General features: G+C 68.4%; 111 protein-coding genes, 2 tRNA genes and 1 other RNA gene (2 of these 114 running past the window's edge). 66 read left to right on the top strand and 48 right to left on the bottom strand.

Annotation, left to right across the window (positions count from 1 at the left end):
* Both DMC64_RS27045 and DMC64_RS27040 read left to right on the top strand, forming a co-directional pair.
* A protein-coding gene (locus tag DMC64_RS27045) for a bifunctional [glutamine synthetase] adenylyltransferase/[glutamine synthetase]-adenylyl-L-tyrosine phosphorylase (RefSeq protein ID WP_125735778.1) crosses the window boundary here: on the top strand, positions 1-1810 show its 3' portion. 1163 nt of this gene lie to the left of the window's left edge; the window shows 1810 of its 2973 coding nt (coding positions 1164-2973); the start codon falls outside the window, past its left edge; its stop codon occupies positions 1808-1810.
* 130 nt (positions 1811-1940) lie between these two features.
* Complete coding sequence (locus DMC64_RS27040; protein WP_020633826.1) at positions 1941-2375, top strand: thioesterase family protein; 435 nt, start codon at positions 1941-1943, stop codon at positions 2373-2375.
* Positions 2376-2468: 93 nt separating this feature from the next.
* On the opposite strand, the gene glnA is transcribed toward DMC64_RS27040, so the two are convergent.
* Complete coding sequence (glnA, locus tag DMC64_RS27035; RefSeq protein WP_005167524.1) at positions 2469-3893, bottom strand: type I glutamate--ammonia ligase; 1425 nt, start codon at positions 3891-3893, stop codon at positions 2469-2471.
* A 172-nt stretch (positions 3894-4065) separates the two neighbouring features.
* Here glnA and DMC64_RS27030 point away from each other — a divergent pair, with 172 nt between their 5' ends.
* Positions 4066-4551 carry an RDD family protein gene (locus tag DMC64_RS27030; RefSeq protein ID WP_199755097.1) on the top strand — a complete coding sequence of 162 codons (486 nt, stop codon included), beginning with the start codon at positions 4066-4068 and terminating at the stop codon, positions 4549-4551.
* A gap of 62 nt (positions 4552-4613) precedes the next feature.
* On the opposite strand, the gene DMC64_RS27025 is transcribed toward DMC64_RS27030, so the two are convergent.
* Both DMC64_RS27025 and DMC64_RS27020 read right to left on the bottom strand, forming a co-directional pair.
* Positions 4614-5261 (bottom strand): hypothetical protein, encoded by a 648-nt coding sequence (locus tag DMC64_RS27025; RefSeq protein WP_233629823.1) that lies wholly within the window; start codon positions 5259-5261, stop codon positions 4614-4616.
* Positions 5262-5671: 410 nt separating this feature from the next.
* The gene (locus DMC64_RS27020) at positions 5672-6400 is read right to left on the bottom strand and encodes a DUF4191 domain-containing protein (protein ID WP_016331624.1); all 729 of its coding nucleotides are present in this window, start codon (positions 6398-6400) and stop codon (positions 5672-5674) included.
* Between the two features lie 63 nt (positions 6401-6463).
* Between DMC64_RS27020 and DMC64_RS27015 the strand changes: the two genes are divergently transcribed.
* The 6 genes from DMC64_RS27015 (at position 6464) to DMC64_RS26990 (ending at position 10985) form a co-directional block, all read left to right on the top strand.
* Positions 6464-8551 carry an ATP-dependent DNA helicase UvrD2 gene (locus tag DMC64_RS27015; RefSeq protein ID WP_037345923.1) on the top strand — a complete coding sequence of 696 codons (2088 nt, stop codon included), beginning with the start codon at positions 6464-6466 and terminating at the stop codon, positions 8549-8551.
* A gap of 216 nt (positions 8552-8767) precedes the next feature.
* On the top strand, positions 8768-9034 hold the full coding sequence (locus DMC64_RS27010) for a hypothetical protein (protein WP_037345925.1): 267 nt from the start codon (positions 8768-8770) through the stop codon (positions 9032-9034).
* Between the two features lie 167 nt (positions 9035-9201).
* The gene (locus tag DMC64_RS27005; protein ID WP_007033873.1) at positions 9202-9585 is read left to right on the top strand and encodes a WhiB family transcriptional regulator; all 384 of its coding nucleotides are present in this window, start codon (positions 9202-9204) and stop codon (positions 9583-9585) included.
* Entirely contained in the window at positions 9582-9833 is a 252-nt protein-coding gene (locus DMC64_RS27000; RefSeq protein ID WP_125735776.1) for a hypothetical protein, read from the top strand. Before DMC64_RS27005 ends, DMC64_RS27000 begins: the two co-directional genes overlap by 4 nt.
* Positions 9834-9939: 106 nt before the next feature.
* Positions 9940-10809, top strand: a complete 870-nt coding sequence (locus tag DMC64_RS26995) for a bifunctional 2-polyprenyl-6-hydroxyphenol methylase/3-demethylubiquinol 3-O-methyltransferase UbiG (RefSeq protein ID WP_125735775.1) — start codon at positions 9940-9942, stop codon at positions 10807-10809.
* Positions 10806-10985, top strand: coding sequence for a hypothetical protein (locus tag DMC64_RS26990; protein ID WP_037345931.1), 180 nt, complete (start codon positions 10806-10808; stop codon positions 10983-10985). Before DMC64_RS26995 ends, DMC64_RS26990 begins: the two co-directional genes overlap by 4 nt.
* Before the next feature lie 5 nt (positions 10986-10990).
* Here the strand turns inward: DMC64_RS26990 and DMC64_RS26985 are convergent, their stop codons facing one another.
* The 3 genes from DMC64_RS26985 to DMC64_RS26975 form a co-directional block, all read right to left on the bottom strand.
* The gene (locus DMC64_RS26985) at positions 10991-11902 is read right to left on the bottom strand and encodes a hypothetical protein (RefSeq protein WP_125735817.1); all 912 of its coding nucleotides are present in this window, start codon (positions 11900-11902) and stop codon (positions 10991-10993) included.
* Between the two features lie 142 nt (positions 11903-12044).
* Entirely contained in the window at positions 12045-13385 is a 1341-nt protein-coding gene (locus tag DMC64_RS26980; RefSeq protein ID WP_125735774.1) for an AarF/ABC1/UbiB kinase family protein, read from the bottom strand.
* 77 nt (positions 13386-13462) lie between these two features.
* Positions 13463-14497 (bottom strand): hypothetical protein, encoded by a 1035-nt coding sequence (locus tag DMC64_RS26975; protein ID WP_125735773.1) that lies wholly within the window; start codon positions 14495-14497, stop codon positions 13463-13465.
* A 163-nt stretch (positions 14498-14660) separates the two neighbouring features.
* On the opposite strand from DMC64_RS26975, the gene DMC64_RS26970 reads away from it, so the two are divergent.
* Positions 14661-15224, top strand: a complete 564-nt coding sequence (locus tag DMC64_RS26970) for a M48 family metallopeptidase (protein WP_016331633.1) — start codon at positions 14661-14663, stop codon at positions 15222-15224.
* A gap of 6 nt (positions 15225-15230) precedes the next feature.
* Here DMC64_RS26970 and DMC64_RS26965 read toward each other — a convergent pair whose 3' ends face one another.
* Positions 15231-16580 carry a zinc-dependent metalloprotease gene (locus DMC64_RS26965; RefSeq protein ID WP_125735772.1) on the bottom strand — a complete coding sequence of 450 codons (1350 nt, stop codon included), beginning with the start codon at positions 16578-16580 and terminating at the stop codon, positions 15231-15233.
* A 203-nt stretch (positions 16581-16783) separates the two neighbouring features.
* On the opposite strand from DMC64_RS26965, the gene DMC64_RS26960 reads away from it, so the two are divergent.
* A complete protein-coding gene (locus DMC64_RS26960) occupies positions 16784-17788 on the top strand; it encodes a PDZ domain-containing protein (RefSeq protein WP_199755109.1) in 1005 nt (334 codons plus the stop codon).
* A gap of 88 nt (positions 17789-17876) precedes the next feature.
* On the opposite strand, the gene DMC64_RS26955 is transcribed toward DMC64_RS26960, so the two are convergent.
* Complete coding sequence (locus DMC64_RS26955) at positions 17877-18425, bottom strand: PPA1309 family protein (protein ID WP_125735771.1); 549 nt, start codon at positions 18423-18425, stop codon at positions 17877-17879.
* Between the two features lie 156 nt (positions 18426-18581).
* Here DMC64_RS26955 and DMC64_RS26950 point away from each other — a divergent pair, with 156 nt between their 5' ends.
* A complete protein-coding gene (locus DMC64_RS26950) occupies positions 18582-21575 on the top strand; it encodes a UPF0182 family protein (protein WP_037345941.1) in 2994 nt (997 codons plus the stop codon).
* Between the two features lie 67 nt (positions 21576-21642).
* Positions 21643-21716: transfer RNA gene (locus DMC64_RS26945), tRNA-Met, on the top strand.
* Between the two features lie 199 nt (positions 21717-21915).
* On the opposite strand, the gene DMC64_RS26940 is transcribed toward DMC64_RS26945, so the two are convergent.
* Positions 21916-23367, bottom strand: a complete 1452-nt coding sequence (locus tag DMC64_RS26940; RefSeq protein WP_125735816.1) for an FAD-dependent monooxygenase — start codon at positions 23365-23367, stop codon at positions 21916-21918.
* A gap of 92 nt (positions 23368-23459) precedes the next feature.
* Between DMC64_RS26940 and DMC64_RS26935 the strand changes: the two genes are divergently transcribed.
* The 8 genes from DMC64_RS26935 (at position 23460) to DMC64_RS26900 (ending at position 29358) form a co-directional block, all read left to right on the top strand.
* Positions 23460-24053: a TetR/AcrR family transcriptional regulator C-terminal domain-containing protein gene (locus DMC64_RS26935; protein ID WP_125735770.1), complete on the top strand. Its 594-nt coding sequence runs from the start codon at positions 23460-23462 to the stop codon at positions 24051-24053.
* 83 nt (positions 24054-24136) lie between these two features.
* Positions 24137-24210 (top strand) — tRNA-Met (locus DMC64_RS26930).
* 279 nt (positions 24211-24489) lie between these two features.
* Positions 24490-24990, top strand: coding sequence for a PadR family transcriptional regulator (locus DMC64_RS26925; protein WP_016331641.1), 501 nt, complete (start codon positions 24490-24492; stop codon positions 24988-24990).
* Positions 24991-25056: 66 nt separating this feature from the next.
* Positions 25057-26160, top strand: a complete 1104-nt coding sequence (gene prfB, locus DMC64_RS26920) for a peptide chain release factor 2 (RefSeq protein ID WP_037345950.1) — start codon at positions 25057-25059, stop codon at positions 26158-26160.
* A 135-nt stretch (positions 26161-26295) separates the two neighbouring features.
* Positions 26296-26985, top strand: coding sequence for a cell division ATP-binding protein FtsE (ftsE, locus tag DMC64_RS26915; RefSeq protein ID WP_005168409.1), 690 nt, complete (start codon positions 26296-26298; stop codon positions 26983-26985).
* Positions 26986-27036: 51 nt separating this feature from the next.
* Positions 27037-27930 carry a permease-like cell division protein FtsX gene (gene ftsX / locus DMC64_RS26910; RefSeq protein WP_038518756.1) on the top strand — a complete coding sequence of 298 codons (894 nt, stop codon included), beginning with the start codon at positions 27037-27039 and terminating at the stop codon, positions 27928-27930.
* 52 nt (positions 27931-27982) lie between these two features.
* Positions 27983-28465: an SsrA-binding protein SmpB gene (smpB, locus tag DMC64_RS26905; protein WP_037345953.1), complete on the top strand. Its 483-nt coding sequence runs from the start codon at positions 27983-27985 to the stop codon at positions 28463-28465.
* Positions 28462-29358 (top strand): amidohydrolase family protein, encoded by an 897-nt coding sequence (locus tag DMC64_RS26900; RefSeq protein ID WP_125735769.1) that lies wholly within the window; start codon positions 28462-28464, stop codon positions 29356-29358. Before smpB ends, DMC64_RS26900 begins: the two co-directional genes overlap by 4 nt.
* On the opposite strand, the gene DMC64_RS26895 is transcribed toward DMC64_RS26900, so the two are convergent.
* The 5 genes from DMC64_RS26895 to DMC64_RS26875 form a co-directional block, all read right to left on the bottom strand.
* Complete coding sequence (locus DMC64_RS26895) at positions 29348-30673, bottom strand: acyltransferase (protein ID WP_037345957.1); 1326 nt, start codon at positions 30671-30673, stop codon at positions 29348-29350. The two genes, DMC64_RS26900 and DMC64_RS26895, sit on opposite strands and share 11 nt — an antisense overlap.
* Before the next feature lie 93 nt (positions 30674-30766).
* Positions 30767-31000: a hypothetical protein gene (locus DMC64_RS26890; RefSeq protein ID WP_037345959.1), complete on the bottom strand. Its 234-nt coding sequence runs from the start codon at positions 30998-31000 to the stop codon at positions 30767-30769.
* An 82-nt stretch (positions 31001-31082) separates the two neighbouring features.
* Entirely contained in the window at positions 31083-31724 is a 642-nt protein-coding gene (locus DMC64_RS26885; protein WP_038518748.1) for a response regulator transcription factor, read from the bottom strand.
* Positions 31725-31776: 52 nt separating this feature from the next.
* Positions 31777-32916 carry a sensor histidine kinase gene (locus DMC64_RS26880; protein ID WP_037345963.1) on the bottom strand — a complete coding sequence of 380 codons (1140 nt, stop codon included), beginning with the start codon at positions 32914-32916 and terminating at the stop codon, positions 31777-31779.
* Positions 32913-33590: a sensor domain-containing protein gene (locus DMC64_RS26875; RefSeq protein WP_037345966.1), complete on the bottom strand. Its 678-nt coding sequence runs from the start codon at positions 33588-33590 to the stop codon at positions 32913-32915. The genes DMC64_RS26880 and DMC64_RS26875 overlap by 4 nt, the downstream gene beginning before the upstream one ends.
* Positions 33591-33745: 155 nt before the next feature.
* Between DMC64_RS26875 and ssrA the strand changes: the two genes are divergently transcribed.
* The 4 genes from ssrA to DMC64_RS26855 all read left to right on the top strand — a co-directional run bounded on the left by ssrA (position 33746) and on the right by DMC64_RS26855 (position 35833).
* Positions 33746-34118: a transfer-messenger RNA gene (gene ssrA / locus DMC64_RS26870) on the top strand.
* 145 nt (positions 34119-34263) lie between these two features.
* The gene (locus DMC64_RS26865; protein ID WP_125735768.1) at positions 34264-34905 is read left to right on the top strand and encodes a TetR/AcrR family transcriptional regulator; all 642 of its coding nucleotides are present in this window, start codon (positions 34264-34266) and stop codon (positions 34903-34905) included.
* A complete protein-coding gene (locus tag DMC64_RS26860; RefSeq protein WP_125735767.1) occupies positions 34902-35468 on the top strand; it encodes an SRPBCC domain-containing protein in 567 nt (188 codons plus the stop codon). Before DMC64_RS26865 ends, DMC64_RS26860 begins: the two co-directional genes overlap by 4 nt.
* Positions 35469-35617: 149 nt before the next feature.
* On the top strand, positions 35618-35833 hold the full coding sequence (locus DMC64_RS26855) for a hypothetical protein (RefSeq protein ID WP_037345970.1): 216 nt from the start codon (positions 35618-35620) through the stop codon (positions 35831-35833).
* Here the strand turns inward: DMC64_RS26855 and DMC64_RS26850 are convergent.
* A complete protein-coding gene (locus DMC64_RS26850) occupies positions 35821-36606 on the bottom strand; it encodes an IclR family transcriptional regulator (protein WP_125735766.1) in 786 nt (261 codons plus the stop codon). The two genes, DMC64_RS26855 and DMC64_RS26850, sit on opposite strands and share 13 nt — an antisense overlap.
* A gap of 371 nt (positions 36607-36977) precedes the next feature.
* Here DMC64_RS26850 and hutH point away from each other — a divergent pair, with 371 nt between their 5' ends.
* From hutH to hutI, 5 genes are read left to right on the top strand one after another with little or no spacing between them, the layout of a single operon-like run.
* Positions 36978-38504, top strand: a complete 1527-nt coding sequence (gene hutH / locus DMC64_RS26845; RefSeq protein ID WP_125735765.1) for a histidine ammonia-lyase — start codon at positions 36978-36980, stop codon at positions 38502-38504.
* A 4-nt stretch (positions 38505-38508) separates the two neighbouring features.
* A complete protein-coding gene (hutU, locus tag DMC64_RS26840) occupies positions 38509-40161 on the top strand; it encodes a urocanate hydratase (protein WP_125735764.1) in 1653 nt (550 codons plus the stop codon).
* Positions 40158-41354: an allantoate amidohydrolase gene (locus DMC64_RS26835; protein ID WP_125735763.1), complete on the top strand. Its 1197-nt coding sequence runs from the start codon at positions 40158-40160 to the stop codon at positions 41352-41354. The genes hutU and DMC64_RS26835 overlap by 4 nt, the downstream gene beginning before the upstream one ends.
* Positions 41351-42655 (top strand): formimidoylglutamate deiminase, encoded by a 1305-nt coding sequence (locus tag DMC64_RS26830; protein ID WP_125735762.1) that lies wholly within the window; start codon positions 41351-41353, stop codon positions 42653-42655. Before DMC64_RS26835 ends, DMC64_RS26830 begins: the two co-directional genes overlap by 4 nt.
* Positions 42643-43809: an imidazolonepropionase gene (gene hutI / locus DMC64_RS26825; RefSeq protein ID WP_125735761.1), complete on the top strand. Its 1167-nt coding sequence runs from the start codon at positions 42643-42645 to the stop codon at positions 43807-43809. Before DMC64_RS26830 ends, hutI begins: the two co-directional genes overlap by 13 nt.
* Before the next feature lie 27 nt (positions 43810-43836).
* Here the strand turns inward: hutI and DMC64_RS26820 are convergent, their stop codons facing one another.
* Together DMC64_RS26820 and DMC64_RS26815 are read right to left on the bottom strand one after the other, a co-directional pair.
* The gene (locus tag DMC64_RS26820) at positions 43837-44595 is read right to left on the bottom strand and encodes a hypothetical protein (protein WP_125735760.1); all 759 of its coding nucleotides are present in this window, start codon (positions 44593-44595) and stop codon (positions 43837-43839) included.
* A complete protein-coding gene (locus tag DMC64_RS26815; RefSeq protein WP_016331662.1) occupies positions 44592-44801 on the bottom strand; it encodes a hypothetical protein in 210 nt (69 codons plus the stop codon). The genes DMC64_RS26820 and DMC64_RS26815 overlap by 4 nt, the downstream gene beginning before the upstream one ends.
* A gap of 139 nt (positions 44802-44940) precedes the next feature.
* Here DMC64_RS26815 and DMC64_RS26810 point away from each other — a divergent pair, with 139 nt between their 5' ends.
* Positions 44941-46521, top strand: coding sequence for a histidine kinase (locus DMC64_RS26810; protein ID WP_233629828.1), 1581 nt, complete (start codon positions 44941-44943; stop codon positions 46519-46521).
* A complete protein-coding gene (locus tag DMC64_RS26805; RefSeq protein WP_037345991.1) occupies positions 46496-47170 on the top strand; it encodes a response regulator transcription factor in 675 nt (224 codons plus the stop codon). Before DMC64_RS26810 ends, DMC64_RS26805 begins: the two co-directional genes overlap by 26 nt.
* Here DMC64_RS26805 and DMC64_RS26800 read toward each other — a convergent pair.
* The gene (locus tag DMC64_RS26800) at positions 47115-48236 is read right to left on the bottom strand and encodes an FAD-dependent monooxygenase (protein ID WP_125735758.1); all 1122 of its coding nucleotides are present in this window, start codon (positions 48234-48236) and stop codon (positions 47115-47117) included. The genes DMC64_RS26805 and DMC64_RS26800 overlap by 56 nt on opposite strands.
* 43 nt (positions 48237-48279) lie before the next feature.
* On the opposite strand from DMC64_RS26800, the gene DMC64_RS26795 reads away from it, so the two are divergent.
* Positions 48280-48825, top strand: a complete 546-nt coding sequence (locus DMC64_RS26795; protein ID WP_037345997.1) for a TetR/AcrR family transcriptional regulator — start codon at positions 48280-48282, stop codon at positions 48823-48825.
* 141 nt (positions 48826-48966) lie between these two features.
* On the opposite strand, the gene DMC64_RS26790 is transcribed toward DMC64_RS26795, so the two are convergent.
* The 3 genes from DMC64_RS26790 to DMC64_RS26780 are packed head-to-tail and all read right to left on the bottom strand — an operon-like array spanning position 48967 to position 51664.
* Complete coding sequence (locus DMC64_RS26790) at positions 48967-49713, bottom strand: ABC transporter permease (RefSeq protein ID WP_125735757.1); 747 nt, start codon at positions 49711-49713, stop codon at positions 48967-48969.
* Positions 49710-50750, bottom strand: coding sequence for an acetylhydrolase (locus DMC64_RS26785; RefSeq protein ID WP_125735756.1), 1041 nt, complete (start codon positions 50748-50750; stop codon positions 49710-49712). The genes DMC64_RS26790 and DMC64_RS26785 overlap by 4 nt, the downstream gene beginning before the upstream one ends.
* Positions 50747-51664: an ABC transporter ATP-binding protein gene (locus DMC64_RS26780; protein ID WP_125735755.1), complete on the bottom strand. Its 918-nt coding sequence runs from the start codon at positions 51662-51664 to the stop codon at positions 50747-50749. Before DMC64_RS26780 ends, DMC64_RS26785 begins: the two co-directional genes overlap by 4 nt.
* Positions 51665-51799: 135 nt before the next feature.
* Here DMC64_RS26780 and DMC64_RS26775 point away from each other — a divergent pair, with 135 nt between their 5' ends.
* Positions 51800-52588 carry an ion transporter gene (locus tag DMC64_RS26775; protein ID WP_125735754.1) on the top strand — a complete coding sequence of 263 codons (789 nt, stop codon included), beginning with the start codon at positions 51800-51802 and terminating at the stop codon, positions 52586-52588.
* Here the strand turns inward: DMC64_RS26775 and hrpB are convergent.
* The gene (gene hrpB / locus DMC64_RS26770; protein WP_125735753.1) at positions 52573-54966 is read right to left on the bottom strand and encodes an ATP-dependent helicase HrpB; all 2394 of its coding nucleotides are present in this window, start codon (positions 54964-54966) and stop codon (positions 52573-52575) included. The two genes, DMC64_RS26775 and hrpB, sit on opposite strands and share 16 nt — an antisense overlap.
* Positions 54963-55790: a glutamate ABC transporter substrate-binding protein gene (locus DMC64_RS26765; RefSeq protein ID WP_125735752.1), complete on the bottom strand. Its 828-nt coding sequence runs from the start codon at positions 55788-55790 to the stop codon at positions 54963-54965. Before DMC64_RS26765 ends, hrpB begins: the two co-directional genes overlap by 4 nt.
* Positions 55791-55881: 91 nt before the next feature.
* Here DMC64_RS26765 and DMC64_RS26760 point away from each other — a divergent pair, with 91 nt between their 5' ends.
* Together DMC64_RS26760 and DMC64_RS26755 are read left to right on the top strand one after the other, a co-directional pair.
* Positions 55882-56370, top strand: coding sequence for a MauE/DoxX family redox-associated membrane protein (locus tag DMC64_RS26760; protein WP_037346014.1), 489 nt, complete (start codon positions 55882-55884; stop codon positions 56368-56370).
* A 2-nt stretch (positions 56371-56372) separates the two neighbouring features.
* The gene (locus DMC64_RS26755; RefSeq protein ID WP_037346017.1) at positions 56373-57167 is read left to right on the top strand and encodes a thioredoxin domain-containing protein; all 795 of its coding nucleotides are present in this window, start codon (positions 56373-56375) and stop codon (positions 57165-57167) included.
* Between the two features lie 73 nt (positions 57168-57240).
* Here DMC64_RS26755 and DMC64_RS26750 read toward each other — a convergent pair whose 3' ends face one another.
* A complete protein-coding gene (locus tag DMC64_RS26750; protein WP_125735751.1) occupies positions 57241-58125 on the bottom strand; it encodes a LysR family transcriptional regulator in 885 nt (294 codons plus the stop codon).
* Positions 58126-58258: 133 nt separating this feature from the next.
* Between DMC64_RS26750 and DMC64_RS26745 the strand changes: the two genes are divergently transcribed.
* A complete protein-coding gene (locus tag DMC64_RS26745) occupies positions 58259-59080 on the top strand; it encodes a ThuA domain-containing protein (protein WP_125735750.1) in 822 nt (273 codons plus the stop codon).
* A 167-nt stretch (positions 59081-59247) separates the two neighbouring features.
* Here DMC64_RS26745 and DMC64_RS26740 read toward each other — a convergent pair whose 3' ends face one another.
* Together DMC64_RS26740 and DMC64_RS26735 are read right to left on the bottom strand one after the other, a co-directional pair.
* Positions 59248-59955, bottom strand: a complete 708-nt coding sequence (locus DMC64_RS26740) for an RraA family protein (RefSeq protein ID WP_125735749.1) — start codon at positions 59953-59955, stop codon at positions 59248-59250.
* Positions 59956-59964: 9 nt separating this feature from the next.
* Complete coding sequence (locus DMC64_RS26735) at positions 59965-60912, bottom strand: hypothetical protein (RefSeq protein WP_233629822.1); 948 nt, start codon at positions 60910-60912, stop codon at positions 59965-59967.
* Between the two features lie 182 nt (positions 60913-61094).
* Here DMC64_RS26735 and DMC64_RS26730 point away from each other — a divergent pair, with 182 nt between their 5' ends.
* The 5 genes from DMC64_RS26730 to DMC64_RS26710 are packed head-to-tail and all read left to right on the top strand — an operon-like array spanning position 61095 to position 65658.
* Entirely contained in the window at positions 61095-62288 is a 1194-nt protein-coding gene (locus DMC64_RS26730) for a lipid-transfer protein (RefSeq protein ID WP_199755096.1), read from the top strand.
* Positions 62289-62305: 17 nt separating this feature from the next.
* Entirely contained in the window at positions 62306-62737 is a 432-nt protein-coding gene (locus DMC64_RS26725) for an SRPBCC family protein (protein WP_016331679.1), read from the top strand.
* Positions 62734-63576, top strand: coding sequence for a MaoC/PaaZ C-terminal domain-containing protein (locus tag DMC64_RS26720; RefSeq protein ID WP_125735748.1), 843 nt, complete (start codon positions 62734-62736; stop codon positions 63574-63576). The genes DMC64_RS26725 and DMC64_RS26720 overlap by 4 nt, the downstream gene beginning before the upstream one ends.
* Before the next feature lie 10 nt (positions 63577-63586).
* Positions 63587-64456 (top strand): SDR family oxidoreductase, encoded by an 870-nt coding sequence (locus DMC64_RS26715; protein ID WP_125735747.1) that lies wholly within the window; start codon positions 63587-63589, stop codon positions 64454-64456.
* On the top strand, positions 64453-65658 hold the full coding sequence (locus tag DMC64_RS26710; RefSeq protein WP_125735746.1) for an acyl-CoA dehydrogenase family protein: 1206 nt from the start codon (positions 64453-64455) through the stop codon (positions 65656-65658). The genes DMC64_RS26715 and DMC64_RS26710 overlap by 4 nt, the downstream gene beginning before the upstream one ends.
* A 203-nt stretch (positions 65659-65861) precedes the next feature.
* Here DMC64_RS26710 and DMC64_RS26705 read toward each other — a convergent pair whose 3' ends face one another.
* Both DMC64_RS26705 and DMC64_RS26700 read right to left on the bottom strand, forming a co-directional pair.
* Positions 65862-68348 carry a DNA topoisomerase (ATP-hydrolyzing) subunit A gene (locus DMC64_RS26705; protein ID WP_125735745.1) on the bottom strand — a complete coding sequence of 829 codons (2487 nt, stop codon included), beginning with the start codon at positions 68346-68348 and terminating at the stop codon, positions 65862-65864.
* A 29-nt stretch (positions 68349-68377) separates the two neighbouring features.
* Positions 68378-70429 carry a type IIA DNA topoisomerase subunit B gene (locus tag DMC64_RS26700; protein ID WP_037346037.1) on the bottom strand — a complete coding sequence of 684 codons (2052 nt, stop codon included), beginning with the start codon at positions 70427-70429 and terminating at the stop codon, positions 68378-68380.
* A gap of 230 nt (positions 70430-70659) precedes the next feature.
* Here DMC64_RS26700 and DMC64_RS26695 point away from each other — a divergent pair, with 230 nt between their 5' ends.
* Complete coding sequence (locus tag DMC64_RS26695) at positions 70660-71601, top strand: hypothetical protein (RefSeq protein WP_233629821.1); 942 nt, start codon at positions 70660-70662, stop codon at positions 71599-71601.
* Here the strand turns inward: DMC64_RS26695 and DMC64_RS26690 are convergent.
* A complete protein-coding gene (locus DMC64_RS26690) occupies positions 71585-73006 on the bottom strand; it encodes a glycoside hydrolase family 76 protein (RefSeq protein ID WP_199755095.1) in 1422 nt (473 codons plus the stop codon). The two genes, DMC64_RS26695 and DMC64_RS26690, sit on opposite strands and share 17 nt — an antisense overlap.
* A gap of 135 nt (positions 73007-73141) precedes the next feature.
* On the opposite strand from DMC64_RS26690, the gene DMC64_RS26685 reads away from it, so the two are divergent.
* Positions 73142-74215: an LLM class flavin-dependent oxidoreductase gene (locus DMC64_RS26685; RefSeq protein WP_037346041.1), complete on the top strand. Its 1074-nt coding sequence runs from the start codon at positions 73142-73144 to the stop codon at positions 74213-74215.
* Positions 74212-74793: an FMN reductase gene (locus tag DMC64_RS26680; protein ID WP_125735742.1), complete on the top strand. Its 582-nt coding sequence runs from the start codon at positions 74212-74214 to the stop codon at positions 74791-74793. Before DMC64_RS26685 ends, DMC64_RS26680 begins: the two co-directional genes overlap by 4 nt.
* A gap of 207 nt (positions 74794-75000) precedes the next feature.
* Here the strand turns inward: DMC64_RS26680 and DMC64_RS26675 are convergent, their stop codons facing one another.
* A complete protein-coding gene (locus DMC64_RS26675; protein WP_037346043.1) occupies positions 75001-75342 on the bottom strand; it encodes a YciI family protein in 342 nt (113 codons plus the stop codon).
* A 129-nt stretch (positions 75343-75471) separates the two neighbouring features.
* Between DMC64_RS26675 and DMC64_RS26670 the strand changes: the two genes are divergently transcribed.
* The 3 genes from DMC64_RS26670 to DMC64_RS26660 all read left to right on the top strand — a co-directional run bounded on the left by DMC64_RS26670 (position 75472) and on the right by DMC64_RS26660 (position 77527).
* Positions 75472-75885, top strand: a complete 414-nt coding sequence (locus DMC64_RS26670; protein WP_037346915.1) for a PGPGW domain-containing protein — start codon at positions 75472-75474, stop codon at positions 75883-75885.
* A gap of 29 nt (positions 75886-75914) precedes the next feature.
* Entirely contained in the window at positions 75915-76583 is a 669-nt protein-coding gene (locus DMC64_RS26665; RefSeq protein ID WP_370324822.1) for a TetR family transcriptional regulator, read from the top strand.
* Positions 76584-76669: 86 nt separating this feature from the next.
* A complete protein-coding gene (locus DMC64_RS26660) occupies positions 76670-77527 on the top strand; it encodes an aldo/keto reductase family oxidoreductase (RefSeq protein ID WP_125735740.1) in 858 nt (285 codons plus the stop codon).
* A 59-nt stretch (positions 77528-77586) separates the two neighbouring features.
* On the opposite strand, the gene DMC64_RS26655 is transcribed toward DMC64_RS26660, so the two are convergent.
* Together DMC64_RS26655 and DMC64_RS26650 are read right to left on the bottom strand one after the other, a co-directional pair.
* Positions 77587-78411: an ABC transporter permease gene (locus DMC64_RS26655; RefSeq protein WP_125735739.1), complete on the bottom strand. Its 825-nt coding sequence runs from the start codon at positions 78409-78411 to the stop codon at positions 77587-77589.
* A complete protein-coding gene (locus tag DMC64_RS26650; RefSeq protein ID WP_125735738.1) occupies positions 78401-79297 on the bottom strand; it encodes an ABC transporter ATP-binding protein in 897 nt (298 codons plus the stop codon). Before DMC64_RS26650 ends, DMC64_RS26655 begins: the two co-directional genes overlap by 11 nt.
* Before the next feature lie 156 nt (positions 79298-79453).
* Here DMC64_RS26650 and DMC64_RS26645 point away from each other — a divergent pair, with 156 nt between their 5' ends.
* Positions 79454-79912 carry a membrane protein gene (locus DMC64_RS26645; RefSeq protein WP_037346056.1) on the top strand — a complete coding sequence of 153 codons (459 nt, stop codon included), beginning with the start codon at positions 79454-79456 and terminating at the stop codon, positions 79910-79912.
* Positions 79913-79951: 39 nt separating this feature from the next.
* On the opposite strand, the gene DMC64_RS26640 is transcribed toward DMC64_RS26645, so the two are convergent.
* Together DMC64_RS26640 and DMC64_RS26635 are read right to left on the bottom strand one after the other, a co-directional pair.
* On the bottom strand, positions 79952-80254 hold the full coding sequence (locus DMC64_RS26640) for a hypothetical protein (RefSeq protein ID WP_233629820.1): 303 nt from the start codon (positions 80252-80254) through the stop codon (positions 79952-79954).
* 37 nt (positions 80255-80291) lie between these two features.
* Positions 80292-80924, bottom strand: a complete 633-nt coding sequence (locus DMC64_RS26635; RefSeq protein WP_125735736.1) for a hypothetical protein — start codon at positions 80922-80924, stop codon at positions 80292-80294.
* Between the two features lie 367 nt (positions 80925-81291).
* Between DMC64_RS26635 and DMC64_RS42730 the strand changes: the two genes are divergently transcribed.
* The 5 genes from DMC64_RS42730 (at position 81292) to DMC64_RS26615 (ending at position 87144) form a co-directional block, all read left to right on the top strand.
* On the top strand, positions 81292-81465 hold the full coding sequence (locus tag DMC64_RS42730; protein WP_158634257.1) for a hypothetical protein: 174 nt from the start codon (positions 81292-81294) through the stop codon (positions 81463-81465).
* Between the two features lie 104 nt (positions 81466-81569).
* Positions 81570-84170, top strand: a complete 2601-nt coding sequence (locus DMC64_RS26630) for a CHAT domain-containing protein (protein ID WP_125735735.1) — start codon at positions 81570-81572, stop codon at positions 84168-84170.
* A gap of 212 nt (positions 84171-84382) precedes the next feature.
* Positions 84383-84898: a lytic polysaccharide monooxygenase auxiliary activity family 9 protein gene (locus DMC64_RS26625; RefSeq protein WP_016331699.1), complete on the top strand. Its 516-nt coding sequence runs from the start codon at positions 84383-84385 to the stop codon at positions 84896-84898.
* 77 nt (positions 84899-84975) lie between these two features.
* The gene (locus tag DMC64_RS26620; protein ID WP_125735734.1) at positions 84976-85917 is read left to right on the top strand and encodes a DNA polymerase domain-containing protein; all 942 of its coding nucleotides are present in this window, start codon (positions 84976-84978) and stop codon (positions 85915-85917) included.
* 72 nt (positions 85918-85989) lie between these two features.
* Positions 85990-87144 (top strand): 4-hydroxybenzoate 3-monooxygenase, encoded by a 1155-nt coding sequence (locus DMC64_RS26615; RefSeq protein WP_125735733.1) that lies wholly within the window; start codon positions 85990-85992, stop codon positions 87142-87144.
* 156 nt (positions 87145-87300) lie between these two features.
* On the opposite strand, the gene DMC64_RS26610 is transcribed toward DMC64_RS26615, so the two are convergent.
* The 3 genes from DMC64_RS26610 to DMC64_RS26600 all read right to left on the bottom strand — a co-directional run bounded on the left by DMC64_RS26610 (position 87301) and on the right by DMC64_RS26600 (position 89881).
* Positions 87301-87927, bottom strand: a complete 627-nt coding sequence (locus DMC64_RS26610; RefSeq protein ID WP_125735732.1) for an AAA family ATPase — start codon at positions 87925-87927, stop codon at positions 87301-87303.
* A gap of 55 nt (positions 87928-87982) precedes the next feature.
* Positions 87983-88648 carry a DUF998 domain-containing protein gene (locus tag DMC64_RS26605; RefSeq protein WP_037346072.1) on the bottom strand — a complete coding sequence of 222 codons (666 nt, stop codon included), beginning with the start codon at positions 88646-88648 and terminating at the stop codon, positions 87983-87985.
* 81 nt (positions 88649-88729) lie between these two features.
* Positions 88730-89881, bottom strand: coding sequence for a beta-ketoacyl synthase N-terminal-like domain-containing protein (locus DMC64_RS26600; protein WP_037346073.1), 1152 nt, complete (start codon positions 89879-89881; stop codon positions 88730-88732).
* A 134-nt stretch (positions 89882-90015) separates the two neighbouring features.
* On the opposite strand from DMC64_RS26600, the gene DMC64_RS26595 reads away from it, so the two are divergent.
* Genes DMC64_RS26595 through DMC64_RS26585 form a run of 3 tightly spaced genes read left to right on the top strand, consistent with a single transcriptional unit; the run spans position 90016 to position 93591 of the window.
* Complete coding sequence (locus DMC64_RS26595) at positions 90016-92616, top strand: EAL domain-containing protein (RefSeq protein ID WP_037346076.1); 2601 nt, start codon at positions 90016-90018, stop codon at positions 92614-92616.
* Positions 92617-92663: 47 nt separating this feature from the next.
* Positions 92664-93227: a TetR/AcrR family transcriptional regulator gene (locus tag DMC64_RS26590; RefSeq protein WP_199755094.1), complete on the top strand. Its 564-nt coding sequence runs from the start codon at positions 92664-92666 to the stop codon at positions 93225-93227.
* Between the two features lies 1 nt (position 93228).
* Positions 93229-93591: a tautomerase family protein gene (locus DMC64_RS26585; protein ID WP_125735730.1), complete on the top strand. Its 363-nt coding sequence runs from the start codon at positions 93229-93231 to the stop codon at positions 93589-93591.
* Here the strand turns inward: DMC64_RS26585 and DMC64_RS26580 are convergent, their stop codons facing one another.
* Positions 93592-94287, bottom strand: a complete 696-nt coding sequence (locus DMC64_RS26580; RefSeq protein WP_125735729.1) for a CDP-alcohol phosphatidyltransferase family protein — start codon at positions 94285-94287, stop codon at positions 93592-93594. It lies immediately after the preceding gene.
* A 60-nt stretch (positions 94288-94347) separates the two neighbouring features.
* Between DMC64_RS26580 and DMC64_RS26575 the strand changes: the two genes are divergently transcribed.
* Genes DMC64_RS26575 through ribA form a run of 5 tightly spaced genes read left to right on the top strand, consistent with a single transcriptional unit; the run spans position 94348 to position 99216 of the window.
* The gene (locus tag DMC64_RS26575) at positions 94348-95328 is read left to right on the top strand and encodes a zinc-binding alcohol dehydrogenase (protein ID WP_125735728.1); all 981 of its coding nucleotides are present in this window, start codon (positions 94348-94350) and stop codon (positions 95326-95328) included.
* Positions 95329-95349: 21 nt separating this feature from the next.
* Positions 95350-95748: a 6-carboxytetrahydropterin synthase gene (locus tag DMC64_RS26570; protein WP_125735727.1), complete on the top strand. Its 399-nt coding sequence runs from the start codon at positions 95350-95352 to the stop codon at positions 95746-95748.
* A complete protein-coding gene (locus DMC64_RS26565; protein WP_125735726.1) occupies positions 95745-96812 on the top strand; it encodes a glycosyltransferase family 4 protein in 1068 nt (355 codons plus the stop codon). Before DMC64_RS26570 ends, DMC64_RS26565 begins: the two co-directional genes overlap by 4 nt.
* Positions 96809-97627 carry a class I SAM-dependent methyltransferase gene (locus tag DMC64_RS26560; protein ID WP_125735725.1) on the top strand — a complete coding sequence of 273 codons (819 nt, stop codon included), beginning with the start codon at positions 96809-96811 and terminating at the stop codon, positions 97625-97627. The genes DMC64_RS26565 and DMC64_RS26560 overlap by 4 nt, the downstream gene beginning before the upstream one ends.
* Positions 97624-99216, top strand: a complete 1593-nt coding sequence (gene ribA / locus DMC64_RS26555; protein ID WP_125735724.1) for a GTP cyclohydrolase II — start codon at positions 97624-97626, stop codon at positions 99214-99216. The genes DMC64_RS26560 and ribA overlap by 4 nt, the downstream gene beginning before the upstream one ends.
* Here ribA and DMC64_RS26550 read toward each other — a convergent pair.
* Positions 99172-99867, bottom strand: coding sequence for a creatininase family protein (locus DMC64_RS26550; RefSeq protein ID WP_370324814.1), 696 nt, complete (start codon positions 99865-99867; stop codon positions 99172-99174). The genes ribA and DMC64_RS26550 overlap by 45 nt on opposite strands.
* Positions 99868-99885: 18 nt before the next feature.
* On the opposite strand from DMC64_RS26550, the gene DMC64_RS26545 reads away from it, so the two are divergent.
* From DMC64_RS26545 to DMC64_RS26535, 3 genes are all read left to right on the top strand, one after another.
* A complete protein-coding gene (locus DMC64_RS26545; protein WP_125735722.1) occupies positions 99886-100674 on the top strand; it encodes an inositol monophosphatase family protein in 789 nt (262 codons plus the stop codon).
* A gap of 78 nt (positions 100675-100752) precedes the next feature.
* Entirely contained in the window at positions 100753-101847 is a 1095-nt protein-coding gene (locus DMC64_RS26540; protein WP_125735721.1) for a glycosyltransferase family 4 protein, read from the top strand.
* Positions 101848-101902: 55 nt separating this feature from the next.
* Complete coding sequence (locus DMC64_RS26535) at positions 101903-102640, top strand: GNAT family N-acetyltransferase (protein WP_125735720.1); 738 nt, start codon at positions 101903-101905, stop codon at positions 102638-102640.
* Between the two features lie 5 nt (positions 102641-102645).
* Here the strand turns inward: DMC64_RS26535 and DMC64_RS26530 are convergent, their stop codons facing one another.
* The gene (locus DMC64_RS26530) at positions 102646-102939 is read right to left on the bottom strand and encodes a hypothetical protein (RefSeq protein ID WP_125735719.1); all 294 of its coding nucleotides are present in this window, start codon (positions 102937-102939) and stop codon (positions 102646-102648) included.
* A 104-nt stretch (positions 102940-103043) separates the two neighbouring features.
* Between DMC64_RS26530 and DMC64_RS26525 the strand changes: the two genes are divergently transcribed.
* Positions 103044-103907 (top strand): NAD(P)-dependent oxidoreductase, encoded by an 864-nt coding sequence (locus DMC64_RS26525; RefSeq protein ID WP_125735718.1) that lies wholly within the window; start codon positions 103044-103046, stop codon positions 103905-103907.
* Between the two features lie 411 nt (positions 103908-104318).
* Here DMC64_RS26525 and DMC64_RS26520 read toward each other — a convergent pair whose 3' ends face one another.
* The 8 genes from DMC64_RS26520 to DMC64_RS26485 form a co-directional block, all read right to left on the bottom strand.
* Positions 104319-105281, bottom strand: a complete 963-nt coding sequence (locus DMC64_RS26520; RefSeq protein WP_125735717.1) for an LLM class flavin-dependent oxidoreductase — start codon at positions 105279-105281, stop codon at positions 104319-104321.
* Between the two features lie 15 nt (positions 105282-105296).
* On the bottom strand, positions 105297-107198 hold the full coding sequence (locus tag DMC64_RS26515; RefSeq protein ID WP_125735716.1) for a translation factor GTPase family protein: 1902 nt from the start codon (positions 107196-107198) through the stop codon (positions 105297-105299).
* 209 nt (positions 107199-107407) lie between these two features.
* Entirely contained in the window at positions 107408-108850 is a 1443-nt protein-coding gene (locus DMC64_RS26510; protein ID WP_125735715.1) for a glycoside hydrolase family 3 protein, read from the bottom strand.
* A gap of 3 nt (positions 108851-108853) precedes the next feature.
* Positions 108854-109684 carry a carbohydrate ABC transporter permease gene (locus DMC64_RS26505; protein ID WP_037346122.1) on the bottom strand — a complete coding sequence of 277 codons (831 nt, stop codon included), beginning with the start codon at positions 109682-109684 and terminating at the stop codon, positions 108854-108856.
* On the bottom strand, positions 109681-110667 hold the full coding sequence (locus tag DMC64_RS26500) for a carbohydrate ABC transporter permease (RefSeq protein WP_037346123.1): 987 nt from the start codon (positions 110665-110667) through the stop codon (positions 109681-109683). Before DMC64_RS26500 ends, DMC64_RS26505 begins: the two co-directional genes overlap by 4 nt.
* Positions 110664-111956, bottom strand: a complete 1293-nt coding sequence (locus DMC64_RS26495; RefSeq protein ID WP_038518596.1) for an extracellular solute-binding protein — start codon at positions 111954-111956, stop codon at positions 110664-110666. The genes DMC64_RS26500 and DMC64_RS26495 overlap by 4 nt, the downstream gene beginning before the upstream one ends.
* A 298-nt stretch (positions 111957-112254) precedes the next feature.
* Complete coding sequence (locus DMC64_RS26490) at positions 112255-112662, bottom strand: DoxX family protein (RefSeq protein WP_125735714.1); 408 nt, start codon at positions 112660-112662, stop codon at positions 112255-112257.
* Between the two features lie 57 nt (positions 112663-112719).
* Positions 112720-113282 carry the end of a hypothetical protein gene (locus DMC64_RS26485; protein ID WP_125735713.1) on the bottom strand. Its footprint extends 1486 nt past the window's final position, so 563 of the gene's 2049 nt are visible here — the last part of the coding sequence; the start codon falls outside the window, past its right edge; it ends in the stop codon at positions 112720-112722.

The raw sequence follows: 113282 nt of genomic DNA, 5'->3' as shown, positions 1-113282 counted from the left end.
CGCACTCGCCGCCCTGGGCGACGGCGGCTACGTCGGCCGGAAGGATGCCGCGGAGCTGGCATCGTCATACGAGTTTCTCCGGACCATCGAACACCGGCTTCAGCTTCGCAGGCTCCGGCGCACGCACCTGTTCCCTGCTGCTTCGGATGTCAGCGAGCTGCGAACGATCGCGCGAGCGAGTGGTGTGCGGCCGGCTCGGGGCAAGAGTGAAGGGGACGTCCTGGTGGCGGAATTCCGCCGCCACCTGCAGAGCATCCGACGGCTTCACGAAAAGCTCTTCTACCGGCCTCTGCTGCAGTCTGTCGCGAACGTGCCGACCGAAGCGCTCCGGCTGACCACGAAACAGGCCGAGAGTCGTCTCGCCGCGCTCGGCTATACCGCTCCGGACGGTGCCCTGCAGCACATCAAGGCGTTGACCGCGGGAATGTCGCGCCGGGCAGCCATCCAGCAGGCTCTGCTGCCGGTTTTGCTGGACCTCCTCGCCGACACTCCGGACCCTGACCGCGGGTTGCTGTCTTATCGGAAGGTCTCCGAAGCGCTTGAGGCGACGCCTTGGTACCTCAGGGTTCTCCGGGACGAGGGCGCAGTCGTCGAGCGGCTCGCTTTTCTTCTGGGTACTTCGCGACTGGTGCCTGACCTACTGGCGAGAGCGCCTGAAGTCCTGCAACTGCTCGGTGATCCCGCACGGCTGGCCGGGCGAACTCCGGCAGAGGTGGCTACCTCGCTGCGAGCCGCAGTTCGGCGGCAACCGGGTTTGAACGCCGCGGTCGCGGCCGCGAGATCGCTCCGACGGCACGAGATGCTGCGAATCGCGTCGGCAGATCTGCTGGGGTTGCTGGATGTCCCAGCGGTCTGCGCCGCGCTGTCGAGCGTGTGGGTCGCCGTGCTTCAAGGTGCTTTGGCCGCTGCTTTCCGCCAGCGTCAGGCCGAGCTCGGCCAGATTCCCACGAAGATCGCTGTCATCGGTATGGGGCGCCTGGGTGGGGCCGAACTCGGCTACGGATCAGACGCGGACGTTCTCTTCGTGTGCGAGCCGGCCGAAGGGGTGTCGGACTCCGAAGCAGCGAAGTTCGCTTCTTCAGTGGCCGAGACGGTGCGCAAGATCCTCGGTGCCCCGAGCCCCGACCCTGCTTTGGTCGTCGACGCCGATCTCCGTCCGGAGGGGCGGAGCGGCCCGTTGGTGCGGACTCTCGAGTCGTACCGCAGCTACTACGGTCGTTGGGCGGAGGTCTGGGAATCGCAAGCGCTGCTCCGAGCCCGGTTCATCGCCGGTGACGAGGATCTTGGCGATCGGTTCATCGAGATGATCGACCCCATTCGGTACCCGCGAGAAGGCCTTGACGCGGTTCGGGTGCGGGAGATCAGGCGGATCAAGGCCCGGGTGGAGACGGAGCGGATGCCCAAGGGCGCCGATCCGACACGGCACACGAAGCTCGGCCGCGGAGGGCTCGCCGATGTGGAGTGGACTGTGCAGCTCATGCAGCTGCGTCACGGGCATGAAGTCGACGGGCTTCGCACCACCTCGACGATCGAGGCTCTGAAAGCGGCGGCTGAGGCGGGGCTCGCCGAGCCTGCCGAGATCGAGTCCTTGACCGAAGCCTGGCTTTTGGCGACGCGTGTCCGCAATGCCGGAATGCTGGTCCGAGGTAAGGCCGTCGACGAGATCCCCAGCTCCGGTCGAGACCTGGCCGCGGTCGCGCGCGTGCTCGGTTACTCGGCCGATGACGATCCAGGCGAGTTCCTCGACGCCTATCGGCGGACGACGCGCCGTGCTCATGCGGTCGTGGAGACACTCTTCTACCAGGGCTGACCCGCTCTGACCTGCGGTAAGTGAGGAAGGGACCCCTGCTACCGCCCCGCGCTGAACGGACGAGGTGACAGCAAAGGTCCCTTGCTCACACTCGGGGTCGCGGACGGTGCGTGGCGCTTACAGTGGACCGGTGACTGTGCGCGAGCCATTTCGCACCCGGATCAAGGTGCGTCATTACGAGCTGGACACCCTTGGCCATCTCAACCACGCCGTCTACCACTCCTACGGCGAGGTCTCCAGACTCGAGCTGATGGAGCTCGCCGGCGGCCTCAACTCCGGCATGCGCGACGCGAACCTTGCCTTCGTGCTGCTCGAGTCCCATATCGTGTTCCGGCGCGAGCTCCGTGCGGGCGATGTCGTCGACGTGACCTGCGACGCCAAGTTCGGCACCGGCAAGACCTTCCACATGGACTCGAACATCTACAAGGTCGACGGCACCCTCTCCGCGGAGATCACGTGCACGCTGGGGCTGATGGATCTCGAGCGCCGCAAACTGGTGGACGACCCGCGCGGCCGCATCGAGCGGGCAGGCGTCGATTTGAAGGTTCTTTCCACTTCGGAGTAGCCGGACCGCGAAAGACCGGAATAAGAAACGCCGGTGGTGAGGGCGTTTCCGCACCTCACCACCGGCGTGCTCTTGGTGTTGCCTACCGCACGATCACACGTCGTAGTACAGCGAGAACTCGTACGGGTGCGGGCGCAGCCGCAGCGGGTCGATCTCGTTCTCACGCTTGTAGGAGATCCACGTGTCGATCACGTCGGGAGTGAACACGCCACCCTCGAGCAGGTAGTCGTGGTCCGCTTCCAGCGTGTCGAGAACCGCGCCGAGGTCGCCAGGAACGAGCTTGACGTTCTGGGCCTCCTCGGGCGGAAGCTCGTAGAGGTCCTTGTCGATGGGCTCCGGCGGCTCGATCTTGTTCTTGATGCCGTCGAGACCGGCCATCATCATCGCCGAGAACGCGAGGTACGGGTTACCGGACGAGTCCGGGCACCGGAACTCGGCGCGCTTGGCCTTCGGGTTGTTGCCCGTGATCGGGATACGGACACAAGCCGACCGGTTCCGCTGCGAGTACACCAGGCTGACCGGCGCCTCGAAGCCCGGCACGAGCCGGTGGTACGAGTTGACGGTCGGGTTGGTGAAGGCCAGCAGGCTCGGCGCGTGCTTGAGCAGGCCGCCGATGTAGTGGCGGGCGGTGTCGGACAGGCCCGCGTACCCCGACTCGTCGTGGAACAGCGGCGTGCCGTCCTTCCACAGCGACTGGTGGCAGTGCATGCCCGAGCCGTTGTCACCGGCGAGCGGCTTCGGCATGAAGGTCGCGGTCTTGCCGGCGGCGAACACGGTGTTCTTCACGATGTACTTGAACAGCTGCAGGTCATCCGCAGCGTGCAGCAGCGTGTTGAACTTGTAGTTGATCTCGGTCTGGCCGGCGGTGCCCACCTCGTGGTGAGCGCGCTCGATCTCGAAACCGGAGCCCTGCAGGTTGCGGACGATCTCGTCGCGCAGGTCGGCGAAGTGGTCGACCGGCGGGACCGGGAAGTAGCCGCCCTTGAACTTCGTCTTGTAGCCCTGGTTACCGCCCGGCACGTCGGCGCCGGTGTTCCACCAGCCCTCGACGGAGTCGATCTCGTGGAACGAGGCGTGCTCGGCCGAGTCGAACCGGATCGAGTCGAAGATGTAGAACTCGGCCTCCGGGCCGAAGAACACGTTGTCGGCGACGCCGTACTCGGAGATGTACTGCTCGGCCTTGCGCGCGATGTTGCGCGGGTCGCGGCTGTACGCCTCACGGGTGAACGGGTCGTGCACGAAGAAGTTCAGCGAGAGCGTCTTCGCCTTGCGGAACGGGTCGATACGCGCGGTCTCGGGGTCCGGGAGGAGCAGCATGTCGGATTCGTGGATCGACTGGAAACCACGCACCGAGGAGCCGTCGAAGGCCAGGCCTTCTTCGTAGGCTTCTTCGTTGAACGCCTTCGCCGGAACGGTGAAGTGCTGCATAACGCCGGGCAGGTCGCAGAACCTGACGTCGACGACCTCTACGTTCTCGTCGGCGATAAGGCGCTGAATGTCGTCTGGAGTAGTGGGCACCCTCGGTGACTCCTTCTCGTTCGTTGCCGGCGGCAGTACTCTCTTCGGCTCACGCTAAGAGCGCGGTGTTGCCCGACCGTCACCCGTATGTTTCGCCGGTGTTAACGGGGCGGCGATATTGGGTAGTCGACCAGGGCGAATGTGGCCGGCGCCACCGGCATACCCTGGATGGGTGGCGAGATGGACCGGAGAATGGCTGCCCGGAGCCGGTGACGAGACGACTGCCGGTGGCGAGGGTACGCAGCGGTGGCGTGGCGAGCGACTCGGCTTGCCCCAATCGGGTGTCGGCTCGGTAGCGGGCGGCGGCGCACGTCTTCTCGGGCTGATCATCGACTTGGTGCTCGCTTCACTCGTCACGACCCTTTTCGTGACTCCCAGTCTTCAGGATCCGGCCGTCATGCAGACCTTCAATCTCTGGTCGGTCGGCGTCTGGGCGGCGATCACGGTCATTCCTGCGGCCTTCTTCGGCTTCACGCCCGGTATGGCAGTGGTCGGTATCCGCGTCGCCAGGCTCGACGGCGCGCAAATGGTCGGCGTGTGGCGCGCGGTCGTGCGCGCGGCACTCACCTTTCTGATCATTCCTGCCGCGATCCGCAACATCGACGGCCGAAGCTGGCTCGACCGGCTGACCGGGACCGTCGTCATCCGCATGCGCTGACCTCGGAGGGGAGCAAGGGACCTTTGCTCTCGCCGGGAGATGCCGCTGCCGGATCGCCGTGCTCAGGCGGCCGGTGCTGCGGGAACGCTCCCGAGGTTTGGAGGCGGTCGTTGCCGAGCGCGGCGGTGTGCCGCACGCAGGTCCTGGATCACCACCAGCGGCTCGTCTCGCAGCTGTGCCGGGCTTGCCTGGACGACGATGAGACCTGGGGCGACCAGTGCCGGCATCGTGGGCGACTTGTCCGGTTCGAGGGCGACCTCGTCGTGGTGGATCTGCAATGCCACGCCGACCTGCGACCACCAGGCGTCGGCGACTCCAACCACCGCCCCGTCCGATGTCCGCAGTTCCGCCCTCCGCGTGGGCCGGGGCAAGCCGCTGCGCTCGAGGACGGACTCCAACCACTGCTCGACGGCGGAGTCGACCCCATCTTGGAGGGCGTTGACGACGATTCGGGGGAGCGCGGAGCCGATCGTGCTGGCCTGGGCAAGCTCGTCTCGAAGTTCCTCAGGCGTGCAGAGCCCGCGATGGACCGCGTCGTGGATCATGGCCCGGACCGAGTTGAGTTCGTCCATACGTCGCGCCGCGTCGATCAGGGCCCGGGCGAGCGGGGCGACGGGCAGGCCGTCGATCTCCACTGGTTCCGGCAGGTGGATCGTTCGTTCTACGACGGCGAATCCCCAGGTGGCGACCTTGCTCCGGTGAGGGATCAAGGTGTGCGCACGTCTTTCCGGCGGGAGTCTTCGCACTCCGTACAACCTGGCGGCTTGCACGCCGGTGAGCATCGCCTCAGGGCCTGCGTGAGTCAGTGCGACCTTCAAGAGCTGGTGCTTGGTCGGTGTGGCGTTGGTCAGGAGGATGACGCCGGGTATCGGACGCCTCCACGGCCCGCCTTCTCGGCAATACCGAGAGATCGAGGAGTGTGAGTACCCCAGGGCGACAAGTTTCGCCCGGGCGGCCACGCCGTCCGGGAACATCGCTGCCAGCACTTTCCGGCGGGCGTTCGAAATTCTGTCCACACAGTGATCATGCGACCACCCACCGACAGTTTTTCGCCCCAAGACGGATCAGGGGTCCTTTGCTACCACCTAGCGGTAGCAAAGGACCCCTGATACTCGTTTGGTCAGCGGCGGCGGATGGTGCGCTGGACGTTGCGCATCTTCGCGCCGGCGGGCATCGGGCCCTTGGGCATGGCGGCACCACGGCTGCCGAGAGCGGCCAGCTTCGCTTCCAGCGCGTCGACCTGGGCGGGCTTGAGGTTGCGCGGAAGCTTCATCAGGTAGCCCTGGAGCTTCTTCAGCGGCACCTGCTGCTCTTCGTTGCCGATGATCACGTTGTAGATCGGGGTCTCACCGATCAGGCGGGACACACGCTTCTTCTCCTGCGCGAGCAGGGACTTCACGCGGTGCGGCGCCCCCTCGGCGACGAGCACGACACCCGGCCCGCCGAGCACCCGGTGCACGGCGTCGAGCTGGGTCGTGGCCGCCACGGTCGGCGTCACCTTCCAGCGGCCCCGCATGTTCTCGAGTGCCCAGGCCGCGGCGCCGGGCTGCCCGTCGGCCTTCGAGTACACGGTCTTCTGAACCCGCCTGCCGAAGATGATCACAGCGGCGAGCGCGCCGAGCAGAATGCCCAGCGGCAGCACGACCCAGTGGACGTCGAAGATGAACCCGATGCCGAACACGACACCGGTGATGACCAGGAGCGATCCGACCATCCAGGGGATGAGCGCCTTGTCTTCCTTGCGCTGCATCTTGAAGGCCTCGAAGATCTGCCCGCGGCGAGCCTTGCTCGCGGCGCGCTTCTCCTTCTTGGCCAGCTTCGCTGCTTCCTTGTCCTGCTTTCCCGCCATGTGACCAGGATACGGCCGCGTGCCCTGCGTCGATCCCGTCGGGCCCTCTGCGAGGATCGGGGCGTGGTTAGCGCATCGTCCCCGAAGAGTCGTCCAGGCCTGCTCGATGGGCTCGATCCCGAGCAGCGCGCCGCCGCCTGCGCCCCGAGGGGGCCGGTCTGTGTCCTCGCGGGCGCGGGGACCGGCAAGACGCGGACGATCACGCACCGCATCGCCCACCTGGTCCGTTCCGGACACGTCGCCGCTGGTCAGGTTCTCGCGGTCACCTTCACGACTCGTGCGGCGGGTGAGATGCGCACGCGTCTTCGGGGGCTGGGTGTCGACGCCGCCCAGGCGCTCACCTTCCACGCCGCCGCCCGCCGCCAGCTTCGCTATTTCTGGCCGCAGGTGGTCGGTGACCGGCCGTGGGAGCTCCTCGAGAACAAGTTCCGCTACATCAGCCAAGCCGCCAACAAGGCCGGGCTCGGCACCGAGACTGAGCTCCTGCGCGACCTCGCCAGTGAGATCGAGTGGAGCAAGGCCTCTTTGGTATCACCGGACGACTATCCGGCGGTCGCAGCGCGTACGCAGCGGGACACACCGGCGCCGGCGTCGCAGGTCGCGGAGGTCTACCGCAACTACGAGAAGGTCAAGAACGCCGCCCAGGTGCTCGACTTCGACGACCTGCTCCTGCACACCACCGCGGTTCTCGAGGAGCACACGGTGGTCGCCCAGGAGTTCCGTGAGCGCTACCGCTGCTTCGTCGTCGACGAGTATCAGGACGTCACTCCGCTCCAACAGCGGTTGCTCGACGCATGGCTCGGCGGCCGCGACGACCTGACCGTCGTCGGCGACGCCAACCAGACCATCTATTCGTTCGGTGGTGCTTCCCCCCGGCCGCTGCTGGAGTTCACCCGGAGGTTTCCCGAGGCGACGGTCGTGCGGCTCGAGCGGGACTACCGCTCGACTCCAGAGGTCGTGGCTCTCGCCAACCAAGTGATCGGTGCCGCGCGCGGCCGTCCTGCGGGCTCGAGGCTGAAACTGATCGGCCAGCGTCCTTCCGGGCCGGCCCCGCGGTTCGCCGAGTATGACGACGAGACCGCCGAGGCCGCGGCCGTCGCCCGCAGGATCCGCGATCTGCTCGACAGCGGAGTGACGGCGAGCGAGATCGCGGTGCTCTACCGCGTCAACGCCCAGTCGGAGGCTTACGAGCAGGCGCTGGCCGAGTTGGGCATCCCGTACCTGGTCCGTGGCGGCGAGCGGTTCTTCGCGAGGGCGGAGGTCCGGCAGGCGATGTCCGCGTTGCGGATGGCGTCGACCGACGCCGACACCGGCGAGCTGGTGACCCGGGTCCGCTCCGTGCTCGCGAAGGTAGGCCTCACGGACCAGCCTCCCGCCGGAGGCGCGGCGAAAGAGCGGTGGGACGCGCTTCTCTCGATCGTCGAGCTGGCCGAGGAGCTGGCTTCCACTGTCGACGACGCGGATCTGCCGCGTTTCGTTGCGGAGCTCGAACAGCGGGCGACAGCGCAGCATCCGCCGACGGTGGAGGGCATCACCCTGGCCTCGCTTCACGCGGCGAAGGGTCTCGAATGGGACGCTGTGTTCCTCGTGGGGCTCGCCGAAGGGACCATGCCGATCCTTCATGCCGATGGCGACGACGCGGCCATCGAGGAAGAGCGCCGTCTCTTCTATGTCGGCGTCACTCGGGCGCGAGAGCACCTCTCGCTCTCGTGGGCTTTGGCCAGGACGTCGGGAAACCGCCGCAATCGGCGACGCAGCCGCTTCCTCTACGGCCTCATCCCCGAAGATCATCCGGCAGCGCGGGTGGCCCGCTCGCAACAGCCGAAGCAGTCCGGAAACAAGGCCCGGTGCCGGGTGTGCGGCGGGCCGTTGCCGGAGACGCTCGACATCAAACTGGGCCGTTGCTCGCGTTGCCCGTCCAACGTGGACGAGCAACTGCTCGAGAAGCTGAAGTCCTGGCGTGGGGAACGCTCGCGTGAGCTCAAGGTGCCGGCCTTCGTCGTTTTCACGGACGCGACGCTGGTCGCCATCGCCGAGCAGCGGCCGACCGACGACACGGCGTTGTGCGCCATCTCCGGAATCGGCGCGACGAAGCTCGAACGCTTCGGGGCGGAGGTTCTCGACGTCGTGCGGGCCTCGGTGGGGTCTTGACCGCGTTCCAGGCATGATCCACGCGGCGAACCCGCTGCTCAGAGCCGATCTTCGCAACTTCGACGGATTTTCTGGAAAATAAGTTGCCCCGGTGCGGCCGGGGGCAATAACCTGCAGGTACCGGGCGGGAAGAGCCCGGACTGGGGAAGAACATCTACAACACAGCGTAGACCGCAGGGCGGTTCGCGCGCGACAGAGAAAGGTGGTGCCGGTGAAATGACGATCAACATGATGCTCACGAACCCTGGCACCCGTCTGTCCTGCGTCGCGGAAGTCCCGCAGGCTCAGCGCCAGGGCACCGTTGTGCCTGTGAGCATCCTCGCCGCCCGCGGCACCCAGCGTTTCGACCTCGGCCGGATCGCCGCTGAAAAGACCTTCTCGCACGCTGCCGCCTTCGGTGGGGCGTACGAGAACGGTGGCGTCGATCTGCCGGTCATCAAGCAGTTCCGTGTTCCGTTGTCCATACGGGAGCGAAGTTCCTGACCTAGTCAGGACCAGAGGCTCACGAAGGCCGCGGAACCGGGTTACCGGATCCGCGGCCTTCGTGTTTTTGCTGCACAAACAAGTTGGCTGCACAACCTAATTGGGGTTCAGCGTTGTCCAGTTCCACCGTGAGTACGAAATCCGTTACGGGACAGAGGAGTGCACTTATGTCATCGGCCATAGCTTTCGCGCCGGGGGAGGCTCTGCCTTTCGCCGACGCCGGCGTCGTAGACCTGCTCGACGCCATCGACTCGCCTGAGTCGATGCTTCCCTGCCGTTCGGGCGACGCGGACCTTTGGTTCGCCGAGTCGCCGGCAGAGCTCGAGCGGGCGAAGGCGTTCTGCGCGGACTGCCCGGTCCGTTCCGCTTGCCTCGCGGGTGCCCTTTCCCGGCGTGAGCCGTGGGGTGTCTGGGGTGGCGAGATCTTCGAGCGCGGCGTTGTCGTCGCGCGGAAGCGGCCCCGTGGCCGCCCCCGGAAGAACCCGGTCGTCGAGCCCGCCGCCGAGGCTCGCCCGGTCGCGCGCAAGGTCGAGCGGAGCGCTGCGGCATGACCGTCGAACTCATCACCACCAGGGATTACGAGGCGCGGACGGGAATCCACGCGCCGGCCGAACTGAACGAAATCAAGGTCGAGGAGACCAGCGAAATGTTGCTTTATGAAGAACTGTCCAGGGCCCGAATACGAGACCTCGAGGAGGGAGTCCGCGCTCAGCGGGCTCGAAGCGGCCCACGCGCCGCACGCAGGTGGACCAAGGTCGCCCGTTGGGCGACCCGGCGAGCTGAGCGCCTGCAGGCCTGACCACTCGGGGGAGCGGGGGACCTTTGCTACCACCGTGCGGTGGTAGCAAAGGTCCCCCGCTCCCTTTTGGGGCGTGGGGTGGGGCGGCTTGGTGTTCACTGGGGGAATGGCCGTACACACGCACGACGACATCGACTGGGCCGATCGGCTTCGATCGCTTCGCATGGCCGAGGCGCTCGACGCCGAGCCGATGCGGGAGGCGGCTCGACGGCTGCTGAAGGGCATGCCGGATAGCCCGACCATCCTCGACGTCGGCTGCGGCGCGGGCGGGATGAGCGTGCTCTTCGCCGAGGAACTCGCTTCCGCCGGTGCCAAGATCGTGCTGGTCGACGCGACCGAGCATCTGCTCGCCGAAGCGCATCGCGTCGTCCGCGCGGCCGCAGGTGACAAGGCCACGGTCGAGACGATCCACGCCGACGTGGCCGATGACGGGCTGGCCGCCAAGCTTCCGCCCGCCGATCTGGTCTGGGCTTCCCGCGTGGTCCATCACCTGCCTGACCAGCAGGCGGCCATCGACACCCTCGCCCGGCTCGCCCGCCCCGGCGGACTGGTCGCCATCTCCGAGGGCGGCCTGGACTTCAACTGTCTCCCCTGGGATCTCGGCATCGGCCGGCCCGGGCTGGAAGAGCGTCTGCTCGCCGCGCGCGGTGAGTGGTTCGCCGAGATGCGGGCAGGGATCCCCGGCTCCGTTTCCATGCCCTACGGCTGGAACATCGCGCTGCAGCGGGCCGGTCTCGCCGACGTCGATTCCTTCGGCGTGCTCATCCACCATCCGGCGCCCGGACCGGAACTGCTGCGCGAGTTCATCATCGAGCGGCTGACCTGGCTGAACGAGGTGGCGAATGATCGCCTCGCCGATGACGACCACGAGACCGTGGCCGCGTTGGTGGATCCGGCGAACCCGGCCTTCCTCGGCGCACGCCAGGACCTGTTTCTGCAGGGCGCGAAGACGATCCATTGCGGGCGTCGATCGTGAACGACCCGGTCGGCTGCTCGTTGTGCGGCCGGATCCGCGGCGTCGACGAGGAGCCGGCGCAGACGCTCGCCTGGGTCTCCACCCGCGAAAAGAACGTCGTGCGCTGGATGTGCCCCGCCTGCGCTCGCCGCCACACCCGCGACATCGAGGGAAAGCTGCCGGACGAGTACTGGTGAATCACTCAGGCGGCGTCGATCCGGCCGATCGTGCGAACCTTCGGTCGCGGTGTCCGCGCCGCTTCGGCGAACGCCCTGACGAGCTCGGCCGCGACTTCCATCGGAACCTTCTTCAGCTGGTCGATGGTGCAGCGGACGAGCACGGTCCCGGTCGCGGTCAGCGCCAGTGGATGGAAATTCGCGGCGCCCTGTTTCGGGGCACGGAACTGCCACGCCATGCCGATGTCGTCCCACCAGGCGTCGGCGGTGCCGATGGGTCGCCCTCGTCGGTCGCAGAGCGTCGTGTTCCAGGACGGCGAGGGCAGCGGGCAGCCGCTGAGGACCTTCTTCGCCAGCCCATGCGCGTACGTCTCTTCGGGATCGACGCGCCGCAAGGCCGCCCGCACCGCGGCTGAGCCCCGTCGGTTGCCGGAATCGAGCTCCTCGCTGAGTTCCTCGAGCGTGCACAGACCCCAATACAGCGGGAGCGCGATCAGCTCGTCTATTCGTGAGGGGTCGAGCTCCAGCCGGGCCAGATCGAGCGCTGCTCTGGCCGGCGGAGCGAACGGAACACCGTCGATCAAGGTCGGCGGCGGCATCCGCGTTGTTCTTCGCGGCAGCATGCCGGGCTCCGCCGGAACGCGCCGGTAGTCGGGGACAAGGAGATGGACCTCTCGAGTGATCGGGCAGTCGACGCCTCGTGCGCGTAGGGCGTCGGCACCCGTCACCACCACGTCCGGCCCGAACCGCGCGACAGCGGCTTGTAGCAGTTGAAGGCGGGTGGGCGCGGTATCGCGCAACAGGATCACACCCGGCATCAGCCTTCGCCAGGGGCCGCCCGGGCCGCAGAGCTTCGCGGCGTAGCGCGCGGTGACGCCCGCCTTGCGCAGCTCGCGGCTGGTGATGATCCCTGACTCGCTGGTGTTACTGAGCGCCATGAGTCGGGCGCTTCGTGTAGTGGTCATGAATCGAGGATGACCGCTGGGCCGACCGGGTGGAACCGCTTCCGCCAACTTGTGGACAACTCGCCCGGGCGAGCCCGTTTACCGCTCAGTCGCACCGTTCCCTGTGGATAACTTCTCAGGCCGCGAAGCCCGGCTGCCAGCGTTCGACGATCGCGCGGGCGGGGATCTCGGCGTCGAGCTGGCAGAGGATGCCGGTCGATCCGGCGGTCACCCGGTGGATCATCAGGTACTCGGGCGGGAGGTTGAGGGAGCGGCCGATCCGGAAATCCCGGCCGCGGGTGTCGCCGACCCGGCCCGCCTGCCGCTGCATCCAGCGGCGGGTGAAGTGGAATGTGTCGCCTGCCAGCGGTTCGGTGAACGGGGCGAGGTAGGCGAGTACGTCGTCGGCGCGCAGATCCGCGTCGGCCCGGATGAAGCCGGACTCCCTGAGCAGCCGCATCAGTTTCGTGGACTCGCCGTCGAGCGCCAGCCGGGTCATCTCGCCGAGATGCTGCGGAATCCCTTCGGGCAGCCGGGACACCCCGCCGAAGTCGATCACGCACAGCCTGCCGTCGGCGGTCAGCATGAAGTTGCCGGGATGGGGGTCCGAATGCAGGAGCCGGGCTCGTTCAGGGGACGAGTAGTGGAACTCGGTGAGCAGGCGGCCGGCGCGGTCCCGCGTCTCCTTGTCGCCGCCGGCGATGATCTTCGAGAGTGGAGTGCCGGTGGCCCACTCCGTGACGACGACCTTCGGCGCGCTGGCGACCACGCGGGGGATCAGGAACCCGGGGACGCCTTCGAACGCCTTCACGAAATCACGCTGGTTCTGGGCTTCCGCCTGGTAATCGAGCTCTTCGTTCATCCGTTCGGCGAGTTCCGCGAGGAGCGGTTTCACCTCGGTTCCCGGCACGAAGGCCTGGAACAACCTGCTGAAACGCTGGAGTTGCCGAAGGTCGCTCCGCAAGGCGTCGTCGGCTCCCGGGTATTGCACCTTGACGGCGACTTCGCGACCGTCGTGCCAGATCGCACGGTGGACCTGGCCGATGCTCGCGGACGCGGCGGGCTCGTCGTCGAAGGCGGCGAAGCGCTGCCGCCAAGTGCGCCCCAGCTGCTCGGCGAGGACCCGATGGGTCTGCCGGGTGGGCATGGGCGGCGCGGCCGCCTGAAGCTTCGTCAGGGCCTCGCGATAGGGCTTCGCCATTTCGTCCGGCACCGCGGCCTCGAAGACGCTCAGCGCCTGGCCGAACTTCATCGCGCCGCCCTTGAGCGTGCCGAGAACCTCGAAAAGCTGCTCCGCCGCCTTGGCCGACAATGTCGCGTTGACCTCTTCGGCGCTTTGCCCGGTCAGCCGCCTGCCCCAGCCGCCGACGGCCCGTCCCGCTATGCCGAGGGGGATACTGGCCAGCTTCGCCGTTCGCGCGGCCCCGTTCCGGGGGATGGCGGCGTCACGGTCCTCGGCGTTGCGGGAGTCGGTCACCTTCGCGATTCTGCCTTGATTCACTGCGCCCGCGCAGCCTGTTGAGGGAGTGGGTGTGGGCTACATCGCTCGCCGTATCACCGGGCGCCGCATCCGCATCCGGTGTGCGGCGGCCAGTCGCGGTGCCGGATCGTGCCGTCGAAGAAGTCGATCTCCAATGTCGCGTTCCAGGCGGGCGGAGCCTGGTCGCCGGGGGACAGAAGCCGCAGGGCCTGCGCGGCGGCCAGCGCGGCGCACGCGTGGACGGCGCCGAGGTCCGGCTGTTGCACCCGGCCCGCGAGCTGGCTCGCCACCCTCGGCCAGGAGTCGTCGCGGCCGGCACGGTGGAGATCGGCGCAGCGCAGGCAACTGCTGCGTCCGGGCACCACGAGCGGTCCGACGATGCCGATCCCGTCCCGGACGCGCACCGGCAGGTGATTGATCCCGTCGCGGACGAGCCCCTCGACCAGCTCGGGAGCCGGTACGACGGCGTCGGTGAGCAGAACGAGTTCCGGGTGGCGATCCGAGTAGAGCCTGGTGGTCGCGATGTCCGTGCCCGCACGGTGCACCACCTGGGCCAGCGCGTCCCGGCGTGGCATGCCGATCTCGGCTTCGGTGTAACCCGAGCCGAGGTCGCCCTCACCGACGACGCCCGAAGCCCGGACGTCGATATGCCCGACGCCGCCTTTGGCGAGCAGGACGGCGAGGGCCGCGGCCAGCCTGCCGTCGCCGTGGATCGCCACCGCGGTGCGCTTGCGGCGTGCGGTCATGGCCGCTTGATGATGGCGGGCTCGTAGCGACCAGAGTCCTGTTTCCGTTCTCGGTCTCGGATACCCGTCGGATCGCCCCGCGTCGGTCACGAGCCCTCGGGCCGTCAGGTCCGTCATCAGGTCCCGCAGCTGTTCGTCGTGTTCGCTCTGCGCGAGCACGATGTCGTCCGCGGCCCGGTTTCCGTCCAGGTCGCGCAGTGCCGTGGCCACCTCGGTGGCGACGCCGGCGACGACCACGGCGTGGGCGGGGTCGAGGCCGATCTGGATCTCGCCGTTCCCGCGTTCCAGCACATCCAGGCCGGGAAGCAGGGCGGGGAAGGCGGGAAGGAGGATCGATCGCAGATCGGGTTCGCGCAGGTTCATGATCGCAGGATCGCACTCGCCCGCAGCCTCGCCGCCCGAAAGAACGCGAGTTATCCACAGGTTGGCCCCGTTGTGGACAACTGGAGGCTGTGACCTTTCGGCTCTCGGAGTTGTCGGTGACTGGCCTTACCGTGGTCGAGTGGTCGAAGCACGGACGCCCTCGTTGAGGGGCCGGGACACGACGAATCCGTCGGACACTCCCGAACACAAGGTCGAGGTACGGCGTAGCCAACGCCGTCACCGGACCGTCACCGCGTACTGGGACGAGGACACCCTCGTCGTGCTGATCCCTGCCCGGATGACCCGGGCCGAGGAGAAGCACTGGGTTGCCGAGATGCAGCGCAAGCTGCTGCGTAAGGGCCCGCGGCAGGCCGCGCCGCCGAAGGCCTCCGACGAGGCGCTGCTGGCGCGCTGCGCCGTGCTCTCGGCGAAGTATCTGGACGGAAAGGCGATACCCGCGAGCGTTCGCTGGGTGCCGCCGATGAGGACGAGGTGGGCGTCCTGCACGCCGGTCGACGCGACGATCAGGGTCAGCGATCGTCTGCGCCGGGTGCCGGGATGGGTGCTGGACTACGTCCTCGTGCACGAACTCGCGCATTTGAAGGAACCAGGGCACAACGCGGCGTTCTGGGAGCTCGTTCGCCGTTATCCCAAGACCGAACGCGCCATCGGCTACCTGGAGGGCCTGTCCTCCGCCGCCGGTTGGGGCATCGCGGCGGAGGACTGACGTGCCTCAGTTCTCGTCTTCGTCGCCCTTGGGCTTGTTCTTCTCGCGCTCGGCGCGTTCGATCTCGGCGATCGGGTCGATGCCTTCGAGCGTCGACTCGCCGTCGCCGAGGCGTTCGGAGAAGTCGAGCGGCTCGTCGAGGTCTTCGGCGGTCGGCATCAGGTCGGGGTGGGACCAGAGGCCGTCCCGCTTCTCGATGCCGTGCTGGTCGCCGACGAGCTTCCACAACGAGGACGCCGCCCGCATCCGCCTGGGGCGGAGCTCGAGCCCGACCAAGGTGGCGAAGGTCTGCTCGGCGGGGCCGCCGGTGGCCCGGCGGCGGCGCAGCGTCTCCCGGAGCGCGTCCGCGCCCGGCAGCCGGTCGCCGATGGCCTCGGCGACCACGACGTCGACCCAGCCTTCGACCAGTGCGAGCAGGGTTTCCAGGCGGTTCAGCGCCGCCTTCTGCTCGGGCGAGGTCTGCGGCTCGAGCAGGCCGGAGGACATGGCCTCTTCGATGCTGGCCGGGTTCGACGGGTCGATCCGGCCGGCGAGCTGTTCGAGCGCCGACGTGTCGACGGAGATGCCGTTCGCGAACTCCTCGACCGTGGCCAGCAGCCGCTGCCGCAGCCAGGGCACGTGGGCGAACAGCCGCTGGTGGGCGGCCTCGCGTGCGGCGATGAAGACCAGCACCTCGCTGGTCGGCAGCTCCAGGCCCTCGGTGAACTTCTCGATGTTGGCAGGCAACAGCGCGGAAGTGGCCGCGGGGCCCAGCGGAAGGCCGACCTCGGTGGAGGTGAGCACTTCGGAAGCCAACTGAGCCAAGGCGTTGCCGAGCTGGGAGCCGAAGGCCATCCCGCCCATCTGCCCCATCATCGAGAGCAGAGGACCGGCGGCCTGCTTGGCCTCTTCGGGCAGGGCCTGGACCCACGCACCCGAAACCTGCTGGGCGACGGGGTCGCAGAGGCGCTGCCAGGTCGGCAGGGTCTTTTCGACCCAGGTGCGCGCGGACCATGCGACGGTCGAGGTGGCTCCGGCGGGCAGGATCGTCGCGGCGTCGAGCCACAGCTCGGCCAGGTGGGCGGCGTCACGGACGGCCGTGCTCGAGTCACCGCCACTGGACGACGAGAAGCCGAGCTTGACGTCTCCGCTATCGCTGCTGCTGAGGTTCTGCAACGCGATCTGTTTCGCCAGGTCGTAGTTGACCGGCCCGGTCGAGCTGCCGGCCTGGCTGAGCATCTGGCCCAGCTGGCTGAGCATCTGACCGAGCTGATTGAAGGCCTCGGCGCCGGAGGGCTGGCCGCCGGAATCCGACGGCTCGTTCTCGCCTCGTTTGTCGGGATCGGGCGGTCCGAAGCCGAACGGGGGTTTGCTCATGGCACCACCGTACGCGGGTCCTGGGATTCACAGCTCGTCAAGTGGAGTGATGAGCGTGGCCTTCACCGAGAAGCGAACACAGTCACCGTACGCTGTCACGCGTGACAGAGCCCTCGGAGGAGACCACAGGAGCGCGGAGCCGTTCGGGCTCCGCGGGTGACCAGGACCGCTCCGAACGGCGGCTGACCCGGCGCGGCTGGACGCTGCTGGTCAGCGGCGCGCTGTTCGTCGCCTTCGCGCTGGTCGGGTTCTTCATCCCGGTGCCGTATGTGGCGATCAGTCCCGGCCCGACCTACGACACGCTCGGCAAGGACGCCGCCGGGCAGTCCGTGATCCAGGTCAACGGGCACGAGATCTTCCAGACATCCGGCGAGCTGCGGATGACGACGGTCTCCCTGCGCGATGGCGGCATCACGCTGTTCAACGCGCTCGGGCTCTGGGCGAGCGGCCGGTACGCGCTGGCGCCGCGCGAGGAGTACTTCAAGCCCGGCGAGACCAACGAGCAGGTCCGCCAGGAGAACATCCAGCAGCTGCAGGACTCGCAGACCGCCGCCCAGGTCGCCGCGCTGCGGCGCAAGTTCCCGGTGAAGGTGCTCGCGAAAACGATCGTCTCCGGCAGCCCCGCGGACAAGGTGCTCGCCCCGGGGGACCGGCTGCTGGTGGTCAACGGGGCGACGGTCAAGGAGGCGACCGACGTGCGGGCCGCTCTGAACGGCACGAAGCCCGGACAGACGGTCCAGATCACTTTCAAATCCGATGGGCAGGCCGAACGCACCGTGCCGCTCACGCTCGCGCAGCGGCCCGACGGGCCGGAAGGCTTCATGGGCCTGACCGCCGTGGACCGCGCGGATGTTCCCTTCGACGTGAAGATCTCGCTGCAGGACGTCGGCGGCCCGTCGGCGGGGCTGATGTTCGCGCTCGCGATCGTCGACAAGATGGAGCCCGGCGACCTCGCCGGTGGCAGGCACATCGCCGGAACGGGCGAGATCTCGGAGAAGGGCGTCGTCGGCGCGATCGGCGGCATCTCGTTCAAGGTGGTCGGCGCCCGCGAGGCCGGCGCGACCGACTTCCTCGTGCCCGCGCACAACTGCGCCGAGGCGAAGACCGCCGCGCCCGATGGGCTGAACCTGATCAAGGTTTCGACGCTGGACGAGGCGATCACTCAGCTCGAGAACCTCAAGGCGGGACGGCCCACCGCCTCCTGCTGACCGCCGGGGGAGCAAGGGACCTTTGCTATCGCCCGGTGTGCGTCTCGGGCCGGGTGGTAGCAAAGGTCCCTTGCTCTCTTTTCGCAGGTCAGGGGAGCAGGGTTGCCTTCAGGGCTTCCAGCAGGTTGGGCGCCAGCTCCGGGTTCTCGATGATCTCGTCGACAGGGACGTCGCCGGGTTCTTCGGCCTTCCCGACGCCGCGAAGCCGCATGACGCAGGCTCCGGCACCATCCCGCAGGACGGCCGCGACGAGCCGGGCCTCGGTCCGGCGCGGGTGGTCGGCGGCCGCCTGACGCAGGCGTTCGGCATCGGTCTCGGGCACGACGGGAAGCTCGGCTTCGGCGTCCGGCGGCAGCACGATGATCTCCTGCGCGAGCGCGCAGCCCAGGACCAGATCGGGCCACGCGATCTGAGCGAGCGCCTCACCCAGGTCACCATCCGGCAGCGACTCCTGCGCGACCGGCGTCAGCGGGGCCGACGGATCGAGCTGTCCGGCCAGTTCGGGCTGCTCGTCCAGCAGCGCCGCGGTCGGGACCAGCGCGAACAACTGCGGCGGCTGATCCCATCCTCCGGAGGCGACGAACTCCTCGACTTCGCGGGCCAGGCCGGCCACGCCCTGCTGCTCACTCGGTGCCATTGCCACATCGTTCCAGGCGGCCGGGACGGCGGCGTCCCGAGTCCGGTTTGGGCGGGTTCCGGGAACTTCCGACGGCATCCGTAGAGTTAGAGCATCAGGGGCCGCACGCGGTACGCGCGCCCCTGCGAAAAGTTCACCAAACCAGGAGCGTGTGCAGTGGCCACTCGGCCCCCCGTGAGCCTGCCGAAGCTGTCCCGGCGCAGCCGGATCCTGCTCATCATCGCCGCCGTAGTCATCCTGGCCCTGCTGCTGGGCGCGAGACTGCTGGACACCTATGTCGACTGGTTGTGGTTCGGCGAGGTCGGCGCCCGGACGGTCTTCAGCACGGTGTTGATCACCCGTGTCGTCTTGTTCTTCGCCGTCGGGCTCCTGGTGGGAGGCTCGCTCGCGATCAGTTTGATGATCGCGTACCGGTCGAGGCCCGTCTTCGTGCCGATTTCCGGCAACGACGACCCGCTCGCCCGCTATCGGTCGGCGATCGTCGGCCGGATCCGGCTTTTCGGTATCGGCATCCCGGTGCTCACCGGGCTCATCGCCGGCGCCTCCGCGCAGGGCGACTGGCAGGTCGTGCAGCTGTTCCTGAACGGCACGCGCTTCGGGCAGACCGATCCCGAATTCGGCAACGACGTCGGCTTCTACGCTTTCGACCTGCCGTTCTACAACTGGCTCCTGGGCTGGCTGTTCATCTCCGTCGTCATCGCGTTCTTCGGCGCGTTGATCTCCCACTACATCTTCGGTGGCATCCGGCTCGCGGGTAAGGGCGGCCAGCTCGCCGGCCCGACCCGTGCCCAGCTCGCGATCACCATCGGCATCTTCGTGCTGCTGAAGGCCGTCGAGTACTTCTTCGATCGCTACAACCTGCTGCTCTCCGACAGGGGTGCGCCGCTCTTCGTCGGTGCGACCTACACCGACCTGAACGCGGTCCTGCCCGCGAAGCTGATCCTGCTGTGCATCTCGGTGATCTGTGCCGTCGCCTTCTTCGCTGGCGCGTTCCTGCGCAACCTGCAGCTTCCCGCGATCGCGCTGGTGCTGCTGATCCTGTCGAACGTGCTCGTCGGTGTCGCGTGGCCCGCCGTGCTCGACCAGTTCTCGGTGCGCCCCAACGCGAACGAGAAGGAGTCCGCGTCGATCCAGCGCAACATGGACGCGACCCGCCAGGCGTTCGGCCTGACCAACGTCGAGTACAAGGACTACACCGGAAAGTCCGAGGCGACCTCCGCGGAGATCAAGGCGGACAAGGGGACCGTCCCGAACATCCGGCTCCTCGACCCGAACATCCTCAGCGACACCTTCACTCAGCGCGTCGGCCGTGAGAACTTCTACGGCTTCCCGTCGAAGCTGGACATCGACCGCTACACCCTCAACGGGGTCACGCAGGACTACATCGTCGCGGCCAAGGAGATCAAGACCGAGGGCCTGACCGGCAACCAGACGAACTGGATCAACAAGCACCTCGTCTACACGCACGGAAACGGCTTCGTCGCCGCGCCGGCCAACACGATCGACCGCGCGCTGAAGGACGCCAACTCCGACGGCGGTTACCCCATCGCCACCACCAGCGACACCCAGAACCCGACGGGCGCCGGTTCGACCGACCCGAACAAGCCGGGCATCAAGGTGGACGAGCCGCGCATCTACTACGGCGAGCTGGCGACCGACGCCGCGTACGCGATCGTCGGAGGCAAGGCGGGACAGGCGCCCGGCGAGTACGACACCGCCGTCGACCGCGGCTACATCTACAAGGGCTCCGGCGGCGTGCCGATCGACAACTGGTTCAACCGGCTCGTCTTCGCCGCCGAGTACGGCGAGCGGAACATCCTCTTCTCCGACGCCATCGGCGACGGATCCAAGATCATGTTCAACCGCGAGCCTCGGGATCGTGTCGCCAAGGTCGCCCCGTGGCTGACCCTCGACGGTGACCCGTATCCGGCGGTCGTCAACGGCAAGATCATCTGGATCGTCGACGGCTACACCACGATGAACAACTTCCCGTACGCCCAGCAGACCCAGCTCGGCCAGGCGACCAACGACTCGCTCAGCGGCACCACCCGCCAGGCGAACTCCTCGCTCAACTACATCCGCAACTCGGTCAAGGCCACCGTCGACGCGTTCGACGGCACCGTGACCCTGTACGGGGTCGAGGACAACGAGCCGGTGCTGAACGCCTGGAAGAACGTCTTTCCCGGCCTGGTCAAGCCGAGCAGCGAGATCTCGCCGGACCTGCGGTCGCACTTCCGTTACCCCGAAGACCTCTTCAAGGTGCAGCGGGAACTCCTGTCGAAGTACCACGTGAACAACCCGGCGGAGTTCTACGCGCAGCAGGCCTTCTGGAGCGTTCCGCAGGACCCGACGCAGGAAGGCGGCGTGAACGCGTCCGCTTCCGGTGTCGCGAACCAGCCCGGCTACTACGTCCTGGCCACCGCGCCGGGAGACAACAAATCGCGATTCCAGCTCACCAGTTCACTGACCGGTCTCCAACGGCAGTACCTGGCGGCCTGGATGTCGGTGTCCTCGGATCCCGAGGACTACGGGAAGATGCGCGTCCTGAGACTGCCGACAGGCGCCAGCGGATCGACCCAGGTGGACGGTCCCGTCCAGGTCCAGAACAGATTCCAAAGTGACCCGCGGGTCGCGCAGGACCGGACTCTGTTCAACAACCCGAACGTCACCGTCACGTACGGAAACCTGATCACCCTTCCGGTCGCGAACGGCTTCCTCTACGTGGAACCGGTCTACATCCGGCAGCGGAACCAGCTGAGCTATCCGCAGCTGGCGCGGGTCCTGGTCTCCTACGGCACCAAGATCGGTTTCGCGCCGACGCTCAACGAAGCCCTGGATCAGGTCTTCGGGCCGGGCACGGGTTCCGGGGTCACGCCGCCGCAGACCGGAGGCACGCCCGGAACGACCACCCCGCCCCCGGGCACTACGACGCCGCAGCCGCCTGCCACGGGCAACCCGGCGCTCGACAAGGCCGCGGGCGACATGCACGACGCCTGGGTCAAGTTCCGCGCCGCCCAGCAATCCGGCAACTACGCCGACCAGGGTGCCGCCCTGGCCGCACTCGAAGCCGCTTCGAAGGCCTACGAGTCGGCCAAGGCCAACCCGCCGGCGTCCGGTGCGCCCCCGACCTCCGGCCAGCCCGGAGGGTGACGTCGCTTACCTAAAGGGCACCTGCTTTGCGCCTGCTCGAAACGCAGGCGTAAGGTAGGTGTCACGACGCGGGGTGGAGCAGCTCGGTAGCTCGCTGGGCTCATAACCCAGAGGTCGCAGGTTCAAATCCTGTCCCCGCTACAGAGGTTGGAGGCCCGTGCCTGCGGAAAACGCAGGCCGGGCCTCCTTCGCATTTGTCCCGGGGGTCGAACCCCCGGACCCCCGCCAGGAGGGGCTTCGCCCCCCTGGACCCCCCAAGGTGAGTTGGTCGCCTGAGTGCCCAGGGTGACGGTGGTAGCGGGGGGCCTTTGCTACCAGGTGGGGGAGCGGGGGACCTTTGCTACCGCGTGGGGGCGGTCCAGCAGGCGTAGCCATCGGGGCGGTACAGGACGGCTTCGGTGGCGGGCCACGGCAGGGACGTGACCAGCTGGGTGGTCAGGCGCGGCGAGCGGGCCTGGGCCCGGGCGGCGTCGACGTGGGCCGCAGTGGTCGTCAAGAGCACGAAGCCACCGTCGTGAAAGAGCGTGCTCGGGCGAATCGGGCCCGCTTCGGTGTCGAGTTCCTGGTCATTCAGTCGCGAGCCCAGCGCCGGGTGCGACGTCCCGTAGGTCATGTAGCGGATCCCGAGACCGGAGACCATGCCCCCCAAATGCCGATTCACCTCAGGCAGCGTGACCAGGCCGGCGAAAAGGTCGCGAAGCGCGCGAGACTCGTGCGACCGCGGAGTCAGCCCCAGCTGAGCCGCGACGTTGTGCAGCACCTGAGCGCCGACAGGGTGCCGTTCGGCCTCGTAGGTGTCCAGCAGGGCGTCACCGGCCCAGCCACGCACGTTCGCGGCGAGCTTCCAGCCCAGGTTCATGGCGTCCTGCACACCCAGGTTCAACCCCTGGCCGCCTGCCGGGAAATGGATGTGCGCCGCGTCGCCCGCCAGTAGCACCCGTCCGACGCGGTAGTGCTCCGCCTGTCGCGCGGCGTCCGAGAACTGTGACGCCCACCGGATTTCCGACACCGTCGCTGTCTCACCGTACGAGTCGAGCAGCGCCTGCCGGACCTCCTCGTGCGAGATGGCGGACCGGATGTTCTTGGGGCGCGAGGCCCTGTCACCGTAGACGAAACGGTAGAGACCCGGTTCTCCCAACGGAATCAAGCCTTTGAACGTGGTCGCACCGGTCGGCTCGCCGATGTTCCGCATCGTTCGCCACTGTTTTTGCGCACCGGCAGGGATTTCGTCGAACAGGACGTCCGCGACCACGCCGAAGCCTTGACCGTCCACACCGGGAAAGTCCACGTTCAGTCCTTTGCGTACAACACTTCGAGAGCCGTCGCAGCCGACGAGGTACTTCGCGCGCAGCCGGGTTTCGCCACCGTCTGTTCGGTACCGGACAGAGACAGAGTCTTTGTCCTGAACGAAATCGATTACTTCGGCTCCTCGCACTACCTTCGTTCCTTGCGCGGCAAGCCGTTCTTCCAGGTACTCCTCGACCTGGGCCTGCGGAATCCCCATCTGGAAGGGAAATCGAGTGTCCCAGCAGTGGTAGTCGACCGGGATCATCGCGAAGTGTCCGTCCTGCACCGTCGTGAACGAACGCTCTTCGGCGCCGTCCAGAAGCCCGCGCAGCTCCAGTATTTCCGCGGTCCGCGGTTGCAGGTTCAGCGCTTTCGACAGTCCCGTGCGCTCGGGAAGCCGTTCCAGTACCACGACATCGACGCCGGCGAGCGCGAGTTCGTGGGCCAGCATCAGCCCGGTCGGCCCCGCCCCGGCCACGACCACGTCCGTCCCCAGGTTGTCCATACCACTCCTTAACAACGTTAAATTGACCTGCGGCCAGAGTGCCCTTAACATCGTTAAATTGTCAAGGCGTTACCGCTGGGAAGAAGGTAAAAGTGGGTCTGACCAGGCAGGACATCGTCCGCGCCGGGCTGCGGCTGCTCAACGACGTCGGGCTCAACGGGCTGACGCTCCGCCTGATCGCGCAGGAACTGGATGTCAAAGCGCCGGCGCTGTACTGGCACGTGAAGAACAAACAGGAGCTGCTCGACGAGATGGCGACGCAGATGTACGCCGACGCGATGCCGGGCCGGGTGCCGGAAGGCCTGGGGGAGCGGGAATCCCTCGAGGTGGCGTCACGGGCTATGCGCCGGATGATGCTCGCTTACCGTGACGGGGCAAAGGTCTTCTCCGGGACCTTCATGACGGACGACGGCCTGCTCGGTGACAACCCGCTTCAGGCGCGCGTCGACGCGGGGCTCGAACCGTACCTGGCTGGACGAGCGTTGTTCACCGTTTACAGCTACGTCGTCGGCTTCACCATCGAAGAACAGGCCGTTTATCCGGTTCCGGGCGAGCGGGACCCGCGTTACGACGTGACGCCCACCGCGTGGGTCTTCGACGAGGACGTCGAGGGCAGATTCAGTGACGGGCTGACCATGGTGCTCGACGGCGTCTTCGCTTGGCTGGATGACAAAGTCTCGCCATAAGGGCAGGTCAAGGGTGCTTTGGGAAGTTAAGGGCACCCGCCTGAAACCCGGTTTCGCCCCCGTGTAATCTATTGACACAACGACGCGGGGTGGAGCAGCTCGGTAGCTCGCTGGGCTCATAACCCAGAGGTCGCAGGTTCAAATCCTGTCCCCGCTACTGTGAAAACGAAGCGCGGATCTGCGGAAATCGCAGATCCGCGCTTCTTCGTTTTCCGGTTCCGTCGCCCGTGCGCCCTCCGGGGCGATCACTCCCCGTTGTTGGTCGGGGCGGGGGACGCGTACCGCTGTCCGTGGCGAAGGCCGGTTGCGTAGCGTGTTCGGTCCATTGTGGACAGGCGTAGTGCGTTGGGCCGAATGAGCGCATATCACTAGCCACAATGGACAGATGTGTTGACCACAGTGGACACAGGTTCCGAAAAGTGGGACCGTAGAGGACGTGTCCGAATTGAATGCAACAGCCGCCGCACTGCTCGGTCTTCTCCACGACGGTCCCGCCACGGGCGGGCAACTGGTCGCGGGGGCGGGTGAGCGTTTCGGCGCCTTCTTCAGCGTGACTCGCAGCCAGGTGTACCGGGAGCTCCCCGCCTTGTCGAAGGAGGGCCTCGTCCGCCTCGGCAAGCAGGGGCCGCGGTCGAGCCAGCAGTACCTCATCACCGCGGCGGGCAAGAAGGCGTTCAAGACGTGGCTGTCCTCCGAAGCCGGTCCTGACCACCTCCGCAGCCCGCTGATCCTCCGTCTCGTGCACGCCGGTTCGTTGACGGTGAAGCAGCGCGCGACCCTGCTCGAATCGGCCCGCGCGAGCTACACGCAGCAGCTCGACGAGGCCAAGGCCGCCACCAAGGCCGCCGACGGCCCGTACGCCAAGGCGGTCGCCGAGTTCGCTCAGGCGCAGGCCAAAGCCGCACTGAAACTGCTGGATTCCATCCCCCAGTCCTGACCCGGACAGGTGCCCACGGCCGGTTCCCCGCAACCGGTCGTGGGTTTTGCCGTAACCTTGGCCGACGTGAGTGATGAGTTCGATGCGGCACTGAAGGACCTGGCCGGCAAGCTGACGCAGATCGAGTCGGTGATGGACCTGGATGCGCTGCGTGCCCAGGTGGCCGAGCTGGAGGAACAGGCATCCAGCCCGAACCTCTGGGACGACCCCGAAGCGGCGCAGAAGGTCACCAGCCAGTTGTCCCACCGGCAGAGTGAGCTGCGACGCATTTCCGAGCTGCGGCAGCGGCTCGACGACCTGGGCGTCCTCTATGAACTGGCCGAGGCCGAGGGCGACTCCGCCAGTGTGGCCGAGTCCGAGTCCGAGCTCACGGCGCTCACCAAGGACATCGACGGGCTCGAGGTCCGCACCCTGCTGTCGGGTGAATACGACCCGCGGAACGCCGTGGTCACCATCCGGTCCGAAGCGGGCGGTGTCGACGCCGCCGACTGGGCCGAGATGCTGCTCCGGATGTACCTGCGGTGGGCGGAACGCCACAACTACCCGACGGACGTCTACGACATCTCCTACGCCGAAGAAGCGGGCATCAAGTCCGCCACCTTCAAGGTGAGCGCCCCGTACGTCTACGGCACGCTCTCGGTCGAGCAGGGCACGCACCGGCTGGTGCGCATCTCGCCGTTCGACAACCAGAGCCGTCGCCAGACCTCCTTCGCGCACGTCGAGGTGATGCCCGAGGTCGAGGAGGTCGACCACGTCGACATCCCCGAGAAGGACATCCGCGTCGACGTGTACCGCTCGTCCGGGCCCGGTGGCCAGAGCGTCAACACGACGGACTCGGCGGTGCGGATCACACACATCCCGACCGGCGTGGTCGTTTCGTGCCAGAACGAAAAGTCGCAGCTGCAGAACAAGGCGGCCGCGATGAAGGTCCTCCAGGCGCGGCTGCTGCAGAGGAAGAAGGAAGAGGAGCGCGCCGAGATGGACGCGCTGAAGGACGGCGGCTCCAGCTGGGGCAACCAGATGCGCTCCTACGTGCTGCACCCGTACCAGATGGTCAAGGACCTGCGGACCGAGTTCGAGGTCGGCAACCCGTCGTCCGTGCTCGACGGCGAGATCGACGGCTTCCTGGAGGCCGGCATCCGCTGGCGCAAGCAGTCCGGAGCCGCGTAACAACCCTGCGTGAGAGAGCAAGGGACCTTTGCTACCACTTTCCGAAAGAGAGTGATAGCAAAGGTCCCTTGCTCGCTCGGCCGCCGGGACCGGGCTACCCGGGCTTAACGGCGGGCATGGGTAGTATGCCGAACCGTGATCCGGCTCGAAGAGGTTTCCAAGGTCTACAAGACCTCGACCCGTCCCGCCCTTGAGCGGGTGTCGGTCGAGATCGACAAAGGCGAGTTCGTCTTCCTGATCGGTCCCTCGGGATCCGGGAAGTCGACCTTCCTGCGTCTCCTGCTGCGCGAAGAGGTGCCGAGCAAGGGTCGCGTCATGGTCTCCAACTTCGACGTCGCCAAGCTCGCCCGTCGCCGGGTGCCGCGGCTGCGGCAGACCATCGGCTGCGTCTTCCAGGACTTCCGTCTGCTGTCGAACAAGACCGTCGCCGAGAACGTCGCCTTCGCGCTCGAAGTCATCGGCAAGCCGCGCCCCACGATCCGCAAGGTCGTGCCCGAGGTGCTCGAACTCGTCGGCCTCGACGGCAAGGCCGACCGTCTCCCCAACGAACTCTCCGGTGGTGAGCAGCAGCGCGTCGCGATCGCCCGCGCGTTCGTGAACCGCCCGCTCGTGCTGCTCGCCGACGAGCCGACCGGGAACCTGGACCCCGACACCAGCCAGGACATCATGTTGCTGCTGGAGCGGATCAACCGCACCGGCACGACGGTGCTGATGGCCACCCACGACCATTCGATCGTGGACTCGATGCGGCGAAGGGTCGTCGAGCTCCAGCTCGGCAAGGTCATCCGTGACGACGCCCGAGGCGTCTACGGCATCGGCCGCTGACCGGCCCCGCCCTCCTCCGTAACCCACGACTTCCAAGGGACATCAACCCCGATGCGCGCCAGTTTCGTCTTCAGCGAGGTAGTCACCGGCTTGCGCCGGAACGTCACGATGACCATCGCGATGATCCTCACCACCGCGGTCTCCCTCGCCATGCTCGGCTTCGGCCTGCTGGCCGTCGGCACGATCGACAAGATGAAGGCCAACTTCCTCGCCGACGTCGAGGTTTCGGTCTATCTGGTCAACGACATCAGCGCGGGTGACCCGAACTGCTCGCAGTCCGCCTGCCAGACACTGCGTCAGGAACTGCAGGGAAACGAAGGCGTCGAGTCGGTCGTCTTCGAGAACCGCGAGCAGTCCTACGAGCGGTTCAAGAAGATGTTCGAGAGCCAGCCGGAACTGCTCGCGCTCACCGGGCCGGAGGCGCTGCCCGCGTCGCTGCACGTCAAGCTGAAGAACCCCGAGCGCAGCCAGGCGATCATCCAGGAGTACACCGGCAAGCCCGGCGTCTCCAAGGTCGACGACCAGCAGAAGGCGCTGGACCGCGTGTTCAACGCGCTCAACGGGGTGCGGAACCTGGCCTTCGGCGCCGCGCTGATCATGGCCATCGCCGCGCTGTTGCTGATCGCCAACACGATCCAGGTGTCGGCGTTCACCCGGCGCACCGAGGTCGGCATCATGCGGCTGGTCGGTGCGACCCGCTGGTACACGCAGCTGCCGTTCCTCCTGGAGGCGGTGGTCGCCGGCCTGGTCGGTGCCATCATCGGTATCGTCTTCCTGGTGCTCACCAAGGTGCTGTTGCTCGACTTGGTGCTCACCGGTGACGTGTTCCCCGCGGTCGGCATGCTCGAATTGCTGTTCCCGGTGGCGCCGATCCTGCTCGCCGTCTCGATCGTCATTTCGGCGATCACCGGCTACGTGACGCTGCGCCTGTACGTGCGCCACTAGCCGCCCCGATAACCACCTGCCCGAACACAGAAACTCACGTAGAGTCGCCGCTATGCCCAAGGAACGTGGACACAAGGTGATCGTGTCGAACCGCAAGGCTCGCCACGATTACTCCATCCTCGACACCTACGAAGCCGGTCTCGTGCTCGTCGGTACCGAGGTGAAGAGCCTGCGTGAAGGACGGGCATCGCTGGCCGACGCGTTCGCCACGGTGGACGACGGCGAGGTCTGGCTCCGCAACGTGCACATCCCGGAGTACGTGCAGGGCACGTGGACGAACCACACGCCGCGGCGCACCCGGAAACTGCTGCTGCACCGCCAGGAGATCGAGAAGCTCATCGGCAAGACCAAGGAGAGCGGTCTTTCGCTGGTCCCGCTGTCGATGTACTTCAAGGACGGCAAGGTCAAGGTCGAGATCGCGCTGGCGAAGGGCAAGAAGTCCTACGACAAGCGGCAGGACATCGCCAAGCGGGACGCGCAGCGCACCATCAGCCGGGCCATGGGCCGGGCGCTCAAGGGCCGGTACACCGATTGATCCACGGGCCCGCGTCGGACGCCGAGATCCCCGGCTGGCTCTCGGCGCTGGGCATCGACGGGCTTGTCGACCTTCACCTGCATTTCCTGCCGAAGCCGGTCATGGACAAGGTGTGGGCCTACTTCGACCAGGCCGAGGAGCACTACGGCATGGCCTGGCCGGTGCATTACCGCACCACCGAAGAAGAGCGCGTCGAAACCCTGCGGTCTTTCGGCGTGCGCCGGTTCGCGCCGCTGGTGTATCCGCACAAGCCCGGTATGGCCGAATGGCTGACGTCGTGGGCGCTGGAGTTCGCGGACCGCGTCCCGGAGGCGGTGCCGACCGGCACGTTCTACCCGGAGCCCGGTGCGCTGTCCGTTGTGGACGGTGCGCTGCGCGCGGGCGCCCGGTGTTTCAAGGCGCACGTCCAGGTCGGCGCCTACGACCCGCGTGACGAGCTGCTCGACGACGTCTGGGGCGCGCTGGCGGACGCGGGCGTTCCCGTGGTCGTCCACTGTGGACACGGTCCGTTGAGGGGCGCCTACACCGGGCTACGGTTGTTCGAAGAGATCCTGGTGCGGCATCCCAGTCTGACGCTGGTGCTCGCACACGCCGGCATGCCCGAGATCGACTTCGCCTTCGAGCTGGCCGGGAAGTATCCGCGCGTGTACCTCGACACCACGATGGTCGGGGTGGAGTTCACCCTGCGCGGCAATCCGCTTCCGCCGGACTGGCAGGACCTGCTGGCAGAGTTCCCGGATCGCGTCGTGCTCGGCACCGATTTCCCCAACATCCCGTACTCGTACGCCACACAGCTGCAGGCGATCGCCGGCTGGGCCGCCGACGATCGCCTGGGTGAGCCGTTCCTACGGGCGGTGCTGCACGACACCCCCGCGAAACTGCTCAGCGTTTGAGCTGTGCCACCTCGGTGACCGAGACGGCGCGGCCGAGCAGCCGCGTCCCCAGTTCCGAGACCGGGATCTGCTTGCCCGCCAGCAGGAATCCACCCGTCGCCAGCGCCACCCACGGCGCCGGGCCCTGCGCCAGACCATCGCTCAGCGGGGCGAAACCGTGCGCGGCGAGACCGAGCAGGCCGCCGGCGATCGCCAGCCCGGCCACCACGAGCTGAGGTGTGTGCGCGGTCGACGCGGGACCGGAACCCTGCGACTCGAAGCGGGCGAACATCCGCAGCAGGCCGAGGAGCACGAGCCCGCAGGCGCCGAGCCAGGCCGGGAGCATCGTCAGCCACAGCACGGAACCCGGTTCGGGGGTTTCGTAACCGAGGCCGTAGACCGCGACACCGGAGACGACGATCAGCGCCGGCATGTGCCACAGGTAGACGCTCATGAACCGCGGGCCGATCCACTTCAGCGCGGCGTCGAGGTTCGGCCGGGCGGCCAAGGCGTTCAGCTGGGGCTTGAAGGCCAGCAGGAGCCCGATCTGGCCGATCGCGAGGAAGGCCAGCAGCACGGTCGGCGGGCTCATGTTCGACACCGGGGCGCCCGGCATGCCGATCATGCTCGCCGGGTACGGGCCGAAGGCGACCATCAGCGCGGTGATGCCGAAACCGGCTGCGGACATGCCCAGCGCGGCGTTGCGGCTCAGCGACCCGAGACGTCCCTGCGTGTAGTGGAAACCGAGCTGGTGCACGGCCATCCAGACGAAGACGGCGTTCGCGAACCCGATCAGGCCGAGGTCGTTGAAGCGGGCGACGTCCACGAGCACGGCGGCGGCGAGCATCACGAGCGGGACCTTCAAGCCCCAGCGGCGATGTGCCGCGGCCAGCATCGGGGTGAGCAGCACGGTGAGCACGTACACGGCGAGAAACCACAGCAACTGGGCGGCGATCGCGCCGCCGACCTGCAACGGCTGCTCCGGAACGCCCATACCGCGCAGGATGTCCGGGACGAACAGCCAGACGGCCACCAGCGGCAGCACCGGGATCATCAGCCGCTTGAGGCGGGCCGCGAGCCAGGAACGGGAACTTTCCGCCCGGCTCAACGAGATCAGGTTCGCCGCGCCGCCGGCGAAGAAGACGAGCGGCATGACCTGGCTGAGCCAGGTGATGATCCACCAGCCGGGCGTCGCGAGGGCGTTCCCGGTCGAGAGATGGCCGTCGGCGTAGGAGAGCACCGGCATTCCCCAGTGCTGGACGACGACCGCGAGGATCGCGACCGCTCGGACGATGTCCAGGAACCTGTCCCGGCCCTGTTTCCCGCTTGTGTGCATGGAAAAGAGCCTGGTGCTTCGGGTCCGCGAAAACAGCGGTGCGGGCCGCCGTATCGATCTTCCTGTTTTCGCCCTCGGAAGGTGGAGTTTTCCCTACCCCACGCCGTCGGTCTCGGGCTCCGGGAGCGGGGCGGAGCACAGCCGGAACTCCCAGCAGTCGTCTTCGGCGCGGCCGAGTTCGTACCGGGTTTCGATTTTGGGCCCGTCGTGGAGATGGACGTGTTTGAGGACGGTGCCCACGATCGGCTCCGTGTCACCGAGTTCCTGGACGCGGCCGTCGAGCGGCCCGCCGAAGAAGCGGACGCTGCGGGAGGTCCGGTCGGTCATGGGGCCTCCTCGGCTCGGCTCGTTTCCCCACCAACAGTCTGCCCATGTTAGGTGAGTGACCGCTTCGCCACCAAGAGCTACTTCAGCGTCCTAAATAAGTGAGCACCGCGCGGACCCGGCGGTGCTCCACCGAACTCGCTTCGAGCCCGAGCTTCGAGAAGATGTTGCCGATGTGCTTCTCGACCGCGCCGTGCGAGACGACGAGCGAGTTCGCGATCGCGGTGTTCGACAGGCCCTGCGCCATCAGCCCCAGCACCTCGGACTCGCGGGCGGTGAGCGCGTCGAGCGGGTTCTTGCGGCCCCGCGCCATCAGCTGCGCGATGACGTCCGGATCGATGGCCGTGCCGCCGCCGGCGACCCGCTTCACCGCGTCGAGGAAGTCTCCGACGTCGGCGACGCGTTCCTTGAGCAGGTAACCGACTCCGCCCGCGCCACCGGACAGCAGCTCGACGGCGTAGCTCTCTTCGACGTACTGGGAAAGCACGAGGACCGGAAGACCGGGAACGGCCTCACGGGCGCCCAGCGCCGCCCGCAGGCCCTCGTCGGTGAAGGTGGGCGGCATGCGGACGTCGACGATCGCGAGGTCCGGCCGGTGCTCCTTGACCGCGACCAGCAGGTCGTCGCCGTTGTCCACGGCGGCGACCGTCTCGATGTCCTCGTCGGCGAGCAGTCGGATCACCCCCGCGCGCAACAGAACCGCGTCTTCGGCGATGACAACCCGCATGCTGCCCCCAGCGTCGTGAGTGAATGGCAGAGCCTATTCACTCACGAGCGGGTCACCATTGGCACGGCAGGTCCGCGCGAATCACCGTCGGGCCGCCGGGCGGGCTGACGACGGTGATCACGCCGTCGATCGTGGCCGCGCGGTCGGCGAGCCCGGCGAGGCCGCCACCCGGCCGGACTTCGGCGCCGCCGTGCCCGTTGTCGGTGATCTCGACGATGACCATCGACTCGGTGCGCCACACCTTCACGCCCGCTTCGGTCGCGCCCGAGTGCTTCGCGATGTTGGTCAGCGTCTCGCCGACGATGAAGTAGGCCGTCGTCTCGACCGCGGCAGGCGGTCGCGGCTCGACGTCCACCTCGACGTCGACGTGGATCGGCGATTTCGCGGCCTGCGCGGACAAGGCGGCGTCGAGACCGCGGTCGCCGAGGACGGCCGGGTAGATCCCGCGGGCGAGATCGCGCAGTTCCGACACCGCGAGCTTGGCGTCGAGATGGGCTTCGTCGATCAGCTCGCGCACGGCGTTCGGGTCCTGGTCGAACTTCGACTTCGCGCGGCCGAGACTCATCGCGACGGCGACCAGCCGCTGCTGGGCCCCGTCGTGCAGGTCTCGCTCGATGCGGCGGCGTTCGGCCTCGGCGGCGTCGACACCGCGAGCCCGCGACGCCTGCAGGCGCTCGGCCTTCTGCTCCAGTTTCGCGGCGCGGTTCGGGCCGAGCAGCGAGTACGCCAGGTTGCCGTGCAGCCATCCGACCCACGGGGTCACCCAGATCGCCATCGGCAGCAGCACGACCGACGCGATCGCGATCGGCAGCTCCAGGCAGGCCAGCGGGAACGCCGCCATCAGGTAGGCGAGGTCACGCCAGGTCGTCGCGTCGGTCAGGCGGGTCAGCCAGCGCTTGACCAGCGAAAGTCCTTCGAGGGGGAGCCGCTCGACCGGCTCCAGCGGGGTTTCGAGCATCGTCCGCGCCCAGCCCCGCTCCCGGTCGGCGGACCAGCGGATGAAGCTGGTCGTGGCCATCAGGATCGGGAAGCCGATCCACACCACCGCGGTCGCGATGCCGACCGCCAGCCCGACGACGATGAGGATGAACTGGAGCAGCCGGAAGAAGAAGCTGACGAACATGTAGGCGATCGTTCGCATCGGCCGCGGCCGCGGGATCCCCACCTGCTGTACCTGCTGGTCGATCGTCATCCGTGAACCTCGCCCCAAGAATCTTCCAGACGGCGGCGCTGGGCGTAGGTCGGCCCGAGCAACGCCGTCGCCAGCCGGGCATGCATCCCGGCCAGTGCCTTCGTCAACGCTACCGAGAGCGCGACGCAGAGCACTCCGAGCGCCGCCCAAGGCAGCGCCGAGACCGTCGAATCGACGGTGAACCACGCGTTCTCCCAGGTCGGGAAGCGGTACTCGCCGCCGGGCAGGAAGCGGTAGTAGATCGGCAGCCCGGCGAGGCCGAGACTGGTCGACCAGAACACCGTGACCAGTACGAACTCGATGATCCCGAGCGGGAAGAGCAGGAAGAAGTAGCCGAGGTCGCGCCACGTCGAGCCGTCCTTCAGGCGCGCCTTCCAGCGCACGGACTGGCCGGCGACGGGCAGCGGGAGGTACGGCAGGTCGATGTAGCGGTCGAGCAGCGCGTACACCCTGGCGCGCTCCATCCGGGCCGCGCCGCGGACCGTGAGGATCACCAGGGCGAGGATCGGCAACCCGATCCAGACGACCGCCGTGCCGACGCCCGCCGAGATGAAGGACGTCAGGAGCGCGAAGGCCAGTACGCCCATCGGCAGGTTCATCAGCAGGTAGACCAGCGAGCCGCCGAACGACGGATCGGACCTGCTCAGCTCCCGCTCGGCCGCCAGCGAACTCATGGTCGTGCTCCTCTCCTGTTCGAGGAGTCAAGCATCGCGCCCGGGGACGTCCGCTGACATGGTGCTCGCGGGCATCTCCCAGGTAGGGCTAGCCCCACCTGCGGGATTAACCCGGTTGCCGCCCGCGTTATGATGTACAGGTTGTGTCCCACCAAGGGGGTGAACGGTTTCGACTTTGGACGTTGAATCAGGAGAAGCGTGCCGGTGCAGGCGAGAGACCACCGTAAGCGTCATCGCAAACCAATAAGCGCCGAGCCTAAGAGCCAGCGCGAGTTCGCTCTTGCTGCCTAAGCAGTAGAGCAACTCTGTCGGTCCGGGGTCGCCTCCGACCCGGTCACCGGCATCAGCTAGGAGGCTTACCGTCACACTCGGCTACGGGGTGTGATTGGGAAACAAACAGTGGCTGGGCTCGTCACTTCAGCTTGTTCGCGTGACTGAAGGGGCCAAGTAGAGACATAGCGGACTGCGCACGGAGAAGCCCTGATGATTCGCCAGAGGACCCGGGTTCAATTCCCGGCACCTCCACCGTTTCGCCGAAGCGGCCCTACCCCTCAGGGGTAGGGCCGCTTCTTCTATGTGGGGGCCTGAGCCGAGTTTCGCTACAGCAGTTGCGTAATCACTTCGGGGACCGCTAGGGTTCATTTACGAAACGGCCGTAGCGAAAAGGAGTGCGATGTCAGCCGAGGAGAGGCGCCGGGGGCGGCCGAGGGATGAGCAGGCCGATGGGCGGATTCTCGACGCCGCGCTGGAAGTGTTGCTGGAGAACGGATACGACCGGTTCTCCATCGACGCGGTCGCCGCGATGGCCGGGGTCGCCAAGACCACGTTGTACCGGCGTTGGCCGACCAAAGACCACGTGATCGTGGCGGTGGTGGCCAAGATGCAGGACGAGGTGCCGGTGGTCGACACCGGCGATCTGCGCGCGGACCTGGTCGGCTACCTCACCGAGATCGCCGCCGGACTGAACCGGATGCGCAAGGCCGCCAGGTCGAAAGAGGCGAGCGACCGGTCCGCCGGGCTGGTCGCCGAGATCGCCGCTGCCGCCGCCCGGCATCCGGACATCGGCGCCGCGGTGGGGCAACTCTTCGCGCGCCGCAACACCCTGCCGATCAGCCTCATCCACCGGGCGCGTGAGCGTGGCGACCTGCCGCAAGACGTCGACCCGGAGGCGCTGTTCGATCAGCTCGCCGGGGCGCTCTATTACCGGCTGCTGATCACCGGAAATCCGATCGGACCGGCGTATGTGCGCACGTTGGTCGGTACCGCGCTCAGTGGAATCTCCCCAACCCTTCCCGTGAAAAGGACCACGTCATGACCACCACGTCTTCGCCAAGAGTCCGGATGTCCCGCCGTCGCCGGATCGCGCTCATCGGCGGGATCGTGCTCGCCGTGCTGGCCGGCTATGTCACCTGGAGCAACCTGCGCCCGGTCGCCCTGACCTCCTCGATCGAGATCGACGCCCCGGCGGACAAGGTGTGGCGGGTGCTCACCGATCTCCGCGCCTATCCGGCGTGGAACCCGTTCGTCATCTCGGCGGAGGTGACCTCGGACGGTGGCACGCTCAAGGAGGGAGCCACCCTGCGCAATGTCCTGCGCGACAAGACCGGCGACACCACGTTCACCCCGACCGTGCTCGCGGTGACACCGGAACGGGAACTGCGCTGGCTCGGGCGGATCGGGCCCGGACTGATCTTCGACGGCGAGCACCGGTTCGAACTGCGTCCGCTCGGCCCCGGCCGGACCCTGCTGGTGCAGAGCGAGCGGTTCACCGGTGCGCTGGTGCCGTTCGTGGTGAGCAGCCTGCGGGCCGATACGTTGCCGCAGTTCGAGGCGTTGAACCGGGCGCTGGCTCAGCGGGCGACGGCGCTCCCCAGTTGAATCACGGAGAGTAGCTAAAGCAGGGTCGATTCCATCTCGATTCACCCGCAATGGCGATCTTGTTCCGGTGAAGTGTCATGCTGTGTGTCCGACCATGGCTCTCTTTCGAAACGACCCCGTGTCGCCGGAGGGCCGGAAGAAGGTGGCAGATGACCTGGGCCAGGCATTCCAGTCGTCCCGACCCCGCTGAAGACCAGAGCCGGATGGCAGGTGTGCGCGCGGAGGAAGAAGTCCGCCTCACCCTGCAGAACGGCAGAGCAGCTCGAACCGTCGCAGGGCACGCCTCGGATGCCATCGACTGCGCGGAACTGCTGGCGATGCTCGGACTCGAGGGAGTCCAGAAGAAGCACGCTCAGCGCACCTGACCCCCGATCCGGCTGGTCAATTCGGCCGCGGTCAAACGGACCTCTTCGGCGAGATCGGGCCAAGTCTCCTCGCATCCCCCGGCCCCTGGGCAGAGGTGGCGGAGGGTCACGCTGATCGCGGCCATCGGCCGGCCGCCGTGGTCGAAGACCGGGCAGGCCACCGAGGCGAATCCTTCGGTGATGTGACCGTCTTCGACCGCCCAGCCGAGCCTGCCCTCCGCGTTCAGCGTGCGGCGCAGTTCGGCGAGGGTGCGCGGGCCGCGACCGGTGCGCAGGACGAACGCCGACGCGGCCGGGAAGAGCGCGCGCACATGCGGCGACGGCAGATGCCGCAGGATCGCCCTGCCCGACGCCGTGAGCTGGCCCGGGAGCCGGACGCCGACCTCGGTCACCAGGGTTTCCGGGCGGGTGGGGCGTTCTTTGACCAGGTAGAGCGACTCGTTGCCGTGCAGCACGCCCAGATGTGCGGTGTGGCCGACGCGGTCGGCGAGTTTGCGCAGCAGCGGGACCGCGAGTCGTTCCAGCGGGTCGTGCCGCAGGTAGGCCGAGCCGAGTTCGAACGCGGCGATGCCGAGGCCGTAGCGGCGCTCGGCGGGCAGGTGTGTCACGAAACCGGCGGCTTCGAGTTCGGCGAGCAGGTGATACGTCGTCGAGCGCGGGAGGCCGAGTTCGCGCGCGATCGCGGCCGCGGACACCGGGCCGGGCCGCGCGGCGAGGGCGCGGAGGATGCCGAGGCCGCGTCGTAGGGCTGGTACTTCGCTGCTCTCGCCCATGGCCGGCCTCCTTCGTTTCGTGCGGCTGTTTGTGCGGCGGGGGAGCAAGGGACCTTTGCTACCACTTCTCTCAATGTCGAGACGAGTGGTAGCAAAGGTCCCTTGCTCCCTTTTCGCAGGTGGGAGCGGTGACTGTGTGGATTTCGGGTCATCCGACGCACCAAAATCCACACAGTCGGTAGTCACCGCTACGCGGGGTAGGAGGTGTGTGGATATAGGGACACTCAACGTCTCTATATCCACACACCCCCTGCCCGGCGGCGACCCGTGGTAGCAAAGGTCCCTTGCTCCCACCGTGCGTGTCTTGGATACCAGACACAACCACCGGTTGGCGCCGCCCACCAGCGGGCATGGCGTTGTCCAATGGGGCCATGCCGGAAACCGTACTTCTGGGGTCCGAACCGCTTCGGCCCGAACAGGTCGTCGCGGTCGCCCGTGACCACTCGCCCGTCGCGGTCAGCGAAGCGGCCGAGAAGAACCTTGCCGCGACGCGTCAGCACATCGACGACCTCGCGCACGCCGAGACGCCGACGTACGGCGTTTCGACGGGCTTCGGGGCGCTTGCCACCAGGCATATCCCGCTCGAGAGCCGCACCGCGCTCCAGCGGTCGCTGATCCGGTCGCACGCGGCCGGCGCGGGGCCGGTCGTGGAGACCGAGGTCGTCCGCGCGCTGATGTTGCTGCGCCTCCGCACCCTCGCCAGCGGGTACACCGGCATCCGTCCGCAGACCGCGCAAGCGCTTGCGGCCATGCTCAACGCCGGGATCACCCCGCTCGTCCACGAGTACGGCAGCCTCGGCTGCTCCGGCGACCTCGCGCCTCTCGCCGCTGTCGCGCTCGCGCTGATGGGGGAGGGCGAAGTCGAGTACAACGGCGAAGTCGTCCAGGCCGCCGTAGCGCTGAAGCACGCCGGGATCGAGCCGGTCGTTCTCGCGGAGAAGGAGGGCCTCGCCCTCACCAACGGGACCGACGGCATGCTCGGCATGCTCCTGCTCGCCGCCGCCGACCTGCGCAAGCTGCTCGACACCGCCGACATCACCGCGGCGATGAGCGTCGAAGCGCTCCTCGGCACCGACCGCGCCTTCGCGGCCGACCTCCAGGCGCTGCGCCCGCACCCCGGGCAAGCAAGGAGCGCGCTACGCATGTGGACGGCGCTGCAGGACTCGAAGATCGTCGAGAGCCACCGCGGCCCCGACTGCAACCGCGTCCAGGACGCGTACTCCCTCCGCTGCGCGCCCCAGGTGCACGGCGGCGCGCGCGACAGCCTCACACACGCCGAACTCGTCGCCGAGCGTGAGCTTCATTCCGCGGTCGACAACCCGGTCGTGTTGTCCGACGGCCGCGTCGAGTCCAACGGCAACTTCCACGGCGCCCCGGTCGCGTACGTGCTCGACTTCCTCGCCATCCCGCTCGCGGACGTCGCGAGCATCGCCGAGCGCCGCACGGACCGCATGCTCGACAAGGCCCGTTCGCACGGCCTGCCGCCGTTCCTCGCGTTCGACCCCGGCGTCGATTCCGGCCACATGATCGCCCAGTACACGCAGGCGGCCGTGGTCAGCGAGCTCAAGCGGCTCGCGGTGCCGGCGTCGGTCGACTCGATCCCGAGCAGCGCCATGCAGGAGGACCACGTTTCCATGGGCTGGTCCGCCGCCCGCAAGCTGCGCAAGGCCGTCGAGGGCCTCAACACCGTCCTCGCCATCGAACTGCTCACCGCCGCGCGCGCCCTCGACATGCGCGCGCCCCTGGTCCCGTCGCCGGTCACCGGCCGGGTCCGGGATCTCGTCCGCACCAAGGTCGAGGGCCCCGGCCCCGACCGTCATCTGGCGCCGGAGATCGCCGCCGCCGAAGAACTCGTCGCGTCGGGTGCCGTCCTCGCCGCGGCCCAACTGGAGGTCTGAGCCCATGACCCGCACGGTCCGTGCCGCCCGAGGCACCACGCTCACCGCGAAGAACTGGCAGACCGAAGCCGCGCTGCGGATGTTCCACAACAACCTCGACCCCGAGGTCGCCGAGCGCCCCGAGGACCTGGTGGTCTACGGCGGAACCGGCAAGGCCGCCCGTAACTGGGCCAGCTTCGACGCGATCACCCGCGAACTGACCACTTTGGACGCCGACGAGACGCTGCTCGTCCAGTCCGGCAAGCCGGTCGGCGTGTTCCGCACGCACGAATGGGCGCCGCGCGTGCTCATCGCGAACTCCAACCTCGTCGGCGACTGGGCGACGTGGCCGGAGTTCCGCCGGCTGGAGGCCCAGGGCCTGACCATGTACGGCCAGATGACCGCGGGGTCCTGGATCTACATCGGCACGCAGGGAATTCTGCAGGGCACGTACGAGACCTTCGCCGCCGTCGCGAAGAAGCGGTTCGGCGGCAGCCTCAAGGGCACGCTCACCGTCACCGCCGGTCTCGGCGGCATGGGCGGCGCCCAGCCGCTCGCGGTCACGATGAACGACGGTGTCGCGCTCGTCATCGAGTGCGACCCGCAGCGCGCGCACCGCCGTGTCGAGACTCGCTACCTCGACGAGGTCGCCGACGACCTCGACGACGCGATCCGCCGGGTGGAGGCCGCGAAGAAGGAGAAGCGCGCGCTGTCCGTCGGCGTGGTCGGCAACGCCGCCGAGGTGCTGCCCGAACTGCTGCGCCGTGGCGTCGAGGTCGACATCGTCACCGACCAGACCTCCGCGCACGACCCGCTTTCCTATCTGCCCAAGGGAATCGGCGTCGACGAGTGGCAGGACTACGCGGACAAGAAGCCCGACGAGTTCACCGAACGTGCCCGCGAGTCGATGACGGAGCACGTCGACGCGATGCTCGGCTTCCTCGACAAGGGCGCCGAGGTCTTCGACTACGGCAACTCCCTGCGCGGCGAGGCGAAACTCGGCGGCTGCGAGCGCGCGTTCGACTTCCCGGGATTCGTGCCGGCCTACATCCGCCCGCTGTTCTGCGAGGGCAACGGCCCGTTCCGCTGGGCGGCGCTGTCCGGCGACCCCGAGGACATCGCGGCGACCGACCGCGCGATGCTGGAACTGTTCCCGGAGAACGAATCTCTCGCTCGCTGGATCCGGCTCGCCGGGGAACGCGTTGCCTTCCAGGGCCTTCCGTCGCGGATCTGCTGGCTCGGCTACGGCGAGCGGCACCTCGCGGGGCTGCGGTTCAACGAGATGGTCGCCAGCGGCGAGCTGAAGGCTCCGGTCGTCATCGGCCGCGACCACCTCGACTCGGGCAGTGTGGCGTCGCCGTACCGCGAGACCGAGGGCATGGCCGACGGTTCCGATGCGATCGCCGACTGGCCGCTGCTGAACGCGCTGGTCAACACCTCGTCGGGCGCCAGCTGGGTGTCGATCCACCACGGCGGCGGCGTCGGCATGGGCCGCTCCATCCACGCGGGCCAGGTCAGCGTGGCCGACGGAACCCCGCTGGCGGCGCAGAAACTCGAGCGCGTGCTCACCAACGACCCGGGCATGGGCGTCATCCGGCACGTCGACGCGGGCTACGACCGCGCCGCCGACGTCGCCGACGAGCGCGGCGTGCGGGTGCCGATGCGGGACGCCGAGTGACCGCGTCCTCGCTGCTGGAGGAGATCTCGGACGTCGGCCGCGACCCGAAGCGTGGCGGCTATTCCCGCCACGCCTTCGACGCGGCCGAGACCGAACTGCGCGCGTGGTTCGTCGAGCGCGCCGGACGGCTGGGACTGGGCGTCGAGACCGACCGCAACGGCAACATCTGGGCCTGGTGGGGAACACCCGGCCCGGACGCGGTCGTCACCGGGAGCCATCTCGACTCGGTGCCCGGCGGCGGTGCCTTCGACGGTCCGCTGGGTGTCGCCAGCGCGCTCGACGCGGTGGAGATCTTGCAGGCCAAGGGATTCCGTCCGGCCAAGCCGTTCGCGGTGGTGGTCTTCGCGGAAGAGGAGGGCGGCCGATTCGGTGTGCCGTGCCTCGGCTCGCGCCTGCTGACCGGGACCATCGACGCGGACAAGGCACGCGGCCTGCGCGACCCGGACGGTGTCACGTTCGCCGAAGCGGCGGCGAAATCCGGCCTCGATCCCGAGCGGATCGGCCGGGACTCCGAGCGGCTCGGGCTGATCGGGCGGTTCCTGGAACTGCATGTGGAGCAGGGGCGCGGGCTGATCGACCTCGGCTCGCCGGTCGCCGTCGGCAACACGGTGATTGCGCACGGACGATGGCGATTCTCCTTCCAGGGGCAGGGAAATCACGCCGGTGCGACGCTGATCGGCGATCGTCGTGACCCGCTGATCCCGGCGGCGGAGACCGTTCTCGCCGTGCGGAAACTGGCGAAGGCGACCGCTGACGCGAGGGCCACCGTCGGCAGGCTCGTGCCGACGCCCGGCGGGACGAACGTAATCGCGTCCACTGTGGACCTGTGGCTGGACGCGCGGGTGCCGGGCACGGATACGCCCGAGCTGGTCGCGGAAATCGCGAAGCTGGCGGAAGAGGCGGCCGGACAGGAAGGATGCCGCGTCGAGGTCACCAGGGAGTCGTACTCCGACGACGTGATCTTCGACGACGCGCTGCGCCGTGACCTGAGTACGTGGCTGGGCGGGCCGCCGGAACTGCCGACCGGTGCCGGGCACGACGCGGCGATCCTCGCCGGGTTCGTCCCGTCCGGAATGCTCTACGTGCGTAACCCCACCGGGATCAGCCATTCCCCGGAGGAGTTCTCCGAAGCGGAGGACGTCGACCACGGTGCCCGCGCGCTCGCGGACGTCCTGGAGAAACTGTCGACATGACGACATATTGGTGTGAACGCGCCTGGTTGCCGGACGGGATCGCCGACGCAGTCCGGATCGAGGTCGACGGCGGCAAGATCGCTTCCGTGACGGCGAACGCGCCTCGCCAAGGGAATGTCCTTAATGGACTGACCTTGCCGGGTTTCGCGAACGGGCACTCGCACGCGTTCCACCGTGCGTTGCGCGGGCGGACGCACCACGACCGCGGGACCTTCTGGACGTGGCGCGAGCGGATGTACTCGCTCGCGTCCCGGCTGGATCCGGACTCGTATTACCGGTTGGCGCGCGGGGTTTATGCCGAGATGGTGCTGGCCGGGTACACGAGCGTCGGCGAGTTCCACTACCTGCACCACGCGCCGGGCGGAAAGCCTTACGCCGAGCCGAACGCGATGGGCGAGGCGTTGCGGCAGGCCGCCAGGGACGCCGGGATCCGGCTGACGTTGCTCGACACCTGTTACCTCGCGGGCGGGATCGGCGTCGAACCCGACGAGGTGCAGCGGCGGTTCTCCGATGGGACGGCCACCAAGTGGGCGCAACGAGTCGGCGAATTGCGGGAGGACGGGACGTTCAGGGTCGGGGGCGCGATTCACTCGGTACGCGCCGTCCCCGAGGACGAATTGTCCGAAGTGGACAGCGGGACGCCCGAGGATCGTCCGCTGCACATCCATCTTTCCGAGCAGCGGGCCGAGAACGAGCAGTGCATGGCGGCTTATCACTGGACTCCGACGGGGCTGCTCTGGGACAACGGTGTGCTCACTGAGCGGCTCACCGCGGTGCATGCGACGCACCTGACGCCAGGGGACGTCAAGTGGCTCGGTGAGGCGGGGAGTCGCGCCTGTTTCTGCCCGACGACCGAACGGGATCTCGGCGACGGCATCGGCCCCGCGCGGACGCTGCTGGACGCGGGGGTGCGGCTGTCGATCGGCAGCGACAGCAACGCGGTCGTCGACACGTTCGAGGAGACCAGGGCGCTGGAACTGAACGAGCGGCTCGCCAGTGAGAAGCGCGGCCGGTTCACCGCCGAGGAACTGCTCGCGGCCGCGACGGATCACGGCGCGGTCGGCTGGGACGAGGTCGGCGCGCTGGCTCCGGGCGCGGGCGCGGACCTGGTCACGGTCGGGCTCGGGTCGGTGCGGACCGCGGGGATCGAGCCGTCCGGCGTGGTCTTCGCTGCTTCGGGGGCGGACGTCCGGGACGTCGTCGTCGCCGGGCGTGAGATCGTCCGCGACGGCGTGCATCAGCTGGTCGACCGGCCGGAAACGGTCTTGGCCAAGGAGATCGAGGCATTGTGGCAGTCCTGATCACGGGAATCGGCGAGCTCACGACGAACGACGCCGAACTGGGCAAACTCCGCGACGCGGCCGTCGTCATCGAGGGCGAAGCGATCGCGTGGGTCGGTTCGGCGGCGGACGCGCCCGACGCGGACGAGCGGGTCGACGTCGAAGGGCGTGCGGTGCTGCCCGGTTGGGTGGACAGCCACACGCACTTGGTCTTCGCTGGGGACCGGACGGCCGAGTTCGAGGCGCGGATGGCCGGGAAGGCGTACAGCGCCGGGGGCATCGCGGTCACGGTCGACGCGACGCGGTCTGCTTCCGACGAGCAACTGGCGGCGAACCTGCGGCGTCACGTGGACGAAGCGGCGAGGCAGGGTACGACCTGCCTGGAGACGAAGACCGGATACGGGCTCAACGTCGAGGACGAGGCTCGTTCGGCGCGGATCGCGGCCGATGTGGCCGACGAGGTCACGTTCCTCGGTGCGCATCTGGTGCCGCCGGGTGCGGACGCGGAGTCCTATGTGGACCTGGTGTGCGGTGACATGCTCGACGCCGTGGCGCCGCTCGTGCGGTGGGCCGACGTGTTCTGCGAGACCGGTGCGTTCGACGAGGCGCAGTCCGGACGGGTGCTCAAGGCGGCGCGGGAGCGCGGGCTCGGGCTGCGGGTGCACGGGAACCAGCTGGGGGAGGGGCCGGGTGTGCGGCTCGCCGTCGAGCTGGGGGCGGCGAGTGTCGACCACTGCACGTACCTGAGCGAAGCGGACGTCGAGGCTCTCGCTGCTTCGGACACTGTCGCGACCTTGCTGCCGGCGTGCGATCTCTCGACGCGGCAGCCGCTGGCGCCGGCGCGGCGGCTTCTCGACGCGGGGGCGACGGTGGCGCTGGCCAGCAACGCGAATCCGGGCAGCTCGTACACGACGTCGATGGCGTTCTGCGTGACGACCGCGGTGCTGCAGATGCGGATGACGATCGACGAGGCGGTGTGGTCGGCGACGGCGGGCGGTGCCCGCGCTCTGCGGCGTGACGACGTGGGCTTCGTGCGGCCAGGGGCGCGCGCCGACCTTCACGTGCTGGAGGCGCCTTCGACGACGCACCTCGCGTACCGGCCGGGGGTGCCGCTGACGGCTGGGGTGTGGCGGCGCGGAAGGCGTCTGACCAGCGGTTTCGCCTCAAAGTGGTAGCAAAGGTCCCTTGCTCCCCCGCGCGGGTCAGGAGGCTTGGCCGAGGGTCTCCTGGACGCGTTCGCGCAAGGCGGGCGGGAGTTCGTCGAGCAGGTGGGACCACTGCTCGACCCGCTTCTCGCTCAGGTGCGTGAGCAGGTCGAGCACCGGCGCCCACAGGTCCTCGTCGGCGGCCGCGACGCCCAGGAGACCGCGGAACCGGGCTTCGGGCAGCAGCCCGAGAACGTGATCGATCCGGCTCTTGTCGTCGAGGACGAACGCGATCCGGATCAGCGCTTCGTCACCGATGACGGCCAGCGCCCGGCGCACCGTCGGATCGGGCAGGTGACCGACGAACCGGCCGACGGTGATCCAGTCCTCGCGGCGCACCAGCTCACCGGCCACCTCGACGACGGTGTCGAGCGGGATCCGCGCGATGATCGCGCTCGCCCGGCGCGGGTCCAGTTCGGCCGCGACGTCGGCCAGGTACGGCGGCTTCAGCCGCTTCGCGACGTCGACGCCCCGGGAGACGTCGACCAGCCCGGCGATCCGCGCGCACAGAAGCGGGCCGAAGACCTTCTCGGCGATCTTCGCGAGAATCGGGCTCGGGACGAGCTTGCTCGCCATCGCCATCCGCTCCAGGGCGGCGAGGTTGGCGTCGAACAGCGTGTCCGTGACCTGCTCGCGGAACGCCTGGAGCTCGGCGGCGTCCACGTTCTCCAGGTACGAAAGCCGTTCCGGGGTGGTGCCGAGGACGCGGGCGAGTTTGAGGATCTCCGCCTGCGAAGCGAAGTTTCCGGTGGTCACAGGCCCACCACCTTCCGAACGGCGCCGCGCAGAAGCGCGGGTACGTACTTCAGGCCCTCTTCGCCCGCTTCGGCCAAGGCCTTGGCCTGGCGGTGGCGCGCGTCCCGCAACGCGTCGGAGAGGTCCTGTTTCTCGTGGTCGGCCAGCGCTTCGATGCCTGCCGGGACAGGACCGCCTAGCTGACCGGTGAGTGTGCGCTCGGCCATGGTCGATCATCATGCCTCATCGGGCCGGGGAAGCAGGGGACCTTTACTTTCGTCCATGGCGGACCGCTCGTCGCGGCTTGTAGCGTCCTGTCGTGTGAAGGACGCTGAGGAGCCCGTACGGCGTGGGCGACGGCTGGTCATGGACGTCGCCTTGTGGCTCGGGCTCTGCGGCTGGGTGGTCATCGACGCCGGATCCAGCACGAGGCACTGGGAGCTGCTCGCCGGGCTCGCCGCGACCACCGCCGCGATCGCGCTGGCGCGCCGGTATCCGCTCGTCTCGCTCGCCATCGCGATGGTGGCCAGTTTCGTGGTGATGGGCAGTTTCGGCGGCCGGGTGCCGATCTGGGAAGGCTTCGTCCTCGTCGCGGTCGGTTACCTCGCCGGCTATCGGCAGCCGGTCGCGAAGCCGATGCTGCGCCTCTTCGCCGCCGTTTCGGTGCTGGCGGTCCCTGTCGCACTGCTGTGGAGCAAAGATGGCTTCGCGTCCTGGGGTGCGCTGCTCGGCGTCCTCGTCTTCGCGGGGGTGACGCCCTGGCTGCTGGGCAGGTATGTCCGGCAGCGCGAGGACATGGCGCGTGACGGCTGGCGTCGCGCCGAGGAGATGGAGAGCCGTCAGCGGCTCGTCGCCGATCGCGCGCGGCTGCGCGAGCGCACCCGGATCGCCAGTGACATGCACGATTCGCTGGGCCACGAGCTGAGCCTGATCGCGGTGCGCGCGGCGGCGCTGGAGGTCGCGGGCGGACTCGACGAACCACAGCGGCGCGCCGCGGGCGAGCTGCGGCAGAGCGCCGCGACGGCGACCGAACGGCTGCGCGAGATCATCGGCGTCCTGCGTGAGGACGACGCGCCGACCGAGCCGGTGCACGAGAGCATCGACGAACTGCTCGACCGGACCAGGGCTTCGGGCGTGCTGATCGAGTCCTCAGTGGACGAACCGCTCGACGGCGAGCCGCAGATGGTCGACCGGGCCGCGTACCGCGTGGTCCAGGAATCGGTCACGAACGTGGTGAAACACGCGCCGGGCGCCGCGGTCACGGTCCGGGTCGTGCGGTCCGAAGGGCAGACGGACGTCGTGGTCACCAACTCCGCGCCGCCCGCGGGGCCGCTACCGGGCAGGACGTCGGGCAAACGCGGGCTGATCGGCCTGCGCGAACGGGTGCGTTTCGTCGGCGGAACTCTGCGGGCAGGCCCCCGTGACGGCGGATTCGAGGTCAGCGCGACCTTGCCGCACGACGCGGCGCCGTCGGAGGAATCGCCCGAGAGCCAGGCGGCGATGGACGCCGAGGTGGGGCAGTCGACGTCGGCGAGGGAACTGGAACGCGCCCGCCGGGACGTCCGGCGCAGCCTGATCCAGGCGATCGTCGTGCCGATCGGGCTCTTCGGCGTGGTGGTCGGGATCAGCGGGGCCGTGTTCCTGGTGCAGTGGTACGGCTCCGAACTCCCCGGTGGGGACTACGCCCGCATCCACGTCGGCCAGACCCGCGCGGAGATCGCTTCCCTCTTGCCGAGCGGTCAGCGGATCGCGCGACCCCGCACGGTGGAGGCTCCCGTGCCGCCGGGGGCGACATGCGAGTACTACGGCACCGAGCGCAGCGTGTTCAACTTGAACTACGAGGCCTACAGGCTGTGCTTCGCCGAGGGGAAACTCGTGGCGAAGGACTTGATCAGCGAAGACGAGCAAAAGGGGGACCCGGATGATCCGGGTGGTGCTGGCCGATGACGAGGCGATGATCCGCGCCGGGGTGTCGGCGATCCTGGCCGCGGACGCCGGGATCGAGGTGGTCGCGGAGGCCGAGGACGGGCGCGCCGCCGTCGAACAGGTCCGCGCGACCAGGCCGGACGTCGTGCTCCTCGACATCCGAATGCCGGTCATGGACGGGCTCAAGGCGGCTGAGGAGATCCGGCGGCTGCTGCCCGAGGTCGGCGTGATCATGCTGACGACGTTCGGCGAGGACGCCTACATCGAACGCGCGCTCGGCCTGGGCGCGAGCGGTTTCCTGCTGAAGTCCGGCGATCCCCGCGAGCTGCTCGGCGGTATCCACGCGGTCGCGGGTGGGGCGGCGTTCCTTTCGCCGAAGGTCGCACAGCGGGTCATCGCGCGCTTCTCCGGCAATCAGGTGTCCCGAGCCGAAGAGGCGAAGGCGCTGATCGAGAAACTGACCCCGCGTGAGCAGGAAGTATTGGCACTGCTGGGTTCCGGACTGTCCAACGCGGACATCGCCGCGAAACTGTTCGTCGTCGAGGGCACGGTGAAGGCCTACGTGAGCACGATCCTCAACCGGCTCGGCGCGCGGAACCGGGTGCAGGCCGCGATCACCGCGTACGAGGCGGGGCTGGTCGGCGGGGGACGGGAGGAGTCCAGCCGCTGACGCCGGCGCCGATGCGTGCGGTGAGCGCGCCGGGGAGCAGCCGGAACACGCCGTTGCGGACGGCCACGGCGAGCGGATTGCGCAGCTGCGGCCCGACTTTTCCCGCCTGGACCGAGGCTTTCACGACGCCTTGGCTGCGCGGGCGGCGCTGCTCGTCGTAACTCTTCAATGCCGCGTCGACGTCTGCGATGGTGCTGAGCGCGGCAGCGAGGACGACGGCGTCCTCGATCGCTTGGCAGCCGCCCTGGCCGAGGAACGGCGGCATCGCGTGGGCCGCGTCGCCGAGCAGCGCGACGCGGCCTTTCACGTATGAGGGCAGGGGAGTGCCGAGCAGATAGAGATCGTGGTGGAGCAGCGTCTCGGGCGCGGTCGCTTCGACGAGTTCGGGAATGGGGTCGTGCCAGCCGCCGAAGCGGTCTCGCAGATACGACTTCGGGTCCTCGTGGCGGACGCCCGCTTCGGCGACGTAACTCGCCCACCAGTAGACGCTGTCGTCGTGCAACGGGATGACGCCGATCTCGGCGCCGTCGTCCCAGCTGGTGCTGAGTTCTGTGGGATGAGGGAGGGTAGTCACCGCGCGGACGGCCGTGCTGCCGCTGTAGACCGGTTCGGGGTGTCGTGGCCACAGCTGCTGGCGGGCCATGCTGTGGATCCCGTCCGCGGCGACGATGACGTCGGCGTCGAGGTCGTCGAGGCGGGTGACCTCGACGCCGGTGCGGACGCAACCTTCGGGAAGGGCGTCGTGGAGCGCGCCGATGAGATCCGCGCGGTGGATGGCGGCGAGCGGGCGGCCGTGATGACGGCGGAACGCCTCGGCATCCCAACGGGTGATGCGGCGGCCGTCGCGGTCGTGGAGGCCGCCGGACGCTTGTTCCCGCAGCTTGCCGAGGTGCACGCCCAGCGTCTCGAGTGAACGCAGCGCGTTCGGCCACAGGGAGATGCCCGCGCCGGCGGCGGTGAGTGCCGGTGCCTGTTCGAGGACGGTGACCTCCCAGCCGATGCCGTGCAGCCCGATGGCGGCGCTCAGTCCGCCGATTCCCCCGCCGATCACGATCGCTTCGCGCATGTCGACCTCCTCTACAATTGTAGAGTACTACTACACTTGTAGAGTGCGAAAGGCGACGATCGGGGACGCGGCCATCGAGGTCATCGCGGCCGAGGGGATGCGGGGGCTGACGCATCGCGCGGTCGACCGGTTCGCCGGGCTGCCGCCGGGTTCGACCTCGTACTACGCGCGGACGCGGGCGGCGCTGCTGGAGCTGGCGATCTCGCGGATGGTCGAACTCGACGAGGTCACCCTCGACCCGCCGCCCGGGCGGCTGGCCGAGTACGTGGCGGGGTTCGCGCACGCGGCGATCACGAAGGGGCGGACGCGGATGCTCGCGAGGTACGAGTTCGCGCTGGAGGCGACGCGGCGGCCGGAGCTGCGGGAGGCCTACGACCGGGGTGGGCTGGTGATCCGGCGGCGGTGCGCGGAGGTGCTCACGGCGTGCGGATCGGCGGAGCCCGAGCGGCACGCGCGGGTGCTCGTCGCGTGGCTGGAGGGGACGGTCTTCGACGCGCTGGCCGGGACGGGGTCGCTGCGGCCGCCGGGGCTGGAGGAGCTGACGCGGGGGGCGCGGGAGGTTTTGGCGGGGCTCGGGGTGGCGGGGTAGCAAGGGACCTTTGCTACCACTCTGGGCGCCGGTCCTGGAGCGAGAAGTCGCGAAAGCCACTTTCGGGACATCTGACGTCCTGAAAGTGGCTTTCGCGACGTGCGGCCGGCGCGGGTGGTAGCAAAGGTCCCTTGCTCCCCGTCAGGCGTCGCGCCGCCGCAGCACGGTGGAACCGGTGACAAGACCGGCCGCCGCCCAAGCCGCACAGAGCGCGACGCCGACCCAAGGCGCGTAGGGCGCGATGCCGCCGAAGATCGGATTACGCTGCCCAGGAGTGACCATCGCGTTGACGCCCGCGAAGCCGGGGAAGTAGTTCACGAGGTCTTCCCAGCCCAGCGAACCGGCGAACATCGGGATCATCACCAGCAGCACGAAGACCGTCACGATCGTCCCCGCCGTCGAGCGCAGCGCCGTTCCCAGCCCGAGACAGAGCAGGCCCAGCAGCGCGAAGTAGGCGCCCATGCCCGCCGCGGTCGCGAGCACCTCGCCCACTGACGAGTCGGGCGCGGGGATCAGCGGCGCCGAGACCGCCACGCCGGCGAGCGTGTTCAGCACGCCGTAGCCGAACAGCACCGGCAGCAGGACGGCCGACTTCGCGGCGAGGACCCGGTTCCGCACCGGGACCCACTGCAGGGTCGAACGGATGCCGCCGCTGGCGTATTCGCTCGTGATGAACAGCGTCGCCAGCGCGACGACGGCGAACTGCGTGAGGTAGAACGCCGCCCCGGTCACCACGGCGTGCGGGGCCATCGGGCGGTCGCTGCCGTCCTGGAGCGCGAAGCCGAGAGCCGCCGAGTAGGCGAGCATCAGGAAGACCCCGCCGATCAGGCACCACCAGGTCGACCGGACCGACCAGAACTTGGTCCATTCCGAAGAGATCGTGTTCATCGTGCGCTCCACTGCTTGAAGAAGCCGGTCAGCTCGGTACGGAAGAACTCCAGCGCCTTCCGCGAGTCGATCGAGCCGTACTGGTTTTCGATCTCGGTCGGCGGCAGCTGCGGGCGCAGTCCCAGCTGGTCGATCAGGATCGCCGCGTCGGTCACCGACGAATGACCGCTGTTCTCGACCAGGTCCTGCCTCTTCGGGCCGGTGAGCCGCGGCCACGTCTCGTCCCAGGACGCGCGGAAGTACTTCTCGCCGGTCGGGCTGGTCAGCAGCAGGAACGGCCGGTCGATCGAGACGTCGCCGTAGAACGGGCCGTCGACGTTCACGCCCGCTTTGATCCGCCGGTCGGCGGTCATCGCGGCGGCGGTCGCCGAACCACCGGCGGAGTGACCGGCCATCCCGATCTTCGTCGCGTCGATCGACCAGCGCCGGTCCTTCAGCAGCGTGTCGACGACGAACGACGTGTCCACGGCACGGTTGGCGATCGCGGCGGGCCACGGCTCACCCGGCAGTCCACAAGCGACGCACTGGCGCAGCCCGTCGGGGAACTCCGTCGCCCAGGCTTCGTAGGCGTGGTCCACCCCGGCGACCACGAAACCTTGTGCGGCAAGGTGTTCGGCCACCGAGGTCAGCGTGATCCGGTTGTTGCCCGCGCCCGGCGAAAGCACCACCAGCGGACGCCGTCCCGGCAGGGAGGGCGCGTTCTCCCGTGAGTGGACCCGCACCTTGCTCAGCGCGTCCGGCGGCAGGTCGAGCTTCCGCCCGGCGACCGCGGCCGCCGACTCGGCCTTGGTCATGTACAGCGGCGCGCGGCCGATCGGCACGGCCGGGTACCAGACGTTGACCATCAGTTCGCGGCGCTTTTCGGGCACCCAGGGATCGGCTCTCCGCTGATCGGTGAGATGCAGCGTGCGCAGCCCGATCGGGAACGGGCTGTCCGGCGCGGGCAGCGACAGCGCCGGAGCCGGTGCCGCCGACGCGGCCGCCGGCACCCCCAGCAGGCCGGCGATCACCGCCACCATGACCACGAGTGATTTCATGCCGCGACTCCTGTTCCGTATTCGACCGACGACGCGGTCAGTTCCATGTACGCCTGTTCGAGCGAGGCGGTTCGTTCGGTCAGCCCGTGCACGCGGATCCCGAGTTCGTGCACCGCGTCGCCGACGAGATGAATGGGCAGGTCGTGCACGACCAGTTCGCCCTGATCGGCTTCCGTGGTCGCGCCGAGCGCGTGCAGGCGCTGTTCGAGGACATGCAGATCGGCGGGGGCGGGCACCCGCACCACGACCGAGGTCCGTGAATTGCCCGCGATGAATTCGTCGACCGGCGCGTCGGCGAGGAGCTTCCCCTTGCCGATGACGACGAGCCGGTCCGCGGTCAGCTGCATCTCGCTCATCAGGTGGCTCGACACGAACACCGTGCGGCCCTCCTCCGCGAGCGAACGCATCAGATGCCGCACCCAGCGGACGCCGTCGGGGTCGAGACCGTTCACCGGCTCGTCGAACATCAGCACGCCGGGGTCACCCAGCAGGGCGCCGGCGATCCCGAGCCGTTGCCCCATGCCGAGGGAGAACGTTCCGGCGCGTTTGCCCGCGACGTCGCTGAGGCCGACCGTCGCGAGCACCTCGTCGACCCGGCTCGCCGGGATCCCGTTGCTGCGCGCCATCGCCAGAAGGTGTTTGCCCGCGCTCCGGCCGGGGTGCAGCGCCTTCGCCTCCAGCAGCGCGCCGACCTCGCGCAGCGGGAAGCGCAGGTCCTCGTACCTCTTGCCGTCGATGCGGACTTCACCGTCGTCCGGCGCGTCGAGACCGAGCGTCATCCGCATGGTCGTCGACTTGCCCGCGCCGTTGGGACCGAGGAAACCGGTCACCTTGCCCGGCTCGACGGCGAAGGTCAGCCCATCGACCACCGTCTTCTCGCCATAGCGCTTCGTGAGTCCTCGAAGCGTGATCATCCGCGTCCTCCTTCGTGTCCCTGAATCCTCCGCCGCGGGGGCACCCGGGGGCATTGCCCCGAAGTCATCGGTCACCCCTTACTTTCGGCAGGTGCCGCTCGGCACGAGTCAGCGCGGAAAGGCACAATCGGCGCCATGACCACCCGCGAACAACGGCGCGTGAATCCGCTAGACCTGGTGATGCTCGTCCTCGCCGTGTTCTCGGTCGGGCTGCTCGCCTACGTGACGTTCTTCCCGCATTCGGCGGAGACGGCGCACCGCGTCTTCGTCATCGACACGACGGTGTGCGGGATCTTCGCGCTGGAATTCCTCTGGCGGTGGCGGCGCAACGGCTGGGAGAAGCGGTTCCCGCTGCGCAACTGGTACGAAATCCTCGGCATGATCCCCATCGCGCATCCGGCGCTGCGCGGCTTCCGGCTGTTGCGGATCATCGTGGTGCTGGTCCGGCTCGCCCGTACGGCGGACCGGGCGTTCGGGGAGCGGTTCACCCAGCGGCTGGTCGAACGGCTTTCGCGGCCGATCGTGCTGGCGATCAAGAAGCCGATCACGATCGCGGTGCTCGACGAGGTCGTGAAGGTGCTGGAGACCGGGAACTATCCGCAGAACCTCGCGCGCTCACTCGGCGAGAACCAGACCCTGCTGCGGGGGATCATCGCGGAGAAGCTCAAGAACGATCCGCAGGCCGGGCGGCTTTCGAAACTGCCGTTCCACGACGAGGTGGTGCGTTCGGTGATCGACACCGCGATGCGCGTGATCCTCGAAGTGCTGACCGATCCGCGGATCGACGAATTCTTCGCGCATGTGGTGCGGGAGAACCGGGAGCAGATCCGCAGCGCCGTGCAGCTGGGGCTGAACGAGCGTGAGGACGACGAGGAACTGGCGGCGCGGTTGCCGACCAAGCCGCAACATCAGCTGATGGACTGACCTCTTGAGGTACGCCGGGTGGGCGCGGCGGTCAGCGGATCCTCCGGCCACGGGTGTTTCGGGTAGCGGCCGCGGAGATCGGCGCGCACGGCCGCGTACCCGTTGCGCCAGAACGATTCCAGATCGGCGGTGACGGCGGCCGGCCGCCCGGCGGGGGAGAGCAGGTGCAGCACCACCGGGACACCCGCCAGCTCCGGCGTCGCGAGCCAGCCGAAGGTCTCCTGCAGTTTCACGGCCAGCACCGGCTGCTCGCCCGAATAGTCGACCCGGATCCGCGAACCCGACGGCACCTCCAGCCGATCCGGCGCCAGTTCGTCCAAACGCGACGCCTCGGGCCATGGCAGCAATCCCCGCAGCGCGGCGCCCGCGTCCAGCGATGCCAGGTCCGATCGGCGGCGAGCCGAGCCGAGGTCCAGCCAGATGTCCACAGTGGACAGCAAGTCCGCGTCGGCGACCGAAGGCCAAGGCGGCCCCAGCACTCGATGCAGGAAAGACAGTCGCTCACGCAATCGCTTCCCGTCTTCCGACCAGCGAAGCAGGCCGAGCCCTTCGGTTCGCAAACCGTCCAGCAGTGCGGCGCGGATCGCGTCCGGCGCGGGCGAGCGCAACGGTTTCTCCGCGAGCACGATCGCCCCGAGCCGCCGCACCGAACGAGCGACGACGTCACCCGAAGACCAGCGCACTTCGTCCACTGAGGACACCAGATTCGGCGCCGCGCGCACGGCGAGGTCTTCGTCGGCGGGGGCGGCCAGCCGGATGATGCCCTGTGCGCGGCCGGGATCGCGGGTCGCTTCGGCCACGGCCAGCCATTCGACGTCGGCGAGTCCGCTGCCGCGCGGGAGTTCGGCCGCGGTTCCGCCCGCCATCAGATACACCGGCGTCCCCGCGGCACGCCGTCGCGCGAGCCGCTCGGGATGCGCCAGCGCCACCACCAGCGCCGGATCGGACGCGTTGCCGCCGTCGGGCACCAGCCGGGAAAGCCGTCGCACGTCACGCTTCCAGCGCTCGTCGCCGCGCACCCGGCGCAGCTCGGCTTCGAGATCGGTCAGGGTGCCGCCGCTGTCCAGCAGCGCGACGACTTCGGCGGCCGAGCGCGCGTTGGTCCGCGCCGCGCCGTCCAGCAACGCCCTCGCCAGCCGCGGATGCAGGCCCAGTCCGGCCATCTTCCGGCCGCGCTCGGTGACCGTGCCGTCCTCCGCGGTCGCCCCGAGCGTGGTCAGCAACGCGCGCCCGGCGGCCAGCGCGCCTTCGCCGGGCGGGTCCCACCAGGCGAGGCCGGAACCGTCCGGAGTGGACCAGCAGGCGAGTTCGAGGGCGAACCGCGCCAGTTCCGCCGTCCGGATCTCGGGTTCGGGATAGGCGGGCAGCGAACCCTGCTCGTGCGCGGCCCAGCACCGGTACGCGCGGCCCGGCGCCTCACGTCCGGCACGACCGGCTCGCTGTTCGGCGACCGCGGCCGAAACGCGGACCGTCGCCAATCCGGGCAGGCCGCGCCGGTGATCGACGCGGGGAACGCGGGAAAGCCCGCAGTCCACCACCGCGCGCACCCCCGGCACGGTCAGGCTGGACTCGGCGACCGACGTCGAGAGCACCACCCTGCGACGATCGCGCGGGCGCAGCGCGTCGTCCTGGCTAGCCGCCGAAAGCCGTCCGTGCAAGGGCAGCACGTCGGCGTCGAGGCCGTTGAGAAGTCCGCTCACCCTGGCGATCTCACCGGCGCCGGGCAGGAAGGCGAGGACATCACCGTCCCCTTCGGACAGTGCTTTGTGGATCATGCGGGCCACCGTCGCCTCGACCCGCTCGCCGCGCGAGGGCGGGGAGTACGAGACGTCGACGGGATACGTCCTCGCGTGCGCGGTGATCACCGGTGCGTCGCCGAGCAGGGCCGCCAGCCGTCCGGAAGCCACCGTGGCGGACGTCGCGAGCAGCCGCAGGTCGTCCCGCAGCCCGGCGCGCACGTCCAGCAGCAGCGCGAGCAGGAGGTCCGCGTCGAGATGGCGTTCGTGGCATTCGTCGAGCAGCACGGTCGACACCCCGGCCAGCTCGGGATCGCCCTGCACCCGCCGGACCAGCAAGCCCGAGGTGACCACTTCGATCCGCGTCGAAGAAGACACCTTCCGATCACCGCGGACCGAATAGCCGACCGTTTCACCGACCCGTTCGCCGAGCAGGGACGCCATCCTCGCCGCCGCGGCCCGTGCGGCGAGCCGCCGCGGTTCGGCGACGATCACCCGGCCTTCGCCGTTGTCCAGCGCCAGCGGCACCAAAGTGGTCTTTCCGGTGCCAGGGGGCGCGACGAGGACCGCGGTGCCGTGGGCGTCGAGCGCGGCTTCGAGTTCGGGCAGGACGGCGCGAACCGGCAGATCGGGAAGGGTCACCGCTCGGTGACCTGTGGCGGAGGCGGGATCTGGTAGCCGGACGGGCCGATGTTGCGGTTCAGCGAATCGAGCCATTCCCCGGACGAAATCATCTTCTGGATCGCCTTGGCCACCGCCGCGCGGCCCTCGACGTCGTGCTTGCGCAGGCCGACGCCGTACTTCTCCTTCGAGAAGGGCTTGCCGACGACCCTCAGCAGTTCCGGGTTCTGCGCCACGTACCCGGCGAGGATGACGTCGTCGGTGGTCACCGCGTCCACCTGCCCGGCGAGCAGCGCCGTGACGCAGTCCTGGTAGCGCGGGTACTCGACGAGCTGCACGGCCTGGGCGAACTTGTCGCGCACCTGCTCGGCGGAGGTGGTGCCGCCCACGGCGCACAGCTTGCGGCCGTTGAGGTTCTCGGGGCCGGTGATGTCGGTCGACCGGAGGCGGACGAGGAGATCCTGGCCGGTGTCGAAATAGGGGCCGGCGAACGCGACCACCTGTTTGCGTTTTTCGGTGATCGAGTAGGTCGCCACCATCAGATCCGTGATCCCCGAGGTGATGTCCGTCTCGCGGGACGACGGTCTGCTGTCGTGCCAGGTGATGTGATCCTCGTCGACGCCCAATTCGCTAGCCACGTACTTCGCCACGTCGACGTCGAAACCGACGTACCGGCCGTCGACCGTCCGTTTGGAAAGGCCCGGCTGGTCGAAGCGGATGCCGATGGTGAGCTTGTTGGACGCGACGGCGCGCGCGACGAGGGAATCCGACGGACCGGCCTCTTCGCCGCAGGCCGCCGCTGTGACCAGCATCAAGCAGGCCACCAGCAGGGCGCGTCCCCTCATCGGGTGCCTCCGTCCGCCGCCTCACGTTGTTCTCAGGGTCGGCGGTTAGCCTAGGCCCGTGCGTAGACCGCCCCAAGTCGTACTCGACGCCGTGGGCACACTCGCCCGGCTCGGACTGGCCGCCGTCTGGTTGGTTTCCGGAGCGCTGAAGATCAGCGCCCCGGGGCAGACCTACATCGCGGTCCAGGCGTTCGATGTCCTGCCGGACGGGCTCGTCCGCCCGGTCGCGATCGGGATGCCGCTCGTCGAACTGGCGCTCGGCCTGTTCCTGCTCGCCGGGTTCGTCACCCGGTGGGTGTCGGTGCTGTCGGTGCTGCTGCTCGCGGTGCTCATCGCCGCGATCGCCCAATCCTGGGCGCGCGGGCTGAGCATCGATTGCGGCTGTTTCGGCGGCGGCGGTCAGATCGCCGCGGACCAGACGCGGTATCCGCAGGAGATCGCCAGGGACCTCGGATTCGCGCTCCTGGGGGTCTGGCTGATCGTGCGGCCGCGGACCTGGCTTTCCGTGGACGGCTGGCTCGGGAACTCTCGCGCCTCCGCCGACGACGACTATGTGGGTATCGCTGAAGGGAACGAATAATCGTGGGTGGAGCTGAGCGCAACGCTCGGAAACGCAAACAGCAGCAGACGGCGGCGCGTTCGGTGGCACAGGCCAGGGGCGTCGCGGGCGGCGACAAGAAGAAGGTCGTCGCGATCACCGTCGCGGTGGTCGTCCTCGCCGCGCTGGTGATCGGTGGCGTCATCTGGACGACGTCCAGCAAGGACAGCACCGAGGGCAAGGTGATCGGCGCGCAGACGGGCACCTCGGCGCCCGGTGTCGTCGAGAAACGCGACGGGGCCGTCGTGACCGTCGGCAAGCCCGAGGCGAAGAAGACCATCGACGTCTACGCCGACTTCCTGTGCCCGGTCTGCAAGCAGTTCGAGGAGACCTTCAAGGGGCAGATCGAGGAGCAGGTGAACAACGGAACCCTGCAGGTCCGGTACCACATGCTGCCGATGCTGAACCAGCGTTCCGACCCGCCCGGCTACTCGCTGGACTCCGCCAACGCCTCCCTCGCGGCGGCCGACGCCGGCAAGTTCCTCGCCTTCCACGACGCGCTGTTCAAGGACCAGCCGGAGGAAGGCGGCCGCGGGTTCGACAAGGCGCAGCTGATCAAGCTCGGCCAGGACGTCGGCATCACCGACCCGACCTTCGTGGTCAAGGTCAACAGCGGCGCGTACGAGCAGGAGATCCAGGACGCGTACAAGAAGATCTCCACGGACCCGTCGCTGCAGCAGGACTTCGGCAACGGCCCCGGTTTCGGCACGCCGACCGTCACTTCGAACGGGCAGGTCGTGAAGCTCGAGCAGGACTGGGTGAAGAAGGTCGTCAGCTAGTACGCATTTCGTCCTCTGAATGCGTTGGTTGCGTGTGCAAGTACCGCATTCAGAGGACTAATTGCGGGGCGTGTCAGGGGCGCGAAGCGGAGGCGACGGCGGCGAAGGCCTGTACGCGCGCTGTCTCCGCGGAGCGCGGCCAGACGAGGCCCCACTCGACGTCGGGTGAGCCGGCGAAGGGCACGAAGCGGATCCGCGGGTGGCTGAAGTACTCCCGCGCGTGTGCGGCGAGCGGGCAGATACCGGCACCGGTGGCTATCGCGGCGAGCAGCTCTTGAAAGGTCGCGAAGGGGGCGCCCCGGGTCACGGGGTGCCCGGCCGGCGTCAGCCACTGTCGCGGTTCTTCGATCCAGTACGGCTCCGGCGGATGTGCCGCGCGAAGGACGGTGTCGCGGGCGAGGTCGTCGAGGGTGACTGACTTCCGTCGCGCGAAAGGGTGTTTCGACGACACTGCGAGCACCATGGGTTCGGTGTACACGGCCGGTCCGGTCATGAGATCGGGCTCGTCGACCGGAAGCAGTGTCACCAGCACGTCGATCTCACCCGACCGCAGCATCGCGAACGGGTCGGCGAAATCAGCCTCGCGAATGAGTAGTTCGGTGTCCGGGTAGCGCTGCCGGAAACGGTCGAGCAGCTCTTCGGTCAAGTCGGCGACGCCGGGTGCTTCGAAGCCCAGCCGCAGCACGCCGCCGATCCCGCGGCCGGCCGCGATCGCGCGGTCGACGCCCTCGTGCAGCGCGCGGTAGGCGGGGCCGAGGTCGTCTCGCAGCCGTTCGCCGATCGGCGTGAGCCGGACCCGTCGGCTGGTGCGGGCGAACAGCGGTACCCCGATCCGGCGCTCCACCTGCTTGATCGACTGGCTCACCCTCGCCTGCGAGACGTGCAGACGCTCCGCGGTGCGGCCGAAATGCAGCTCGTCGGCCAGCGCCAGGAAGATCTCGATATCCCGCAGTTCCATAATCTTCAGGTTATCGATACGGGCCGGTACCGGTCACCGGAAACCGTATTTCCCGCAGGTCTAGACCACCGGTGTCGTGTCATGTGTTAATTCAAGCAATGAATTTACAGGTCCTCGGCATGGGTGGTGAGGTATGACGAAATTCGTGGTCCGGCTCGCTCTGCTGTTCGTTTCGTGTCTCGCGCTGGCGTCGGCGCCGGTGGCGGCACAGGCGGCACCCGCGTTCAAGGTGCTCGCGTTCTACAACGGCACCTACGACGCGGCGCACATCAGCTTCGTCAAGGAAGCCAACCAGTGGTTCCCGAAAACCGCTTCGCAGAACAACTTCAGCTACACCGCGACCAACGACTGGAACCGGCTGAGCTCGCTGCAGCCGTCGCAGTATCAGGTCGTGCTGTTCCTGGACGACCTGCCGCAGACCTCCTCGCAACGCTCGGGCTTCGAGCGCTACATGAACGCGGGCGGCGCGTTCTTCGGCTTCCACGTGGCCGCGTTCACCACCAGTCCGTCCACTTGGGACTGGTACCATCACAGGTTCCTCGGCACGGGTGCGTTCAAGTCCAACACCTGGGGGCCGACGACGGCGACGCTGAAGGTGGAGAACCGGCCGCATCCCTCGACCACGCGGCTGCCCGCGACGTTCACCTCGTCGGTGAGCGAGTGGTACGCCTGGACCAGCGACCTGCGCAAGAACCCGGACATCCGGATCCTCGCGTCGGTGGACCCGGTGAGCTTCCCGCTCGGGACCGATCCGAACCAGTCCTGGTACAGCGGGTACTACCCGATCCTCTGGACCAACGCCAAGTACAAGATGCTCTACGCCAACTTCGGGCACAACAAGATGAACTACGAGACGAACCAGCCGCTTTCGTCGACCTTCGGCAGCGAGGTGCAGAACCGCTTCGTCGTCGACGGTCTGCTGTGGCTCGGTGGAAGGCAAACCGCGCGAGGATGAGCCGGGCCTGCTCTCTTTCCGCAGGTCAGGGGGCTCGGTGGTAGCAAAGGTCCCTTGCTCTCCCGCGGTGCCGTGAAGGCCTCCTTACCTACCCTGAAGGTAGTGAAGGAGGCCTTCACGGACGGCCCGCGTGGTGTGCAGGGCCGGGTGGTAGCAAAGGTCCCTTGCTACTCCTCGATGGCGCCCCCGACCGCCCGCAGATGCTGCCGGAACGTCAGCGAAGGCGACTTCGCCCGCTCCGCGAGGAAGTCGGCGAAGCGGACCTGTTCGCGAAGGGACTCTCCGCCGCGGATCCGGTCGGCCTGGCGCCGCTCGGTGTCGCGGATGCCTTCGGCGCGATCCAGGACCTCGTCCGCCCGGTCGGCGGGGACGAACAGGACGCCGTCCTCGTCCCCGAACACGAGGTCGTCCCGCGTCACCGTCCATTCCCCGACGACGGCCGATTCGAGTGCGCCGTCCGGGCGGGCCGAGACCGAGAGCGGGCCGGTCGGGATCGAACCGAGGCTGAACACCGGCAGCCCGATCTTCTTGATGTCGGCCGTGTCGCGGTGCAGCCCCCAGATCACCACACCGCTCAGCCCGGCCGCCTCCGCTTCGAGGACCGCGAGGTCCCCGACGCAGCTCTCGTCGAGCCTGCCGCCGTTGTCGACGACGAGGACGTCGCCGGGGTTCGCGATTTCGTACGCCTCCAGGAAGACGTCGACGCTGCCGACGTGCCGGGCGGGAGTGACCCGCCCGGCCACGCGGGCGCCGGGCACGACCGAGTGCGTGCCCGCGGGCGCGCACCGGACCTGAACGCCGGCGCGCACGCAGCCGTCGGTCAGATGCGCGGTGGTCAGCAGGGAGAACCGCTGCCGAAGCTCTTCGGGATCCATGCCCCGACTTTAGCCACGGCGCCACACCACGAGCTTGTCGTAGTAGTCGTCGTCCTGCAGAGTTCCCATGATCTCCCCGTTGTCGCCCACGATCGCCCCGCACCCGCTGGACGGCGCGGGAAGCGTCTCGACCGGGCCGCCCGGCGTCCACGCCGCGGGAATCGTGTCGGTACCCATGGTCCGCAAGCAGCCGGTGAGGAGTCCTGACCCGTTGAGCGCGGTCACCGTCATGGTCTCGGGCACCGGGATGGAGGTGTCAGGGGCCGTCCAAAGCCGTTGCCCCCCTTGGAGGTCGGCCAGCACCTTGCCGTCCCGGATCGCGATGGCGCGTGCTTCGCGGACGCCCTCGGGAAGGACGAGTTGCTGTGCCGCACCGTCCTTCCAGAGCCAGACGCCGCCGAACTGTTCCTGCATCAGGATGGTGCCGTCGTGGTCGACGTCCACCGGGCTGAGCAGCGGCGGGGAGTCCAGGAGGACCGGGTGCGCACGGTCGCCAGCCGGCCAGAACGCCGCCCACGAGCCATAACGAGGATCGTTGTACACGCGGCCGACGATGTCGCCGCGGTTGTTCATCCCGGTGACGACCGTCTGGGCATATCCCGGGACCGTCTCCAGGAGCTGGAACCCGCCGTCCTGGTGGACGAACGAGCGTTTGGTCCCCGTCGAGATCGCGGACCCGTTCGCGAGAATCGCCTTCGACGTGTTCTCGTCCACGGCTTCGACCGAGCCGTAGCCCGCCGGGAAGCCGTGGTTGCGCACCCTCCAGCCCGACCAGGTGAGCAGTCCACGGTCGGAGTGCCCCGCGTAGCTTCCGGCCCCGTCGGTGGCCACCACCCGGATGGCGTCTCCACCCGGCGGGCGTAGGTAGCTCATCGTCCAGCCGCTCGCCGACGCCGTGCCCGCCGACACCAGTCCGGCGGCGACAGTAGCCGCCAAGACCATGCTCGTCCGTTTCATCGTTAACCCCCTGTGAGTCGTGTTCTCCCTGTTTAACGGGGGCGCGGCTCGCCCGTCTGCGTCACCTGACACGCAACGTGCCGTAAGTAACATCCGTTCAGACCTGTATGTAAGGGGTTGATAAATACAGACCTGTCTGTATCTTCAGTGGCAGCAGCGACCCGGCAACGACAAGGAGCGTCGTGGTGGCCAACAAGGTGTACGTCGTCGGCGTGGGCATGACGAAGTTCGAGAAACCCGGCCGCCGCGAGGGCTGGGACTACCCGCAGATGGCCAAGGAATCCGGGACCAAGGCGCTCGCCGACGCCGGGATCTCCTTCGACGAGGTGCGACAGGCCTACGTCGGCTACGTCTACGGCGAGTCGACCTCGGGGCAGCGCGCGGTCTACGAACTCGGCATGACCGGGATCCCGGTCGTCAACGTCAACAACAACTGCTCGACCGGGTCGACCGCGCTGTACCTGGCCGCGGAGGCGATCCGGGGCGGCCGTGCGGACTGCGCGCTCGCGCTCGGCTTCGAGAAGATGCAGCCCGGATCGCTCGGCTCGACCTACGACGACCGCGAGCAGCCGATGGGCAGGCATATCCAGGCGCTCGCCGAGATCTCCGAGGTGCTCTTCCCGCCCGCGCCGTGGATGTTCGGCGCGGCAGGCCGCGAGCATATGAAGACCTACGGCACCACCGCCGAGCACTTCGCCAAGATCGGCGAGAAGAACCACCGGCATTCGGTGAACAATCCGTACGCTCAGTTCCAGGAAAGCTATTCGCTGCAGGACATCCTCGACTCGCGGATGATCTACGACCCGCTCACGAAGCTCCAGTGCTCGCCGACCTCGGACGGTTCCGGCGCGGCGATCCTCGCCAGTGAGTCCTTTGTGGACTCGCATGGGCTGGCCGGGCAGGCCGTGGAGATCGTCGGGCAGGCGATGACCACCGACTTCGCCAGCACCTTCGACGGAACCGCGAAGAACATCATCGGCTACGACATGAACGTCCAGGCCGCGCGCCAGGTGTACGACCAGGCCGGGCTCGGCGCGGAGGACTTCCAGGTCATCGAGCTGCACGATTGCTTCTCCGCCAACGAACTCCTGCTCTACGAAGCGCTCGGACTCTGCGCCGAAGGGGAGGCCGGGAAGCTCGTCGACTCCGGAGACACCACCTACGGCGGGAAGTGGGTCGTCAACCCGTCCGGCGGGCTGATCTCCAAGGGACATCCGCTCGGCGCCACCGGCCTCGCGCAGTGCGCCGAATTGACCTGGCAGCTGCGCGGGACCGCCGACAAACGCCAGGTCGACGGCGTCCAGGCCGCGCTGCAGCACAACATCGGACTCGGCGGCGCCGCCGTCGTCACCGCCTACCAGCGCGCCGAGCGCTGATCCCGAAAGGAAGAACCATGGGCAAGATCAGTGCCTCCGTCGAACTCCCCGCCGCTCCCGACAAGGTGTGGGCGGAGTTCTCCAACCCCAACAACTTCGAGAAGTGGCTGACCATCCACACCAAGTGGAAGGGCGAGGTCCCGGCCGAATTCTCCAAGGGCGCACAGGCTTCCGAGGTCGTCACGATGCTCGGGATGCCGAACACGATCACCTGGACCGTCGACGAGTTCGAGGCGCCGTCGAAGCTGGCGATCTCCGGCACCGGGATGGCCGGGGTGAAGGTCAAGTTCGAGCTGTCGGTGGAGGCGTCCGGAGACGGTTCGCTCGCCAGCATCGACGCGGAATTCGCCGGTCAGATGATCGTCGGCGCGCTCGGCAAGGCCGTCGAGAAGGACGGCAAGAAGAACCTCGACGCCTCCCTCGAGAACTTCAAGGCGCTGGTCTCGTGACCGAGCGGTTCGACCCCGGTGGGCTCGGCAAATGGACCGACGAGTCGCGGTTCGAGGTCACGCGCGAGCGACTGATCGAGTACGCGAAGGCCACCAACGACCCGATCCCGGCGCACCTCGCCGGTGACGTCGCGAGCCCCGTGTTCGCGATCGTGCCGGTGTTCGAGTCGCTGATGGAACCCGCGCTCGAAGTCGTCCCGGTCGGCTTGTTCGGCCGGATCGTGCACGGGGAACAGGAGTTCCGGTTCCACCGGCCGATCCGCCCCGGCGACAAGCTCGTGTCGCGGGCGCGGATGACCGGTTACGAGGGCCTGCCGAACGGCACCCGCGGCACCATCCACCTCGAATGCCGGACCGACGACGGCGACCTGGTCAACGAGCAGTACGTGACGCTGTTCGTGCGCGGGTTCGACACCGGGGAGACCCGCGGCGAACTCGGACCGGACCACAAGTTCGACGAAGGCCTTCGTGCGCAGGCGCCGGTGGCGAAGGTGAATCAGCACGTCGACGACGACCAGACGTATCGGTACGCGCCCGCCGCCGGCGACCCGATGCCGATCCATCTCGACGAAGAGGTCGCGAAGGATTCGGGACTGCCGGGGATCATCGCGCACGGCCTGTGCACGATGGCGTTCACTTCGTGGGCGCTGCTGACCGAGGTCGCCGGGTCCGATGTGGACAGACTGAAGCGGTTCGCCGTCCGGTTCGCCAAGCCGGTGCTGCCCGGCCAGGACCTGACGACGCGGATCTGGCGCGCGGGCGCCGGGAGCTACGCGTTCGAAACCACCGTCGGCGAAACCGTCGTGATCAAAGACGGTCTCGCGGAATTCGCGGAGTAGGAGCAAAGCCATGGGAGCACTCGACGGACGCGTCGCCGTCATCACCGGCGCCGGGCGCGGGATCGGCCGCGAGCACGCGCTGCTGTTCGCGCGGGAGGGCGCGAGCGTCGTGGTCAACGACCTCGGCGGGGCGAACGACGGCAGCGGCAGCGACGCCGGGCCCGCGCAGGAGGTCGTCGACGAGATCCGCGCGGCGGGTGGGAAGGCGGTGGCGAACACGGCCAACGTCGCCGACTGGGCGGGCGCCGCCGAGCTGGTGACGCAGGCGGTGGACGAATTCGGCAAGCTCGACGTCGTCGTGAACAACGCCGGCATCCTGCGCGACGCGTTCATCGCCGGCCTTGAGGAGTCCCAATGGGATTCCGTGATCGCCGTGCATCTGAAGGGGCACGCGGCGGTGCTGCGGCACGCGGCCGCGTACTGGAAGACCGCGAGCAAGGCGGGCGAGCAGGTGGCGGGCTCGGTGATCAACACCGCCTCGGCGTCCGGGACCACGCTGCCGAACGCGGGACAGGCGAACTACGGCGCGGCGAAGGCGGGCATTGCCGCGCTGACGCTGGTCGCCGCCGAGGAGCTGGAACGCTACGGCGTGCGGGTCAACGCGATCGCGCCGATCGCGCGCACGCGGCTCACCCTGGCGACGCCGGGAATGGGCGCGATCTTCGCCCAGGAGGTGGAAGAGGGGGAGTTCGACGCGTTCTCCCCGGCGAACATCTCGCCGCTGGTGGCCTACCTCGCGACCGAGAAATGCCCGCTCACCGGCAAGGTGTTCGCGGTGCAGGGCGGCGCGATCTCCGAACTCGCGGGCTGGCACGACGTCAAGGTGATCGAGACCGAGGCCGCCTGGGAGATCGACGACATCGCCGCGAGGCTCCCGTGATCGAGTGGTCCGAGACCGAACTGCTGATCAGGGACGCGATCCGGGAATTCGTGGACAAGGAGATCCGGCCGCACCTCGACGCGCTGGAAAGCGGCACGCTGCCGCCGTACGACATCATCCGGAAGATGTTCGCGTCCTTCGGCATCGACGCGCTCGCGCGGGAATCGGTGTCGAAACTGCTGTCTGGGAAGCGCGGGTCCGGCGGCGGTTTGGCGTTCGGCGGGCAGGAGGCGATGGCGCTCATCGCGGTGAGCGAGCTGGCCGGGGTCAGCCTCGGCATCGTCGCTTCGCTCGGCGTGAGCATCGGGCTGACCGCGCAGACGATCCTGACGAAGGGCACACAAGCGCAGAAGGAACGTTGGCTGCCCGGGCTGGCGACGTTCGAGAAGGTCGGGGCTTGGGCGATCACCGAACCCGACTCCGGTTCGGACGCTTTCGGTGGCATGAAGACGTCGGTGCGGCGCGACGGTGACGAGTACGTCCTCAATGGACAGAAGACGTTCATCACCAATGGGCCCTACGCCGACACGATCATCGTGTACGCCAAGCTGGACGACGGCTCGGAGGTCCGGGACCGCAAGGTGCTGACGTTCGTGCTCGACAAGGGCATGCCCGGGCTCACGCAGGGCAAACCGTTCAAGAAGATGGGCATGATGTCGTCGCCGACCGGCGAGCTGTTCTTCAGCGACGTCCGGCTCGGGCGGGACAGGCTGCTCGGCGAGTCCGAGACCGGCCGCGACGGCGACAGCAAGGCCGAGGTGAAGTCCGGGTTCGCCGTCGAGCGGATCGGGGTCGCGGCGCTGGCGCTCGGGATCATCAACGAATGCCATCGGCTGTGCGTGGACTACGCGAAGAACCGGAAGCTGTGGGGCCAGGAGATCGGGCGGTTCCAGCTGATCCAGCTGAAGCTGGCGAAGATGGAGGTCGCGCGGATCAACGTGCAGAACATGGTCTTCCAGCTGGTCGAGACCCTGCGCGCGGGCAAGATGCCGACGCTGGCCGAAGCTTCGGCGATGAAGCTGTACTCGTCGGAGGCGGCCACCGAGGTCGCGATGGAGGCCGTGCAGCTGTTCGGCGGCAACGGGTACATGGCGGAGTACCGGGTGGAGCAGCTGGCGCGCGATGCGAAGTCGCTGATGATCTACGCGGGGAGCAACGAGATCCAGGTGACGCATATCGCGAAGGGCCTGCTGGGTCGCTGAGGGAGCAAGGGACCTTTGCTACCACGCAGGGGTCCGGCTCCCCGACGGACGACTCGCGTGATCGGGCGGACGACACGCGTGATCAGACGGACGACACGCGTGATTGGAGGCGGAACTCGCGTGATGGAGGTCGGAACTCGCGTGTTTGGGGGCGTTCCGGCTCCAAACACGCGAGTTCCGCGCCCGATAACGTGAGTGCGGGGTCAATCGCGTTCGATCAGGTGACCGACGACCTCCGGGCCGGGGTGGGCGTGGCCGGAGCCGTCGCGGCGGAGGTCGACTTCGGGGAGTTCCACCGGGTCGCCGTTGCGGGCGGCACCGGCGGGGCGCGGGCCGATCCAGCCGACGATCAGCCGCGTTTCGCCCTTGAGGAACCGCTGCGCCCGGACGCCGCCGGTCGCGCGGCCCTTGGCCGGGTACTCGCTGAACGGGGTCACTTTCACGCTCGCGCCGGTCGCGGTGACGACCATCGGCTCGCCGTGTTCGGCGTCATCGGTGCGGATCGCGCCGAAGAAGACCACTTCCGCCTCGCCGCGCACGGCGATGCCCGCCATGCCACCGCCCTTGAGACCTTGCGGCCGCACGAGCGAAGCGGCGTAGCGCAGCAGTGACGCTTCGGACGACAGGAACGCCAGCGTCTCGTTGCCGTCGGTGAGCCAGGTGGCGCCGACGACCTCATCGCCGTCCTTCAGGCTGATCACGTCGAACTCGTCGGAACGGACCGGCCATTCCGGCGCGCACACCTTCACGACACCGTGCTTCGTGCCGAGCGCGAGGCCGGGGGAGCCGGCGGCCTGTTCGCCGAGCGGGGCCAGGCCGATGACGCGCTCGCCCTTCTCCAACGGCACCAGTTCCTTCGCGGCCATCCCGCCGCGAAGCGACACCGTGCCCGCTTGCTCGGGCAGCACCGGCAGCGGCAGCACGTCGGTCTTGAACGCGCGGCCGCGGTTGGTCACCAGCAGCACCTGCCCGCGGGCGGTCGAATGGACCACCGCGGCCACCGAGTCGTGTTTGACGCGGCCGTTGCGGCGCCGCACTTCCGACGCCTCCTCCGATTCCGCGGCCGTCCGCGCGACCAGCCCGGTGGCCGACAGGATCACCTGACACGGATCGTCGGCGACCTCCAGCGGACCCGACGGCTTCGACGCGGCGAGGACCTCCTTGAGGTCGCCGTCGATCAGCGCGGTGCGGCGCTCGGTCGGGTGGTCCTTGGCGATCTTGGCCAGTTCGGCCGAGACGACCTTCTTCAGCACCGACTCGTCGTCGAGGATCTTCGACAGCTCGGCGATCTCCTCGCGCAGCTTGTCCTGCTCGGATTCGAGCTCGATCCGGTCGTACTTCGTGAGCCGCCGCAGCGGGGTGTCCAGGATGTAGGTCGCCTGGATCTCCGAGAGCTTGAACCGCTTCATCAGGCCGTCCTTCGCGGCCGCGGCGTTCTCGCTCTCGCGGATCAGCTTGATCACCTTGTCGATGTTGAGCAGGGCGATCAGCAGACCGTCGACCAGGTGCAGCCGCTCTTCGCGTTTGCGGCGCCGGAAGCGGGTGCGGCGGGTGACGACCTCGTAGCGGTGGCTGAGGAAGACCTCCAGCAGCGCCTTGAGCCCCAGCGTCTGCGGCTGCCCGTCCACCAGCACCAGGTTGTTGATGCCGAACGACTGCTCCAGCGGCGTGAGCCGGTACAGATCCGCCAGCAGCGCCTGCGGGTTCACGCCGACCTTGCATTCGATGACCAGCCGCGTGCCGTTCTCGCGGTCGGTGAGGTCCTTGACGTCGGCGATGCCGGTGAGCCGCTTGGACTTGTTGACCTCGTCGGTGATCTTCTCGATCACCTTCTCCGGGCCGACGCCGTACGGCAGTTCGGTGATGGTGATGGCCTGACGGCCGCGGCTGCCCTCCAGTGGCCCGGTCTCGGCGCTGGCGCGCATGCGCACCACCCCGCGGCCGGTCTCGTACGCGCGGCGGACCTCGTCCAGCCCCAGCAGCGAACCGCCGGTCGGCAGGTCGGGACCCGGGACGTACTCCATCAGCTTGTCCAGCGTGGCGTTCGGGTGGTTGATCAGCCACCGCGCCGCGCCGATGACCTCGGACAGGTTGTGCGGGATCATGTTGGTCGCCATCCCGACCGCGATCCCGGAAGTGCCGTTGACCAGCAGGTTCGGGAACGCCGCGGGCAGCACGGACGGCTCTTCGAGCGAGCCGTCGTAGTTCGGCCGGAAGTCGACGGTGTCCTCACCGAGCTCACCGACCAGCAACATCGCCTCGGGGGAGAGCCGCGCCTCGGTGTACCGCGAGGCGGCCGGGCCGTCGTCGGGGGAGCCGAAGTTGCCGTGCCCGTCGACCAGCGGGACGTTGAGCGAGAAGTCCTGCGCGAGCCGGACCATGGCGTCGTAGATCGCCGTGTCGCCGTGCGGGTGGTACTTGCCCATCACGTCGCCGACCACGCGGGACGACTTCACGTACGCGTGCGTCGGCCGGTAGCCGTTCTCGTTCATCGAGTACATGATCCGGCGGTGCACCGGCTTCAGCCCGTCCCGCGCGTCCGGGAGCGCCCGCGAGTGGATGACCGAATACGCGTACTCCAGGTACGAATCCTCGATCTCCGTCTTCAGCGAGTTGTCGAAGACGTTCGCGCCTGGTTTGTCGAACGCTGACGGGTCGACCTTGGTCGTGGTGCCCTTACGGCGTGCCATTGCTCAAAGCTCCTTGAATAGCAACGAAATCAGGCGTCGATGGCTTCGCGGTCGACCCGGTCGGAGGATTCGACCAGCCAGTTGCGGCGCGGCTCGACCTTCTCGCCCATCAACAGTTCGAGCGCGTTCTCCGCGGCTTCGACGTCGTCGAGGGTGATGCGGCGGACCGAGCGGGTGGCCGGGTTCATCGTGGTGTCCCACAGTTCGTCGGCGTCCATCTCGCCGAGCCCCTTGAACCGCGGCACCGGTGTGACGATCTGCTTGCCGGCGCGTTCCAGCTCCGCGAACTTGGTCTCCATCTCCTTCTGGGTGAAGGTGAAGTGGGTTTCCGGGTTGCGGCCCTTGGTGACCAGTTTGTGCAGCGGCGGCATCGCGGCGTAGAGCCTGCCGTCCTCGATGACCGGCCGCATGTACTTGGCGAACAGCGTGATCAGCAGCGTGCGGATATGCGAACCGTCGACGTCCGCGTCGGCCATCAGGATCACCCGGCCGTAGCGCATGGTCGACAGATCGAACGTGCGCCCGCTGCCCGCGCCGAGCACCTGCACGATGGAGGCGATCTCGGCGTTCTTCAAGGTGTCGCCGAGCGACGCCTTCTGGACGTTGAGGATCTTGCCGCGCAAGGGAAGCAGCGCCTGGTACTCCGAAACGCGCGCCATCCGCGCCGAACCGAGGGCGCTGTCACCCTCGACGAGGAACAGCTCACTGCGGGAGACGCCGGTGGTGCGGCAGTCGACCAGCTTCGGCGGCATCGCCGCGCCTTCGAGCGCGGTCTTGCGCCGGGCCGCGTCCTTCTGCTGCTTCTGGGTGAGCCGGACGCGTGCCGCGTCGACCACCTTCTGCAGCACGATCTTCGCCTCGGACTTGGTCTTGCGCTCTTCGGTCCAGGAGCGGATGTGCTTGTCGACGATGCCCTGGATGACGCGGGTGATGCCGGCGGTGGACAGCTCGTCCTTGGTCTGCGAGGTGAACTGCGGCTCCGGCAGCCGGACGTGGACGACCGCCGTCATCCCTTCGAGCACGTCCTCGACGGTCGGCATGTCCTCCTTGGGCTTGAGCAGCCCGCGGGTTTTGGAAATGGCGTCCTGCAAGGCTTTCAGCACCGCGCGGTCGAAACCGCGGCGATGGGTGCCGCCGTGCACGTTGCGGATGGTGTTGGTGAAGCACTCCACCGTGCGCTCGTAGCCGGTGCCCCAGCGCAGCGCGACCTCGACCTCGGCGTGACGCACCACATTGGACTGCATGACACCGCTGGCGTCGGCCGCGTTCTCCTTGTACGTGCCTTCGCCGTTGATGATCAGCGTGCCGCAGACGGGTTTCTCGCTGTCCGGGGCGAGGAAGTCGACCATGTCGGCGAGGCCGTTGGGGAAGTGGAAGGTCTCTTCGCTGATCGAGTCGTCGACGGCGGTGCGCAGCACGTACGTGACGCCGGGGACCAGGAACGCGGTGTTGCGCATCTTCGCGCGGACACCCTCGACGTCGAGCGCGGCGCCGCTCTCGAAGTAGCGCGAGTCGTACCAGTAGCGGATCGACGTGCCGGAGCGCTCGCCGCGCTTCATCTTGCCGGTGACGTTCAGCCCGGACTTGCGGGTGAACTTGGCCTTCGGGCCGGGCCCGTCGAACACGCCGGGGACGCCGTGCGCGAACGACATCTGGTGGACCTTGCCGCTCTGCTTCACCGTGACGTCGAAGCGGTGCGACAGCGCGTTCACCGCCGAGGCGCCGACACCGTGCAGACCGCCGGAGGTCTTGTAGCCCGAACCGCCGAACTTGCCGCCCGCGTGCAGCCTGGTCAGCACCAGCTCGACACCGGACAAACCGGATTTGGCGTGCGTTCCGGTGGGGATGCCGCGGCCGTCGTCGTCGACCTGGACGCTGCCGTCGGCGTGCAGGGTGACCACGATCTTCGTGGCGTGACCCGCCACGCCCTCGTCGGTCGAGTTGTCCACGACCTCGGAGAACAGGTGGTTGATGCCGCGGCTGTCGGTGGAGCCGATGTACATACCGGGGCGCTTGCGGACCGCTTCCAGACCCTCGAGATGCGTCAGGTCGTCGGCCCCGTACAGGGTCTCAGCAGTCACTGGGTACTTCTCCTGGAGTCGTGGCTCGCGAACTAGCTCGTGGAGGTGGTGTTCAACGCGACACCGTACTGGAGGATATCCGTCCCCTCCGACAGCTTCGTTCTCCCGAGCCCCGCGTGTGGCGCATCACCCTGTCCCGATGGGCGGGTCACGGCTGGGGAAAGCGACTTCCTCAAGGCTCGGATGAGGCGTTATCGTTTCCGGTGTCACAGGGTGACGGGGGGAACAAGGTGGCCGTCGGAACCGGTCCCACACGCGTCTCGACCGCACAACGCGTCGTGAGTCTCTGGTATTTCGTGGTGGTCATCGGGTCGTTCGGGATGCTCGCGCCGATACCGGTCGCGCACGCCGCGATCCGGCTTCGGCGAGGGATCCTCTGGCTGTTCGTGCTGGGTTACGGCGGCATCGCCGTCGCGATGACCTTCCTGCTGGAGCGGGCGGCGGCGGAGGGCGAGTCGGAGGCGATGCTGTCGTTCGCCTGGCTCTTCGGCACGATCCTGTTCGTCACCGCGACCTGTGTCCACCTCGCGCGGTTGCGGACGAAGATCCTCTACCCGCCGCCGGCGGCGTGGGTCGAGTCCGGCATGCACTGCGGGCTGTTCTCGATCGACATCTCCGGGTTCGGCCAGGTCGGCCGCAGCAGCGAGATCTTCGTCCAGGTCCGGCGGATGCTCTTCGGCGTTCTCTCCACCGCCTTCGAAGCCAGCGGGATCGCCTGGGAGGCGTGCCTGAAGCGCGACACCGGGGACGGCATGATCGTCGTGGTCCCGCCGCATTTCCCGAAGTTCCGCCTGGTGTACCCGTTGCTCTCACGGCTGACCGCGGAACTGGCCCGGTACAACGTCGTCACCGAGCAGGCGCTGCGGATCCGGGTCCGGGTGGCGATCCACGCCGGCGAGATCGCACTCGACGAGTACGGCGTGACGGGGCGGCCGAAGGTGCTGCTCGCCCGGCTGCTGGACTCGCGCGTGCTGCGGGACGCGCTCGCCGAAGCGCCGGACGAGTCGCCCGTGGTGGTGCTCGTGTCGGACCGGTTCCACGAGGACGTCCAGGACCAGGGCGGCCCCGGTCTCGACACGATGAGCTACCGGCAGGTGCTCGTGCACGAGAAGGAGACCGAGGTCCGCGCCTGGCTGCACGTCCCGGATCCGGTTCTCAGAGAGCTGCGGTGAGGACCTCCAGCGCGCTGTGCTGACGGGCGGCGTCGACCTTGTCGACCGGTCCCGCCCAGCGCAGGCCGTGCTGATCGAGCGACGTGCGGTTGTTCGCGATCGTCGAGTTCGCTTGGCGCGTCAGGTAAGCACGGTACGGCCTGCCCGCCAGCGCCCGGTCGAGCTCGCCGAGCCCCCTGGCGTACGCGCCCTTGAACGACGGCCCGTCGGCGCCGCAGTCGCCGGACTCGCACGGATCGCGCAGGATCCCGTTCGAGTGCAGGAGCGACGTCGTGGTGGAGGCGTCCGCGAGCCGCCGGGCCGTGGTGAGCAGGGCGGCGTCACCGGTCGCGCGCTGAAGTTCGACCAGCGCGCCGAGGACGATGCCCTGGTTGTAACTCCAGACGGCCTGGCCGTTGTTGGCGCAGGAGGCGTTCAGGCCGTCGTTGATCAGGGCGCTTCCGTTGATCATGCCGCTCGCGCGGAACCAGTCCCAGACCTCGCGTGCCCGCGCGAGCTGACGTGTGTCGCCGGGGATCCGGTTGTGCAGTGACGCGGCCACCTTGACGTACAACTCGTTGGTGACGGCGTTCTTGTACGTCTTCGCCGTCGACCACCAGAGTCCGCCGCCGCAGGTCCCGTCGCGGTAGGAATACATGTAGTCCGCCGCGATGACGGCGGTGTCGAGGTAGCGGCGGTCCTTCGTGAGGTCGTAGGCGCGGATCCAGGCGAGCGCCCACCAGCCGGTGTCGTCGATGTATTCGTTCGTGAAGTTGTCGCCGCGGTTGCGGTCGAACGTGTTTCCGATGGCGTAGCGGTAGTTCTGCGAACCGGTTCGCGTGCTGTAGTCGAGGATCGCGGTGAGCGCGTTCGCCGAGTTCCACCAGCCCGTGGTCGGCCAGAGTCCGGTGCCGTTGTCGTAGAACTGCATGAGCGCGGTGGCCGCGGCTTCGGCGCGGTCCTTGGCGGCGACCGTGGTGCGGAACCACGGCGTGCACGCGATTTCCGGCCGGTTGCCCGCCTTCCCGCAGGCGCGCAGGGCGCCGAAGCGGTGGGTGGCGGGGTCGTCGACGTTGAACATCAGGGTGCGCCAGCCGCGTTGGCCGTCGGGGATCTTCGTGTCGCCGATCCGGCTGTCGGCCGCCCAGGTGCGGCCGCCGTCGAAGGAGCGGTCGAGCCAGACTTCGTCGCCGGGGTCGCCGTTCGCGATGCTGCCCCAGCCCATGTTGTCGCCGTCTGAGAGGTGCAACGTGATGGCGCGACCCCAGACGGAGGCCGTGCCGGGTCTTCTTTCGCCGACGGCCAAAGCGGGGTCGCGGCTGTCGCAGTACTTGGCGCAGATCGTCGCCTGGACGGTGGGTTCGGGAGTGGTGGCCGGCGTGAGAGCGAATGTCAACGTTGTCACAAGCAGGGAGGTGAGCCACATGGATTCGAGTGTGGGGGCGGTCACTTTCCGGGCCGATCAAGTCACCCTTTCAGCCCGCGTCGATGGTCTGGAATACTTCTCGCGTGCGTGAAGTTGAACGCTCAAGCAACGTAACCCCGGCCTAGGGAGCAGGTCATGCAGTTCGGAATCTTCACGGTGGGCGATGTGACGACCGACCCGACCACCGGGGAGGCGCCCAGCGAGTACGAGCGGATCAAGGCGATGGTGCGGATCGCGCTCAAGGCCGAAGAGGTCGGCCTCGACGTCTTCGCGACCGGCGAGCACCACAACCCGCCCTTCGTGCCTTCGTCGCCGACGACGATGCTCGGCTACATCGCCGCGCAGACGTCGAAGATCATCCTTTCCACCTCGACCACGCTGATCACCACGAACGACCCGGTGAAGATCGCCGAGGACTTCGCGATGCTGCAGCACCTCGCCGACGGCCGCGTCGACCTGATGATGGGGCGCGGCAACACCGGCCCGGTGTACCCGTGGTTCGGGCAGGACATCCGGCAGGGGATCCCGCTGGCCATCGAGAACTACCACCTGCTGCACCGGTTGTGGCGCGAGGACGTGGTCAGCTGGTCCGGGAAGTTCCGGACGCCGCTGCAGGAGTTCACCTCGACCCCGCGTCCGCTGGACGGTGTCCCGCCGTTCGTCTGGCACGGCTCGATCCGGAGCCCGGAGATCGCGGAACAGGCCGCCTATTACGGCGACGGGTTCTTCGCGAACCACATCTTCTGGCCGAAGGAGCACTTCCAGGCGCTGATCAACCTTTACCGGGAGCGGTACGAGCACTACGGGCACGGCAAGGCGGACCAGGCCATCGTCGGACTGGGCGGACAGGTGTTCCTGCGGCCCAAGTCGCAGGACGCGGTGCGGGAGTTCCGGCCGTACTTCGACAACGCGCCGGTGTACGGGCACGGGCCGTCGCTGGAGGAGTTCACCGAGCAGACGCCGCTGACCGTCGGCAGCCCGCAAGAGGTGATCGACAAGACCCTGAGCTTCCGTGAGCACTTCGGCGACTACCAGCGTCAGCTGTTCCTGATGGACCACGCCGGCTTGCCGCTGAAGACCGTGCTGGAACAGCTCGACCTCCTGGGCGAGCACGTGATCCCGGTGCTGCGCAAGGAACTCGACTCGCTTCGGCCGGCACACGTGCCCGAGGCCCCTACGCACGCTTCTCGTCTGGAGGTCCTGGCATGACCACGATCGCTGTCGTCACCGCGGGGTTGAGTCAGCCGTCCTCGACGCGGCTGCTCGCCGACAAACTCGCCGCTGCGGTTTCCGGCGCGCTGCCGGACGTGAAGATCGAGGTGATCGAACTCCGCGATCTGGCCGTCGACGTCACGAAGAACATGCTGACCGGGTTTCCTTCCCCGGCCCTGCGGACGGCCATCGACACGGTGACCACCGCGGACGCCCTGATCGCCGTGACACCGGTGTTCACCGCGTCGTACAGCGGGCTGTTCAAGTCGTTCTTCGACGTGCTGGACCACAAGGCGCTCGACGGGAAGCCGGTGCTGATCGGTGCCACCGGCGGGACCGAACGGCACTCGCTGGTGCTCGACTTCGCGCTGCGTCCGCTCTTCGCCTACCTTCGCGCCGAGCCTGTCGCGACGGCGGTGTACGCGGCTTCGTCGGACTGGGCGTCTCCGGGCGACCTCGACAAGCGGGCGTCGCGGGCCGGGCGGGAGCTCGCTTCGCGGCTGTCTTCGGATTCGCCGGCCGGGGCTCCGGAGAGCGGGTTCGTGCCGTTCGAGCAGCTGCTGGCCGGTGGGTGAGCAAGGGACCTTTGCTCTCACGGGGCGCGTTCAGGGTTCGACTGTGTGGATTTTGGGGCGTTGGATGACCAGAAATCCACACAGTCCCTCCGCGACCGGTCCTGTCACGACGGGGTGTGTGGAGATAGGGACGTTGAATGTCCCCATATCCACACACCCCTCACTCGTGGTGACATTCACACCCGCCGACTACGTCACGAGGCGCGTTCAGGGGGTCGGCCAGACCGGCCGGATCTCGATGGTCGCGAACTTCGCGACCGGATGCTTCGCCACGACCTCGATCGCCTCGTCGAGATCGGCGCATTCGATCAGGTCGTAACCGAGGATCTGTTCCTTCGTCTCCGCGAACGGCCCGTCCGAGACGAGCAGTTCGCCGTCGCGGTGGCGCACGGTGGTCGCGGTGGCCGCCGACCGGAGCCTGCTGCCGGACAGCCGCACTCCGCGAGCGGTCATCTCGTCGACCCATTCCTGGGTCCGCGCGTCCAGCGGGTCTTCGCAGTCGTCCGCGCCGGGGAACGGCGTCCCGCAGATCAGCAACATGTAGCGCATCGGTCCTCCTTCGGTCGATCAGTTCATCACCCCGACGAACGGTCTCCTCCGAAACAGACCGTCATGACCAGCGCCTTCCCGTCCCGACCGGCACAATCGACGGAAAGGGACGACGGCGAGGAGACGACGGTGGGCATCGGAAAACCCGTGAAGCAGGCCCTCATCCTGATCGCGGGCATCATCCTGCTGGCGGTCGGTATCGCTCTGCTCGTGCTGCCCGGGCCAGGGTTGCTGCTGGTGCTCGCGGGTCTGCTCGTGCTGGCCTCGGAGTTCCCCGCGGTGGAGAAGTACGTCGATCCGATCCGCGACAGGGCGATGAAGGCGGCCGAGGACAGCGTTTCGTCCCCGCTGCGCATCGCCGGTTCGGTGCTGGCGGGGCTGGGGCTGCTGGCCGCCGGGATCGTCTGGGGCCTGGTGCCGGGGCTGCCCCTCGCGGGCTGGAGCACCGGGTCGAGCTTGATCCTTTCCGGGCTCATCCTGTTCGCGTTGCTGATCTGGAGCTACAAGCGGGTGCAGGCGCGGAGGTCCGCGAACGCCGAATAACAGCCGGGTGGTCTGGTACCGTGCGCCGCGTGGCACCCGACTTCCAGCGCGCACGGCGGCCGGAACAGGTCGAGGCCCGGCGCGCGGCGATCCTCGGCGTGGCGCGCGAACTCCTGGCCGAGCGGCCCGTCTCCCGGATCAGCCTGCGGGAACTGAGCGATCGGGTGGGCCTGGCGAAGTCGAACGTGCTGCGGTACTTCGACAGCCGGGAGGCGATTTTCCTCGAGGTCTTGGACTCGGTCTGGGTCTCGTGGCTCGACGAACTCGAAGGCGAGCTGAGCGCCCTCGACGGCCCCGGCTACGAGCGGGTCGCCACCGTCATCGCGACGTCGATCTCGCGGCAGCGCCTGCTCTGCGAGCTGATCAGCACGATGGCCGCCGTGCTGGAACGCAACATCTCCGTCGAGACCGCGCGGACGTTCAAGACGCGGGCCGGCGAACGGACCGAACGGCTCGCCGACATCGTCCGCACTCAAGTCGCGTTGGACGGCGAAGCGGCAGGCTACTTCGCGAAGGCCGTCTTCATCCTCGTCGCTGGACTGTGGCCCTACGCGAACCCAGGAGAGGCCGTGGCGACGGTCCTGGCCGAGCGCGGAGCGCCCACCGGCCACGCGATGTTCGTCGACGGGTTGACCGAGGGGCTGGCGAACCAGCTGGTCGGCCTGGCTGTTCGCACAGGTCAGCGCCCCGAGTGGTAGCAAAGGTCCCTTGCTCCCTTCCCGCACGCGCCGGTCGGGGACAACCTGCCTAAGGTGAGCGGAACCCACTTGCACAAGGAGCGATCATGAGCCCAGGCGGCACCCACACCCTCGGCGATCTCACCGTGAGCCGGATGGGCTACGGCGCCATGCGGCTGTCCGGCCCCGGCATCTGGGGTCCGCCGAGCGACCGCGACGCCGCGATCGCGGTCCTCCGCGAGGCGGTCGAGCTGGGCGTGACCCACATCGACACGAGCGACTTCTACGGTCCGCACACGACCAACGAGCTGATCCGCGAGGCCCTGCATCCGTATCCGGACGAGCTGCACATCGTCACGAAGGTCGGCGCGAGGCGGTCTCCGGACAAGGGCTGGCCGTCGGCGCTCTCGCGCGAGGAGCTGACCTCCGCGGTCCACGACAACCTGCGCAACCTCGGCCTCGACGTCCTCGACGTGGTCAACCTGCGGCTCGCGGGGGAGCACGGCGTCTTCCCGATCCCGGTCTCGATCACGGAGCCGTTCGAGGTGCTCGCCGAGCTTCAGCAGCAGGGCCTGATCCGGCACCTCGGCCTGAGCCACGTGTCGGCGGAGCAGGTCAAGGAAGCGCGCGCCATCGCGCCGGTCGTCTGCGTGCAGAACGAGTACAACGTCGCGAACCGCGCCAACGACGGGCTCCTCGACGCCCTCGCGGCCATCAACATCCCGTTCGTGCCGTACTTCCCGCTCGGCGGGTTCACGCCGCTGCAGTCCGGCGTGCTCGACGACTGTGCCCGCCGGGTCGACGCGACGCCGATGCAGGTCGCGCTCGCGTGGCTGCTCCAGCGGTCGCCGAACATCCTGCTGATCCCGGGCACGTCCTCGCCCGCGCACCTGCGGGAGAACGTCGCCGCCGCGGACCTGGAGCTGCCCGCCGACGTCCTGGCGGATCTCGACGCCCTCGCCTAGCCGTCCGTGAAGGCCTCCTTCACTACCTTGAGGGTAGGGAAGGAGGCCTTCACGGACTTTCAGAGGACATCCCGGCGCCGCAGCAGCCAGCCGCCGAGACCGGCGAAGACCACCAGGTAGCCGGCCACCACCAGCGTCGCCTGAGAGACGCTGACGAGTTCCCCGACGCCCGGCGTCGCGCCCGAAGCACCGAGCGACGCCGCCAGCGAACCGGCGTTGGCTCCCGGCAGCGCCAGCTGAAGCGTGCCGACCCAGTCCACCAGCGGGGCCGCGACCCCGAACAGCAGGTTCTGCACCACCAGCAGCCACACCAGGCCGAGCCCGATCGGCAGCGCGACCCCGCGCATCGCGATGGCGAGCGCCGCGCCGAGTGCCGCCCAGGTCATCGCGATGAGCCAACCGGCGCCGATCCCCGTCAGCAGCGATCCGAACGACGGCCAGTTCATCGGCTCGCCCTCCGAAGAGGCGATGAGCGCGCTCGTGATCGCGCCGGTCGCGAAGCTCGCCACCACGACGGTCAGCGACGCGACGGCCAGCGCGAACAACTTTCCACTGTAGACGGTCAGCCGTGAAGGACCTTGCGTCAGAACGGTCTTCCAGGTGCTCCAGCCGTATTCGGAGCCGACGGCCAGCACCCCGAGCACGAGCAGGATCGCCCCGAGGAACACCGGCAGCCCGCCGATCGCGTTGCCGACCAGGTTGGACGGCAGGGTCGAGGCCAGTCCGCGATCGGTACCGGGGGCCCCGCTCGACGAGCCCGCCGCGCCCGCGAGCGGCAACAGATAGGTGAACGTCAGGCCGAGCACGACCGCGATCCCCAGCATGAACCAGTTCGCCGGACGCCGGACGAGTTTCGCCAGCTCGGCGGTGCAGCTACCCCACATGACCTGCCACCTCTCCGGTGAGCTCGAAGAAGACCTGTTCCAGATCCCGTTCGCGGACGTGCAGTTCACGCACCGCGATCCCTTCCGTGACGAGTTCGCGGTTCAGCCACGACGCGCGTTCCGGGTCGACGGTCAGATCGAGCCCGGTCCCGCTCTCGCGCACGTTCTCCGCGCCGATCCGTTGCCGCACCAGATCGGCGGCACGCGTGATCTCGTCGGACTCGATGTGCAGCACCGTGCCGCCGCGGAGTTCGGCGACCGTGTTCTCCGCGACCAGCCGGCCGCGGGAGACGACGCCGACGCGGTCGCAGATCTGCTGGACCTCGCCCAGCAGATGGCTCGACAGCAGTACGGTGCAGCCCTCCGCGCCGAGCCGCCGGATCAGCACCCGCATGTCGGCCATCCCGGCCGGGTCGAGCCCGTTGGTCGGCTCGTCGAGGATCAGCAGCCGCGGGTCCTTCAGCAGCGCGGCCGCGACACCGAGCCGCTGTTTCATGCCGAGTGAATAGGTGGAGTACCGGTCCTTGCCGCGATCGGCGAGGTCGACCATCGCGAGCACTTCGCCGACGCGGAGCGGGTCCGTTCCGCTGTAGCGGGCCAGTACCTTGAGATTGTCCGAGCCGGAGAGGTACGGGTAGAACCCCGGCGATTCGATCAGCGCCCCGACCCCGGCGAGGTCACCGGGCGGCCTGCCGAACAACCGGACGCTGCCGGAGGTCGGCCGGACGAGACCCAGCAGCATTCGCAACGTCGTCGTCTTGCCCGCGCCGTTCGGGCCGAGGAAACCGTAGATCTCGCCGGGCAGCACGGTCAGTTTCATCCGGTCCACGGCGAGCTGTTCGCCGTACCGTTTCGTGAGTTCGTCTGTGTCCACGGGAAGGTTCATGGTGACGAATGGTGTCGCGGGGGAGGCCTTCACCACATCCGTTCACGAGCGGCACTCCGCGTACGTCATCGGACGTAGCCGGATGGCCGGAATCCTGCGACATCTGTCGAAAACACCGGTACCGGACACCGCGGCGATGATCATAGGCTCGGTGGCGTGTCGAAAATCCTCTTGATCCTCCACGTGCTCGCCGCCGTCATCGCGGTCGGCCCGGTCACCGTCGCGGCGAGCATGTTCCCCGCCGCGGCGCGAAAAGCCTTCGCCGAACCGGGTTCCGGGCTGTCCGTGCTGCGCGCGCTCAACCGGATCTGCCGCGTCTACGCGATTTTCGGTATCGCCGTGCCGTTCTTCGGGCTGGCGACGGCGGGAAGCATGCGGGTCTTCGGCGACGCGTGGGTGATCGTGTCGATCGTGCTGACCGCCGCGGCCGCCGGTGTGCTGGCGTTGCTGGTACTGCCCGGGCAAAACGCGATCCTCGCCGCGCTGGACGCGGAGCCGCCGTCGGCGCCGGTCACCGCTGGGCGGGTGGCGATGTACACCGGGATGTTCAATCTGCTGTGGGCCGTGGTGACGGTGCTGATGATCGTTCGGCCCGGGTCGACCACCGGGGCCTGAAAAAGCCTCGTGAGTGGATGACCACTCACGAGGCTTCGGTCAGGCGCTCAGCAACTGGTTGAAGAACGACCGGTAGCGGCGAAGCGCGATCCGGAGGTCTTCGGTGGCCGGTTCGCCCTGGCTCCACGCGGATTCCAGTTCCTTCTTGTGGTCCGCGAAGGTCGTCGCCAGGTTCTGGATCACCACCGCGACGAGCTCGTCGGCTTCCTTGACCGCTCGCCGCGGATCGTCCACAAAGGCCGTCTGGATGCCTTGCCAGCTGTCGCGGAACCGCTCGACGTCGACGTTTTCGAACAGCGTCTGCGCGTCGTCTTCGTTGGTGCGCTGAGAATCGGTGGCCACCAGGTCCTCGGTGCCCAGGGGACGGCCGGTGTCGCCGTCAGTGGTCCGATCCTCGTCGGGTCGTTCCGTCGTCCCCGCCACGCGTTCCGTTGCCTCGGTTTCCAGTGGCCTGCTTTCCATGGGTTTCCGCTCCTTCGCCGGCATCGGTCAACAGATCTTCGAACACTTCGCGGTAGTGCTTCATCGCTTCCCGCAGGTCCTCTGTGGACATTTCGGAATCCCGGTGGCGCACCAGCGTGTCGTGCCCGGCGCGGTAGTGCCGCAACGCGTTGGCGTGCCGGACGGACAGATCCGCGAGCTGCTGGTCGTACCCTTCGGTCGGGTAGCCGCGCTCGGCCATCAACGAGACCAGCACCCGGTCCGCCTCGACGACGGCGCCGGACGGGCGGTCGACGAACTGTTCCTGGATCAGCGCCCATTCCTGCGCGTACCGGTCCTTTGTGGTCTCCGGCAACGGCCGGATGTCGAGATCCGAATGTCGTTTCACCCGCGACGAAAGCTCACGTTCGGCTTCTCGTGGGCTTTCGTGCTCTTTGACGGCCCGGTCGTATTCGGGTCCGAACGTCTCGCGCAATCGCCGCCTGCGCTGTCCTTCGATGACGAACCAAGCGGCCGCTCCCACCACGAGGATCGCGGCGATGACGATGATGATGACCAACCACGTGGGCATCGTTATCTCTCCTCCGGATATTCGCCGGTCATCCCCCGACAGGCGGTGAGTTCCCCGCTTTCCTGACCGGAAACCCTTGTGCCGCAAGAAGTTTTGGATCTTAGGCCGGATGGCCCAGCGAAATGATCTCTTTTGCGCCACTTCGCGGACGCCTGTGCGTCCATTGGGCGGAGATCGTGAGGCTCGCTAATCAAGCGTCCCCCTATTGGGTGCCGCCGATGACTCAGTGTAGGTAAAAACTCCCGATCACTGCTCCGTTGTGGCACTATTGCCCCGTTCGCAGGAAGAGGGCCTGCGAACGGAGGGGGCCGCCGTAATGGGGCTGCCTGGTACGACAGAAAAGATCATCAGGGGAGGAGATCGTCAAATGTCGACGCCTACGGACGTCAAGGACCCCATCGGCGAGGAGGAGCCGGCCGACCCGGCTCAGCCCAAGCCCGAACTGCCGCAGCACGAGCACAGCCCGGACTGCGAGCACTACCGCGACAAGCTGCTGGAATGCACTGGTGGGTGCGCCCAGACTCCGCCGCCTGTTCCCTGAGGCGCGGATTGTGCTGAAGGCTTTTTCCCGCCCGCCGGGTACTTCCCGGCGGGCGGGATTCAATCGGCTACGGACTGTGTTCTCATAGATCAGTGGCTGTCACCATGCTCGATCAACTCGAGGTCATTCGTAAAGCGCGTGGTCTGCATCAAGCCGGGCTCGAAGCGGCTTGTTCCGCACGTCAGCGCGAAGGGATCCGGCTGCTTCGCCGAGGTATGGCGTTGCTCGAATCGATTCACCCCGTGGCGGCGGAACACGGTGACGAGTGGTTGGTCGCCCGGATTCGACTGGCGTCGACCATCGCGACGGTCGGTTCGGAGACCAGTGGCGCGGTATCGGCGGGTCTCGCCGGTCTCGATGCGATCCGCCCGCTTCTCGACGAGGTTTCGGATCCATGGCTGAAGAAGGATCTCAGCGGCCGTGTCGACCACAATTACGCCCTTCTGCTCATGGCGGCCGGGCGCAACGAAGAAAGCATCGCCTTTTTCGACGCTTCGCTCGAACACAAGACGGCCGGATTGGCAGCGGCGACCGACCGGCTGCCGCTGCTCGACGGCTTCCTGAACACGTTGGCCACCCGTGGGCTCGCCTATACCCGGCTGGGTGAAGTCGGCCGGGCCCGGGCAGACCTTTCCGAAGGAATCGAGATCGCGGACTCGAACGGCTTGCGGGTACAGGCCGCCGAGGTGAGGCGGCACCTCGGGATCCTCGAGCAGCGCGTCGGGAACGTTCCGGCGGCGCTGCGCGTCCACGAGGAAAGTGAGCGCATCTATCAGCAGCTGGAGGTTATGACGCCTCCGTTGCTCAAGCAGGAACAGGCCAGGGCCCTGCTCACCGCTGGGCTCGCGGACGAGGCCGGAAGTCATCTCGACGAAATACTTCCGTGGATGCTGGAGCAACGAAGCGTCGCCAGGGATTTGGCCGGGGCGGAGCTGCTCCGGGCCTCGGCGGCCTTGATGAGCGACGATCTCGAACTCGCCCGGTCCTACGCCGCGTCCGCACGCCGCAGGATGCTCCGCTGGGGCTGCCAGACCTGCGTCGCCAACGCGACCATCGTCGGCCTCCGCGCCGACGTGCAGGAAGCCCTGCGCACCAACGAAATCCCGCCCTCCCTGACCTCGCGCGCGTTGCGGGCGGCGAACGGGATGCCGATGCCGCGGCTCGCCGATCAGGCCGCGCTGGCGCGGATGCTGGCCGTCCGGGTCGAGCTGCGGAAGGGGAAACGCAAACGCGCCGCCGAGCTGCTCGCGCGGATTCCGCAGCCGGGGCGGTTGACCTCCGTCGATTATCGGATGCTGCGCAGGCTTTGCCGCGCGGAACTCGCGGTGGCCGAGGGGGACAAGGCCAAGGCGCTGGCGGAGATCCGGGCCGGGCTCACCGAACTCGACCGCGTCCGCGACCGGATGGGCGGTATCGAGCTGGTGTCCGGTACGGCGCTGCACGGCAGGGAGCTGGCGGATCTGGCCGTCAAGATCGTGCTGGAGCGGGCCGACGCGGCCCGGTTGTTCGGCTGGACGGAGCGGACCCGCGCGCAAAGTTACCGGTACGAACCGGTTGTCGCGACCGATCCGGAGCTCGCCGAGCGGGTCGGCGAGGTCCGGGGACTCGATCAGGCGATCCATCAGGCGCAGCACGAGGGGCATCCGACGGCGGCCTTGCGGACGAAGCACGCCGAGCGGTTGCGCGAGGCGCATCGGCTCGGCTGGCATACGGGTCGCTGGGGCAGGCCCCGGCCGGTCGCGCGGCTCGCGGAGGTCGCCGAGGAGCTGGGCGAACGCGCGCTGGTGAGCTTCGCGTCGTCGGGGGACGACCTGGTGGCGATGGTCGTCGTCGACGGCCGATGCGAGCTGGTGCGGCTAGGTTCGGCCGAGCAAGCGGCAGAGTCCGCGCGGATGCTGAACGTCGATCTCGACGCTCTCGCGCCGGATCGGCTGCCGGCGCCCTTGGTCCAGTCGGTGCTCGGTTCGGCGCGGAGACAGGCCGGACGGCTGGAGACCCAGCTGATCCGGCCGCTCGAAGCGCTGCTCGGGGAGCGTGGCCTGATCGTCGTGCCGACCGGCCCGTTGTTCGCCGTCCCGTGGGGAGTGCTGCCGGCGTTGCGGTCGCGGCCGATCGTCGTCGCCCCGTCGGCGACGGCGTGGCTGGGGGCGGTGCGGTCGACGGTGTCCCGCGCGCGGAAGGTCGTTCTCGTCCGGGGCCCCGGACTTGTCGGAACCCGTGGTGAGCTGGACAAACTCGCCGTGCATTACCGGACCGCGCGGACGCTGGCCGGCGCCGAGGCGACCGTGCCCGCCGTTTTGCGCGCGCTGGACGGGGCGAAGCTCGCGCACATCGCCGCGCACGGCGCGCACGAGCCCGAGAACGCCTTGTTCTCCCGGCTGGAATTGGCCGACGGCGCGCTCTTCGCCCACGAGATGGCCGGGCTGGCGCAGCCGCCGACACAGGTCGTCTTCGCGGCGTGCGAACTGGCGCTGAACCGGATCCGGCCAGGGGACGAGGTCCTCGGTTTCGCCAGTGCGTTGCTCGCGAGTGGTTCGCGGACGGTGATCGCGCCGTTGAGCCGAGTCGGTGACGAGGCCGCGGCGGCCGCGATGGACGATTACCACCGCGGTCTCGCGGGAGGGGCCGGACCGGCGACCGCGCTGGCGGACACCATCGCCGTTGATCCGTTCCGGCGACCGTTCGTCTGTTTGGGTGCGGGCTGATCCTCCGGCTTGACAACCCCTGTTCGATCTTCACGACTCCAAGTGCCCGGTTGGTTACTCTTGACCGAGTCGTCTGAACCAATTATGGTCTAGACCACATTCGCCGGCTCGGCGCTTCGGCGGATGTGTCCCCACCTTCATTGGTATTTCGCTCGCTGTGACCCAGGAATCTCGAGTCCGCGGTGGGTGTAGAGATTGGGAAAGGGGTAGGCATGAGCTTCAAACGACGGCTTTTGACCCTGGCGGCCGGTGCGGCGATGGTGCCGGCGGCCCTGGTCGCGATCCCGGCGGGCACCGCCAGCGCGCACGGCTACGTTTCCTCGCCCGCGAGCAGGCAGGCGCAATGCGCGCAGAACACCGTTTCCTGTGGCTCCATCAAATGGGAGCCGCAAAGTGTCGAAGGCCCCAAGGGTCTCATGAGCTGTAACGGCGGTGTCGGCCGTTTCGCGGACCTCAACGATGACAGCAAGGGCTGGAAGGTGCACTCCCTCGGCCGTACCACCACGTTCCGGTGGACGCTGACGGCTCGCCACCGCACCAGCACTTGGGAGTACTTCGTCGACGGTGCCAAGGTCGCCAGCTTCAACGACGGTGGCGCGCAGCCGGGTGCCACGGTCACCCACAGCGTGAACCTGCAGCAGAGCGGGCGGCACAAGATCCTCGCCCGCTGGAACGTCTACGACACGGCGAACGCGTTCTACGCCTGCATCGACGCCAACATCAGCTAGGTAGTGGCGCTCGTGAGCGGTAATGACGGTTAGAACCGTCATTACCGCTCACGAGGCTTTTGTGTCAGGCTCGTCCCATGTGCGAACGGGACGGCGTCAAGCTGACCAATCTCGACCAGCCCTTGTTCGAGGGCGCGACCAAACGCGACCTGGTGGATTATCTGGACGCCGTCGCGGACCGCCTCGTCCCGGTGCTGGCGAACAGGCCGCTTTCGGTGATCCGGATCCTGCGCGGCCAAGACCCGTTCATGCAGAAGAACCTGCCCAAGTACACGCCCGACTGGGTGAAGCGGTACGGGATGTGGGCGGAGACATCGAAGCGGCAGGTGTCGTACGCGCTCTGCGACGACCGCCGCACGCTGCTGTGGTTCGCGAACCAGCGCGCCGTCGAGTACCACCCGACGCTGATGACCGCGGACGTCGACGCGGGGCCCACTCATCTCGTGCTCGATCTGGATCCGCCCGCCGGTGACGATTTCGCGCATGTCGTGAAGGCCGCCGTGCTGGTGCGCCAGGCGCTCGCCGAATCCGGGCTCGTCGGGACGGTGAAGACCAGCGGTTCCAAGGGAGTGCACATCTTCGTCCCGCTGGTGCCGGGACAAGGCTTCGAAGACGTCTTCGCCGCGACCCGCGCGCTCGCAGCCTGCGCGGAGCGGCTCGATCCGTCGATCGCGACGACCGCGTACATCGTGGAAGACCGTGAGGGCAAGGTGTACCTCGATTCGACGCGGGCGGGCGGCAACACGGTCGCGGCGGCGTACAGCCCGCGCCTGCGGCCGGGGCTGCCGGTGTCGTTCCCGGTGGCCTGGGACGACCTCGAGAACGTGGTCCCCGCCGATTTCACCGTGCACACGGCGCTCGATCTCCTCGGCGGCAAGGACCCCTGGGCCGAGTCGATGCCGGAACCGCAGACCTTGCCCGCCGACCTCGTCGAGGAGGGGCACACGATCCCGATCGCCCGGGTGGTGGCGATGCACGAGGGGAAACGCCGGGCGCGGGCGCGCGACCGGAAGGACTGAACGCCCACGGCGTCACGGTGTTTTGTGTACCTTGGACCGCGCTGGGGGCGGGCGAAGGTACTGGGGGCTTTCGTGGGAAAGATCGATGCCGACGTGGTGATCGTGGGGGCCGGTCCGGCGGGGCTCGTGCTGGGGAACCTGTTGCGGGCGGCCGGGATCGACTGCCTGATCCTCGAACGGCAAAGCCGTGAGCATGTCGAAAACCGGGCGAGGGCGGGTTTCCTCGCCGCGAACAGCGTCCGCGTGCTCACCGAGAACGGGCTCGCCGCCGGGCTGATGGAGAAGGGCGCGAGGCACGACACCTGCGCCTTTCGCAATGAACAGGCCGAATTCGAGCTCAAGTACGGCGAACTGGGGAACGGTGAGGTGCACACCGTTTACCCGCAACAGTTCCTGGTCACCGACCTGATCGCCGAATTTCTCGCCCGCGGCGGGGAGATCAGGTTCGGCACCGAGGTCTCGTCGGTGTCGGGCATGGACGCGACGGTCATCGCCGATGATCTTCTGTTGCGCGCCAAGTACATCGCCGGCTGCGACGGCAGACGCGGCGTTTCGCTGAGATCCGTCCCCGCGCGGGTCTTCCGGCGGGACCACGACATCTCGTGGCTCGCGATCCTCGCCGAGGCGCCGCCGAGCATGTCCGCGATCGGCTACGCGATCCACGAACGGGGTTTCGCCGGGCATATGGCGAGGACGCCGACGGTGACGCGCTATTACCTCGAAGTCCCGCGCGGTGAGGATCCGGAAGACTGGGGAGACGACCGGATCTGGGACGAACTGCACGTGCGGATGCGCTCCGATCGCTACGGCGAGCTCAAACGCGGCGCCATCATCGAACGCCGGATCGTGGACATGGCCTCGCGTGTGATGGACACGATCCAGCGGGGGAACCTGTTCCTCGCGGGGGACGCGGCGAGCCTCATCAGTCCCGCCGCCGCGAAGGGGGCGAATCTCGCGCTGATGGAGGCCGAGATCCTCGCGCACGCGTTGATCCAAGCCCATACCGAGAGCGACACGACGGCGCTCGATCGCTATTCCGCCGACTGCCTGCCGCGGATCTGGCGTGCGCAGGAGTTCTCGCTCTGGATGATCAATCTGCTGCACGGCCCGGCGGGATACGACGACGAGGCCGTCTTCCAGCGGGCACTGCGGGACGCGCGGCTGGAGAGCCTGCGGGTTTCCCGTGCGCACCAAGACTTCTTCGCCGAAAACTACGTGGGCATCTGAACCGGACGCCCGTCGTGTCCGTATTCCTCTCAAGAGGGCTCGCAGAGTGGAGCGGAGTGGAAAGGACGAACGACGATGCCGGTACGCATCCGCTGGACGCCGTCGAACCCGCACCCGAACCGTCCCGGCCCCGCGGACGAACCCGAGCCGGAACCGCTAGCCCGCGCGGACTGTGTGTGCGGCGGGGCGCTCGACGCGGAGGAGCCGGACATCGCCTGAGCGCTGTCTCCCCGGCTCCTCCTCGGTGACGAAGCGCAGCGCCCCGGTGACCTCGCGGGTCACCATCCGGGCGCTGTGCCAGCCCGCCGGGACCCAGCCTTCACGCAGGGCGCGGCGGACCTTCTCGGCCCGTTTGACGTGGCGGGCGAACGAATGTCGCCGGATGACCCGCCCGCGCGCGACTTGGCCCGCGCGGGCGTCTTCCGGGGCCACGTCGAGCCACAGCAACCGGACCGGACGGCGGCTCAGCAGGCCGAGCAGGGCCAGCAGGCCGCGGGTCGTGGCCCTGGTCGACGGTTCGTGCACGACGAGCGGGCCGCCGTCCGCCAGCGCGGAGCGGACGACCCGCGCGCGATGCCAGACGTGGACCAGCGGCCGGTAGATCCGGTACGGCAGCGCGGGCGGCAGCCGTTCACGCAGCCGCGCGCGGACCTGGTCGGAATCGAGTACCGGTAGCGCGCCGGTCGCCGCCCGGGACAGCAGGGTGGTCTTGCCCGCCCCGGGAATCCCCGCCACCACCAGCAGGTCGCGACGGCCGAGCCGGAATGCGATGCGATCGGTCATACGGCCTCAACGACCCGGCCGAGGATAAAGGTTCCTTTACCTTGATCGGCACAGGTCAGGCCGTCACGCGCGTTCCCGGCAGCGCGGTCTTGTCCGGCAACAGCGTTCCGCCCTTGGTGAGCCACGCGACACCGAACGCGAGGATCGCCACCGACTCCAGCCACAGCGCCGGGTAGAGGTCCTTCGTCAGGTCGTCGAACACCAGCCCGCAGAGCACGATCAACGCCAGGCACACCAGCATGATCACGCCCGACGCGACGTACAGCCGGTTCCGTTCGGGTTTGCGGGCGCCGGGGATCTCCTTGTCCGACTTGGTGAACAGCACGATGCAGAAGAACGCCAAGGTGAGGAAGAAGACCGCGGCGAAGCCGAGGTGCAGCAGCCCGATGATCTCGTCCGAGCGGTCGCCGTTCGCCGGTGTCGTGGGGAAGAGTGCCACCCCGACGGCGGCCACCGCCGCGATGTTCCCGGCGATGTCGTCGACCCGGCCGTAACCCCGGTACGACAACAGGAAGACGCCGATGGCGCACATGACGCCGACCCAGACGTCACGCATTCCCGAGTAGTAGTAGCCGCTGATCGAATTGAGCAGGCCGCCACCGTCGACGACCATCTTCCCGAAGACCAGTACGAAGGGCAGCCCGATCCCGAGGAAACCTATGGCGCGCCGCAAGAACAGGTAGTTGTGGACGAGATTGTCGGATGCCGTTCGCAGGCCCATGGTCGCCTCCGTGCTCAGAGCTTGTCGCTAGATAATGACAGCTCGTGACGACTCTGGGACCGTGTGTTATCGAATTGCTCGCTAGGGAGTCTCCAGTACGACAGCCGCGACGTACCCGCCCATCCCGATCGACGTCTTGACGGTGAGCCCGCTTTCCGGCCGGGACGGTCCGTCCAGCAGTTGCGGATGCCCGTCCGCCACCGGTTTCGGTGCCGGGACCAGATCCCGCTCGGCCGCGAGGCAGATCGCCGCGATCTCGGTCAGCGCGCTGCCCGACTGGCTGTGCCCGGTCAGCGGTTTGATCGAGTAGATCCCGGTCTCGCGCGGGAAGACCGCTTCGAGGATCTGGGATTCCGTGCGGTGGCAGAGTTTCGTGCCCGTCCCGTGCGCGTTCAGGTAGCGGACGTCCGACGGCGCGGCGGTCGCGTTCTCCAGCGCGCTGGTCACCGCTTCGATCGCGCTCGTCGAATCGGGGTCGAGTGCCATCGCGTTGTGTGCTTCGTGCGTCATCGCGCCGCCTCGAAGCGTCGCGTACGAATCGGTCTTCCGCTGAGTCAGCACGACCGCGACCGCGGCCTCGGAGAAGGTGAAACCCTTTGTGCCCTCTTGGAAAGGCCGGCAGGCTTCGAGCGGGGGCACGTCGGTGATCGCCACCCCGCAGTGCACGAAGTTGCGCACCATCGGCCTGGTGGCGGACAGATCGGTGGTGACCACGACGACGTCGTCGGCCATGTCCGCGTCCAGCCACATCTTCGCGGTGAGCACGGCGGCGCTTCCGGTCGCGCACATGGCGGAGGTGGCCATGGAGGGGCCGTGGAAGCCGAACTCCGACATCAGCGTGGCGATCGGGGTCGAGGGCATCATGCCGATGAATTCGCGCCGGTACATGAGCTGTTCACCGAGTTCGGTGAGCCTGTCCCAGGTGCGCAGGTCTTCGCGGACACCGCCGGAGATGACCCCGACCCGTCGTCCCGGCGTCCAGCCTCGCGAGCCCGCGTCTTCGATCGCCTCCCGTGCCGCGGCGAGCAGGGCGCGCGCGTGCAGGCTGCCGTCCCTCGCTTTGCCGCCCTCGGGGATGTGCGCGACCCAGCCGGGCAGATCCGGGGTCTCCCCGAAGCCGTCGGTGAATTGGGCGCAGGGGACGCCGCTCGCCAAGCCCTCCCAGAGTGATTCGCGCCCCCAGCCGTAGGCGGTTACGGCGCCGATGCCGCAGATGTCTGTTTTGCTCCGCACGTGTTTCCTTTCAACTACATTCAGTCAACGCTGGGGTGGAATAGCCGCACCGATCAGCTGTCCGGGGAGGACGGCTACGTCGATTTAGTGATCTAATCGGAAGCTACATCAGTCGAGTAGGGGGTTTGGATCAGATGGATCCTGACGATCTCGACGGTGGGACTCCCGACACCCACCGGCCCTCGGATCAGGATTCCTCGCCAGCGAACGGCACCGCGACCCGCACGGTGGGAAAAACCGACCGGCACGCGTCGCTCGTCCGTCTGCTGACCGAGTTGTCCGCCGAGAGGGATCGGCGCGGTGAACCCGCGCTCGCTTTTCTCGGCCAGGGGTACCGCCTTTTGGAGCAAAATTCCGACAGCGGGACTTTGGGAACGCAATATCTGACGATGGTGGAGGCGAGCCCGTACGGGATCTGTGTCCATCAGCGGGGCAAAGTCGTGTTCGTGAACTCGGCCACCATGCGGTTCGTCGGCGCGAAGGTGTCGACCGAGATCATCGGGATGCACATCACGGATCTGGTCGACGCGGGGTCGCAGGACGCGCTGCTGGCGCGGATCGGTTCGCTGGCCTCGCCCGGCTCGTTCAGCGAACCGACGGAGATGACCCTGAGGACCCTCCAGGGCCGCAGCGTCACCGTCGAATCCCAGGCGGTGCTCACCACCTGGGAGGGCAAGCCCGCGTACCAGGTGATCATGCGCGACCTGACCACGCAGAAGGCGGCCGAGGCCGGCCTGCGGTTCCAGGCGGCGCTGGTCGGCCACGCGAGCGACGCGATCATCGCGACCTCGCCCGACGGGCTGGTGACGAGCTGGAACCCGGCGGCCGAGGCCGTCTACGGGCACGACCTCGACCAGGTCATCGGGGTGCCGGTGGCCGAGGTCGTCGGCGCGCCGATGAGCCCGCGGGAGGTCGTCGCGGCAGGCGGTGTCGTGCAGGCGACGCATTACAGCGCCGACGGCACGGCGCTGGCGGTGCGCGTCTCCGCGGCCGAGATGTTCGACGGCTACGTGCTGCTGTGCGCCGACGAGACCGCGCAGCGCCGGGCCGAGGCCGAATTCGCCACCGTCGTCGAGACACTCGACGAGGGAGTGCTGCTGGTGGGCCCCGGCGGACGGATCGAGCTGGCGAACTCCGCGGCGCACCGGATCGCCGGCGTGCCGCCGGGATCGCTGGTCGGCCTGGAGAGCCGGACGCTGCGGCTGCACGACGAACAGGGTGTCCCGGTGCCCGTCGACGATCTGCCGTCCGCGCGGGTGCGCCGGTCCGGGAAGGTCGAGACCGGGCGGGTCGTGCAGGTGCGGCGGCGTGACGGCGCGCATCGATGGCTTTCGCTGACCTCCGGGCCGCTGATGGCGCCCGGCCAGAGCGTGCCCTCGGTGCTGACGTCCTTCGCCGACATCACCGAACGGCGGGCGATCAGCGAGCGGCTGGCCTACGAGGCCACCCACGACCCGCTGACCAGGCTCGCGAACCGCACGTACGCGCTGAACCACCTGCGCCGGACGATCGCCGACCCGGCGGCCACGACCACCGTGATGTTCATCGACCTCGACAAGTTCAAGATCATCAACGATTCGCTCGGTCATACCGTCGGCGACCAGGTGCTGCGCATCATCGGCGACCGGCTGCGGGCCGCCGCCGGGCCTTCGGACCTGGTCGGACGGCTCGGCGGGGACGAGTTCCTGGTCATCACCACCGGTTATACCGAAGCCGCCGAGGTGCGGGCGCTGGCCGATCATCTCCAGCGGCGGCTCGCCGAATCGCTCACCGTGCACGGCCGAGAACTGCATATCAATACGAGCATCGGAATAGTGATCGCCGAACCGGGCGACCGGCGCACCGCCGACGAATTGCTGGAAGACGCCGATTTGGCGATGTATCAGGCGAAAACCTTCGGCCCCGGTCGTTACGCGTTCTATGCGCCGATCATGCGGAAACGAGTACGAGACCGTTTCGCGCTCGAACAGGATCTGCGGAACGCCGTCGCGGAAGGGCTGGTCGAGACCGTTTATCAGCCCGTCGTCGATTTGCGGACCGGCGACATGGTCGCGGTGAAGGCGAAGTCCTGTTGGGACCATCCCGTTCGCGGGCCGATCGATCCGGCGGAATTGGCCGAACTCGCCGACGACGGCGATCTTTTGACGGTCATCGGGGCGGAGGTTCTCGCCAAGGCCGCCCGCGAGATCGCTCGATGGCGTGCCGATCATGGTGTGCACTGTAATGTGAATGTGAGCCTTTCGGTCCGCCAACTGGGCGATCCCACGTTGCTGCAAGTGGTTCAGACAACGTTGGAGGACGCCGGTCTCGGGCCGCAGGACCTGAGTCTCGATGTCGACGAGACGGCGCTGAAGGACGCGGCCGACGCCGTCGACGCGCTGCGGAAGACCGGGGTGCGGGTGACCGCGGAACGGTTCGGCGCCGGGTATTCCTCGCTCGCGCAGCTGTGCAGGCTCGACCTCAGCGTGATCGAGATCGACCGGTCGTTCGTGGCCGACCTCGGGCGATCGAGCGACGCCGAACCGATCGTCGCCGGGATCATGGCGATGGCGCACGCCGTCGACCTGATGGTCGTCGCGGAAGGGGTCGAGACCGCGCGGCAACTCGAGGTGCTGCACGAACTCGGCTGCGATTGGGCGAAGGGGCCCCTGGTGGCTCCGCCGGGCCGGGTCGAAGACCTGAAGCCCGCGTACGAACACGTGGTGCGGGGCGCAGTTAGTCCTCTAAATGCTTGAAGTACAGGAAGCTTGTCTCTGTACCTACTAGTATGTACGGTCAGGACGTGGACAAGAGGGAAAGGCTCATCGAGAGCACTCGCGAGCTGCTGTGGGAGCGCGGGTACGTCGGCACCAGCCCGAAGGCGATCCAGGAGCGCTCCGGCGCCGGTCAGGGCAGCATGTACCACCACTTCCAGGGCAAGTCCGAACTCGCGCTCGCCGCGATCGGCCGCAGCGCCGAGGATCTGCGTGCCAAGGCGGAGGCCGAGTTCTCCGGGCCCGGTTCGGTCGTCGAGCGCATCACCGTCTACCTGCGCCGCGAGCGCACCGTGCTCAAGGGCTGCCCGGTCGGCAGGCTCGCCCAGGATCCCGACGTGATGGCCGACGCGGAGCTGCGAAAGCCGGTCGAGGAGTACTTCGGCTGGCTCACCGGGCGCCTCGCCGAGTTGCTCGAAGAGGGCCGCGCCGCCGGTGAGCTCGACCAGGCACTCGACCCGCTCACCACGGCGACCGCGCTGGTCGCGGTGCTGCAGGGCGGCTACATCCTCGCCCGCGCCGCCGGCTCCCCGGACGTGTTCGCGAAAGCCGTCGACGGTGCCCTCGGCCTGCTGACCACCAAGGAGAACTGACATGCCCTTCGTCCGCATCGACACCATCGGGACCGAGAAGCTCGAAGCCCTCGGCAACGCCGTCCACGACGCGCTGGTCGAGACGATCGGCATCCCGGCCGACGACCGTTTCCAGGTCCTCAACGGCCAGAACATCCTGAAATACGACGACTACCTGGGGATCCGCCGCGACGAAGGGGTCGTGTTCGTCACGATCACCATGCGGCAGGGGCGGACCGACGAGCAGAAGAAGGCGCTGTACCGGCGGATCGCGGAGCTCGCCGAGGAGTACGCGGGGACCGAGCCGCGGAACGTGCTCGTCACGATCACCGAGAACAACCCCATCGACTGGTCGATCGGGAACGGCGAAGCGCAGTACGCGTGATCACGCGGGCGCGGCGGTGAAGGCGTGCTGCTCCAGCAGCCACCACGTGTCGCGTCCGAACGACCAGGTCAGCAGCGCCAGCGCGCCCAGCGTGACCACGAAACCGGCCCAGAGCGGCAGGATCGTCGAGGCCACCACGACCAGCGCGATGCCCTGGACCGCCGCGACCGTCTTGCGCGCCATGCTCGGCGGAAGCGGCGTGTTCAGCCACGGCCACAGCTTGCCCGCCACGACGAAGACGTAGCGCATCGCGCCGATCGTGAGCACCCACGGGCCCAGCGACTGCGCGACGACCACGCTCAGGATCAGGATCAGATACGCGTCGACCTCCATGTCGAACCGCGCGCCCAGCGGCGACGCCGTCCCGGTGCGGCGGGCGACCTGGCCGTCGACGGCGTCCAGGGCGAGCGCGACCGACGCGATGACGACCATCGCGACGATCTCCCGGCCCGCGGTGTCGACGACGAGCGCGGTCACGCAGCCGACCAGCCCGGACCGGGCGAGCGTCACGGCGTCGGCGGGGCCCAGGGAGCGCGCGGTGCTCCGGTTCAGGCCGTAGGTCAGGAATCCGCCCACGGCGAGGCCGTAGGCCGCTCCGGCGAGCCAGCCCAGCGGGCCCAGCCCGGTGACGGCGTCCAGCGTCCCCAGCAGCGCCAGCTGGACGAGGACCCCCAGGAAAATACCGGGGTTGATCACGAGGCCTCCTCGTTATGGTGGCGGTGACCCCGCTTCCAGGGTCCGACATGAGAGGACACGATGGAACGCGCCTTCTGGTTCAGTGGTTCCGGCGACGGTGAGCTCCGGCCCGTCACGCTCCCTCCGGTCGGCGATGACGAAGTGCTGGTCCGCACCCTGTACACGGGCGTGAGCCGCGGCACCGAGACGCTCGTCTTCCGCGGCGAGGTCCCGCCGAGTCAACGTGCGGCCATGCGCGCGCCGTTCCAGGAAGGCGATTTCCCCGGTCCCGTCAAGTACGGGTACCTCAACGTCGGCGTGGTCGAACGCGGTCCGGAGAACCTCGTCGGGCAGGTCGTCTTCTGCCTGTATCCACATCAGACGCGGTATGTCGTCCCCGCGTCGGCCGTCACGCCGGTACCGAGCGAGGTCCCGCCGGAACGCGCGATCCTCGCGGGCACGATCGAGACCGCGGTCAACGCCGTCTGGGACGCGTCGCCGAAAATCGGCGACCGGATCGCCGTGGTCGGCGCCGGGATGGTCGGCAGCAGCGTCGCGAAACTGCTGGCCGGTTTCCCGGGGGCCAGGGTGCAGCTGATCGACGTCGATCCGGAGCGCGCGAAGGTCGCCGAAGCACTCGGTGTCGACTTCTCGACACCCGAGGACGCCCTGGGCGACTGCGACCTCGTCGTGCACGCCAGCGCGAGCGAAGCGGGGCTCGCCCGTTCGCTGGAGCTGCTCGCGCCGGAAGGCGAGGTCATCGAGCTGAGCTGGTACGGCGACCGGCGGATCAGCGTCCCGCTCGGCGAGAACTTCCACTCCCGGCGGCTGGCGATCCGCAGCAGCCAGGTCGGCATGGTCTCGCCGTCCCGCCGGCTGAACCGGACCTACGCCGACCGCTTGGCGCTCGCTTGGCGTCTTCTCGCCGATCCAGGATTCGAAGTGCTGGTCAGCGGGGAATGTCAGTTCCGTGAACTGCCGGACGTCTTGCCGCGTCTGGCCGCGAATGAACCAGGAACGCTCTGCCTCCGTGTCACCTATCAGATGGAGGACACGCGTTAAGGGTTCGACCCGGGAGGTCCGTTGTTCAGTATCACCGTCCGCGACCACGTCATGGTGGCCCACAGCTTCCGCGGCGAGGTCTTCGGCCCAGCACAGCGACTGCACGGCGCGACCTTCCTGGTGGACGCGACGTTCCGCCGGTCCGAACTGGACGCCGACAACATCGTCGTCGACATCGGCAAGGCGACCGAAGAGCTCAAAGAGGCGCTCGCCGACCTGAACTACCGCAACCTCGACGACGTGCCCGAGTTCGCGGGGATCAACACCTCGACCGAGTTCCTCGCCAAGGTCATCGCGGACCGGCTCGCCGACCGCGTCCACTCGGGAGCGCTCGGTGAAGGGGCGCGCGGTCTCGAAGGGCTCACCGTCTCGCTGCACGAATCCCACGTCGCGTGGGCGAGCTACGAGCGTGCGCTGTGAGCCGCCTCCACGTCGTCCTGCCCAACGACATCGACGACGTGAGCGCGCCCAGTGGTGGCAACGTCTACGACCGCCGGCTGTGTGACGGCCTCGCCGCCGAGGCGGTGGAGGTCCACGAGATCCCCGTGCGCGGGAACTGGCCGCGACCCGACACCGAAGCGCGCAAGGTGCTGGCGCGCAAGCTGGCCGAATTGCCCGACGGCGCCGCGGTGCTGCTCGACGGGCTGGTGGCCTGCGGGGTGCCCGAGGTGATCGCCCCGGCGGCACGGCGGCTGTCGATCGCGGTGCTGGTGCATCTGCCGCTGGCCGACGAAACGGGACTTTCGCCTTCGCTCGCCGCCGAACTGGACCGGCTGGAACGCGAGACGCTGGCCGCGGTCGACGCCGTGGTCGTGACCAGCGAGTGGGCGGCTCGACGGCTGATCGGGCACCACGACCTCGCCGCGCATCGCGTGCACGTGGTACCGCCCGGCGTCGACAAGGCCGAAGTCGCGTCCGGGAGCCCGGACGGGACGCGTCTGGTCTGCGTCGCCAACGTGACGCCGCGCAAAGGACAGGGCCTGCTCGCGGACGCGTTGAAGTCGCTGAAGGATCTCCCGTGGACCTGTGAGTGCGTCGGCGCGATCCGGCGCGAGACCCGCTATGTCGAACGCCTGCGGCGACACTCGCTCGGCGACCGCTTCACCCTCACCGGCCCCCGGTCCGGCGAAGCACTCGAAGCGACGTACGCGGCGGCAGACCTTCTCGTGCTGCCTTCGCGCGCGGAGACGTACGGCATGGTCGTCACCGAGGCGCTCGCGCACGGCATCCCCGTGCTCACGACGGCCGTCGACGCCCTGCCGGACACGCTCGGCCAGGCGTCCGACGGCAGTGTGCCCGGGCTGCTCGTCCCCGGTGAGGACGTGAACGCGCTGGCCGCGGCCCTGCGTCGCTGGCTCACCGAACCCGACCTGCGTGACCGCCTTCGCGCCTCCGCCCGCCTGCGCCGCGAGACGCTGACCGGCTGGGACGAGACGGCCCGTGGCGTCGCCGCCGTACTGCTGAACGAACGGACGGCGGCATGACGAAGTACGCCCCCAGCTGGCTCCAGCTGCGTGAGGACGCCGACGCCGCCGCTCGCGCGACCGAGCTGATCGAGCCGGTGCGGTCCTTCTTGCAGGAGCAGGACGAGGTCGTCATCCGGGATCTCGGCTGCGGCACCGGTTCGCTCGGTCGCTGGCTGGCCAGGCGGCTGCCGGGACGCCAGCGCTGGATCCTGCATGACCGCGACCCGGACCTGCTCACCCACGCGCTGGCGCGCACCAGCCGTCCGGATCACGCTTTGGACGGAAGCGAAGTCACCGTCGTCACCGAGCAGCGTGACATCACCGAATTACGCGCGGAGGACCTCACCGGAACCTCGCTCGTGGCGGCGTCGGCGCTGCTCGACCTGCTCACCGCCGAGGAGATGTCCCGGCTGGCGGAGGCGTGCGTCGAAGCGCGCTGCGCGGTCCTGTTCACGCTGAGCGTTTCGGGCCGGGTCGTGCTTTCGCCCAAGGACAAGTTCGACATCGAGATCTCCGACGCCTTCAACGCGCATCAGCGCCGGGTGACCGGCGGCCGGTGGCTGCTCGGACCGGACGCGGTGGACGTCGCCTTCGGGGTCTTCGAACGCCTCGGCGCCACCGTGCGGCGCGCGCCGAGCCCGTGGCGGCTCGGGGCGGATCAGGCCGCGCTGACCGCGGAATGGCTCACCGGCTGGGTCGGCGCCGCTTGCGAACAGCGGCCGGAACTCGCGGCGGACGGCGACTCCTACCTGCGATGGCGACTCGCGCAGTGCGCGGCAGGCGAGCTGAACGCGGTGATCCAGCACGAAGATCTCCTGGTGGTGCCCGCGTGAAACGGCTCTGGCCCTGGCTTCGGATCGTCGGCGCGTTCGCGATCCTCGGTGCGCTCGTCTGGCAACTGGGTACCGGCGCTTTCCTCGAAGGTCTGCGCGAGGTCGACGCGGGCGGGATCGCCGCCGCGCTCGGGATCGGTTTCGCCACCACGGTTTTCAGCGCCTCGCGCTGGCGCCTGATCGCCCGGCGGCTCAGTCTCGAGCTCTCGTTGGGGACTGCCATCGGCGAGTACTACCGCGCGTTGTTCCTCAACGGTGTGCTGCCGGCGGGCGTCCTCGGCGACGTCGACCGCGCCGTGCAGCACGGACGCGAAGCCGGTGACTTGCCGCGCGGCGTCCGCGCGGTGGTGCTGGAGCGCACGGCCGGGCAGATCGTGGTGATCGGCGCTTCGGTCGTCGTCGTGCTCAGCGTGCCTTCCGTGGTGCCGCCGCCCATCGACCACGTGGTGACGGCCGCCGGGATCGCCGTGGTCGGGCTCGCGCTCGCGGCCGTCGTCACCGGGATGACGGCCGGGCGGCGATGGATCCACAGTGGATCGAAATGGCGCCGCGGGTTCGCCGTGTCCCTCGCCGACGTCCGGCTCGGCCTGCTGACCAAGGAAACCTGGCCGGGGGTGGGCCTGCTCTCGGTCGCCACCCTCGCCGGGCACCTCGCCCTGTTCGTCGTCGCCGCGCGCGCGGCGGGCGTCACCGCGCCGGTCGGCGACCTGCTGCCGCTGATGATCCTCGCCCTGCTCGCGATGGGGCTGCCGCTGAACATCGGCGGATGGGGCCCGCGCGAAGGCGTTTGCGCGCTGCTGTTCGGCGCCGCGGGCCTCGGCTCGGCGCAGGGCGTCACCGTGGCCGTCGTCTACGGCGTGCTCGCGCTCGTCTCCAGCCTTCCCGGTGCGGGCGTCCTGCTCGCGCGTTCTGTCAAGAGTCACCGAACAGACAGGAGAAGCCCGATGACCGTCGAGAGGGTCGTTGAGACCAGACTGCCCACCCGGTACGGCGTTTTCCGCGCGTACGGCTACCTGGACGCCGACGGCACCGAACAGATGGCGCTGGTGCACGGCGACATCGCGACCTCCGGCACGCTGGCACGGGTCCATTCGGAATGCCTCACCGGCGACGTGTTCAGCTCGATGCACTGCGAATGCGGCGACCAGCTGGCCGCCGCGCTGCGGGCGATCGTCGACGAAGGCGCCGGAATCCTCGTGTACGCCCAGGGCCACGAAGGACGCGGAATCGGCCTGCTCGCGAAGCTGAAGGCGATGCGACTACAGGACGAAGGGCTCGACACCGTCGAGGCGAACATCGCGCTCGGGCTGCCGGTGGACGCCCGCGATTACCGCGCCGCGGCGGAGATCCTGAACGATCTCGGCGTGCGGTCGGTGCGGCTGCTGTCCAACAACCCGGCGAAGGTCGACCAGCTGGAACGGCACGGTGTGCGGATCAGCGAGCGGGTGCCGCTGCTGGTCACGCCGAACGACGAGAACCTGCGGTACCTGCGGACCAAACAGGAACGGATGCACCATTTCCTGCCGCATCTGGACCTGATCGAGTCAGCCGAGCACGGCCAAGGTGTCCCCGAAGCTCTCCACCAGTGACGCCAGCACCAACCGTCCTTTCTCCGCCGTCGCCAGCGAAGGCCGCCCGACCACACCGGATTCCGCGTACGGGCGCAGACCCACCGTCAGCAGGTGCCGCCTGTCGTCGGCGAGGTGATCCGCCTCGGTGAACCGGGGCCGGACCAGCGACGGGTGCGCGTGCAGCAACAGGGAGGTCTCCAGCTCGCCGGCGTGCATGTCGCTGTCCAGCGACGTCTCCAGCCCGGCCGCGTCGTGCGCCGCCTGCCAGCCTTCGACACCGGGGAAGAGCGCCATTGGCGACGTCGACTCCTGGACCACGTTGGACAGGACGTAGTTGCCGCCGTGCGCGTTCACCAGCACCAGTTTCGGGACACCGGACCGGCGCAGCGAGGCGGCGACGTCGTTCACCACGGCGTACAGCGTCGCGGCGGAGATGCTGACCGTGCCCGCCCAATCGGCGTGTTCGTGGGAGCAGCCGATCGTGATCGGCGGGAGCCGCAGCACCGGATACGCCGCGGCGAGGGCGTCGGCGATCGTCGTCGCGATCACCGCGTCGGTGGCGAGCGGGAGGTGCGCTCCGTGCTGTTCGAAACTGCCGACGGGCAGCACCGCGACCTCGGCGCCGCGGGCGCTTTCGTCGGCCGTCGTGGCCGTCGGGAACAGGTTCACGCGGGCTACGGTACCCATATGACCGACCACGCCGCATTGTTGTCCGTGGCCCGCGAGGCCGTCGCCAAGGCGACCGGGATCATCCGCTCGATGACGTCGTTTTCCGTTGCCGCCAAAGGTGATCGCGACATGGTGACCGACGTCGACCTCGCCGTCGAGGACGCCGTCCGCGAGTTCCTGGCGCGCGAGACGCCGGAGATCGGCATCCTCGGCGAGGAGCGCGGGCACGAGGGGAACGAGGACCTGTGGTGGGCGCTCGACCCCGTCGACGGCACGGCGAACTTCGCACGCGGGATTCCGCTGTGCGGTGTCTCGCTCGGCCTCGTCGACGGGCTGAACAGCACGGTCGCGGCGATCTCCCTGCCGTTCCTCGACGTCACCTACACCGCAGTGGCGGGCCAGGGCGCGTACGCGGGCGAAGAGCGTCTTACGGCGTCGAAAGCGACGAAGTTGTCCGACGCGATCGTGAGTATCGGCGACTTCGCGGTCGGCGAGGGCGCTGAGGTCAAGAACCGCGTCCGGATGGCGTTGCTGGCCGAACTCGGCGGCCGCGTGCAGCGGGTCCGGTTCCTCGGTTCCGCGGCGATCGACCTGGCATGGGTCGCGGACGGCAAACTCGACGCGAGCGTCATCCTCGCCAACAAACCGTGGGACACGATGGCGGGTGTCCTGCTGGTACGCGAGGCCGGGGGAGCGGTCGTCGACCTCGACGGCGGCGACCACACCGTGCGTTCGGCGGCCACGATCGCGGTCGGCGCCGGGCTGCGTGACGAGCTCGTCGCGTCGATCGCGCGCGTGGCGGGCTGAATTTTGTCACCCGGGAAATGAACCGGACGGGCGCCGTATCCGTGTCTCCTGATAAGGCGCCCGCATCTGGAGGTAACCGTGTTCACCTCGAATGTCCGCGTGACCGAACCGGTCGTCTTCGTCCTGCCGGGCGAAACCGAGGACGTCAGCGGTGAATACGACCGCCGGATGTGCCAGAACCTCCCGGCCACCGGCCTCCCGCTGCTGGAACTGCCGATCGCCGGGGAATGGCCGATGCCGGGGCCGCTGTCGCGGTCGAGACTGGCCCGTTCGCTCGCCGCGCTGCCCGACGACACCGTCGTCCTGATCGACGGCACGGTCGCCTGCGGGGTCCCGGAGATCGTGGTCCCGCACGCGCGGCGGCTCCGGCTGGCCGTCCTGGTCCACCGGCCGCTCGCCGACGATCCCGCGCTCGATCCGGCGCAGGCCGCCGAACTCGACGCCTGCGAACGGGAGACCCTGCGGCTGACGGGGATGATCGTCGCCACCGGGCCGTGGCTCGCGCGGCAGCTGATCGACCGGCACGACCTCGACCCGACCCGCGTCTACGTGGCGACACCGGGTACGGACGCGGCGCCGCTCGCCGCCGGGGCCGACGGCGTCTCCCGGCTGCTGTGTCTCGCGCCCATGACCGCGCGCCACGGCCAGGACGTGCTCATCCGGGCGCTGTCCCTGGTCGACGAACTGGCGTTCAAATGCGTGTTCGCCGGCGCGACGCACCACGATCCCGCGTACGTCGACGAACTGCGCTGGACGGTCGAACGGCTCGGGCTCGGCTCCCGGATCAGCCTCATCCAGCCTCCGGACGACCTCGACCTGGTCTACGACGGCGCGGATCTGCTCGTCCTGCCAGCCCGCGGAGGCACCTCGGGACTGGTCGTCGCCGAGGCGCTGGCACGCGGGATCCCCGTGGTGGCAACGGAAACCGCCGGCGCGCACGACGCGCTCGGCACCGCGCCCGGCGGCGGCGTGCCCGGCATGCTGGTGCCGCCGAACAACCCGTCGGCGCTCGCGGCGGCGTTGCTGCGCTGGTCGCTCGACGCCGAACTCCGTCATTCCCTGCGGACGTCGGCGCTCGCGCGCAGCAGCGTCCTCGAGGAATGGGACGTCGCGGCGGGCAGGCTCACCGACGTGCTCTCCCGGCTGCAGGCGGCGCCGCGTCAGCCGGTTTGATCATCGCCCGGAAGCAGCTATCGGGGGAGATCACCGGATCGGTTGACTGGGCGGCATGCGAATCGTCGATCTTGCGTCCCGTCCCGATCTCCTCGATGCCGCGCTGAACCTCGGCGACGTCGGCGGTGAGTTCATCTACGCCGGGTTCAGCGGCAAGATGATCACGCCGGACCGGTTCCTGCGCCACTGGTCCCGGTATTTCCTGATCGCCTTGGACGACGACGGTGAACCGATCGCGCGGGCGCTGTCGGTCCCGCTGACCTATCCGGCCGAAGACCGCCACGAACTGCCGTCGCACGGGTGGGACGAGGCGATCCAGTGGGCCGCGCAGGATCTCATGGACGGCCGCGCGCCGGACACCCTGTGCGCGCTCGAAGTCGTCGTGGCGCCGCGAATGCGCGGGACCGGCCTGTCCACGCCGATGCTCAAGGCGCTGAAAGCGCGTGCGGCCGAGACGGGGCTGAAGCGGCTGATCGTCTCCGTGCGCCCGATCGGCAAGGAGGACGAACCCGACGTGCCCATGGAGGACTACGCCCTCCGGCGGCGCGAGGACGGCCTGTTCGCCGACCGCTGGCTGCGCACCCACGAACGGCTCGGCGCGCGGATGATCAAGGTGTGCCCGTTCGCGGTGACCATTTCGGGTTCGATCGCGGACTGGAAAGAGTGGAGCGGTGTCGACCTCGTCGACGGCGACAACGTGATCCCCGGCGGGATCGCGCCGGTGCACGCGAACGTCGAGCGGGACTGCGGGGTGTACGTGGAGGCGAACGTGTGGATGGAGCACCCGTTCTGATCGGCTCAGTCTTCGCGGCGGCGGAAGCGCTCGCCGTCGAAGACCATTTCGAGTGGCGGGAGCCGGCTGCCAGGCCGCCACCCGGCGCGGAAGGCGTCGCGAATGGCGCGGCGGACCTGTGTCATCGTCGGCAGGAAGGCGTGGTGGTAGGGGTCCAGGACGAGAATCTGACCGTCGGTGCCGTCTTCCTTGACGCGGATCGCGCGCGTCGTGCGTTCCCAGTCGGCGTCGAGGTGCCAGAGGAACGACTGCCCGTTGCGCAGCGAGACCCGACGGGTGTCCTTCTCCGGCCAGGCCATCGTGCTCACTCCTCGTCATCGCGTCTCGGGGCATTCCTCGCGATTTCCGCCGCGATCGTCGCATCGGGCCCGGCGTCGTCCTCCGGTGCCGCAGAGTAAAGCCCATGGACCTCGAACGAGTCGGTTTCGCCGGACTGGGCAGTATGGGCGAGCCGATGGCGCGGAACCTGGTGCGGGCCGGGATCCCGGTGCTCCGATGGAACCGCACGCCGGGCAAGGCCGACCAGGTGGCCGACGTCGCCGAACTCTTCGCGCGCTGCGACGTCGTGATCCTGATGCTCAAGGACGCGGCCGCCGTCGACGCCGTGCTCGGCCGCGATGGGCCCGAGTTCGCCGATCGGGTGGCTGGCCGCACGATCGTCCACATGGGAACGACGGCACCAGGGCATTCCCGCGCGCTGGAGGCGGACCTCGTCGCGGCGGGGGCGAAGTACGTGGAGGCGCCGGTTTCGGGTTCGCGTGTCCCGGCGGAGGCGGGGGAGCTGGTCGCGATGCTCGCGGGCGACCCCGGCGCGGTCGAGGAGGTCCGGGAGCTGTTCGGGCCGATGTGCCGGGAAACCGTGTACTGCGGGCCGGTTCCCAACGGGCTCCTGATGAAGCTGGCGGTCAACGTGCACCTGACCGCGGTCGTGACTTCGCTGGCCGAGACGGTGCATTTCGGCCGGGCGCACGGGCTGGATCTCGGTCTGCTCGCCGACGTGCTCGGCGCGGGGCAGCTCGCCAGTCCGATCCTGCGGGTCAAGGCGCCCAAGCTGGTCGAAGAGGACTTCGCGCCGCAGGCCTCGATCGCGAACGTGCTGGCCAACGTCGAGCTGATCGCGGCGGCGGCCGGGGACGCGGGCCTGAAGCTGCCGCTGATCGAGGCGTCCCGTGCCCTCTACGCCGAGACCGCGCGGCTCGGTCTCGGCGAGGAGGACATGGTCGCCGTGATCAAGGCGCTCGACACCCACCCGCATCCAGAGGACTGAACGCGATCGTTGCGTGTGCAAGGACCGCATTTAGTCCTCTGAATGCGGTGGTTTGGGGGCAGGGACCCGGCGTGGTCGGTCGCTTGGGCGTTGTGAAGGGGACTTTCGCCGCATCGGATGCGGGGAAAGTCCCCTTCACCTCAGGTGCTGCCGCCCCCTGACCGCATTTAGAGGACGAAATGCGGTGCTTTGGGGGGCCGGGACCCGGCGTGCCCGGTATTGATGTCCTGAAGGCCACCCTTGAGACATCTAACGTCCCCAGGGAGGCCTTCACGACGACGCCGACGGTGCCCATGGTCGCTTGGGCGTTGTGAAGGGGACTTTCGCCGCATCGGGCGCGGGGAAAGTCCCCTTCACCTCAGGCGCTGCCGCCCCCTGACCGCATTTAGAGGACGAAATGCGGAAGGGGGGTCAGCCGCGGAGGGCCGACGCGATCCGGCCCGCCGCGGCGAAGGACTCCTCCTCCGGCTCGCCGAGCAGCGGGAGCAGGATGACGGACTCGGTCCCGGCCGCGTACAGCGCGCGGATCTGCTCGACGCACCGGTCGAGCGGGCCGCTGATGCTCAGCCGGTCGATCCACTCGGGCCGCAACCGCCGGGCCAGGTCCTTGCGGTCGCCAGCGGCCTTGACCTCGGCAAGCAGTTCGGCGCCGAAGTCCAGCGGCTCCAGTGCCGGACCGGAGTTCGGCCCGATCGCGGACGCGACGTCGGACCGCGCGCGTTCGCGGGCCCGCTCGGGATCGGCGTCGAGGGCCAGCCAGTTGTAGGTGGCGATCGAATGGCTTTCGACGCCGATCAGGTCCCGCGTCGCGCGGACGTACTCCGGGGTCGCCGGTTCGGCCAGGAGCGCCCCGTCGGCGACCCGGCCCGCCGCCGCGAGCGACTTCGGGCCGCGGACGCCGGCGACGAGCTTCGGCGGCAGCGCGGGCGGGAACTCCAGTTCGACCTCGTCGAGCCGGACGTGCTTGCCCTCGAAGGAAACGCGCTCACCCGCCAGGAGCCGCCGGATGACCGTCAGCGTCTCCTCGAACGCGGCGAGCGCCGACTTCGGCCACGCGTCGATCTGCCGCATCCAGCTCGGCACCCCGTGCCCGAACCCGGCGATCAGCCGTCCCGGGTACAGCTCCGCCAGCGCCGCGATCTCCATCGCCGCGATGGCGGGGTTCCGCGCCACGGCCGGCATGATGCCGATGCCGAGCGTGATCTTCTCGGTCGCCGCCAGCACCGCCGACGCCGTCGCGATCCCGCCCGCGTAGAAACAGTCCTCGACGATCCAGACCTCGTCCAACCCCTCCCGCTCCGCGCGCCGCGCGAGGCCGGTCAGCCGGGCGGCGGGAAGCTCGCGAGGGATCCTTACCCCGAGCCGTGAAACCATGACGTCCTCCGTTCCTCAAACGCGCCGCAGCACGCGTAACAGGTATTCCTTGCGGTCCAACGGGTTGTGATCGGTCCTCGCTCGTGACGGCGCCGGTCCCCGGACGGGCCGGTAGCCGTGGAACGACGTCTCCAGCGCGCCTTCCCCTCGGGTCGCCAAGGGCAGGAGCTGGTGCACCTCATGGGTTTTCGCCGCCGGTATCTCGCCTTCGAGCTCGGCCGTCCCGCCCTTCGTGAGCGTCGTCCGCGGGACGGCGCGAGCCCGCGCCAGCAGCGCGGTCACCGGGCCGAGTGTGTCGGCCGGGGTCTGGAGGGTGAACCGGTGCAGGGGTTCGTGCACGGTCGTCCCGGCCTCACGCAGCGCCGCCATCAGCACCAACGGCGTCAGATCGCGGAAATCACCCGCGGTGCTGGACATGCTCTTGTCGAACGTGCCGTGGGCATGGCTTTGCCTGGCGTAGTAGCCGGAATGCGTCATCGTCACCGCGCAGTCGCGCACCTCCCAGCCGTGGATGCCTTCGCGCAGCGTCTCCTTCACCGTGTCCTCCACGGCCTTGATGAAGGAGTACGGCATCGAGCCGAGTTCGACCTCCAGGCGGAACGAGATCCCGCTCCCGGGTTCGACACGCAGCCCGACCGTGGCCAGAAAGGGATTCGAGGCCGTGCCGATGAGTTCGGCGGCCGATCCGGTGCCGTCGACGCGTTCCACGCAGATCGTGGTCGTCTCGCTGAACGTGACGTCGATGCCGTACTCGTCCGCGAGCGTCGCCTGTATGACCTCCTTCTGCACTTCTCCGTACAGCGAAACGGAAGTCTCCTGGCGGACCTCGTCGTGCCGCAGCCCGATCAGCGGATCCTGTTCGGTCAGCCGGGTGAGCGCCTGGTGCAGCGGTCCGCGATCGGCCGGGCGCACCGGCGAGACGACGGTTTCCAGCGTCGGCGGCGAGAACCGCGCCTCCCGCATCCGCGGCCGGGCCCCGAGCACGTCTCCGATCCGGACGTCGAGCCCTGAGATCTTCGCGATCCGCCCGGCTTCGGCCGACGCGGACGGTACGGCCGAGCCGTTGTCGAAAACGCTGATCGCGGTGACCTTGCCTTCGCCGTCGCCGAGCGGGACCTTGTCGCGCACGGCGACGCTGCCGGAGAACAGCCGTACGTACGCGATCTTCTCGCCACTCGGCGCGCGCTCGACCTTGAACACCGTGCCGGACAGCGGCGCGTGGACGTCGGCTTCCTTGGCGGGCAACAGGTTCTCGATGCCGTCGCGGAGCGTGTCGATCCCGGCGCCGGTGATCGCGGACCCGAAGTAGACCGGATGAGCGCGACCTTCGGCGACTTTCGCGGCGAGTTCGGCGCGGAGCCGCGACGGCGTGAACGCGTCCGGGGCGGTGACGTACTCGGTGAGGAAGTCCTCGTCGAGCGTCGCCAGCAGATCGATCACCCGATCGGGGTCCATCGTGATCGCTGACGGCGTGAGTTTCTCGGTGATCTCACGGAATACGCGCTCCGGATCGGCGCCGCGGCGATCCAGTTTGTTCACGAACAACAGCACCGGGATGCCCAGCCGCCGCAGGGTCCGCATGAGGACACGGGTCTGGGCTTGGACGCCTTCGACCGCCGACAGCACCAGCACCGCGCCGTCGAGCACGCCGAGCGCGCGTTCGACCTCGGCGATGAAATCGGGGTGGCCGGGGGTGTCGATCAGGTTGACGGTGACGTCGCCGAGGGCGAACGACACCACGGCCGCCTTGATGGTGATGCCGCGGGCGCGTTCGAGCGCCAGCGTGTCGGTCTGCGTGCTGCCGTCGTCGACGCTGCCCAGCTCGCCGATGATCCCGGCGGTGTGCAACAGGCGCTCGGTCAGGCTCGTCTTCCCGGCGTCAACATGCGCCAGAATCCCCAGATTGAGGGTCTTCACGAGTGGTCTCGTCCTTGAGGTAGGCGGGAATTACCTGATGGAAGGACGTGGTCACTCGCAAGACGATCATCTCCTAGGCCGGGAACCGATCTTCCCGACTACAACACCCCGGCTCCGGCCCCGCAACCGAATAACGCAATTCGTCCTCTGAATGCGGTAGTTGCGTGTGCAAGTACCGCATCCAGAGGACGAAATGCGAGAGGGGTGGGTCAGGCCAGGTACTCCGCGGCGGCGCGGAGGCTGACGTAGGACCCGCTGAACGTGTCGATCCGCGGCCCCTTGGTCTCCGGGCCGGGAACGCCGGTCTCGACCCGGATGTAGTCCACAGAGGACTCTCGCAGCCAGCTGAGGAACTCGCGGACCTCGGGGTGCCGGTGCGCCTCGCGCGTCACCACCACGAGGTCGCGGGCGCCGTGGACGGCCTCGATCGCGGTCGCGATCCCGTCCGCGCCGACCTTGAGCGCCCGGGTGCCGGGCACGAGTTCGGTCAGATGCGAGCCGAGCCCCCACGGCATCGGCCCGGCCGCGATGATCGGCTCCGTCTCGATGTCGATCACCAGCGGGGGGCCGTCCAGCTTCGGCGAACCCTGGATCCGCAACGCCTTGCGCGCCGCCTCCAGGCCAAGCCGGTGATCCACCGGCGAGATCGGCGTCGACACCGGGGGAGTGCCGAGCGCGGCGACCCGCTCCGACGCCTCCACCAGCCGCTCCAGCGGCAGCTCACCGGACTCGACGGCGGCCGCGATGACCGCCGCGATCCGGTTCAGCTCGTCCTCTTCGAACGACACCCCGCCGAGGCAGAGCGCGTCCGCGCCGGCGATCAGCGCCCGCACCGACGCCCGTCCGACGCCCTCGGTCTTGCCGAGTTCGCCCGCGACGGCGCCCATGTCCAGCGCGTCGGTGATGACCGCGCCGGTGAAGCCGAGCTCGCCGCGCAGGACGTCGGTGAGCGCCTTCGGGTTGAGCGTCGCGGGCAGTTCACCCCACGCGGGCACGACGAGGTGCCCGGTCATCACCGCGCGCACCCCGGCCGTGATCGCCGCCTTGAACGGGACCAGTTCGATCTCGTGCAGTTCCGCCTCGGTCCGGGGCAGCACCGGCAGCGCGTGGTGCGAATCGTCCGTCGCCGCCCCGTGCCCGGGGAAATGCTTGGCCGACGCCGCCACGCCGTACTTCTGCAGCCCGGTGATGAACGCCGCCACATGCGGCGACGCCTTCACCGGATCCGAACCGAACGCCCGGACCCCGATCGAGGGATCCTCCGCCGCCAGCGTGAGATCCGCGCACGGGGCGAAACTGATCGTCACGCCGCACGCGGCCAGCCGCTCGCCGAGCGCCGCCGCGACCGAAGCCGTCAGCTCGACGTCGTCCGCGGCGCCGAGTGCGAGTGGTCCCGGCACGAACGAGCCGGTGGCGACGTCGAGCCGCGTGACGTCACCGCCCTCCTCGTCGATGCCGACGAGCACATCGGGCCGTTCCGCCCGCAGCTGCGCGCTCAGCGCGGCCACCTGCTCGTCGTCGACCACGTTGCGGCCGAACAGGATCGCGCCGCCGAGACCGTCCGCCACCTTGCGGCGCAGCCAATCCGGCGCGGTGGTGCCGTCGAAGCCCGATACGAGAACGGACGCGGCGAGCTTTTCCGGTGAAGACAAGGATTACCCCTTCACTGCGCCTGCGGTCAGGTTGGACACGAGCTTGCGCTGGACGATGATGAAGAACACCAGCGCGGGCACGGCGTAGATGACCGACGCCGCCATGATGCCGCCCCAGTCCACGGAGAACGCCGTCCGGAACGACGACAGCCACACCGGCAGCGTCTGCTTGTTCTGGTCGCGCATGAACACGAACGCGAACAGGAACTCGTTCCACGCGGTGATGAAGCTGAACACCGAGGTGGTCACCAGTCCGGGCGCGAGCAGCGGCAGCGTCACCCGGCGGAAGGCCCCCGCCCGGCTGCAGCCGTCGATCATCGCGGCCTCTTCGAGGTCGTACGGGATGCCGTTGACGAAGCCGTAGAGCATCCAGCACGTGAAGGGCAGCGTCGCCGCGAAGTACACCAGCAGCAGCGAAGGCAGCTGGTTGAGCAGCCCGGCGTCGCGCATCAGCAGGTACATCGGGATCAGCAGCGCTTCGAACGGCGCCAGCTGGGCGACGAGCACCAGCAGCAGGAATCCCTTGCGCCCGCGGAAACGCATACGGGACAAGGGAACCGCGGCCAGCACACCCGCGACGAGCGAACACAGCACCGCGCCGAGCGTGACGATCAGGCTGTTGGTGAGGTACGTGGTGAAACCGGGTTTCGTCAGCGCCGAGACGAAGTTGTCGAACGTCACCGAAAGCGGGACGAGGTCGTAGTCCGGGGACAGGACCTGGCCCGGTGTCTTCAGCGAGGAGGTGAACATCCAGTACGTCGGGAAGACGAACAGCAGTGCCACCACCACGCCGAGCGTGCCGAGGCCGATCCGCTGGGTCAGGGACTTCCTCATGACAGGTCGGCCTCCTTCGTGCGCACCAGCAGCTGGACGTACCGGGCGGTGAGCAGGATCAGCACGAGCATCATCAGCAGGGCGGCGGTGGCCGCCAGGCCGAAGTGGTTGCCCGCGAGGCCCTTGAGGTACATGTAGACCGGCAGCGTCGTGCTGGCGCCGTCCGGCCCGCCTTGACGGATCGCCCACACCTGGGCGAACAGCTTGAAGTCCCACAGCACCGACAGGAACGTGACCATGGTCAGGATCGGCCGGATCGCCGGCCAGCTGACCGCCCAGAACGCCTGCCAGGCGTTGGCGCCGTCGATGCCCGCGGCCTCGTACTGCTCCTTCGGGACGCCCAGGAGCCCCGCGTAGAGCGTGAAGGCCACGAACGGCACCGCCTGCCAGACCACCAGGATCCCGATGACGGTGAGCGTGCTCGGGCCGGTGGAGAACCAGGAATGCCCGATGAAGCTCTCGAAACCGAGCTTCGCGAGCGTCTTGTTCAAGATGCCGTACTGCTGGTCGAAGATCCACTGGAACACCGTGGTCGTCGCGACCACCGGCGTCGCCCACGCGAGGATCAGCGCGACCTGCACGATCACCCGGACCACCGGGTTGAGATGCCGCATCAGCACCGCCATGAGCAGCGCGAGCAGCAGGGTGAGGATCACGACCGACGCGGTGAACACCAGCGTCCGGACGGTGATCTCCCAGAACTCCGAATCGGACAGGATCTCGGAGAAGTTCTCGAAGCCGACCCAGACCATCTCCCCGGAGACCAGCTCACGGAGGTCGAGTTTGCGGAGACTGATCCCGATCAGCTGCATCGTCGGCCAGCCCAGCAGGACCAGGATCGCGACCAGAGCGGGAAGGATCAGCAGGTACGGCGCCGTCCGCTCGCCGAGGCGGAGGCGCCGGTTGGATTTCGGGGGTTTGATGCGCGGCGATGCCGGCGGGGTGGCCCCCGCCGGCATCGTCACATCTTTCGTCGTGGTCATCCGCCGATGAGCTTGTCGAGCGCTGCGTTGGCGTCGGCGGTCGCCTGGTCGAGCGTCTTCGTTCCGGTCAGGTAGGCGGTCAGCATGTCCTTGATCGGGTTCTGACCGGACTCGACGTCACCCCACTTGGGGCTGGTCGGCACGGCACGGCCGTTCTTGGAAGCCTCGGCCATCACCTTGGTGAGCGGGTTCGCGTCGAGCGCGGACACGTCGGTCGAGGTACCGGGGACGTAACCGGCCTTGGCCAGCTCGGTCTGGTACTTCGGGGTGGAGAACAGCTTGACGTAGTCCTTCGCCGCTGCCGCGTTCTTGCTGTTGGCCGGGATGACCAGGTTCGAGCCGCCCAGGAAGACCGGGGCCGACTTGTCGGCGGTCTTGCCCGGGATCGCGAAGGCGCCCGACTTCTCCTTGATCTTCGGGTCGGTCTTCGCCGCGGTGTCGACCTCACCCGGGACACCGATCATCATCGCGACCTTGCCGGCGCCGTAGATGCCCGCCTGCTGCGGCGTGGCCTCGTCGGCGTCCTTCGGGGCCTTGGTGCCCGAAGCGTCGGTGAGCTGCTTGTAGAACTCCAGCCCGGCCTTCGCCTGCGCGGAGTCCAGGGTCGACTTGAAGGACTTGCCGTTGGCCTGGGCGATGTCGCCGCCCTCGTCCCAGATGTAGGACAGCAGCTCGTACCAGTTCTGGCCGGGGTGGTAGAGGGCCTGGAACTCGGGGTCGCTGCCGAACTTGGCCTTGAGCTTGGTGATCGCGTCGAGCCACTCCGTGCGCGTCTTCGGCGTCGCGGTGATGCCCGCCTGCTCGAACATGTCCTTGCGGTAGATGACCTCGCGGTTCGCCGCGTAGAACGGGACGCCGTAGGTCTTGCCGTCGAACTCGCCCGAGGCCTTGAGGCCCTGCAGCCACTGCGCGCCGTTGAAGTCGTTCACGCTGGAGGTGAGGTCGGCGAGCACGCCCTGGTTCGCGAACGCGGGGGTCTGGGTGTTGCCCAGCTCGATCACGTCCGGCGGGTTGTCACTGGCCAGCGCGGTGGTCAGCTTCTGCTGGATGCCGTTCCACTGCTGGATCTCGTACTTGACCTTGACGCCGGGGTGCGCGTCTTCGAATTCCTTGTGGAGCGAGTTCGTCAGTGCTTCGGGGGCGGTCCCCGTCATGAGCCAGACCGTGAGCGAGCCGTTCGAGGCCGCAGCGCTCGAATTCGTGCTGTCGCCACTGCCGGAACCGGCGCAGCCCGCCGTCGCGAGGGTGATGGCGGCGGCGCCCGCAGCCATCTTGAGCCAGCGCTTCACTCGTGCCGTCCTTTCGATGCCCGGCCACCATGCCGAGCTCCCACAAAATGGTGTAGACCAATGCGGGCAGCGTGGTACGTACCACTCCGACTGTCAAGCGGGTGGCCGGTTCGTTGTAAACGAGCCGCAATCTTTCACCTTGAGTGAGCGTTCGATCACGCTGATGATCAGTTTTCGGCGTGCTCGTCAGCGCCTCGCGAGGCGGGCTGACATGCGGTTTTTCTTTGTCCGTCCCGGTGATCGGGGCATTCGGCGGGTGATCTTTGCGCCGTTCGGTGTAAGGGTGGCGCGCGTTCGCCTAGAGGTCGTCCTCGGCGTCTTCGGGAGGCTCGATCCCGAGCAGCGCGCGCGTCTGATCCTGGAGGAACCACGCCAGCGTCGCGCAGACGATCAACAGGATCAGCGGGAGGACCGGGCCGCCGTTGGCGAGGATGAACAGCTCCGTGACGCTCGCGCCCACCATGACCCCGGCCAGCAGCAGCGCCGACGGGCCGCCGAAGCGGGGGATCAGCAGGCCGATCGCGCCGGCGACCTCGAGCACGCCGGTGACGTACCGGAGCCACTGCCCGAGCCCGATCTCGGCGAAGACCTGTTCGGTGTGGCCGCCGGAGAACAGCAGGTAGCCGCTGTAGAGGAACTCGGCGGCGAGCGCCACGCGCACGACCCACAGCACGATCGAGCCGATGGGCAGGCTTCGTCCGGACATGCCGGGGATCCTTCTCCTGGTGAGGGAGGCTGGCAAGGCGTGATGCGAGACGGCCCGTCAGTTCTGGTCGCCGAGGAGTATCTGTTCGAGCAGCAGGTCGACGTCGCGGGCGGACTCGGCTTCGCCTATCCGGTGGAACGTTTCGGCGGCACGGAGCGCGCGACGGGCGGCCTCGCGGACGCGGCCGGCGGCGCTGAGCACGTGGGCGGCGACGTGGTCGAGCTGCGCGACGAGATGTTCCCTCGCGGGCGCGGTTTCGGTTTCCACCGCGTGCACGGCGGTTTCCGCGGCGTCGAGCGCGCTCAGCGCCGCGTCGACGTCGCCGGACCGCAGCCGGGAAAGCGTCGCCGCGTTACGGCAAGTGGCGGCCACGTAGCCGCCGCCGATCGCCAAGGCCGCGTCGGCGGCCCGCGCGTAGAAATCCGCGGCGTTCGCGCCGTAGCCGAGCAGATCGAGTTGTTCGGCGGCGGCCATGCTCACCGAGATGTACGAATGCCCGGTGTCGCCCGAGTCGTGGAGGATTTCGGCGAGGACGGCGTATTCGTTGAAGGCGCGGGAAGATTCGCCGAGCGCGCGGTAGCTGTCGGCGTACATCCACCGGCAGCGGTGGCCCCAGTCCG

It is taken from the genome of Amycolatopsis sp. WAC 04197 (genome assembly GCF_003947475.1).
GTDB classification, from domain to species: domain Bacteria; phylum Actinomycetota; class Actinomycetes; order Mycobacteriales; family Pseudonocardiaceae; genus Amycolatopsis; species Amycolatopsis japonica.
Note: the sequence above shows the minus strand (reverse complement) of the source record. Positions and strands in the feature narration are given on the sequence as shown.

Bases quoted from the DNA above. Each gene is read 5' to 3' on its own strand.
- DMC64_RS27020 (WP_016331624.1), bottom strand. From the start codon at position 6,400: ATGGCGGGAAAGCAGGACAAGGAAGCAGCGAAGCTGGCCAAGAAGGAG.
- DMC64_RS27010 (WP_037345925.1), top strand. From the start codon at position 8,768: ATGACGATCAACATGATGCTCACGAACCCTGGCACCCGTCTGTCCTGC.
- DMC64_RS27005 (WP_007033873.1), top strand. From the start codon at position 9,202: ATGTCATCGGCCATAGCTTTCGCGCCGGGGGAGGCTCTGCCTTTCGCC.
- DMC64_RS27000 (WP_125735776.1), top strand. From the start codon at position 9,582: ATGACCGTCGAACTCATCACCACCAGGGATTACGAGGCGCGGACGGGA.
- DMC64_RS26995 (WP_125735775.1), top strand. From the start codon at position 9,940: ATGGCCGTACACACGCACGACGACATCGACTGGGCCGATCGGCTTCGA.
- DMC64_RS26985 (WP_125735817.1), bottom strand. From the start codon at position 11,902: ATGGCGCTCAGTAACACCAGCGAGTCAGGGATCATCACCAGCCGCGAG.
- DMC64_RS26975 (WP_125735773.1), bottom strand. From the start codon at position 14,497: ATGAACCTGCGCGAACCCGATCTGCGATCGATCCTCCTTCCCGCCTTC.
- DMC64_RS26965 (WP_125735772.1), bottom strand. From the start codon at position 16,580: ATGAGCAAACCCCCGTTCGGCTTCGGACCGCCCGATCCCGACAAACGA.
- DMC64_RS26955 (WP_125735771.1), bottom strand. From the start codon at position 18,425: ATGGCACCGAGTGAGCAGCAGGGCGTGGCCGGCCTGGCCCGCGAAGTC.
- DMC64_RS26940 (WP_125735816.1), bottom strand. From the start codon at position 23,367: ATGGACAACCTGGGGACGGACGTGGTCGTGGCCGGGGCGGGGCCGACC.
- ftsX (WP_038518756.1), top strand. From the start codon at position 27,037: ATGCGCGCCAGTTTCGTCTTCAGCGAGGTAGTCACCGGCTTGCGCCGG.
- smpB (WP_037345953.1), top strand. From the start codon at position 27,983: ATGCCCAAGGAACGTGGACACAAGGTGATCGTGTCGAACCGCAAGGCT.
- DMC64_RS26895 (WP_037345957.1), bottom strand. From the start codon at position 30,673: ATGCACACAAGCGGGAAACAGGGCCGGGACAGGTTCCTGGACATCGTC.
- DMC64_RS26890 (WP_037345959.1), bottom strand. From the start codon at position 31,000: ATGACCGACCGGACCTCCCGCAGCGTCCGCTTCTTCGGCGGGCCGCTC.
- DMC64_RS26885 (WP_038518748.1), bottom strand. From the start codon at position 31,724: ATGCGGGTTGTCATCGCCGAAGACGCGGTTCTGTTGCGCGCGGGGGTG.
- DMC64_RS26880 (WP_037345963.1), bottom strand. From the start codon at position 32,916: ATGACGATCGACCAGCAGGTACAGCAGGTGGGGATCCCGCGGCCGCGG.
- DMC64_RS26875 (WP_037345966.1), bottom strand. From the start codon at position 33,590: ATGAGTTCGCTGGCGGCCGAGCGGGAGCTGAGCAGGTCCGATCCGTCG.
- DMC64_RS26865 (WP_125735768.1), top strand. From the start codon at position 34,264: ATGTCAGCCGAGGAGAGGCGCCGGGGGCGGCCGAGGGATGAGCAGGCC.
- DMC64_RS26860 (WP_125735767.1), top strand. From the start codon at position 34,902: ATGACCACCACGTCTTCGCCAAGAGTCCGGATGTCCCGCCGTCGCCGG.
- DMC64_RS26855 (WP_037345970.1), top strand. From the start codon at position 35,618: ATGACCTGGGCCAGGCATTCCAGTCGTCCCGACCCCGCTGAAGACCAG.
- DMC64_RS26850 (WP_125735766.1), bottom strand. From the start codon at position 36,606: ATGGGCGAGAGCAGCGAAGTACCAGCCCTACGACGCGGCCTCGGCATC.
- hutH (WP_125735765.1), top strand. From the start codon at position 36,978: ATGCCGGAAACCGTACTTCTGGGGTCCGAACCGCTTCGGCCCGAACAG.
- hutU (WP_125735764.1), top strand. From the start codon at position 38,509: ATGACCCGCACGGTCCGTGCCGCCCGAGGCACCACGCTCACCGCGAAG.
- DMC64_RS26830 (WP_125735762.1), top strand. From the start codon at position 41,351: ATGACGACATATTGGTGTGAACGCGCCTGGTTGCCGGACGGGATCGCC.
- DMC64_RS26815 (WP_016331662.1), bottom strand. From the start codon at position 44,801: ATGGCCGAGCGCACACTCACCGGTCAGCTAGGCGGTCCTGTCCCGGCA.
- DMC64_RS26810 (WP_233629828.1), top strand. From the start codon at position 44,941: ATGGACGTCGCCTTGTGGCTCGGGCTCTGCGGCTGGGTGGTCATCGAC.
- DMC64_RS26805 (WP_037345991.1), top strand. From the start codon at position 46,496: ATGATCCGGGTGGTGCTGGCCGATGACGAGGCGATGATCCGCGCCGGG.
- DMC64_RS26800 (WP_125735758.1), bottom strand. From the start codon at position 48,236: ATGCGCGAAGCGATCGTGATCGGCGGGGGAATCGGCGGACTGAGCGCC.
- DMC64_RS26790 (WP_125735757.1), bottom strand. From the start codon at position 49,713: ATGAACACGATCTCTTCGGAATGGACCAAGTTCTGGTCGGTCCGGTCG.
- DMC64_RS26785 (WP_125735756.1), bottom strand. From the start codon at position 50,750: ATGAAATCACTCGTGGTCATGGTGGCGGTGATCGCCGGCCTGCTGGGG.
- DMC64_RS26780 (WP_125735755.1), bottom strand. From the start codon at position 51,664: ATGATCACGCTTCGAGGACTCACGAAGCGCTATGGCGAGAAGACGGTG.
- DMC64_RS26775 (WP_125735754.1), top strand. From the start codon at position 51,800: ATGACCACCCGCGAACAACGGCGCGTGAATCCGCTAGACCTGGTGATG.
- DMC64_RS26765 (WP_125735752.1), bottom strand. From the start codon at position 55,790: ATGAGGGGACGCGCCCTGCTGGTGGCCTGCTTGATGCTGGTCACAGCG.
- DMC64_RS26750 (WP_125735751.1), bottom strand. From the start codon at position 58,125: ATGGAACTGCGGGATATCGAGATCTTCCTGGCGCTGGCCGACGAGCTG.
- DMC64_RS26745 (WP_125735750.1), top strand. From the start codon at position 58,259: ATGACGAAATTCGTGGTCCGGCTCGCTCTGCTGTTCGTTTCGTGTCTC.
- DMC64_RS26740 (WP_125735749.1), bottom strand. From the start codon at position 59,955: ATGGATCCCGAAGAGCTTCGGCAGCGGTTCTCCCTGCTGACCACCGCG.
- DMC64_RS26735 (WP_233629822.1), bottom strand. From the start codon at position 60,912: ATGAAACGGACGAGCATGGTCTTGGCGGCTACTGTCGCCGCCGGACTG.
- DMC64_RS26725 (WP_016331679.1), top strand. From the start codon at position 62,306: ATGGGCAAGATCAGTGCCTCCGTCGAACTCCCCGCCGCTCCCGACAAG.
- DMC64_RS26715 (WP_125735747.1), top strand. From the start codon at position 63,587: ATGGGAGCACTCGACGGACGCGTCGCCGTCATCACCGGCGCCGGGCGC.
- DMC64_RS26705 (WP_125735745.1), bottom strand. From the start codon at position 68,348: ATGGCACGCCGTAAGGGCACCACGACCAAGGTCGACCCGTCAGCGTTC.
- DMC64_RS26690 (WP_199755095.1), bottom strand. From the start codon at position 73,006: ATGTGGCTCACCTCCCTGCTTGTGACAACGTTGACATTCGCTCTCACG.
- DMC64_RS26685 (WP_037346041.1), top strand. From the start codon at position 73,142: ATGCAGTTCGGAATCTTCACGGTGGGCGATGTGACGACCGACCCGACC.
- DMC64_RS26680 (WP_125735742.1), top strand. From the start codon at position 74,212: ATGACCACGATCGCTGTCGTCACCGCGGGGTTGAGTCAGCCGTCCTCG.
- DMC64_RS26675 (WP_037346043.1), bottom strand. From the start codon at position 75,342: ATGCGCTACATGTTGCTGATCTGCGGGACGCCGTTCCCCGGCGCGGAC.
- DMC64_RS26660 (WP_125735740.1), top strand. From the start codon at position 76,670: ATGAGCCCAGGCGGCACCCACACCCTCGGCGATCTCACCGTGAGCCGG.
- DMC64_RS26655 (WP_125735739.1), bottom strand. From the start codon at position 78,411: ATGTGGGGTAGCTGCACCGCCGAGCTGGCGAAACTCGTCCGGCGTCCG.
- DMC64_RS26650 (WP_125735738.1), bottom strand. From the start codon at position 79,297: ATGAACCTTCCCGTGGACACAGACGAACTCACGAAACGGTACGGCGAA.
- DMC64_RS26635 (WP_125735736.1), bottom strand. From the start codon at position 80,924: ATGCCCACGTGGTTGGTCATCATCATCGTCATCGCCGCGATCCTCGTG.
- DMC64_RS42730 (WP_158634257.1), top strand. From the start codon at position 81,292: ATGTCGACGCCTACGGACGTCAAGGACCCCATCGGCGAGGAGGAGCCG.
- DMC64_RS26630 (WP_125735735.1), top strand. From the start codon at position 81,570: ATGCTCGATCAACTCGAGGTCATTCGTAAAGCGCGTGGTCTGCATCAA.
- DMC64_RS26625 (WP_016331699.1), top strand. From the start codon at position 84,383: ATGAGCTTCAAACGACGGCTTTTGACCCTGGCGGCCGGTGCGGCGATG.
- DMC64_RS26620 (WP_125735734.1), top strand. From the start codon at position 84,976: ATGTGCGAACGGGACGGCGTCAAGCTGACCAATCTCGACCAGCCCTTG.
- DMC64_RS26610 (WP_125735732.1), bottom strand. From the start codon at position 87,927: ATGACCGATCGCATCGCATTCCGGCTCGGCCGTCGCGACCTGCTGGTG.
- DMC64_RS26605 (WP_037346072.1), bottom strand. From the start codon at position 88,648: ATGGGCCTGCGAACGGCATCCGACAATCTCGTCCACAACTACCTGTTC.
- DMC64_RS26595 (WP_037346076.1), top strand. From the start codon at position 90,016: ATGGATCCTGACGATCTCGACGGTGGGACTCCCGACACCCACCGGCCC.
- DMC64_RS26585 (WP_125735730.1), top strand. From the start codon at position 93,229: ATGCCCTTCGTCCGCATCGACACCATCGGGACCGAGAAGCTCGAAGCC.
- DMC64_RS26575 (WP_125735728.1), top strand. From the start codon at position 94,348: ATGGAACGCGCCTTCTGGTTCAGTGGTTCCGGCGACGGTGAGCTCCGG.
- DMC64_RS26560 (WP_125735725.1), top strand. From the start codon at position 96,809: ATGACGAAGTACGCCCCCAGCTGGCTCCAGCTGCGTGAGGACGCCGAC.
- DMC64_RS26545 (WP_125735722.1), top strand. From the start codon at position 99,886: ATGACCGACCACGCCGCATTGTTGTCCGTGGCCCGCGAGGCCGTCGCC.
- DMC64_RS26535 (WP_125735720.1), top strand. From the start codon at position 101,903: ATGCGAATCGTCGATCTTGCGTCCCGTCCCGATCTCCTCGATGCCGCG.
- DMC64_RS26530 (WP_125735719.1), bottom strand. From the start codon at position 102,939: ATGGCCTGGCCGGAGAAGGACACCCGTCGGGTCTCGCTGCGCAACGGG.
- DMC64_RS26525 (WP_125735718.1), top strand. From the start codon at position 103,044: ATGGACCTCGAACGAGTCGGTTTCGCCGGACTGGGCAGTATGGGCGAG.
- DMC64_RS26520 (WP_125735717.1), bottom strand. From the start codon at position 105,281: ATGGTTTCACGGCTCGGGGTAAGGATCCCTCGCGAGCTTCCCGCCGCC.
- DMC64_RS26505 (WP_037346122.1), bottom strand. From the start codon at position 109,684: ATGAGGAAGTCCCTGACCCAGCGGATCGGCCTCGGCACGCTCGGCGTG.
- DMC64_RS26500 (WP_037346123.1), bottom strand. From the start codon at position 110,667: ATGACCACGACGAAAGATGTGACGATGCCGGCGGGGGCCACCCCGCCG.
- DMC64_RS26490 (WP_125735714.1), bottom strand. From the start codon at position 112,662: ATGTCCGGACGAAGCCTGCCCATCGGCTCGATCGTGCTGTGGGTCGTG.